This is a genomic window from Actinorectispora metalli (assembly GCF_056323685.1).
Window position 1 is genome coordinate 1,142,347 of the sequence record NZ_JBREYE010000001.1, and the last position, 115,343, is coordinate 1,257,689.

A 115,343-nucleotide genomic window follows, 5' to 3' on the forward strand; every position below is an offset into this window, starting at 1 on the left:
GAGGTGAAGTCCCGCTCCCGGCGCAGCACCGGCTCGGCGGCGAGCCGGTGCGCATCCTGGATGTGCCGGTAGAAGCCCTGGATCAGCTGTTCCTTGGAGTCGAAGTAGTAGTAGGCATTGCCCACCGACACCCCGGCCTCCCTGGCCACCGCGCGCATGGTGGTCTTGTCGTAGCCGTTCTCGACGAACAGGCGCAGCGCAGTGTCCACGATCAGCGACCGCGTCTGCTCGCTCTTGGAAGCGCCCTCAGTGGGCCTGCGCGCAGCTTCCTCCACCAAACGACTCCCCTCGTGCCACCTTGCGTAGTTTCGCCGCGGCAATCATCGCGGTGCGGGCAAGCGGACGCAGTTCCGGCCTGGACAGCTTCACCGCCTTGTCCCGATGATCGGCCAGCGCCCACAGGCACATCAACGCCGCGCTGTCGCCGGTGTAGACCTGCCCGCCGTCGCCGATGACGGTGATCTGGCGCAGCGTGGACTCGTGGTCGAACTCCGGGAACAGGCTGCGTGCCTTCACCGACCCCGCCGGGACCAGGTCCATCGGGACCAGCTTGGGCCTGCTCGACAGCCAGTCGCCCAGCCGGGCGCAGAGCGGGCAGTCGCGGTCGTAGAGCACGGTGAGCCTGCGCGGCGTCATGCCTGGCCACCGACCTTGGTCCAGCCCTCCTGCGGCACCGGCGCGGCAATGGCCGCCTCCAGCGAGCTACGGCGGCGCAGCCGGTTGAACACCCACACGTTGGCCAGGTGCAGCACGCCGAGCACCAGCAGCACCGTGCCGAGTTTCGCCGAGAGCAGTTCGATGGCGCCACGGGCGCCATCGACCACCTCGTCCGTGCGCAGGTAGAGCGCGATGAAACCGAAGTTGACCAGGTAGAACCCGACCACCAGCAGTTGGTTGACCGCGGCCGCCACCCGGGCGTCCTGGCCGAACACCTCGACCAGGAAGACCTTGCCGTTGCGGCTGAGCGCGCGGGCCACCCACACGGTCAGCCCCACCGCGATGACCACATAGCCCAAATAGGCGCCGATCTGCGGGTCCATGGACCCTCCCCAAGGTTTTGAACGTGTTCAACTTCCAACGGAACTGACGCTAGACCTGCTTTTGAACGCGTTCAAGAGGGTGTGTCCGGGGATACCCGAACGGCGGCGCTACCGTGAACACATGAGCGAACAGACCCGGCTGGCGCCCGGCGACCAGGCGCCCGACTTCAGCCTTCCCGACGCCGACGGCAACACCGTCTCGCTGGCCGACTACCGGGGCCGGTCGGTGATCGTCTACTTCTACCCCGCCGCGTCCACGCCGGGCTGCACCAAGCAGGCTTGCGACTTCCGCGACAACCTCGCCGAACTGGCCGAGGCGGGCGTCGACGTCATCGGCATCTCACCGGACAAGCCCGCGAAGCTGGCCAAGTTCCGCGACGCCGAGGGGCTCACGTTCCCGCTGCTGTCCGACGAGGACAAGAGCACGCTGGCCAAGTGGGGTGCCTTCGGTGAGAAGACGATGTACGGCAAGACCGTGACCGGGGTGATTCGCTCGACGTTCCTGGTCGACGCCGAGGGCAGGATCGCCAACGCCCTGTACAACGTCCGCGCCACCGGTCACGTCGCCAAGCTCCGCAAGGACCTCAAGCTCTAGCTCGATACCCGTGAGTGGGAGCCCCTGGTTGCCACTCACGGGGCTACCCACTGCGCGGGGTCAGTGGGACGCCGTGGTGCCCTTCGCCTCGTACATGGCCTTGTCGGCCGCCATCAGCACGGCCTCGCGGCTCCTGCCGTCCAGTTCGGCCCAGCCGACGGTGACGCCGACGGGCGTGCCGGGAGCGATGTCGGCCCACTTCTCGGCGGCCAGCGCGACCTGCACCCGCTTGCCCAGGGCGTGCGCGTCGGCCAGCGAGGTGCCGGTCAGCACCGCGACGAACTCGTCGCCGCCGTAGCGGGCGATGAAGTCGGTACGGCGGAACGTCCTGGTCAGCACCTCGGCGATCCGGCAGAGCACCCGGTCGCCGACCAGGTGGCCGTGCACCGTGTTGACCGCCTTGAACCGGTCGAGGTCCAGCACGCCGACCACAGCCTGCTCCCGGCGGGCCGCCAGGTCGGCCAGGCGCTCATCGAAGTGGCGGCGGTTGGGCAGGCCGGTCAGCGGGTCGGTGAGCGCGGCGTTGGCGTAGCTGGTCAGCGCCTCGGACATGGCCACCCGGTCGAGTTCGGCGGTCACGCCCTGGAACGCCATCCGCTGGCACTGCCGCATCAGGTCGGTGGCCAGGCGCAGCGCGTCGCGTTCCACGGCCAGCGCGGCGGCGTGCTCGCCGACCGAGACCAGCGCGAGCGAGCGCAGCCGCAGCACCTCGACAGGATTGCCCGGCCCGGTCCTGGTGAGGGTGTCGAGGAAGACGATGGCCTCCCGGCCGCGGCCACGCGCGATGGCCAGGCAGGCCTGGAGCATCAGCCGCATATCGGCGATATGGGCGTTCATCGGACCCGGCGGCCACAGCCGCTCCGGGTCGACGCCGGGATGTCCGCCCAGCGCCGCCAGCCGGGCCGCGGCGTAGGCCAGGCAGACCTGGTCGGCGTAGTACAGGGTGTCCCAGTCGGTGTCCGCGTGTTGCCTGGCCAGCAGGCTGAGCGCCTCAAGCTCGCGGATGCAGGACTCGGTGTCGCCGTGGTGGTCGTAGATCAGCGCCGAGAGGGTGCGGGAGACGGTGCCGAGCATGCCGAAGCCCCAGCGCTGGGCTTCCTCGCGGCAGCGCAGGTTGTACTCGCTCGCCTTATCGACCAGGCCGACGATGCTGGCCGCGTAGGCCAGGTCGGCCCAGGCCAGCGCGGTGGACACGCTGGGCATCGGGTCGGCGTCGGCGGCCCTGGCACCTTGCACGATGTGTTCGATGGCGCGGTCGGCGGCGCCGTAGAGGGCCGCGACGCTGCCGTTGATGGCGTGGAACTCGGCGAGCAGGGTCGGCTCCGGGCAGCGTTCCAGCACGGTCTGGGCGCGCTCGGAGGCGGACTGGAACTCGCGGGGGCGGGCGACCGCCTCGTAGAACAGGCCCGTCAGGTGGTAGAGGTGGGCCTGCGTGCGTTCGAACGGATCATTCGCCCGGTGTAACACGTCTATTGCACGGACGGCGACATCGCGGGTTTTGCCTTGCCGCATCAGAATCTCTAGATCCTGGCACTCGCCGGCGAAGCGAGTGCGATCCCGGGTTGTCACTCCGCCATTCCCTCCATCGAGGTCCATGCCGAGAGGGCAGTATCGTACATTTGGCGCACTCGTGGTGCTGTGATGGCCTAAATGGGCAACAGTTAAATTCTAGCTCCGTTGTCGGAGGTTTCTTTCGCGGCGAACATCGCCCGGTCGGCGGCCATGAGCACCGCCTCACAGGGACGGCCGTCCAGTTCGGCCCACCCGATCGTGATACCCACCGGGGTGCCCGGTGCGAGATCGGACCAGTTCGCCGTCGACAGTGCGGCTCGGGCGCGCTCGCCCAGTTTGTGTGCCTCCGAGAGCGATGTCCCGGTCACAATCGCCACGAATTCATCGCCGCCATAGCGGGCGATGAAGTCGTTGCGGCGGAATGCGCGGGCCAGGATCTCCGCGACCCGCCGCAGCACCCGGTCGCCCACGACATGCCCGTGCACGGTGTTCACGGCCTTGAACAGGTCGAGGTCCAACACACCGACAATGGCCCGCTCCTGCCTGCGGGACAGCTCGTCGAGGCGGTCCTCGAAGTGCCTGCGGTTGGGCAGTCCGGTGAGCGGGTCGGTGAGGGCGGCGTTGGCGTAGCTGGCCAGGGTGCTGCTGAGCTGGTCGCGTTCCAGCCCGGCCACCGCGCCCTCGGCGGCCAGTTGCCGGATGCGCAGCATGGACTGCGCCGCGGCCCGGAAGGCCTGCCGCTCCGCGGCCAGCGCCGCCGTGTACTCCCCGGCCGAGGCCAGCGCCAGCGACCGCAGCCGCAGCACCTCCACCGGGCGGATCGGGTCGACCATCCGCACCGACTTCAGCAGCGGCAGCGCATCGGCGCCGCGGCCTGCGGCGATGGCCATGCAGGCCCTGGTGAGCAGCCGGTAGTCGGCGGTGAGCGGGTTGTCCGGCGGGCTGGGGAACAGCAGCCACGGGTTGAAGCCGGGGTCGCCGCCCAGCGCGGCCAGCCGCGCCGCTGCGTAGGCGAAGGTCTCCCGGTCGGAGTTGGTCACCCGGCCCGCGTCGCGGGCCAGTATCCGGCGCGCGGTGTCGGCGAGTTGCTCAAGCGCCCTGGCGGCGCCCTCGGTGTCGCCGTGGTGGTCGTAGGCCAGCGCCATCTCCAGCTTGATCCAGCCGCCGTTGGGCGCCAGGTTCCAACGGGCGCCCAGTTCCTGGCTGCGCAGCAGCGAGTCCATCGCGCGCTCGCGCAGCCCGGCGGCGATCTCCGAGCAGGCCAGGTCGTACCAGGCTATGGCCGTGGTCAGGCACGGCTCGGGCTCGCTCGCCAGTGCCTGCTGGCCCTGCACGAGGTGCACGATCGCGCGGTCGGCGGCGCCGGTCAGCGAGTCGACCACCGCGGCCAGCGCGTGGAACTCGCCGAGCAGGGAAGGCATGGGGAATCGATCCAGCGCTTCTTCGGCCTCGGTCAGCGCTCCCGCGAATACCGGATGGGTCGTTCGGCCCAGATAATGTAGGGCACCCAGCCGAAACAGTTGCGCCTGAGTCGCTTCAAAGGGATTCAGGGAGTTGCGCGCGATATGGCGTGCACAAGCTTCCACCTCGGCAGCCCGGCCCTTGGCCAGCAGCTGCCACAGGTGTTCGCAGTCGCCCGCTAGACGACCGGGATCCTGGCTTGTCACACCCTTGTGCTCCTCCCAAAGCACCGCTACGGCACGGCCCCGTGGAGCTCCATTGCACCAGAGTACGGCGGGTAATGGGTCAGGGCCATTCTCTTACGTACGGTTAGAAAATGGCGATAACCGGCCGGTAACGATAACGGGTTTATTCTGTTTTGGTGAAGGTCGTATATCGACTACAAGGTTTACTGTTTTTATCCCAATGACCCCTATTCCACATGGGTCAGTGCTGAGAGAGAACCAATCGGTGGATCGGGTCCAGGAGTGCCCGCATCGCCCGGCCGCGGTGGGAGGCCGCGTCCTTCTCCTGGGGAGCCATCTCGGCGGAGGTTCGCCGCTCGCCCTCGGGCAGGAAGATCGGGTCGTAACCGAACCCGTTGGTGCCACGCATGTCTCTAATGAGCCACCCTCGCCATTCGCCGCGGACCACGGTCTCCCGCCCGTCGGGCAGGACCAGCGCCGCGGCGCACACGAAGGCGGCGCCGCGCCGCTCATCGGGCACATCGGTCAGTTGCGCGAGCACCAGGTCCAGGTTGGCCTGGTCATCGCCGTGCCCACCCGCCCAGCGGGCGGAGAGCACGCCGGGCATGCCGTTCAAGGCGTCCACGGCGAGCCCGGAGTCGTCGGCGACCGAGGGCAGCCCGGTGGCCGCCGCCGCGTCCCTGGCCTTGGCCAGCGCGTTCTCCTCGAAGGTCGCGCCGGTCTCCGGGGCTTCCGGGAACGGCGGCACGTCGTCGAGGCCGACGACGGTGAGGCCCTCGACGCCCGCGGCCGCCATGATGCGCCGCAGCTCGGCGAGCTTCTTGGCGTTGCGGCTGGCGAGCAGCAGAGTGCTCATGCCTTGGTCTCCGGCAGTGCGCCCGGATAGGGCAGCGCCAGCGCCTCCTGCTGAAGCTCGGTGAGCCGCGCGCAGCCCGACAGCGCCAGGTCCAGCATCTTGTCCAATGTGGACCGCGCGAAGGTGGCGCCCTCACCGGTGCCCTGGATCTCCACCAGCGTGCCGGTGTCGGTGGCCACCACATTCATGTCCACCTCGGCGCGGGCGTCCTCCTCGTACGGCAGGTCCAGCCGGACCCTGCCGTCCACCACCCCGACGCTGACCGCGGCGATCGAGCAGGCCAACGGCTTGGGGTCGGCCAGTTTGCCCGCCGCGCCCAGCCAGGTGATGGCGTCCGACAACGCGACGAAGGCGCCGGTGATCGCGGCGGTCCTGGTGCCGCCGTCGGCCTGCACCACATCGCAGTCGATCATGATCGTGTTCTCGCCCAGCGCGGCGAGGTCGATGCAGGACCGCAGCGAGCGGCCGATCAGCCTGCTGATCTCGTGGGTGCGCCCGCCGACCCTGCCCTTGACCGACTCGCGGTCGCTGCGGCTGTGGGTGGCCGAGGGCAGCATGGCGTACTCGGCGGTCACCCAGCCAAGGCCGGAGCCGGCTCGCCAGCGCGGAACGCCTTCCTGGACGCTGGCCGCGCACAGCACTTTCGTGCGGCCGAACTCGATCAGGACCGACCCGGCGGGCCATTCCTGAAAACCGCGGGTAATGCGGACTTCCCGCAACGATTCGTCACTTCTGCCATCGACACGTGCCACCCGCTTAGCCTAATGTTGCGCGACCACGCTCCGGTGGCGAGGGGACCTCTGGACGGTGTTTGATCACATGGACGCCAACCGGGAGATCCCATGACGATTGCCGGACCCCTGTTCACCGTCGACGGCCTGCCGCTGCATCCGCTGGTGGTGCACGCCGTCGTCGTGCTGCTGCCGCTGGCCGCGGTCGGCTCGATGCTGCTGGCGATCAACCCCGCTTGGCGGCGCCGCTACAGCAGGCCGGTGCTGGGTATCGCGGCACTGGCCATCGCCGCGGTGCCGGTCGCGCAGACCACCGGCGAGCAGTTGCAGTCACGGCTGGGCGCGGTCGACAACGAGGCCCTCACCCGGCACGTCGGGCTGGGCACGACCGTGTTGCCGATCGCGCTGGTCTTCGGCGTCACGCTGGTCATCGCCCTGGTGGCGGGTCGGCTCGCGGACCGGGAACGCGACGCGGAGTCCCGCGCCGTCCCGCACGAGGCGGGCGAACCGCAGCACGCCGCGGTGCCGAAGCTGTGGCGGCGCATCTCGGTGGTGGCCGCGGTGCTGCTGGTGCTGTCCTCCGCCGCCGTGATCACCCAGGTGGTGCTCACCGGCCACAGCGGCTCGCAGGCCGTGTGGACCGGCGTGGGCACCGAATGAGCTAGATCCGGTACTTCGCGCCCTGGTCCACCAGTTCCACTTCGCTGTGGAAGACGCTGGTGGCCTCCGAGAGCACGGTTCGCGGGTCGGTGACCGGCGCCAGGTGGGTCAGCAGCAAGCGCCCCACGTCGGCGCGCTTCGCGACGAGTCCCGCGTCGCGGCCGGACATGTGCAGGTCGGGCGGGTTGCCGTCGTCATGCGGCCAGGTGGCCTCGGCCAGCAGCGCGTCGGCGCCCGCGGCGAGGGCCAGGAGGGCGTCGCAGGTGCCGGTGTCACCGCTGTAGCAGAGCGTCCTGCCGCCCGCGGTGATGCGGAAGCCGTAGGAGTCGGAGGGGTGGGCGACCTCCGCGACGGTCACCTCGAACGGTCCGATGTGGATGGTGCCGGGCCGCAGCGGGTGGAAGTCGAAGACATCGCCGAGGTCCTCGGCCAGCCGCTCCGCCTCGTCGGGCGCGTAGGCGGCGGCCAGCCTGGTGGGCGCCTCGATCGGCGCGTGCACCGGCAGGCGGTGCTTGGCCGGGTCCAGCGCCGGGCTGGGGTGATGCCGCCGCCACACCGTCAGCGCGGTGAAATCGGCGCAGTGGTCCGGGTGCAGATGCGACAGCAGCACCGCGCCGAGGGAGAGGGGATCACAGTGCGTCTGCAGCGAAGCCATGGTCCCGTTGCCGAGATCCATCACGAGCCGGAAACCCTCGGCTTCCAGCAGATATCCGGACGCCGCGCGATTCGGACCGGGCACGCTCCCGGAACAACCGAGGATGGTCAGCAACACGATTCAAAATCGTGACACACCTTGCCCCGGCACCGCAGACATTTGTTGATCGATCCGGTCACGGATCTCCGGCGGCTACAGCTCGCGGATCGGGCCGAGGAAGCGGCGGGCGAGCTTGGCGAAGGGCTCGGCAGGGCCGGTGGCGATGAACTCGTGGCGGACCGGGGCGTCGGGGTCCGCATCGCGGAGCAGGTCGTCGCGGGTGAGCACACGGACGACGTCCTTGGCGGTCTCCTCGGCGCTGGAGACCAGCGTGACCTCCTCCCCCATCACGATCTGGAGCACGCCGGTCAGCAGCGGGTAGTGCGTGCAGCCGAGCACCAGAGTGTCCACATCGGCCTGTTGCAGCGGCTCGAGGTAGCCCTGGGCCAGGCCGAGCACCTGTCGTCCGCTGGTGATACCGCGTTCGATGAAGTCCACGAAGCGCGGACACGCCACGCTGGTGACCTGAACATCGCGCACCGCGTGGAAGGCGTCCTCGTAGGCGCCGGAGGTGATGGTGGCGCGGGTGCCGATCACGCCGACCCGACCGGTGTGGGTGGCGGCGACGGCCCGGCGGACCGCGGGCAGCACGACCTCCACCACCGGGATGTCGTAGCGCTCCCTGGCGTCCCGCAGACACGCCGACGAGGCGCTGTTGCACGCGATCACCAGCAGTTTCACCCCGTCGGCGACCAGCTTGTCGGCCACCGCCAGCGCGTGGGCGCGCACCTCGGGGATCGGCAGCGGGCCGTACGGCCCGTTGGCGGTGTCGCCGACGTAGCGCAGGTTCTCGCCGGGCAGTTGGTCCAGGATCGCGCGGGCCACGGTGAGCCCGCCGACGCCGGAGTCGAAGATGCCGATCGGCGCCTCGGTGTTCGCGTTCATCGTGGCTGCTCCCAGGTCACGGCGGGTTTACGCGTCCGCGGTGCGGGACGAGCGTAGACCCAGGCCGCGACGAGGCCGCCCATCACACCGAACAGGTGGCCCTGCCAGGAGATGTTGGGCTCGCCCGGCAGCACACCCCAGAGCAGGCCGCCCCAGTAGAAGAACAACACGACCGCCACCGCGATCTGCTTGAGGCTGCCGTTGAAGATGCCGCGCACCAACAGGAACGCCAGCCAGCCGAAGGCGAGTCCGGACGCTCCCACGTGGACGCTTTCGGGCGGCGCGGTGAACCAGGTGCCAACGCCCCCGATGATCCAGATCAACGCGGTGACACCGACCCACTGGCCGATGCCACCCGCCATTGCCAGGAACCCGAACAACAGCACCGGCGCGGTGTTTCCGCCGAGGTGGCTGTAGTCGGCATGCAGCAGCGGCGCCCACAACACGCCTGCCAACCCGTCCAGTACGCGTGGGCGGATGCCGTAATAGTCCAGACCGAGACCGGAGGCGACATCGACGATCTCCACCGCGTAGAGCAGGGCGGTGAACGCCAGGATCAGCAAGGCCGCCTGGAACGGCTCCGGGGGCAACACCCGGTTGGCCGTTGAACCCCGTTTGCGGGACGCGGGAACCGACTCCACAGCGTGGAGCCTAACCGTTGGTCTACCCCGGGTAATCGGCGCTTCACCCTGTCGTCGTCCCGTTCGGGAGTAATGATGTCTCTGGCAAGCACCTGGAGACGAGGAGGCGGGATGGTCGAGGTCGCGCTGCGCTGCGACGCCCAACTCGGCGAGGGCCCGACCTGGGACTCCCGCACCGCGTCGCTGCTGTGGGTGGACATCACCGGCTGCCGGGTGCACCGGTTCGACCCGTCGACAGGCGCCGACCAGCCCACCGAGGTGCCGCAGCAGGTGGGCGCCGCCAAGCCACGCACGGCAGGCGGGCTGGTGTTGAACCTGCGGGACGGCATCGCGCTGGCCGACGCGGGCGGTGACCTGCGGTGGCTGGTGTACTGGGCCCGCGAAGGCGTCCGCGGCAACGACGCGGCGGTGGACGCGGCGGGCAGGCTGTGGGCCGGCACCATGCGCGACGACCAGTCCGAGGGCGGCGGCTGGCTGGCCAGGGTGCTGCCGAACGGCGCCGCGAAGGTGGTGCTGCCCACCGTGTCGATCAGCAACGGCATCGGCTGGAGCCCCGACAACTCGCGCATGTACTACGTGGACTCGCCGACCCGGCGGATCGACGTGTTCGACTTCGACGTCTCGGCGGGCACGGCATCCGATCGCAGGCCGCTGTGCGAGGTGGCGGACACCGAGGGCGTTCCGGACGGGCTGTGCGTCGACGCCGACGGCTGCGTGTGGGTCGCCCTGCACGGCGGTTCCGCCGTGCGGCGCTACACCCCGGACGGCGAGTTGGACCGCGAGGTCGAGGTGCCGGTGACGCAGCCGACGGCGTGCTGCTTCGGCGGTCCGGATCTCACCGACCTCTACATCACCACCGCCCGCGAGGGACTCCAGCCGGAGCAGGAGCGGGAGCAGCACTTAGCGGGCTCGCTGCTGGTGCTGCCCGAGGCCGCTCAGGGGATGCCCAGCCCGGTGTTCGTGGGGTGAGAAACCCGTGAGTGGTAACCAACTCGGTCACCACTCACAGGTTTGAGCTGGGGTCACGCCCAGAGGTGGCCGTCGAGGCGGGCGGCGGCTTCTTCGAGGGTGCCGCTGTAGGCGCCGGTGGACAGGTACTTCCAGCCGCCGTCGGCGACGATGAAGACGATGTCCGCCTGCTCCCCCGCGCCCGCGGCCTTCTCGGCGGCGCCGAGCGCGGCGTGCAGGATGGCGCCGGTGGAGATGCCCGCGAAGATGCCCTCGCTCTCCAGTAGCTGCCGGGTCCGCTTGAGCGCGTCGTGCGAGCCGACGGAGTACCGCCCGGTCAGCACGGCCGGGTCGTACAACTCGGGCACGAAGCCCTCGTCGAGGTTGCGCAGCCCGTACACCAGGTCGCCGTAGCGGGGTTCGGCGGCGATGATCTGCACGTCGGGCTTCTGCTCGCGCAGGTAGCGCCCGACGCCGACCAGGGTGCCGGTGGTGCCGAGGCCGGCCACGAAGTGCGTGACGGTGGGCAGGTCGCGCAGGATCTCCGGGCCGGTGCCGCGGTAGTGCGCGCCCGCGTTGTCCGGGTTGCCGTACTGGTAGAGCATGACCCAGTCCGGGTGCTCGGCGGCGAGTTCCTTGGCCACCGCGACGGCCTGGTTGGAGCCGCCCGCGGCGGGCGAGAAGATGATGCGGGCGCCGTAGGCCTGCAACAGCTGACGCCGCTCGTCGGAGGTGTTCTCCGGCATCACGCAGACCAGGGCGTAGCCCTTGAGCTTGGCCGCCATGGCCAGCGAGATGCCGGTGTTGCCCGAGGTCGGTTCCAGGATCGTGCAGCCGGGCGTGAGCCGCCCGGCCCGCTCCGCCGCCTCGATCATGGCCAGCGCGGGGCGGTCCTTGATCGAGCCGGTCGGGTTGCGGTCCTCCAGCTTGGCCCAGAGCCGCACACCCTCGGACGGGGACAGCCGGGGCAGTCCCACCAGCGGTGTGTCGCCGAGGGCGTGGAGCAGGGAGTCGTACCTGGCCACCGGGGGCCTCCTCCTAGCGCGAACCGCCTGCGACGGCGGGCAGGATCGTCACGTTGTCGCCGTCCTTGACGGCCGCGTCCAGACCACCGGCGAAGCGCACGTCCTCGTCGTTGACGTAGACGTTCACGAAGCGGTGCAGGGAACCGTCCTTGACCAGGCGCTGCTTGAGACCGCCGTGGCGCGACTCGAGGTCGTCGATGACCTCGAGGACGGTGGCGCCGCTCGCGGGTACGGACTTCTCGCCGCCGGTGTGCGTGCGCAGGATGGTGGGGATGGAAACGTTGACGGCCACGATTGACCTCTCCTCATCGATGTACTTCGGCCCTTGACCCAGCTGACGCGCCGATCGCGCGCGTGCGGCTCAGCAGTCCGGAACGTCGTCCGCGCCGGTGTGCGCGAACAGGTAGGACTCGACGACCTCGACCGGCTCCTCGGTGACCACACCGTCGACGATGCGGTAGGAACGCAACTCGTGTTCCTGCGGGTCACGGGTGGAGACCAGGACGTAGTGGGCATCCGGCTCGGAAGCGTAGGAGATGTCGGTGCGCGACGGGTAGGCCTCGGTCGCGGTGTGCGAGTGGTAGATGACCACGGGCACCTCGTCGCGGGCGTCCATATCGCGCCACACCCGAAGCTGTTCCATGGAGTCGAAGCGGTAGAAGGTCGGCGAGCGCTCCGCGTTGACCATCTCGATGAACCGCTCGGGACGATCCGAGCCCGCGGAACCGGCGATCACCCCGCACGCCTCATCGGGGTGATCCCGACGGGCATGGGCGACCATCGCATCCACGAGGTCACGTCGAATCACCAGCACGGGTCCATCCTACGGGGTGAAAGCCGCGCTGAAAGTGGGACGTTCACCCCACTTCGACCGGGAATACTTCCGCCGTCGCCAGTCAGCCGATCCCGCGCAGCAGGCTTCGGTAGGACGGGAGGTTCGGGGTCGGGTCGGCGGCGAGGATGGCGTGCACGATGGCGCGGGACACCACGTCGGCGGCGGCGAAGAACAGTTGGTCCAGGAACGCGGCGCGGGTCGCGTCGGCGAAGGGGCCGGGGTCGGGTCGGGGGGTGTCGCGGGTGCCGGTGGACAGGGCGAAGAGGGTGTCACCGTCGAACATCGAATGCGACGGGCGGACGGCGCGGGCTATGCCGTCGTGGCCTAGGCCTGCCATCCGGCGGCACTCGGCCTTGCTCAGGGACGCGTCGGTGGCGATCACGCCGAGGACGGTGTTGAGCGGGTTCGCGGGGCGGGCCGCGGTTTCCTGGAAGCGCTTCAGCGCGGTCTGGTCGACCTCCAGCGGACCGAACTCGCCGTCGCGTTCCAGGTCGGCCACCCATGGCAGGCCCGAGGGGGCGATGACCTGGCCGACGGCGTTGACGGCCAGCAGTGCGGCGACGGTGGTGCCGTCGTCCAGGCGGACGCTCGCGGTGCCGATGCCGCCTTTGAGGCCGCCGGCTTGGGCGCCCGCTCCCGCACCGACGCTGCCCTGGGCGATGGTGCCGGTGGAGGCGTTGGCGCAGGCCTGGTAGCCGAAGCTCGCGTCGGGGCGGTTGCCCCAGGTGTTGGCGGGCAGGTCGTAGAGCACGGCGGCGGGCACGATCGGCACCACCTCGTGCTCTCCTGCGCCGACGCGGAAGCCGCGGCCGCGTTCGGCCAGCCAGGTCAGGACGCCGTCCGCGGCGGCCAGGCCGAAGGCGCTGCCGCCGGAGAGGCAGATCGCGTCGACGCGCTGCACCAGGTGGGAGGGGTCGAGCAGGTCGGTCTCGCGGGTGCCGGGGCCGCCGCCGCGCACGTCGACGCCGCACACCGCGCCGCCATCGGCGAGCACCACGGTGGTGCCGGTGGCCCAGCCGTCCTCGATGCGGTGGTGGTGGCCGACGGACAGGCCGGGCACGTCGGTGAGCATCAGTCCATCACGGCCTGCACCAGGCTGTCCTGCACCCAGGTCAGCCACTGGTACACACCGAGGTGCGCGGCCCTCGGGTCGTCCTCGAGCGTGTCGTCGGGGGTGTCCTCGCTGATGTCCAGCGCGGTGCCCAGGGCCAGCCGCACGTCGTTGAGCGCCGCCAGCCAGGCCTCGGCCTGCTCGGAGGTGAGCTCGATGCGGCCGCCGTCCTCCGGGCAGGTGTCCAGCACCACCGCGGCCACGCCGGTCTTGGCGTCGACCAGGTCGGGCTCATGCAGGGAGCGCAGCGCCCCCGCCAGATTGGCCTGCGGCTCGTCCGGCGGGTCTTCCTCGGGGCGGTGGAAGTCGGGCAGCAGCCGGGCCAGGATGCGGTCCTCCGGCGTGGTGGACGGACCGGTGCGGATGCCGGTCAGCGCGGACAGTTCGTCCTGCGGGGTCTCCGCGGCGCGTTCACGCAGCATCTCGTCGATCTGGCCGACCAGGCTGCGCAGCATCAGCGCCTCCTGCAGGTCGACCTCGGCGATGATGTGCTCGCCCTGACGGTCCCAGGCCTTCACGATGTGCTCCTACGAATCCCGCTGCATGGTCGCCCACAGCCCGGCGGCGTGCAGCCTGGCCACATCGCCCTCGACCTTCTCCTTGCCGCCGGAGGAGACGATGGCCTTGCCCTTGTAGTGCACGTCCAGCATCAGCTTGGTTGCCTGTTCCTTGCTGTAACCGAAGAGCTTCTGGAAGACATAGGTGACGTAGGACATCAGGTTCACCGGGTCGTTCCACACGACGGTCACCCACGGCCGGTCGGTGGCCGCGGACTCATCGCTCGCCGGATCGACCTGAGTCTTTTCCAGCTCGGCGGGCGTGGTCATGCCTCAATGTTGTCACGCCGACGGCGAGGGCTGAACCACACCCATGTGATCTAGATTCGCGGGTATGAGCTCATCCGAGGCAACCGCCACGACGGCGCTGCTGACCGACCACTACGAGCTGACCATGCTGGCCAGTGCGCTGCGGGACGGCAGCGCGGCGCGGCAGTGCGTGTTCGAGGTTTTCGCCCGCCGCCTGCCCGCGGGCAGGCGGTACGGGGTGGTGGCGGGCACCGGTCGGGTGGTGGACGCGGTCGGCCGGTTCCGGTTCACCGAACAGCAGCTTGCCGGGCTGGCGGAGCGCGCGGTGGTGGACGCGGCGACCCTGGAGTGGCTGGCGGCCTATGAGTTCCGCGGCGATATCGACGGCTATCCCGAAGGCGAGCTGTACTTCCCCGGCTCGCCGATCCTCACGGTGCGCGGCAGCTTCGCCGAGGCGGTGCTGCTGGAGACGCTGGTGCTGTCCATCCTCAACCACGACAGCGCGGTCGCCTCGGCGGCGGCGCGGATGGTGTCCGCGGCGGACGGACGGCGGCTGATCGAGATGGGGTCGCGGCGCACCCACGAGGGCGCGGCAGTCGCCTCCGCCCGCGCGGCCTACCTGGCGGGCTTCGACTCCACCTCCAACCTCCAAGCGGGGCAGCGGCACGGTGTGCCCACGGCGGGCACCAGCGCGCACGCGTTCACGCTGCTGCACGACGACGAGCGGGCTGCCTTCCGCGCGCAGGTGGACACCCTGGGTGCGGGCACCACGCTGCTGGTGGACACCTACGACATCACCGAGGGCATCCGCAACGCGATCGAGGTCGCCGGGCCGGGCTTGGGCGCGATCCGCATCGATTCCGGCGACCTCGGCGTGCTGGCCCGCCAGGCCCGCGAGCAGTTGGACTCGCTGGGTGCGCGGGACACCAGGATCGTGGTGTCCGGGGATCTGGACGAGTACTCGATCGCGGCGCTGCGGGCCGAGCCGATCGACGCCTACGGGGTCGGCACCTCCGTGGTCACCGGATCGGGGGCGCCCGCGGCGGGCATGGTCTACAAACTGGTCGAGGTCGAGGGCAGGCCGGTGGTGAAGCGCAGCCTGCACAAGGAGTCCCGCGGCGGGCGGAAGGCCGCGCTGCGCAGGCACAAGCCATCGGGCACCGCGACCGAGGAGGTCGTGTTCCCCGCCGACCGGCAGCCGGAACTGGGGCCGCACGACCGGTTGTTGCAGATTCCGCTGGTCCGCGGTGGACAGACCGCGCCCGGCGTGCCCACCCTGGAGCAGGGCCGGGAACGTCTGCGCGCCGGGTTGGTGAGCGTGCCCTGGGAGGGCCTGGCACTGTCCCAGGGGGATCCCGTCCTGTCGACCGTCTTCGCCTGACACCGGAGGTCACCGATGACACGCGCTCTGATCGTGGTGGATGTGCAGAACGACTTCTGCGAGGGCGGCTCGCTGCCCGTGGCAGGCGGCGCCGATGTGGCCGCCGCGATCTCCCGGCACATCACCACCGCAGGCTACGACCACGTGGTCGCCACCCGCGACTACCACGTCGACCCTGGCGAGCACTTCAGCGCGACGCCGAACTTCACCGATACCTGGCCGGTGCACTGCGTGGCCGGTACCCCCGGCTCCTCGTTCCACCCCGAGTTGGACGTCGCGGGCGTGCAGGCGGTGTTCTCCAAGGGCGCGCACACCGCCGCCTACTCCGGCTTCGAGGGCAGCGATCCCGACGGCCGCACCCTCGCCGACTGGCTGCGGGAACGGGACGTGGACACCGTCGAGTTGGTCGGCATCGCCACCGACCACTGCGTGCGCGCCACCGCCATCGACGCCGTCCGCGAAGGCTTCGCCGCGACGGTCCTGCTCGACCTCACCGCGGGCGTGGCGGAGCCCACCGTGGCCGACGCCCTCATCGACCTCCGCGAGGCAGGCGTGACCCTGGTCGGCGAGCCGATCGTTCGAGCCGCCCAGGACTCGTGAGCGCTCGACAGCACTCACGAGCCTGGGGGGCGGTCAGAACGTTGGGGCGCAGGTGATCTGGCCGAGGTAGATGTCGCCGTCGGCGTTGGCGCCGTGGGCCTGGTAGAGCTTGATGTGAACCATGTTGAGGGTGAGCTTGCCGCCGCTCGCGGACTTCTGCTCGTTGAGGATCACCTCGGCCTTGGGGCCGCCGTTGCCCTCGATGGTGATCTTGTGGTTGGGCTTGATCTGGTCCGGAAGCTCGATGCCGGACACTCCGGAGAGGGTGCCGCTCGCCTGCGCGGTCGACCTGGTGGACTTGCAGGTCACCTCGTAGGAGGCGATGCGGACCAGGTCGCCATCGCCCTGCGGGTCCAGCAGCGAGGTGAGCTCGAAGCGCTCGCCCTTGGTGGTGACCGTGACGTTGCGGTCGGCGTCGCGGGTGCAGCTTGCGCTACCCGCTCCGTAGCTGACCACATCGGCGATCTCGGTGGCCCCCGAGGTCGCCGAGGGGGCGGTGTCCACCACACAGCGCGACAACGCGCCGGTCTTGAACTGCTGCCCTTCCTTGGTGACGGTGGCCTGTCCGACCGACGCCGTCCCGTCCTGCACTCCCGCTCCGGCGACGCCCGCGGCGAGCAGACCCGCCCCCGTCATCGCCAACACCACGCCTGCCCTGCCCAAGCTGCGCATTGCCGCCTTCCCTGCACCTGTCGGGGCGCCCGTGATCGTCCATCCGGACGAGGCGCCATACCTCCACATCGATACAGAGATCAGTTCGTAACCACACCGTGATGGGTGTCACCGCAACACGATGCCCTTGCCTGGTGCGCGGGGATGTCGCCCTCGCGGAGTAGCGTTTTCGCCGTGCCCGACACCGCCACCACACTCCCTGCTCCGTCCGTTGCACTCCCGGAGGTGCGCGAGTTGCTCGCGGTCGCCGTGGACGCGGTCGGCGGCGCCGAGCGATCAGGTCAGGTCGCCATGGCGGAGGCGGTAGCCGCCGCGGTGCGCACCGGGGAACACGTCGCCGTGCAGGCGGGCACCGGCACTGGGAAGTCGTTGGCCTACCTCGTTCCCGCGCTGCGCCACGCCATCGAGGCGGAGACCTGCGTGGTGGTCTCCACCGCCACGATCGCCCTGCAGCGCCAGCTGGTGGACCGCGACCTGCCGCGCCTGGCCAAGGCGCTGAAGAAGGAGCTGGGTCGGGAGCCGCGGTTCGCGATCCTCAAGGGCCGCCGCAACTACCTGTGCATGCACCGGGTGCACGGCGGTGCGCCCGAGGAGCCGGACGACCAGCAGCTGTTCGACCCGTTCGCGGTGTCCCGACTCGGCCGCGAGGTGAAGCGGCTCAACGAGTGGTCCTCCGAGACCGAGACCGGCGACCGCGACGAGTTGGTGCCCGGTGTGAGCGAGCAGGCATGGCGCCAGGTGTCGGTCACCGCCAAGGAATGCCTCGGCGTGGCCAAGTGCCCGGTCGGCACGGACTGCTTCGCGGAGAAGGCCCGCGGCGAGGCGGGCCGGGCCGACATCGTGGTCACCAACCACGCGCTGCTGGCCATCGACGCGCTGGAAGGCGTTCCGGTGCTGCCCGAGCACGATGTGGTGATCGTGGACGAGGCACACGACCTGGTGGACCGGGTCACCTCGGTCGCCACGGCGGAACTGACGTCGCCGCTGGTCAGCGCTGCCCTGCGCCGGGTGGGGCGGCTGGTGGACCAGGACATCGCCGACCGCCTCTCGGAGGCGGGCGACGGGCTGGCACTGACCTTGGGCGAGCTGCCGGTCGGCAGGATGGACGCGTTGCCGCGGGCGCTGGCGGGCACCCTGGCGGCGCTGCGGGACGCGGCGCACGCGTGCATCTCAGCGCTGGGGCCGGAGCGCCGCGAGGATGTGGAGGGCGGCACCGCGCGCAAGCTGGCCAAGGCGCTGCTGGACGACATCCACGACACCTCCGCCCGGCTGCTCACCGCCTTCGAGGCCGAGGAGGGCAGCCGCTACGACGTGGTGTGGGTGTCCGGGGAGCCCGGCGAGTACTCCCGGCCGATGGCACTGCGGGTCGCCCCGCTGAGCGTGGCGGGACTGCTGCGAGAGCGGCTGTTCGGCCGCAGCACCGTGGTGCTCACCTCGGCGACGCTGGCACTGGGCGGCTCCTTCGACACCTTGGCCAGGCAGTGGGGCCTGCCCGCCCAGTCCACCGGCGAGAAGGCCGAGGGCACCGCTACCGACAAGCGCCCGCCGTCCGATGAGGACACCGTGCGGTGGACAGGCCTTGACGTCGGCTCGCCGTTCGAGCACGGCCGCAGCGGAATCCTGTACGTGGCCAAGCACCTCCCACCGCCCGGCAGGGACGGGCTCGCGCCCGCGTACCTGGACGAGATCGCGGAGCTTGTGGAGGCAGCCGGCGGGCGGACGCTGGCGTTGTTCTCCTCGATGCGCGCGGCCAAGCAGGCCACCGAGTTGCTGCGGGACCGCATCGAGCACCCGGTGCTGTGCCAGGGCGATGATGCCACCGGCCTGCTGGTGAAGAAGTTCGCCGAGGACACCAGGACCTGCCTGTTCGGCACGCTCTCGCTGTGGCAGGGCGTTGACGTGCCCGGCCCGTCGCTCCAGCTTGTGGTGATGGACCGCATCCCCTTCCCCCGCCCCGACGACCCGCTGGCCTCCGCTCGTCAGCGGGCGGTGAGCGCCCGCGGCGGCAACGGCTTCATCACCGTGGCGGGCACCCACGCCGCCCTGCTGCTCGCCCAGGGCGCGGGCCGCCTGCTGCGCACCATGGACGACAAGGGCGTCATCGCGGTACTCGACCCCCGGCTGGCCACCGCCCGCTACGGCAGCTTCCTGCGCGCCTCGCTCCCCCCGTTCTGGACCACCTACGACCCCAAGGTTGTCCGCGAGGCCCTGCGCCGAATCGACACCTGAGCAACCCCGCCGCCCCTCACACGTCTTCGTCACAGGCCCGACTTAGTGTCCTAAGTCCGTTGTATGACGGCGTTTCGCACGAGTCGGGGATCGTACGATCTTGGGGGTTCCGTGGAGCGAAGATTCTTGGCGCGCGTCGGCGTGCTGGTGACAGGCGTTGTGCTGGCCGGGTTGGCGGGTACGGCCGCGTCGGCGGATGTCTCGCCGCCGCCGAAGGGTGATCTGGAGGTGTCGGCGCGGTTCGACAAGGACGCCTACGAGTCCGGCGATCAGGTCAAGGTGATCCTGACGCTGCGAAACAAGGGCTCCTACACCGCGACGCACCTCCACGGGACCGGGGGCAGCGGGTCCAGCCTCGACTACAGCTGGGGTGAGCTGGGAGGCCTGGGTTCCGGGGTGCATGTGGAACCCGGTACCACCAGGACCGTCGAATTGACCGGGCGGGCGACGGACCCCGACAGCGGCGCGGTCCGGCTGGTGGGGCGGGTCATGCCGACCTACAACCTCAACGGCGCCTGGTACGACCACGACGCGAACCCGGCCGACAACGGCTTCGACATCAGCGCGCCGGTGACCAAGGTCAGCGCGAACGTGACAGGCACGATCTACCGCGACCGCAACGGCAATGACACGCCCGATGCGGGCGAGGGCATGGCCGGGGTCAAGGTGACGCTCTACAGCCCGCCCCCGGACCCCGACCGGACTGGCACCACCGACGCGGCGGGCAAGGTCACCTTCGCCGAGGTGCCCGCGGGTCCCTACTACGCCTCGTACGAAGCGCCGGACGGCTGGCTGGTGCAGACGCCGTTGAGTGACATGGACGAATTGACCATCGGCAAGGGTGAGTTCTCGCTGGTGCGCAAGGTGGTTCGGCCGCTGAGCGAGCAGCTTGGCGCCTCGATCACCTTCACCAAGCCGAGCTTCGCGCTCGGCGAGCGTGCGACCGCGAAGGTCGTGCTGACCAACCGCGGCCGCACCGACCTGACCGGCCTGACCGCCGACTGCAACCGCAACGGCGACTCCTACGGCCTCTACGCCGACGACCCCGGCTGGGGTGAGCTGCGCTGGCGCGGCACCGGGGTCACTGTTCCCGCGGGCCGGACCAGGGTCTTCGAGATCTCCGAGCAGGTACCCGCGGGCAGCGAGTACAGCGGGTACATCAAGGCAAGCTGCAACATCGGCAACGTCCGGCTGCACCCGCTTCAGGGCCAGCCGCTGGTCACCGACACCGCCCCCGCCACCACAGCCTTGGAGGACGGCGAGGGCAGGCTGCTGGACGCCGACGGCAACGTCGTCGCGGGCGTGCAGGTCCTGCTGCGGGATTACAGCACCGGCAAACTCCTCGGCAAGGCCACCAGCGACGCCGCGGGAATTTTTACTTTCAATCAAATTCCGCCTGGCGAATATCGCCTGGATCTCGTGGGTCCGTGGAAATTCACCAGATGGGACCGGTTGGACGTCAAACTGGGTGACCCCTATCCGCTGGATTTCCGGATCGAACCCGGCCCGGAGCGGCCTGATACCGCCGATTGAGTAGGGCTATAGCACTTGGTGTTCGCACACCGCACGGGTGGCGGCGGGTTTTATCCCGCCGCCACCTGCTGTTTTTCCCGTACCTGTACAGCCGAATGAAGCAGGTCACGCTGATCCGTTACGGTTTAACCGTTGCTCCCACCCGGTGGTAAACCGATCAAGTCGGACAATTCGCATCATTGCCGCGGATATCGGCGCTCCCACTACGGGCCAGAGCACCAAGAGGAGGGAGCCCACCATGGACAGCGGACCTGATCCAGGCGATCACGGCTCACAGGTCGACCAACTCGCGCTCCTCCGCGAAGCGGGCTGGAGATTCCTCCCCCTGCACGACGACCACGGCGAACTCGTCGCCATCGACGGTTTCCTGGAACGGGGCGCCTACTTCGACGCGATCCGGGTGCGTAGCGAAACCGAGACCACGGCGGCGCGCATCGTGGACGGCGTCGACGACGACCGCGGCGGCATCGTCTGGGAGTACAGCGGTTCGCTGATGGACGCGGTCAACGAGATTCTGGCGCTGCCGGTGCCGGGGCACCCCTCCGCACCGCGTCTGATCATCTCCCGCGGCGGCCTCAACGGCCTCTGACCGGGAACTCGGTCAGCACGGTCACCGTTCCCGGCGCCACCTCGGTATGCCCGGCGTCGCGAACCGCGAGCACCCGCCGCTCCCGCCACGCCTCATCCGGCCGCCTGCCTGGGTCGAGGTCGGACCACACCCGCGGTGAGGCGGAACGCACCGAGCAGGCGAAATCCCGTTCCGCCCAGTACCGAAGCTCCGCGGTCGCACCGTCGGCGTGCAGCAGCGCGGCGGCGATCATGGTGGCGTGCCCGACCTGCGCGGCGGCTTTCCCCACCGTGAGCGGCACATCCGGGTTCAGCCACAGCACCGGCAGATCGGGTGCGGGTGGGCTCGGCTCCTCCGCCGGAAGTTCGGTGCCCGAGATCTGGAGCTTGGCGACCTCACGGGGTGTCTCCGCGATGAGCCCCGGCAGCAGCGCCCTGGCCTCCGCGCCTGCCCGGCCGACGGTGATCCCCGGCAGTTCCGACACAGCCTGCCAGTGCGCGCCTCTGGCCCGGCGGCTGATCTTGCGGATGCGCCCGGCGGTCCACGTCGCGACGGGCTCGTGCCACTCGCCGCCCGGCGCGCTGCGCTCGTCCAGGCAGACGGCCACCGCGGCGGCGGCCGCGGCTTCCAGCAGCGCCTCCCGGCTCGGCGGTGCGGACTTCTCGACGCGCAGCACCACCGGCATGGCCCGCACCAGCGCCGGGTCCTCGTCCTCGTTCTCCGCCGCGATGGCAGTGGCGGACCGACCCAGCCAGGCCGCATAGCGGTCGGCCAAGGGCAGGAGGACGTCGGCGGAGGCGGCAAGATCGACCATGGCGAGGCCAATCCTGCCAAACGCGGGCAACCGGGTTTCGTTGTGACCGGTCACAGCGATCCGGCGCGCAATTCTCCGAAATGTTCCAGGCCGGGTGGCGCCGGATCTGAACCATCATGGCAACCACTCCCCTATCGCCCGGCTGGGCAGGCCTGCGGGAGTCACGAACGAGGAGACGCCCATGCGGAGGTTCACCAGGTGGCGGTTGCTGGTCGCGGTGCTGCTCGTCGCGGTCGCACCTGTGAGCGGCGCGACGATCGGCTCGCCGCTCGACGCGCGGGCCGAGGCCGGCGCGCTCGATCCGGGAGCCGACCCGTGGCAGCAGGTGCCGGTCGACCGGGTGGCGGCCGAGTGCGGCCTGGACCCGAAGCTGCTGGCGCAGGCCAATGAGCGGTTGTCGACGATTCCCTTCACGGTCATCCGGCACGGCAAACTGTGCTGGACCAACCGCCCCGCGGACACCACCTCGCCCTACCACGTCGCCTCGGTCACCAAGACCCTCGGCGCGGTCCTGTTCGGCATGATCGCCGCCCGCAGCGAGTTGGACGACACCGATCCGATCACCGAGTGGATCCCGAGTGGCCAGCGGGGAACCATCAACCAGCGCGCCACCCTGGCCCATGTACTGGCGATGACCTCCACCAAGTGGAATCTGGACACCGACAAGAAGGGCAGCTGGAGCTACGACGCGCTGGGCTGGCGGGAAATCAACCGGCTGGTCGGTGTGATGAACCGGGCCATCGAACGCGAGCCCCAGAACTTCCCCGGCGTGACCAACGTCGAGCAGTTCGCCAAGAAGGAACTCTTCGACGTGCTCGGCATGCGCCAGTCGTCCTGGAGCGGCGACAACATCGCCTACAGCCTCAACAGCACCACCCAGGACCTGTCCCGACTGGGCCTTCTCCTGCTGCGCAAGGGCAACTGGAACGGACAGCAGCTGCTCGAAGAACGCTACGTCTACCGGATAACGCACCCCGCGTTCGAGGACACCAACACCGGATACGGCTACCTCACTCAGATGAACGCCTACGCCGGGCAGACCTACTCCACGGGAAGCCCCGACCGCGCCTGCTCCCCGTACGCCACCTGGCCGCGCTACCCGCACGCGCCTTTCAACGCCACCACCCACGACTACAACGGCTCCCCCTACAGCGACGAGCGCTACGACATCGGCCTCGCCTGGGCCGCGGGCGCGGGCGGACAGCGGGTCTCGGTGCACCGCGGCTTGGACCTCGTGATCGGCGTCCGCGACGACGCGACCAACGAGGGGCACAAGCGCGCCTGGGAGGCGATCCGCCCCGCCCTGGTCGCACTGGACCCGGAGTACGCGGGCAACGAGTCGGGCTTCTGCGCGGCCTACCAACGCAGCCAGTACGCCCCCACACTGGTCAGCCCATGGTCACCGGAAGCAAGCCGGTAACGAACGACGCGCTGCGGTCGTAACGGCCGCGCAGCAGGCGGTGGCGGGCACGCGAGGGGAGATCGTCCGGTCAAGCTGGACCTACATTGATGCCCGTCAGCCTGCGAAGTCCTTCGCGGACCAGGCAGGCTGCGCGCAGGTCCACCTGGACTCCGGAACGCACCGGCACGACGCGCACCGCCGCTACCTCACCGCGGGCTTTCACATCCCCGCCCTGCACTTCAGCAAGGCCGTCGCGCAGGGCTAGGGCAACTCCGGGCGCGGGGTGAGCATGCCGTCGGCGCGGTCGGCGGCCTCCACCTCGGTCCTGGTCACGCCGAGGACGAACAACACGGCGTCCAGGAACGGGTGCGAAAGGGCCGTGTCGGCGACCTCGCGCAGGGCGGGCTTGGCGTTGAACGCGACGCCGAGGCCCGCCGCGGTGAGCATGTCGATGTCGTTGGCGCCGTCGCCGACCGCCACGCACTGCGCGAGCGGGATGTGGAAGCGCCCGGCGAACTCGCGCAGCGCGACCGCCTTGCCCGCGCGGTCCAGCACCTCGCCGAGGACCTTGCCGGTGAGCCTGCCGTCGGCGATCTCCAGCTCGTTGGCGGCGACGAAGTCCAGCTCGAGCTCCTTGGCCAGCGGCTCGATGACCCTGGTGAAGCCGCCGGAGACCACGCCGCAGCGGAAGCCGAGGCGGCGCAGGGTGCGGATGGTGGTGCGGGCGCCGGGGGTGAGTTCCAGCGTGCCCGCGACCTCGTCCAGCACGCTCGCGGGCAGCCCGGCCAGCAGTTCCACCCGGCGGGTGAGCGATTCGGCGAAGTCCAACTCGCCGCGCATGGCGGCCTCGGTGATCTCGCGGACCTTGTCCTCGGCACCGACCCTGGCGGCCAGCATCTCGATGACCTCGCCCTGGATGAGCGTGGAGTCCACGTCGAACACGATCAGGCGCTTGGACCTCCGGGCCAGCCCGGACCGCTCAACGGCCACGTCGACGTTCTCCCGCAGCGACACCTCGGCCATCGCGGCACGCAGTTCGGTGTCGTGCTGCGGAGTGTCCTCGGCGGTGGAAACCCGCAGCTCAAGGCCGGTCACCGGGTAGTCGGCGACGCCCTGGATGTGGTCGATGTTGGCGCCGAGCGCGGCCAGCCTTCTGGCCACCCCGGTGAAGGCGCGGGCCGTGACGGGGCGGCCGAGCACCACCAGCACGTGGCTGGAGCCGTGCCGGGAGACGGGCCTGCTGCGGGCGCCGATCTCCACGTCCACCTGCATGCCGACGGTGGCCATCGCCTGCTCGACGACATCCTGAAGGCCCTCGGGGTCGTGGTCGGTCTCCACCAGCACCCCGAGCACAAGGCGGCCGCGGATGACGACCTGCTCCACGTCGAGGACGGCGACGCCGTGCCTGGTCAGCGCGGCGAACAGCACCGAGGTGACGCCCGGCTTGTCGGGTCCGGTCACGGTGATCAACACGGTCGTGTCGTTCGGCGTTGTCACGTTCCCTCTCCTGGGGCGGAAAACGAAACGAGCCCCGTACCAGTCAGGTTGACCGGTTCGGGGCTCGCCGTCGAGCCGAGTGGGGTGAGCATCACCCCGGTGTTCATTTCTTCTTCGGGTCGCCGCCTGTGACCTCGTCCGGCTGGGCCGCCTCGGCGAGCAGCTCGGACGGGGCCGCCGGGCCGTCGCCGTGGGCGTGGTTGCCGCCGACGTGCGCCTCGATCCGCATCCGCTCCGCCATATGCGGGTAGTGCAGTTCGAACGCGGGCCGCTCGGAGCGGATGCGCGGCAGTTCGGTGAAGTTGTGCCGCGGCGGCGGGCAGGAGGTCGCCCACTCCAGCGAGTTGCCGTAGCCCCACGGGTCATCGACGGTGACGACCTCGCCGTAGCGGTAGGACTTGAAGATGTTCCACAGGAACGGCAGCGTCGAGATGCCCAGCACGTAGGCGGCGATCGTGGAGATGGTGTTCAGCGTGGTGAAGCCGTCGATCGGCTGGTAGTCGGCGTAGCGGCGCATGAAGCCCTGGTTGCCCAGCCAGTGCTGGATCAGGAACGTGCCGTGGAAGCCGAAGAAGGTCAGCCAGAAGTGCAGCTTGGCCAGCGGCTCGTCCATCATCCGGCCTGTGATCTTGGGGAACCAGAAGTAGATGCCTGCGAATGTGGCGAACACGATCGTGCCGTAGAGCACGTAGTGGAAGTGCGCGACCACGAAGTAGGTGTCGCTGACGTGGAAGTCGATGGCGGGCGCGGCCAGCAGCACACCGGTCAGACCGCCGAAGAGGAACGTCACCAGGAAGCCGATGGAGAACAGCATCGGTGACTCGAAGGTCAACTGGCCGCGCCACATGGTGCCGATCCAGTTGAAGAACTTCACGCCGGTCGGCACCGCGATGAGGAAGGTCATGAACGCGAAGAAGGGCAGCAGCACGGCGCCGGTGGCGTACATGTGGTGCGCCCACACCGTCACCGACAGCGCCGCGATCAGCAGCGTCGCGTAGACCAGGCCCTTGTAGCCGAACAGCGGCTTGCGGGAGAAGACCGGGAAGATCTCCGACACGATGCCGAAGAACGGCAGCGCGACGATGTAGACCTCGGGGTGGCCGAAGAACCAGAACAGGTGCTGCCACAGGATCACGCCGCCGTTGGCGGGGTCGAACACGTGCGCACCGATGTGCCGGTCGGCCAGCAGGCCCAGCAGCGCCGCGGTCAGGATCGGGAACGCCAGCAGGATCAGGAAGCTGGTGACCAGGATGTTCCAGGTGAAGATCGGCATCCGGAACATCGTCATGCCGGGGGCGCGCAGGCAGATGACCGTCGTGGTCATGTTCACCGCACCGAGGATGGTGCCGAGACCCGAGACCACCAGACCGGAGATCCACAGGTCGGCGCCGATGCCCGGGGAGTGGATGGCGTCCGAGAGCGGGGTGTAGGCGAACCAGCCGAAGTCGGCGGCGCCGCCGGGGGTGATGAAGCCCGCGACGACGATCAGGCCGCCGAACAGGTACAGCCAGTAGGAGAAGGCGTTGAGCCGGGGGAACGCCACGTCGGGCGAGCCGATCTGCAACGGCAGCACGAAGTTCGCGAACCCGAACAGGATCGGCGTCGCGTACAGCAGCAGCATGATCGTGCCGTGCATGGTGAACAGCTGGTTGTACTGCTCGGTGGAGAGGAACTGCAACCCCGGCCGCGCGAGTTCGGTCCTGATCAGCATGGCCATCGCGCCACCGACCATGAAGAAGCCGAAGGACGTGACCAGGTACAGGATGCCGATCTGCTTGTGGTCCGTCGTGCGGAGCATCCGCAGCAGGAACGAACCCTTCACCGTGGTGCGCGCCGGGTATGGACGCGCGGCGATCGGCTGGGGCGCGACGGCCGTCACTACTGCCTCCTACGCTGACCAGTTTGGTCATGTTCGTGGTGGGAAACCGCGCCACCCTGATGAGTTCACCCGGGCGAAACACGGCTTGGTCGGATCGTAGACGTCCGCGCGCCCAACTACCGCGCCGGGCTTAGCCCCAGGTGGCGTACGACACTTCTCAGACGATCAGTGCCCAGTGTCGTGAGTGCTTTGTTGGGTTCCGGCACTCACGAGGCCCATACGTCGGCCAGGGCCTTGGCCACCTCGGCCTGCCGGGTGCCGCGTGCTTCGACGCCGAGTTCGAGGTGGACGAAGACCCCGCCTTTCTCGGCGGCGGCACGGCCCTGCACGTTGCCGGTGCCCGCCAGCGGCCCGCAGTCCTGCTCCCATGCCCGGCACACCGGCACGTTCACGCTGCTCAGGCCGTTGGCGACGGCCTCGGCGGCGGGTCCCGGGCTGCCCGCGCCCGGTGAGACCACCGCTTGGAAGTCGGGCAGGGTCTGCTCGGCGTAACCGTGCACCTGGAGTTGGGGCAGGCCGCCTTCGGCCAGTTCGACGGCGACCTGGTGGAACACCGAGTCCTCGCGGTGCGCCACGTCGGCGGCCTCGTCGGCCGCCCTGCGGTGCGCCCCGGCCATGATCAGGACGGTGCCGGGCAGTCTGCGGAAGACCTCGATGCCGACCTCCTCGGTGCGCAGGTCTGCGTTGGGATGCGGCACCTCGACGAGGAGCTTCGGCGGCGCCCCGTGGTCGAGCAGGAACAGGCCCCAGCCCGGCTCGGCGCCCGCCTCGTGGGCCACCATCGTGAAGCGCCTGCCGGTACCGCTGTCGGTGCCGGTCGTGGTGCGCAGCCCGAGTCGCGCCAGCTTCTCAGTGGCTTGCCCGGTGTCCCGGTTCTCCCGCAGCGCGAGCACCCCGGCGGCGACATCGCGGCGTTCCCGGGCGCTCGGTTCGTCGTAGGGGCCGTCGGCGGACAGCTTCACCGCGAAATCGATCAGATAACGCTTGAGATCGACATCCGCGGCGATGGGTTCCGGCGAGGGCCGGGAGTCCGGGATGGCCAGGACCAGGGCAGCAGCGACCACCACGCCTGCGCCCAGCACGAGAACGGCGACCCGGGTCGTACGGGAAAGCCGGTGGCTTGTGGTCATCCGGTTAAGTCCTCCCGAACGGGTGAGCTCTGCCTTACGTATTACTTCTAAAGTGTCACGCGGTCTCACTCTGCGTCGGTCAAATCTTGCCGCGCGGGCCGAGATCGCAGGGCAATCGGGGCAGTCGAGGGCAGAGAACGGGCCGGCAGGTGGAGAGTTCACGCGGCGAGGGGCGAGCCTCTCGTCTGGAGGCACAGCTGCCCGAGGCAGGGTTTCCCGCCGGGATCGCCACCCCGTCCGCCGTGGTGTTGGCGCTGATGCTGGTGCTCGCGGTGTTCTGCGCCGTCCGGTTCGCGGTGTTTCCCGGCGCCGACGCGACCTCGGTGGTGCAGTCGTCCCAGCAGCGGCTGGTGGACAACCTCGCCGACAGCCTCGCCACCTCGGCCCTGCAGGGCGCGGTGGACCTGGAGACGGCGCTCGCGGGCAGCGGTATCGGCGCGGCGAGCAGCCCCGCCGAGATCGTCGACAGCGCGGGCCGCTCCTACGGCAAGTTCCGCGGGCTGGCCGCGGTGGACACCCGTTCCCGGCAGGTGCTGGCGGCCCGCGGTGAGAACCCGCCGATCCCGGCGGGCGCGCTGACGGGGCAGACCCGGCCGACCGTGGCGCCCGCCGTGGTAGGCGGGCGGTTCACCGGGTTCGTCGTGATGGTGCCGTTGTCGGTGGTGCGTCGCCCCGAGTTGGTGCTCATCGCCTCGCTGGAGGCCCGGCTGCCGAACTGGCCGCTGCACGAGCAGCTCAGGCAATCGGTCCTGATCACCACCGCGGCAGGCGAGGTGATCGACTCACGCGGCCCGGTGCCCAAGCAGGACGACCAGCTCCGCTGGGACCTCATCCGCAAGGTCTCCGCCGCGGGCGGTGCGCGGCAGGCCCAGGGGCCCGCGATCACCGACACCGTGCCGCTGGCCGCCTCCGCCGAGGCACGAACCGACGAGTCCGACGAATCGGCAGGCGGGCTCGGGCTGTTCGTGGTGGCGATGGCCGAGGCACAGCCGGGCGGCACGGTGCGCAGTTGGCGCGGCGCGGCCTGGGCGGGCGGTTTCGCGCTGGTGGCGTTGCTCGGGTTCCTGCTGCTGCGCCGCACCCTGATCCGTCCGGTGCACCGCATGCGGGCCGCGGCGCTGGGCATGGCCGAGGGCCGCCGGGACACCGCGCCCCGCAGCCGGTGCCGCGAGCTTGGCGCCGTCGCCCGCGCCCTGGAGTTCTGCACCACCGGCACGGCACCCAAACAGCCCGTCGGCCTGCCGGCGGTGGTTCCGCTGCTGCTGGTCACGGCCGCGGTGGTGGCTTGCGCCGCGGCGTTGTTCACCGCAGGCCTGAACACCAGGGCCGCGGTGCCCGCGGTGGTGGAGACCGACGCCGAGCTTCAGGCGATCGGCACCGCGGAGTTGGTCGGGCGCAGCCTCAACGACGGGCTGAGCGACCTGCGCGGCATCCTGCGCGCCAACCCCAATCCGGTGCCCGCCCGGCTGGAACCGGCGCTGCGGCAGCTGATCGACCAGCAGCAGCGGTACCGCGCCGTATACATCGCCGACACCGCGGGGAACACGGTGGTGGCGGCGGGCAAGCAGCCGCAGCGCTCGCCGGGGCCGCCGCCGACCACTCCGGGCATCAGCCAGCACAACACCAGCGGGCGGGTGCCGGTGCTGCTGGCGCACACACCCCTGCCCGACGGCAGGCACGTATTGGTCGGCGAGTACGACGTGGAGCGGCTGTCCGGGCTGCTGCGCAGGGGCGACGGGCGGCTGCGGATCATGGACGCCGGGCTGCGCACGATCGCCGACACCCAGGGCTACCTGGCCTTCGCGCCGCTCCCGCCGGGCACGGCCCGGAACACAGCGACCACCGTCTCCCAAGGCAAAGCCTCCGGGCCGCGCACCGCATCACAGGGCGGTACCGGCTCGTTGCGCGCCTCGGACGGCACCTCGGTGGTGGGTGCGGCCAGGATCGGCCGCGGGCAGGCCGCCACCGCGCTGGGCTGGATGGTGGTGTCCGAACAGGCCGTCACCGAACTCGCGCTGCCCGCCAACGGCGTCCGCCGCACCGCGGTGTTCGCGGCGGTGGCCTCGCTGGCGCTGGCCCTGCTCGGGCTCGCCTGGCACTACCTGATGGTGATCCGCCCGCTGCGCAGGCTGGCCAGGATGGCCCGCGCGCTGACCGGCGGCGAGAAGAACACCGTGATCTATCCGCAGCGGCCCGATGCCATCGGGACCATCGCCTCCTGCCTTGAGCTCACCAGACAGCGACTGCTGACCGGCCGACGAGGCAGGCCGGGCCGCCGCCCGCTCGGTGCGGCAAGCGATCCGACGGAGCTGATCCCGAAGGTCACCGAGGGAGCTTTCTGATGCTGTTCCTGTTCTGGGTCTTCGCGATCGGCTGCCTGACGCTGCTCGCACTGGGCATCGCCGAGCAGGCCCGTCACTACCGCCAGCTTCGGCTGATCCCACAGCGGGTGCTGGTCAACGGCATTCGTGGCAAGAGCTCCATCACCCGGCTGTGCGCGGGCGCGCTGCGCGGCGGCGGACTGGTCACGGTCGCCAAGACCACCGGCACCGCCGCCCGGTTCATCCACCCCGACGGCAGCGAGGAACCGGTGTACCGCAAGTTCGGCATCGCCAACATCGTCGAGCAGATCGGCATCGTGCGCCGCGCCGCCGCCTACCGGCCGGACGCGCTGGTCATCGAGTGCATGGCCGTCATGCCCGACCTCCAGGAGATCAACCAGACCAAGCTGATCCGCTCCACGATCGGCGTGCTGTGCAACGTCCGCGAGGACCACCTCGCGGAGATGGGGCCGACGCTGGACGATGTAGCGCGGTCGCTGAGCCGGTCGATGCCGGTCGGCGGGATCTGCGTGACCGCGGAGCGGGACCGGCTGGACGTGCTCAAGCAGGAAGCCCGCAAGCGCCGGTGCGAGCTGATCGCGGTGGACCCGGAGCAGATCAGCGATGCGGAGATGCGGCGCTTCCGATGGATCACGTTCAAGGAGAACGTGGCCATCGCGCTGAAGGTCGCCGAGTTGCTCGGCGTGTCCCGTGACCTCGCGCTGCAAGGCATGTGGGAGGCCGCGCCCGACCCCGGCGTGCTGCGGGTGCACAACTACCCGGCCCCTGGCGGCACGCTGCGGTTCGCCAACGTCTTCGCCGCCAACGACCCGGAGTCCACGGTGCTCAACATCGCCCAGTTGCAGAACCAGGGCGCCATCGGCGGCCCGCTGCGCGTGATCATCAACTGCCGGGCGGATCGGGTGGAGCGCAACCGGCAGATGGGCGCGTTGATCCCGGCGCTGCGGCCCGAGCGGGTGGTGCTGATCGGTGAGCTCACCAAGAGCGCTCGGTCCGCGATCCCCGCCGAGTGGCAGGACCGGGTCGCCGACCTCGGCGGCAAGCTCACCGGGCGGCAGCTGTTGGCCGGCGTGTTCGACGGTGCCGCCGGGGACTTCTCCGCGGTGGCGGTCGGCAACATCCACGGTCAGGGCGAGGTGCTGCTGGCGGCACTGGAGACGCTGTCCGCCCCGAAGCGGCAGGTGGTGGTGATATGAGTTCCCTGGCACCCGAGATCGCCACGCTTGGCCTCGCGATCGGTTTGCTGTTCTCGCTGGTCTGCTACCTGACCAGCAACCTCTCCCCCGGCGGGATGATCACGCCGGGCTGGCTGGCGCTGACCCTGGTCGAGGACTACCGGCGCGCGTTGATCGTGGTGATCATGACCGTGCTGACCTACGTGGCCACCAGCGTGCTCCAGCGGGTGGTGATCCTCTACGGCAAGCGCCTGTTCGCCGCCGTGGTGCTGCTCGGGGTGCTGTTGCAGACCGGGCTGTTCGTGTTGATCCAGCACGACTTCCCGCTGCTGTTCGCCCATCAGACGCTGGGTTTCGTGGTGCCGGGGCTCATCGCCTACCAGTTGGTCCGCCAGCCGCCGGGGGCGACCGTGCTGGCCACCGCGGGCGTCACCAGCGCGGCGTACGGGGTGCTGATCAGCGGGGTGCTCATCGGGCTGGTGCCCAGTGTCTAGGCGGGCCGTCACCTGGCTGGTCACGGTGCTGGTCGTGTTGGCCGCTGCGGGCATGATCGCGCACGTCGCGGGCCGGGGCACCGAGGACTCGGTGGGCTTCCACCCGCTGCGGGCCCGACCCCAGGCGAGCGATGCCGGGTTGCGGTTCGAGCGGCTGGCGGACCCGGCGCGCACGACGGTGCGGGACGCGTCGGGCCTGGTGGTGGCGACCTTCACCGACGGGTCGCGGACCGCGGTGCTCAACGGCCCGGAGCGGACCTTCAGCGAACCGGCGTTCACCACCGCCGTGATCCGCACCAACGCCTTTGTCCGGCTGGCACCGGAGCCCTGGCGGGAGGGTGCGGAGAAGGCGGAGTGGTTCGCGCCGTGGTTGGCCAAGATGCGGAGCACCGACGAGCCGGATGTGCTCGCGGTGGCCACCCAGTACCTCGACGGCGCCGAGGACAAGACCGACAAGAAGTCGGTGCGGTTCCGCGGTGACGCGTCCTTCGGGCCGGTGGCGCCCAGCGGCGCGGGGCGGCTGGAGCGCTCGGACTTCTACCACTACCTCGGCATCCCGTTCACCTTCGCCGACGGCGTCGCCGTGACCCCCACCAAGGACCGCTACGGGGCGGTGGACTGCTCCGGCTATGTGCGGCTCGTGTTCGGCTACCGCATGCGGTACCCGCTGCTGGCGAGCAACACCAAGGGCGCGGGCCTGCCGCGGCGGGCATTCGCCATCGCCGCCTTCGGCCCCGGCACCGCGGTGATCCCCAACCGCGGGGTGCGGGCGCTGAACTACGACCGGCTGCAACCGGGCGACCTGGTGTTCTTCGAGGTGGAGGGCGGAGCGGACGAACTCGACCACGTCGGCATCTACCTTGGCCGCGACGAGGCGGGCAAGCACCGGTTCGTCTCCAGCCGGGAGAAGGCCAACGGCCCCACCTTCGGCGATCTCGGGGGCACCTCGCTGCTGGACGACGGCGGCTTCTACTCGAAGGGACTGCGCGCGGCCCGCCGGTTGTGAGTCGGTTACGGTGAATGTCGTGAAGCTCCTCCGTCGCGGACTGCTGCTCGGCCTGCTGGCCGTGCTGCTTTCCGGCGGGCTGCTCGCGATGCACCAGCTTGCGCCCCCACACGACCCGGGCATGTCGGTTTCGGCGTCGCATCACGGGGACCACAACGAGGACGAGCCGCTGGGCGAGCACCTGCTTCACCTGTGCGCCAGCCTGGTCATCACCGGCGCCGGGCTGCTGGCGCTGCGCATGCTGGCGAAGGTGGCCTACCAGGACCTCGGGTGGCCGCTGCCCCGCCGGGTGCCCTTGCGCGCGGACAGCCCGGAGCGGGCGCCGCCGATCGCCGAGGTCGATCTCACCAGGTTGTGCGTGATTCGGAGCTGACAGGCAAGGCCGGCTTTCCGCCGGATTCCGCTGTCCGCTTTTCCGCAATTCACGTGAGGACCAACCATGCGCACAATCAGCGTCATTCTTGCGTTCGCGGCGGTATTCGCCGCGGGCTGCACCAACTCCGAACACCCGGCAGACCACGCACCGGCTTCCTCCGCCGCGAAGGCAACCGAGGCCGATGTCCGGTTCGCGACGGAGATGATCCCGCACCACGCGCAGGCCGTGGACATGGCCGCGCTGGTGCCCGACCGCACCCAGAATCCCACCCTGCGCGCGCTGGCGCAGCGCGTTCAGCAGGCCCAGCAGCCGGAGATCGACACCATGTCCGGCTGGCTGCGCCAGTGGGGCCAGCCGGTGCTCTCGGGCTCCAACCACCGCTCCCACGGCACCATGAGCGGCATGATGAGCGAGGACCAGCTGGCGGCGCTGAAGGCCGCGTCCGGCCCGGACTTCGACCGCCGCTGGCTTGAGCTGATGATCGAGCACCACCGCGGCGCCATCGAGATGTCCCGCAAGGAACTGGCCGACGGCACCGACCCGGAGGCGAAGAAGCTGGCGCAGGTGATCATCGACGCCCAGCAGTCGGAGATCACCGAGATGACCGCACTGCTGCACAACACCTGATGAGAACTCGTGGGTGGCAGCCGAGGTCGCGGCTGCCACCCACGGGTCGGTCAGAAGTTGTAGAGGGCGCCGCCTGCGCGGACCATGTCGCAGCTGTTGCCGTAGGTGTGCGTGAAGTTGACCTTGCGGCCCTGGTAGGTGCCCTTGATGGTCACCGTGATCGGGTCGTAGATGGCCATGCACTGGCCGGGGTTGGTGTTCAGCGTGGTGAAGTCGCCGAGCACGCGGTTGGCTTCCTGACAGGCCCGCGGGCCGTCCGGGTGGGCGGACTCGCGCGGGGTGGCGCAGTCAAGGTAGCCCGCGTACTTCGGGTACTCCGCGACGTGTTCGCCGTCGTTCTTGGTGATGTGCAGGAGGGTCTCCGGCTTCGCCTTGTGGGCGTCCTCGGTGCCGCCTGCCTGTCCCCCGATCAGAACACCGGAAATCACGGCGGTGGTGACCAGTGTGAGCGCCTGTGCGAGTTTCGCTTTCACAGCGTTGTTCTCCTTGTGTGTCCGATCCTCAATCGGGATACGGATCGGTGCGCCGCGGGTCGCCGGTGAGGATTCTCACCGCCGCAAAGCCGCCGGCATCGGGGTGATTCCGGTGAGCTTTCGCGGGCTGCGCCAATCGTGGCAGGGTTGATTCATGGCCTCCGCACAGCTCGATGCGTTCATCTCCGCCCTGCCCAAAGTCGAATTGCACACCCACCTGCTCGGCGCCGCATCCGCGGAGACCGTATTGGGTCTGGCCCAACGCCACCCTCGGCTTGGTGTGCCCACCGACTTGGACGAGCTGCGGGCGTTCTTCGAGTTCCGCGACTTCGCGCACTTCATCGAGGTGTACATCAAGGTCAACGCGTTGGTGCACACCGGAGAGGACATCGCGGACCTCGTCGTCGGCCTGGCCCGCGACGCCGCGGAGAGCAACGTCCGCTACGCCGAGGTGACCGTCACGCCGAGCACCCGAAAGAAGGACCTGTCCGCCGAGGAGTACGCCGAGGGTCTGGTCGAGGGCCGCCGCCGGGCACTCGCCGAGCACGGCGTGGAACTGGCGTGGATCTTCGACATTCCCGGCGAGCTTGGCCTCAAGGTCGCCCCCGACACCCTGGACTTCGCCACCAGGCTGCGGCCGGAGGGCACAGTCGGGTTCGGTCTGGCGGGACCGGAGATCGGGGTGCCCCGCGAGCCGTTCGCCGAGTTCTTCAGCGCTGCCCGCGAGGCCGGGCTGCATATGGTGCCGCACGCCGGCGAGACGACCGGCCCCACCACCGTCTGGGCTGCGGTGCTGTCGTTGCAGGCCGAGCGGATCGGCCACGGCATCAGCTCGGTGGAGGACCCGGAGCTGCTGCTCTGGCTGGCGGAGAAGCAGATCACGCTGGAGGTCTGCCCGACGTCCAACGTCTGCACCAAGGCGGTGCCCTCGCTTGAAGAGCACCCGCTGCCCGCACTGGTGGCCGCGGGTGTGCCGGTCACACTCAACACCGACGACGCGGGCATGTTCAACACCACCCTGGACAACGAGTACCGCCTGGCCCACGAGGTGCTGGGCCTGAGCCTGGAGACCCTCACCGAGATGGCCCGCACCGCCGTGCGCGCCTCGTTCGCCCGCGACGAGCTGAAGACGAAGCTGCTCGCCGAGATCGACGCGGTCAGCGCGCCAGCCTAGAGATCGGGCGCTCCACGCAGGTGTGCAGCAGCCAGGACAGCAGGATCGTCACGGCGAGGAAGGCGAGCGCCAACACGCCGACTTCGGCCGGGCGGAAGTGGGCGTTGTCCAGCAGGAGCTTGTGGCTGTAGATGATCACCGGCTGGTGGATCAGGTAGAAGGCGAAGGAGATGTCGCCCAGCCACTGCGCGGGTCCGGTGGCCAGCACGGTGCGACCGCCCTGCACGTCGGCGACGGCGACCGCGGGGACCAGCAGCGCGACCGTCAGCACCGGCACCACGACCGCGCCGAACAGGGTCGGCACCACCGGCACCAGCACGCAGCCCGCCAGTGCCAGCATGCCTGCGGGCAGCACGCCGAGGTGGATCCAGCGACCGGTCAGCACGATCCTGGCCAGGATGATGCCGAGCAGGAAGTCCAGCATCCGCACCGGCGGGAAGATGTAGACGAACCAGAACTGCTCGAGCGGCGTCAGCCCGATCGGGTCCAGCGCGCTGGACAGGAACATCGGCGCGACCAGCGGCGGAACGCAGATCGCCGCGGCGACCACACCCGCCAGCGGCCACAGCAGACGCGACGGGATGGCTTTCACGATGCGCAGCAGCAGCGGGAACGACAGGTAGAACAGCAGCTCGCAGGACAGCGACCAGCTTGGCGCGTTCAGGCTGAGGAACACCTCGAACTCGGGTGACCAGGACTGCACCAGCAGCAGGTTCGCCAGCACCGGCCCCGGCACCAGGGCCTGGCCGATCACCACGAAAAAGCCGATCACCACCGCGGCCGTGACCAGGTGGTTCGGGTAGATCTTGGCCAGCCGCCTGCGGTAGAACGCGCCGAGGCTGTCGGTCGGGCGTTCCGACCAGGTCAGCACGAACCCGCTGAGGACGAAGAAGTAGCCGACGCCCATCCACCCGACCTTGCCGAGGTTCACCAGCACCTCGCGGTTGAGCGCCGGGTCGTCGAACAGCTGCTGGGTGGCGATGTGGCCGATGAACACCAGGAACGCGGCAAGGAACCGCAGGCCGGTCAGCGACGGCAGGCGCAGAGCCCGCCGGTTGGCCGGGGGCGCGGCCGGATACGCCGTCGCGATGAGCTGCTGCGGCCGCACGCACTCCCCCTTCGGCTCCCGACCGGTCGATCGCAGCGTAAGCGAAACGATCACCTGGTTGGGGGTCGAATAGGTGAAAAACCCATACGAACCGGCGCATCAAACCAGCTCGACGCCACGCCCTATCCTGGTCAGCAACGACTTGCTTGCGCGCAAGCAAATCTCTTGCCGTCAAGATCAGAGGAATTTGTTGTGGCAGACGCAGGCTCTAGCTGGATGGATCGGCTCGCCGGAGAAGTGGAGCAGCAGAAGCTCCCGCTGGCCGCCGGGAAACCGCTGGTCTGCGCCTCCGGCATCTCCCCGTCGGGCCCGATCCACCTGGGCAACTTCCGCGAGGTGTTCACCACGCACTTGGTCGCCGAGGCCCTGAAGGACCGCGGCCTGGACTCCGTGCACCTGCACTCCTGGGACGACTACGACCGCTTCCGCAAGGTCCCCGCGGGCGTTGACAAGAGCTTTGAGCGCTACATCGGCATGCCGCTGGCCTCGGTGCCGGACCCGTGGGGCGAGCGGGAGTCCTACGCCGACCACTTCCGCTACGAGTTCACCGACGTGCTGGGCACCCTGGGCATCACGATCCACGAGGTCCGCCAGTCCGAGCAGTACCCGTCGGGTGCGTACAACGCGCAGATCAGGCATGCCCTGGACAACCGCGAGCTGATCTTCGACACGCTGTCGGAGCAGCAGACCGCGGGACGGCACGACAAGCCGCTGGAGCAGCGCCGCGCCGAGTACTACCCGTTCAAGCCGTACTGCACCGAATGCGGCAAGGACACCACCACCGTCGACTTCTACGCCGAGCAGACCGTGCACTACCACTGCCGCTGCTCGCACTCCGGTGAGATGAGCCTGGCCGACGGCGTCCGGATCAGCGGCAAGCTGGTGTGGAAGGTCGACTGGCCGATGCGCTGGGCCTACGAGAACGTGGCCTTCGAGCCCGCGGGCGAGGACCACCACGCGCCCACCGCCAGCTTCACCGTCGGGCGGCAGTTCGTGAAGACCCTCTACGGCGGCGAGGCCCCGCACACCGCGGTGTACTCCTTCGTCACGCTGGCGGGCCAGAGCGGCAAGATGTCCGGCTCGGCGGGCGGCGCCGCGATCCCGGCCACCGCGCTGGACGTGCTGGAACCGGCCGTGCTGCGCTGGCTCTACACCCGCCGCCTGCCCAATCAGTCCTTCGCCATCGACCTGTCCCCGCAGGCCGTGCAGCGCCTGTACGACGAGTGGGACCGCTTCACCAAGAACACCACGGGCGCCGAGGCCGACCCCACCGACCGCAGGGTCGCCGCGCTCAGCTTGCGGACCTCCGCTGGCGAGGTGCGCACCAGCGACCGCCCGGTGTCCTTCCGGCTGCTGGGTTCGGCCGCCGACATCACCCAGGCCAACCGCGAGCAGATCGCCCGCATTGTCGGCGAGCACCTCGCCGAGCCGGTGGACCCCGACACCCTGCTCGCCGAGCTGGAACCGCGGCTGACCTGCGCGATCAACTGGGCCACGATGCTGCTGCCGCCCGAGGAGCGCACCGTGGTGGCGGCCGAGTTCAACGCGCAGGCGTGGTCGGAGCTGTCCGAGGACACCCAGCGCGGCGTGCGCCTGCTGGTCGAGAAGCTCGCCGAGGACTGGACGCTGGACGGCCTGACGGCCCTGGTCTACTCGGTGCCCAAGCTGCTGCTGGGCCTGGACGCCGAAGCCGACCCCACGCCCGAGGTGAAGAAGTACCAGCGCGAGTTCTTCAAGACGCTGTACCGCTTGCTGATCGGCAAGGACACCGGCCCTCGGCTGCCCACCCTGCTGCTGTCCATCGGCCCCGACCGGGCCAAGGCACTGCTGACGCCGTGATCAGGCGGTCTCGGAGGGCTCCGGGATGCCGTTGCGGAGTTCGGCCAGTTCCAGCGAGCGCTCCAAGGCGCTGAGCAGCTTCGCAAGCTGGCGCTGCTCCACCGGGTTGAGGCCCGCCAGCATGCGGCGCTCGTTCTCGAAGTGGTCGGTGGCCACGTCGTTGACGACCTTGAGGCCCTTGTCGGTCAGCGAGACGTAGATGATCCGCCGGTCGCGCGGATCACGTTCGCGGACCGCGAGACCCGAGGCCTCCAGGCGGTCCACCCGCTGCGTGATGCCGCCGGTGGTGACCAGCGCGGTCTGCGCGAGCTCACCGGCGGTCCTGCGGTAGGGCGATCCGCTGCGGCGCAGCGCGGTGAGCACGTCGAAGGCGGCCATGTTGATGCCGTGCTCCTCGAACACCCGGTTCAGCAGCGACTGGTACCGGAAGAAGCAGCGGTGCAGCCTGCCGAACACGGCGAGCGAGGAACTGTCCAGATCCGGCCGCTCGCGCCGCCACTGTTCGAGAATGAGATCGACGGCATCCGGCGCGGCGGCGCCTGTCCTTCGAGCCATGCCCGGTGATCCCTTCCCGGATGCTGTCCCATCGCCAGACGATGAGAAATTATCGCGTTTCAGTGACTGTAGACGAGAAAGTCTCCGCGGTGAGATTTTCCTACGGCCGAGGTCAGGAGTTCCGCGACACCGGGATACTAGGGCGCGACCGCCCACGCTGGGACGATCGGCGCGAATCCGCTCGTCAACCGGGCGTCACGCTGTCACTTTCCCGCCGGCTCGCGGCCATCAGAGCGAGCACGCCGAGCGCGATCAGCAGCCAGCTTCCGGATGCGGGCATGATCACCGCCATCGGCACCCCGAGCCCCAGCAGGTACCAGCCGACCTGCGCGGGCATCTGCCCGGTCGCCGTGATCAGCTGGCGGGCGAAGGTGCCGATGGCCAGGAAGCCGATGCCGCTGGCGAAGAACCAGAACGTCGCCTCCCGCTGGAAGTAGTCGGCGGCGGCGGTGTCGCCGATGGCGCCGACGAAGCCGTCGGCGGCGATGTCGGCCCAACTGTTGGGCAGCAGGAACGCGGCGACACTGTGGATGATCGCGGTGAGCACGATCATCCTGGGCAGCCAGCGGTTCAGCCCGGTCATGCCGCCACCCCCCGCGCGCCCGCGTCGGCCATGCGGCGGATCAGCAGGTGGTGGAACGGGCGGACCACGGTGAAGTACACGGGCCCCGTCCAGTGCCGGTAGTGCACGATCGTCGCGACCCGGTACCGGCCGGGCTCGGCCACGATGCCCAGGTAGCCGATGAGGTGCCGGTCGCCCGCCTCCAGCACGAGGTAGCGGTCTTCGACGCCCTCGGTGACGGTGAAGATGCCGACTCTGTCGCCGGGTGTGAACGAGACGTCCTCGGCCCGCAGTCTCGGACCGGCAGGCACGTCAGGGTCCTTGAGGCGCAACAGCCTGGCGAACACCGCTCGGGCGGCGAACAGCAGCCGCATCCAGCCTGGCGAGTAGCCCAGCGCCGCCGCGGTGAACTCCCGCAGCGACACCGTGGCGTCCACGCTCTTGACGTCGGTGTGGTCGGCTCCCGCGCCAAGCGATCTCAGCTCATCGGGCACAGTCATGACCGGTCTCCCCTCAGTGTTCGGCCATCCTCAGAATCCGCTGGTAGAGGCGGCTCAGTTCGGCGAGCGGCAGGGCCGGGATCACGTGGCCTGCGCCGATCAGCACCAGGTAGAGCAGGTGGGCGATCTGCTCGGACTCCTCGCGGTCGCCGCTGTACTCGAACCAGACCGAGCGCAGGTAGTCCAAGCGCGTGGCGTCGATGCGCTCTTGGAGCGCGGCGACCTCGGCGTCCTGCTGGGCCCACGCCCGCAGCGCGACCTCCAACTCCTGCCCGGCCTGCTCCTCCTCGAGCACCAGGTCCATCAGGCGCCGCAGCCGCTCCACCGGCGAGGCGATGGCTTCCGCATCCACCTGCTCGATGAAGCGGGTGGTGCTCACAGCCTCGATATGCGCCAGCAGCGCGGTCCGGAAACCGCCCATGCCCTTGAAGTGGTGGTAGAACGAGCCCTTGGTCAGCGCCAGCCTGGTCGTCAGCGCCTCGATCGTCAGCGCCCACGCGCCCTGCGCGGCGAGAATCTCCAGCCCCGCGTCCAGCCAGTCTCGCCTGCCCGCCATCACCCCTCCATACCGTTTGGTATGGCTACCGTACCAACCGGTATGGCATGGACCTACGCGCTCGGGTTCAGCGGAGCAGCACGATCGCGAGGGAGAGGACGACGAGCGCCAGCGAGAGGACGTTGACGATGATCAGCATGCCGGGACGGGCGGCGGTTCCGCGAGTGTCCGCGACCGGTGTGCTCGGGCGTTCCAAAGTGGACGTTGCCATGGTGTTTCCCCTGTTCAGGATGCTCCGGTGATCAGTGCGATGGCGGCCCCCGCGAGGGCGAGGCCGGTCCACTGGAGGGCGGTGGTGCGCTCGCGAAGCACCCAGCGCGCCATCAGGACCGTGACCGCGGGGTAGAGCGCGGCGAGGATGCTGACCATGGACAGCGGACCCGAGCGCAGCGCGGTGATCAACGCGACATTGGCGATCACGTCCATGGCGCCAGCGCCCAGCGCGAGCCTGCCGGGCACGCCGGACAGCAGCTTCGCGCCGCCGTAGCCCGCGACGAGCGCGGCGCCGACGATCACCACGCTCGCGCCGACGCGCGACGCCGCCAACGGCCACAGGCCGTGGCCGCCGCTGACCTGGTTGAGCAGCACCACGTGCAGACCCAGCATCAGCCCGGCACCGGCCGCCAACCAGCAGCCGGTGCGGTTGCCCTCCGGACGCTCGGACGCGCCGGGCGCGGTGCTGATCAGGACCACGGCGAGGATGCCGACGCCCGCACCGGCCAGCGCGGGCCAGGCGGGCTGCTCCCCCGACGCGAGCGCGGCGACCAGCGGTACCGCGGCGGAGAGCACCGCGGTGACCGGCGAGACGATGTTCATCTGCCCGCGGGCCAAGGCGGCGTAGAAGAGCACGACGCCCGCCGCGTTCGCGATGCCCGCGACCTCGGCGATCAAGGCCATCTCCGCGGTCAGGCCGCCGCCGTGCAGCCAGGCCCACAGCCCGATGCCCAGCAGCGAGACCGGGTAGGACATCAGCACCACGACCAGCACCGGCGCCCGGCGCGATGCCAGCCCGCCCGCGAAGTCGGACAGCCCGTACGCGCCCGCCGCCACGATCGACAGCACGATCGCTAACACCTGGCGACACCTCGCCCGGTCATTCCCACCGTCTCCCTGATCCACTGGCTTTGGCGGGAATCGGGCAGCACAAATCAACCGCACCCGGTCAGCTCATTGACCGTTACGGACTGTGCAGTACAACGATCCCCTCGACGCCAGGCCCCCACGGCTGACAGTTCCTTTTTACACCAACCGAGTGAGTCCGTGATCTTGGGTGGCCACGTTCCGCGATCAACCCGGCGAAATGTTATCAAACACGTGTTCGAGAGTCACGGTGAATGTGAGCTCAACTCATCCAGGATGAACATGGTCTGGGTGCCCAGCACCTCGGGCATGTGTTGCAGGCGTTCCAGCACCACATCCCGCAGCGCGGCGGTGTCGGTGGTGCGCACCAGCAGCAGGCCGTCGTAGTCGCCGGACACCATCGCGGCGTGTTCCACCTGGGGAAGCTCGTGCAGCCGCTCGGCGAACTGCTTCCAGGACCGCTGCTGGAGTTTGACCGCGACATAGGCCGACACGGTGTAGCCGTACTTCTCCGGATCGACCACCGCGCGGTAGCCCCGGATGACGCCGGAGCGCTCCAGCCTGTCGATGCGCGTGTAGGCGTTGGCGCGGGAGATGTGGGCCCGTTCTGCCAGCGTGCGCACCGAGAGCCTGCCGTCGGCACGCAGCAACGCCACGATGCGCCGGTCGACCTCGTCCAAAGGCGCGACCAACCGTCCATCGATCATGGCGTGACCGGGGTCACTGGTGGACATTCGGCTCTCCTGAATCGCTCACATAGGCCAATAGTCTCAGATCAAAGTCCGTTCGTAGACCACAGTCTTATCGCGACGGACCATTCGAACATGACACTCGCCGAGTCGCGCACCAATGACCTGCTGCCGACCTCCGAGCCGATCCGCCTGGTCGAGGAGACCGGCGAGCCGGTCCCGGGCGCCGACCTGCCCTCCAACGACGTGCTGCTGAGGCTGTACCGCTCGATGGTGGTCGGCCGCCGCTTCGACCGGCAGGCCACCGCCCTGACCAAGCAGGGCAGGCTCGCGGTCTACCCGTCCTCAGCGGGCCAGGAGGCCTGCCAGGTCGGGGCCGTGCAGGCGCTGGGTCCGCGCGACTGGCTGTTCCCGACCTACCGCGAGAGCGTCGCGCTGGTCACCCACGGCGTGCCGCCGACCGAGGTGCTGGAACTCCTCCGCGGCGGCTGGCACTGCGGGTATGACCCGTACCGCTACCGCGCCTCGACCCAGTGCACCCCGCTGGCCACCAACAGCCTGCACGCCGTCGGCTTGGCCCATGCCGCGCGGCTGCGCGGGGACGATGTCGCGGTGCTGGTGTTCCTCGGCGACGGCGCCAGCAGCGAGGGCGACGCGCACGAGGCGTTCAACTTCGCGGCCGTCTGGCACGCGCCGGTGGTGTTCCTGATCCAGAACAACCAGTGGGCGATCAGCGTGCCGCTGGCCAAGCAGAGCAAGGCGCCGACCCTGGCGCACAAGGCGATCGGCTACGGCATCCCCGGTCACTACGTGGACGGAAACGACGCGGCGGCGGTCTACACGACCGTCTCCCAGGCGCTGGCCCATGCCCGCGAGGGCGGCGGTCCGTCCATTGTGGAGGGTTTGACGTACCGGATGGACGCGCACACCAACGCCGACGACGCCACCCGCTACCGCACCGCCGACGACCTGGACACCTGGCGCCGCCGCGACCCGGTGGACCGCATGGCCACCCTGCTGCGGAACCGGCGCATTCTCGACGACGCCACGTTCCAGGCGATCGACGCCGAGGCCGAGCGGGTCGCCGCCGACCTCCGCGAACAGTTGGGCATCGACGGCGAGCTTCCGCCCGAGGCCCTGTTCGCGCACGTCTACTCGCAGCCGACGCCCCGCCTGCGCGAGCAGTCCGCGGCCCTGGCAGAGGAGCTTGCGGCGGAACGGGAAGGAGCCTGACCGTGGCGACCATGGCTCAAGCCCTCAACCGCGCCCTGCGTGACTCACTGCGCGAGGACTCCAACGTGCTCGTGTTCGGCGAGGACGTCGGAGCACTCGGTGGCGTCTTCCGCATCACCGACGGCCTCACCGCCGAGTTCGGCGAGAACCGCTGCTTCGACACCCCACTGGCCGAGGCCGGCATCGTGGGCACCGCGATCGGCATGGCCATGTACGGCTACCGCCCGGTGGTGGAGATGCAGTTCGACGCGTTCTCCTACCCCGCGTTCGAGCAGATCACCTCGCACCTGTGCCGCATGCGCAACCGCACCCGCGGCGTGGTCGGACTGCCGGTGGTGATCCGGGTGCCTTACGGCGGCGGCATCGGCGGCGTGGAGCACCACAGCGATTCCTCCGAGGCCTACTTCACGCACACCCCCGGCCTGAAGGTCGTCACCCCCGGCACCCCCGAGGACGCCTACTCACTGCTGCGCGAGGCCATCGCCAGCCCGGACCCGGTGCTGTTCTTCGAGCCCAAGCGCCGGTACTGGGCGAAGTCCGATGTGGACCTCCCGGTGCGCACCGCCCCGATGGAGCGGGCGGTGGTGCGCCGCACCGGCACCGATGTGACGCTGCTGGCCTACGGCCCCACCGTGTCCACCGCGCTGGAGTCCGCCGAGGTCGCCGCCGCCGAGGAGGGTTGGAGCGTGGAGGTCATCGACCTGCGCTCGCTGTCGCCCGTGGACACCGAGACAATCGCCGAGTCGGTGCGCAAAACCGGCCGCGCCGTCGTGGTGCACGAGGCCCCGGTGTTCGGCGGCTACGGCGCGGAGCTGGCGGCCTCGATCACCGAGCGCTGCTTCCACTACCTGCACGCCCCGGTGGCGCGAGTGGGCGGTTTCGACATCCCGTACCCGCCGCCGAAGCTGGAGGAGCACTACCTCCCGCACCCCGACCGCATCCTGGACACCATCGCGGGCCTCCAGTGGGAGGACGCCGCATGAGCGGGCGCGATTTCACCCTGCCCGATCTCGGCGAGGGCCTCACCGAGGCGGAGATCGTGCGGTGGCTGGTCGCCGAGGGCGACACGGTCACCGTGGACCAGCCGGTGGTCGAGGTGGAGACCGCGAAGGCGATGGTCGAGGTTCCGGTGCCCTATGCCGGGGTGGTCCAGACGCTGCACGGCGCCGCGGGCGAGACCGTCAACGTCGGCGCCCCCCTGATCACCGTCGCCTCCGAAGGACGCTTTGCCGAGCCGGGCGTGGAGAGCGGCTCCGGCAACGTGCTGGTCGGCTACGGCACCTCCACCCGCGCACGCCGGGGCCGCGGCAAGCCCAAGGCTCGGGTGGCCGAACTGCCGCAGCAGCGCAGCGACGAGCTGCCCGCCAACCCGCCGGTGATCTCGCCGGTGGTGCGCAAGCTAGCCCGCGACAACAGCATCGACCTCAAGGACATCCGCGGCACCGGTTTCGGCGGGATCATCACCCGCGCCGACGTCCAGTCCGCCATCGACGCCCGCGCACCCCAGCCGACCGAGGGTGAGCGCATCCCGCTGACCGGGGTGCGGAAGGCGGTCGCGGACCGGCTGGCGCGGTCCCGGCGGGAGATCCCCGAGGCCACGGTCTGGGTGGACGTGGACGCCACCGGCCTGCTCCAGGCACGCCGAGAGATCAACGCGGCCGACCCGGACCGCCCGGTGAGCCTGATCGGCCTGCTCGGCCGCTTCTGCGTGCTGGGCCTGCGCCGCTTCCCGGCACTCAACTCCACAGTGGACACCGAGCGCGCGGAGATCGTGGTTCACCCCAAGGTGAACCTGGGCTTCGCCGCCCAAACCCCGCGCGGCCTGATGGTCCCCGTCGTGCCCGAGGCCGACGCGAAGTCGACCCGTGAGCTGTCGGCCGAGCTCAGCGCCCTGACCGCTTTGGCCAGGGCGGGCAAGCTCTCCCCCGCTCAGCTCACCGGCGGTACCTTCACCGTCAACAACTACGGCGTGTTCGGCGTGGACGGTTCCGCCGCGATCATCAACCACCCGGAGGCGGCCATCCTCGGCATGGGCCGCATCATCGACCGCCCCTGGGCACACGAAGGGCAGCTGGCGCTGCGCAAGGTCACCCAGCTGACGCTGGCCTTCGACCACCGAGTCTGCGACGGCGAAACCGCAGGCGGCTTCCTCCGCTACGTCGCCGACTGCGTCGAACACCCCACCGCCTTGCTGGGCGACCTCTGACCGGTGTCCTGCATCCGGCGGTCACACCGGATGCAGGACACCGAATCGGAGCTGATCAGCCGATCTGGGCCTTCACGAGGTCGTACTCGGGGCCGCCGAGGCGGGCGTAGACGCCGTAGTTGTTGGGCTTGGCGCAGCCCCAACCCCAGGAGACGATGCCGATCAGCTTGCCGCCCGCGACGAGCGGGCCACCGGAGTCACCCTGGCAGGAGTCCTTGCCGCCCTCCTTCAGGCCCGCGCAGACCATGTTGTCCATCTCGTAGTACTGGCTGTAGGAGGAGGTGCAGGCACTGTCGCTGACGACGGGAACGGTCACCTTGAGCAGGTAGCGCGAAGAGCTTCCGCCCTCGGTGGTGTTGCCCCAACCCAAGGTGGTGGCGGCGGTGCCTGCCGCGTACAGGTTGCGGTCCTCGGGGGTGGCGATCGGCAGCGTGGCGTAGTTCAAGCTGGTGGACAGCGTCAGCACGGCGAAGTCGTTGATCTCGTTCTTCTCCTGCGACCGGTAGTCCGGGTGTATCCAGATCTTGCTGACCTTGGCGGTCGAGCCCGCGGTGCTCTGCTTGTCCTCCCGGCCCGCGACGATGACCAGGCCGGACGGGCTCTCGCCGGAGACGCAGTGGGCGGCGGTGACGACCTTGTTCTTGGCGACCAGGGTGCCGCCGCACCAGTAGTTGCGGCCGTCGTTGGTGAGCGCGACGGTCCACGGATGGTCGGCGATCTTGGCGCGCTCGCCGCCGACGATGTACGGGTCGGGTGCGGCGCCCGCGGCGCTCACTCCGGAAATGGCCGCCAGCGCGGCGACCGCGAATGCGGCCGCGATCACGCGGACGCTGCTACGCAGAGAAAACATGATGCTCCCTCAAGAAACGAGTTTCACAGCAGGGGAAGGGAACGTCACTGGTCAGCCGCCAAGCAGGGACCGGGCGGCAGCCGGTGCCGATCGAATCATGTCTTCGCGAACAAAGCGGGTCACATCTCGGCTGGGGATAACAACGCGTTGTCCCCAGCCGAGATTTCCACACTTATTCCACAGTCAGGCGCGCATGACCACCGCGATGGGAATGCGGGCGGCCCGGATCGCGGGAATCAGGCCGCCGAGCACGCCCGCTACCAGACCGGCGATCACGCCCGCCATCCCCGCCTGCCAGGGGAACGTCAGGTCTTGCAGGAACGGCTCGCGCCCGCCGAGCACGATGCCCGCAGCCTTCAGGCCCGCGACACCCACGCCGATGGCGATGCCCGCGGTGAGCAGCCCGATCAACAGCGTCTCGGACAACACGATGCCCGCCAACAGGAACCGCGGCGTGCCAACAGCGCGGCGCAGCGCGAACTCCTCCACCCGTTCGCCGACGGTGGCCAAGCCGACGTTGAGGATGCCCGCGACACCGATCAGCAGCACCAGCGCCGCCATGCTGAGGAAGATCCAACGGATCAGCGCAAGCTCGTCCTCGACCCGCTCCCGCGAGTTGACCGTGTTGGTGTGCAGCTGGTCCCGGATGCCGCTCGCCTGCAACCGGGCGCGCAACACCTGCTCGAGGTCGGTGGCGGACGGCGAGAGCAGCACACTCAGGCCGGGTCCGTTGTTGCCGCCGGTCATCGACGACGGCGGCAGCCAGCTGTTCAGCTCGTCGTAGCGCACATAGGCGGCGGGCTGCGAACTGCCGTCGTGGACGACGCCGACGATCTGCGGCGTCGCGTTCTTCGTCCCGCCGGTGATCCGCATCTCCGCGGGCACCCGGTGCTTGGTGAAGCCCTTCGCCGCCTCGCGGTTCACCACGATTCGCGGCGACAGCGACGGCGGGCCATCGAAGTCCAGCCACCTGCCCGAATCGAGCTGGAACGGCCGGAACGGCCTGATGTCGCCGGACAACGCGGTCAGGCTCAGCTCGATCGCCTGGCCGGACGGCTGCTCCGGGCCCTCGTCCATGGGACGGCAGCCGCGGTCGTCGCAGATCATGCGCTGCCCGCCGTAGCCGCCCTGGATGTCGAACGGCGCGCCGCCGGGGTTCACCGGCTTCACGCCGGGTTCGCCGATGATGGCGTTCGTGCCGGTGGTGGCGACCGCGTTGCCCTGCCCCGCCAGCGCGTCGAAGGTGACGGCGGTGGCCGCGGCGCTGGACGGCACGTACATCATCAGCGTGCCGTCCTTGCCCGCCTGCAACTCGATGTCGGAGAGCATGGCGCGGTTGGCGATCTCGGAACCCGCCTGCACGGTGATCACCGCGAGCACGCCGAGGAACAGGCTGATCATGGACAGCAGGGTGCGCAGCTTGTGCGCGCGGATGCCTTGGCCGCTGATGATCAGCGCCGAGCGGAACCGTCCGGTGCTCACGCGAGCACCCCCTGACGTTCCGGCGCGAGTTCCCCGGCGGCCAGCCGCAGCACGCGGTCCATCCGCGCGGCGTGGCCCTCGTCGTGGGTCACCAGGATCAGCCCGCACCCCCGGTCGGTGGCGCCCTTGAGCACGTCCACCACGAGGTTGCCCGTCTCGGTGTCCAGCGCGCCGGTCGGCTCGTCGGCCAGCAGGATGCGCGGCTCGCGCACCAGCGCCCGCGCGATGGCCACCCGCTGCTGCTCGCCGCCGGAAAGCCGAGGCGGCTTGTGCTTGGCCAGGTGCGCGATGCCCACCTGGTCCAGCGCCGCCATGATCACGTCGCGGCGTTTGCGCCGGGACAGCCAGCCCTGGCCATTGACCAGTGCCATCGCAACGTTCTGCGCGGCGGTGAGGTGCTTGAGCAGGAAGAAGCGCTGGAACACGAAGCCGAACTCCTGGCTGCGCAGCCGCGCGGCGCGGTATTCGGAGACGGCGGTGATGTCGTTGCCGTGCAGCAGGTACCGGCCTGCGTCGGCGCGGTCGAACAGCCCGATCAGGCTGAGCAGCGTGCTCTTGCCGGAACCGGAGCGGCCGAGGATCGCCACGCTCTCCCCCGCCGCCACCGTCAGGTCCACGTTCGACAGGACATCGCGGGGCTCGCCCTGGCCGCGCAGCGTCTTGCGCAGGCTGCTGATCTCGATGAGCGGCGTCATCACGGTCCCGAACTCGGCGCGGGCGATCCTCCGGAGTTCTCCCCCGGCGGGGCCGGCGGCAGGTTGGGTCCCGGCACGGCCAGCGTCTCGTTGCCGTCGAGGCCCGAGGTGATCGCGATGACTTTGCCGTCGGTGAGACCGAGGGTCACCTCTCGGGTCTGCCGGTTCCCATCGCCGCCGAGCACGTCCACCTTGCCCTTGCCCTGACCGCCCGCGACCGCCTCCACGGGCGCGACGAGCACCTGCGATGCCCGCTCGGTGACCACCTCGACGGTGGCTGCGGCGCCGTTGATCAGCTTCACGTCGGCGGGCGGCGTGCACACCAGCCGCATCCCGGTCGCCTCAGACGGCGTGGCCGGGTTCTTCTGCGGCCCAGCGGCGGACGGCGGCATCGGCGGGCCGGAGGGAGGCGCGGCCCCCGCAGGCGGCGCGGCGGGCGGCGGCGGTTCGGGGATGGTGCCCGCGGGCAGGGCGGCGATGGTGCCCAGCACGGTGCACTCGAAGGGCCCCGGCCCGTTCTTGATCTGGACCTGCACCGAGGACAACGCGTCGGCGAGCTTGTAGGCCTGCTCGGCGTTGATATCGGCGACGATGCCGTACCCGGCGTGCTTGGCGGAGACGATCGGCATACCCGCCTTCACCGCGGCGCCCTCGTCCACCAGCCTGCCCGCGAAGCTCGCCCCAGCCGGGATCGACACGGGCGTGCTCCGCCCGCGGGAGGTGATGTTCGCCGCGCGCACCGCCTTGGTGCTCGCCGTGGACTTCACATCCAGGTAGCGGATCTGCCCGTCGACGGGTGTCACCAGCCCGAACACCGGCTGCATGGTGACCTTCCCGGTGAGCGAAACCTTGTTGACCAGGTCCTGCCTGGTCAGCTTGGCCGTGGTCAGCGTCGCGCCGCGTGGTGCGAGCTCCGGGCCCGCCGCCTCCGATCCGCCCCCTGAACAGCCGGCCAACACCGCCGATAACAGGACAAGACAGACCCCCGCCAAGCGCCGTCGCACAGTTCCCCCAGATTGAGTTGTGGTCCTGACGCAGCTATAGACGCCTACGACTGGACAACGGTTGCATCACGTATTCGACCCACCGCGTAAAGGAATACATCGCCCTTCGGCAGCTCGCCTGAGGGCAAAGGGTCGCAGGCGGCCTGCCGACCGCCACGCCAGGCTCGCCGGACACTGGGCGGCTACGCTCAGACGATCCCAGTCAGCGCCTGTGCTCGATGGTGCCCGTTCTCGCGCTTCCAGTGCGGTTGCGGTGCGTCGGCTCGAAATAGAGCGCCCGAACCGACGCCATCCGCTTCAACCGCGTCTTCCGCTCATGGGGGGACGAACCACCTCGGGGACAGCAGTTAGCAAGGCTGGCGGGCCTTCAATCAAGCCTTGCCTGGAGGCTTGCCAAGAGCCGCCTCTTTGCGTCTTTCCTTCGCAGATACGACATGCACGCGTTGAATGCTTCCCGCTCCACCACCGTGACCTCCGGGTGCCACAGGTCGAAGAGCAGAACAATTCGGGTGTCATCCCCGTCGTTGACCGCCTCATGCTCAAAGGTGTCGTCGAAGATCAGCAACTCGTTCTGTCCCCACAGTCGCCACTCCTCACCGACCCGGAACCTGGCGCCATCAACAGCTTTGAGCACAAGGTGTGCACGAAGATGTGCGTTCGTGTAGCCGCAGTGCGGCTTTATCGCACTCTGTGGGTTCAGCACAGAAAAGAATGTCATTCCGCACGACACACCCCCAGGAACTCGCGATAGCGCGTTCATCGTCACCGGGAATTCCTGCACGTGCGCCTGCGACCTGCCACGGTAAACCAGCTGGATCCTGCTCCAGACCCCATATTCACGAAGAGGATGAGGATTCACCTCGCCGGCGTCGCTCGACCGGCGACTCTGTGAATAATTTTCGTACTCTTCGAAGATTCTTCCGGCTTCCGCAACCAGTCCCGACGCCCAGGAGAACCGGCTTGGATCCCACCATGCCCTCGCCGAAAGACCGGAGAAAATGACCGTCGGGTCTTGGCCCTGCTGGATCCCGCTTTTATCCCTGGACGCACTCGCCTTGAGGCCGTCAAGAACCCGGCTGATCTCATCACGCCCAGTTCCATTGTCCGCCGCCCACGTCTCGACGTGCCGGAGAGCGCCCTCAAAATACTCCGTCACATCGTCTTCACGCACGCTGGTTTCCGCAACCACGATGGCCACTCCTCTCCGTCACGACAGCGCGAGTCTTCCGCGAACCTGTGGATCTCCAACAACCGTCGCACCGGCCATCAGTTGCCAAGCGCGCGAACGAACTCGCGAATCTTCTCTTTCTCCTCCGGGGTGCGAACCGAAAAGAATCCTGTCAGCGACAGGCGCGGACTTGGGCCCCACATGGGCTCGACCCGCTTGATGCAGTGTGCCGTGCCCGCCTGCACGAAGACCACACGGTTCGGCTTCGGATGAATGATCTCGCCGCAGCCCGAACCCTCCTTGACGAAGTCGGTTATCTTCTGCGAACCGTCCTGGCCCTTCAAGGTGACGTGTTCCGCAGGCTCGTCCAGGATCACCAACTCGCCGCCCCAGTCAGCCTCCCAGGATGGGTGCAGATAACACGCGAACTCACCGATACGGCCACTCCCCGCATCATTGTGCCAGCTCAGCGAGGTGCCCGCGGGGTATCGCCACACCGCGGAGCTCAGCCGCTCCCAGTGCTTTGTCGTCCACTCCAGCCCACTATCGGACATGGCTTTCACGATGGATTTGAAGTGCGCAGGCGAATTGAGCAATTCAGCACCGAGCAGGACGGTCTCCGACTTCCATGAGTTCCCATCATGAGGAGTGATGAGCGACTCGGCCATCTTCATGGGCTGCTCTTCGGCCCATGCGCGTACGGCGTCCAGCTCCTCTGCCGTGAAGAAATCGTCGAAGACCACGAAACGCCGACCCTTATGCGTAATCCTTGCGCTCACTTTGTTGCACCCCTTCCAGTGGAAAACACAGCGTGTAAATCACGGAAACAGATCCTGGAGCCAGCTTTCGGGCCTGTCGATCCGCGGCGAAGTGATGAGCTCGTCGGATACCTCTTTACCGAACCTGCCGTTCACCTGAACGACCAGTGAAACAAGATCGAGCGAGTCCACGCCACATGCGGACAACGAGCAGCACCGGAATTCCGCGAGCCCCAGAGCCGAGACGGACTCGTAGTCCTTCGACAAAGCGGAATGCATGAACGTCAGAAGCTCGTCTTGAGTTCGAGACGAATGATCATCATCGGATACCACCGCCATCGCCTCCCTTCACGGACACGGTGCGCAGGAGATCCTCATAGCGGACCTTCCCCATCTCATTCCTCGGAAATCTGTTCACGGTCACCACGACAGCCGTCTCCCCCAGGCCTTCCCGAGCGCAGGCGGAGATCCCGCTCAAGGCATCCGGAGCGATTGCGGGCCCTTCCAGGACCACGAAGACCTTCGAACCGGAATCACCGGCATCCAGCTCCACCATGCGCCAATCCCGGTCAAGATCACCGATCGCACGGGCTAGCTTCTCGACAGGACGGTTCACCTCGTTCAGCCGAGCGACACGAGAAATCCTGGAGACATGTTCGAGCTGCCCATCGGGTCGGTGCCGGACGAGATCCTGAAATTCCCACCGCCGGTCGTCGTTGGGATCGTCCAGGTAGCCGAGCACGGTGTGCGGCATGACCACCTTCAGCGGAAACACTTCCTCGGCTGCCGGACCCACCACCTCGACGCCGGTGCACGGCAGGCCTATCCCGGCGCTACCGCTGGACACTCCTCCGGTCTCGGTGCTTCCGAACCCGACCGCCAACTCGCAACCAGGCCATTTCGCACCGACCTGGTCCCGAACGGCGGCGGGAACCCGACCCGCACCGCAGAACACCGCAGCCGGCGCCGCCGCGCCCGGTGGGACCGTCCGGAGCAGAAGCTGCAGCAGCGCGGGTGTGGTCGCCAGCACCGACCACGCTTGCCAGTTGTCGTACAACCTGTTCAGACGGTCCGGGGACGCGCACCACACATCACCGCCGCTGAGCAACGTACTTATCGTGACACCCCAACCCAGCGAATGCGTGAACGGAATGGAATGCGCCAATGGGGCTTCTCCGAATGGAGAAAAGCATTTCCGATAAGCAGTGGCCTCCCATAGGACACTGTCTTTGCCGCGCATCACGATCCGCGGCGCACCGGTCGATCCCGAGGTCGTATGCAACACCGCACACTGCTCGGGGACCTCCCATGTCCGCACGGCATCCGGAACGACGAACGTCCCGCGGTCCTCTGTCGGCCACCAGGCACGGTCCGGGAACTCGGCTCCTGACACCAACGGCACGGCTTCTCTCGACCACGAGAGCAGTACCATCCGCAACGCATCGACCGGATCGCTCTCACGAACAACGACGACGTCCCCCGTGTCGACAGAATCGACCAGAGGACTGCGATCACCGCCCGTCGGTTGCAACTGCTCGACCGGGATCGAGTTCAGGGAACTTCCAGCCGAGACAAGAGCTCGGGCAATATTACTGAGCATCACCGACTCCCACCGGTAGGCTGGCGTCTCTCGTCCTCAAGATCCTTCGAACCTGAATCATCGGCAGCGTGGTCACAATCGCTCCGATGAAGGCCACGAAAAAGACCATCCGGAGTCCCATCGCATCGGCGGCGAGGCCGGCCGTCAGTGCGGCCACCGGCATGGGACCCCACACGCAGAACCTCGCGAAGGCCGACATGCGAGACATCATCTCCGTCGGCGTCGTCTCCTGGCGGATCGTCGTCTGAGTGATGTTGAAGTGCACGATCGAGAAAACAATCCCGAACTCGGCGATATAGCACAGGATGATCAGCGGACGTGTTGGCATTGTCGACGAGAGGAGCGCCGCGGCCGTGATCCCGCCGGTGAAGCTCGCTGCACTGATCAGGCCGACCATCATGATTGTTCCGCGTTGGTATCTCTTGGAGATTCGGCGGAAGTTCACGGCGCCGAGAATCCCGCCGATCGATCCGGTCATCATACAAACCGCAAGGTCAAGGGAGGTCCCCGCCAAAGTGTCCAAGATCAGCAGGGGTTGCAGGGTGAAAATCACCGTCGCGAAGAAGTTCGACACGGTGATCGTGAGGAGTATCTGGCGAAGCAAGGCATTCGTCCAGCAGTAGCGAACTCCGTCGACCAGCAGCCTCCAGAACTTCGTCTCAGGCATGTGCCTGCTGCCACTCTCCGCAGACCTCGACTGCATGGCGAAGACACTCGCGAGCGCGAAGAGGAGGCCGTCGACGGCGATCACCGTGGCGGCTCCGGAGATGGTGACCATCAACCCCGCGATGGCCGGCCCGAGAAAAGTCGTGACGTTCTGAGTCAACTCGAAGCCGGCATTCGCATCACCAAGACGATCTCGGCTTACCCGCTCAGGTAGTCCCGCTCCGAGAGCCACGTCAAAGAACACCGAACACGCACCGATGCCGAAAGCAAACAGCCCCAGCAAAGAAGTGCTGAGGCCGTCCGTCAACGCGCAGAGCAACAGCCCAAAACAGACAATCAGGCGGGCGAACCCGCTCAGGCCGACGACTCGCCTCTTCGACAGCCTTTCGATATGCGCACCGGCGGTGAGCGCCAGTAGCACGTACGGGGCACTGGAGGCGGCTGTGATGACACCCAGCATGGCTGGTGATGCGTTCATTTCCTTGACCGCCAGGACAGGAAATGCCACGGCGCCGAACTTGATCCCGAGCTGGCTACTGGCATGGGCACCCAGCCACATGTTGTACGGTCGCCCGAGCCTGAACGACATCTTCATAGGTAGACCGAGCCCCCGGCCTGGGCGCCTACCGTAGACAGGATGTTCCGCACATGCTCCAGCCGCACTACAAAACGTTCCTTCCCGTAGATCAAGTACCGGTTGGACATTTCACCTGTGAAGTTCACGGTCATCACGTTGGCACCCGCCGATATTCCGCCGACCTGGCCTCCACTGGAGTTCTTCTCCAGCGCACTGACCGAAGGTATCAGGGCATGCGGGTGCTCTATGCGAGTCAACGCCAAGAAATTCAGCGCATCATCCACGTCACCGGCCGGATGTCCCGCCATCGGAGTATTGGGTGCAGGAACGAACGGACTCACGCTGATCATGTCAGGGGACATCGTCCGGAGAAAGACGATCTCGTCGGCCAGTTCTTCGTAGTCCTGATCAGGCAGTCCGGAGATGATACCGGTACCCATCTTGAAACCCGCCTCACGAGCAAGGTACCACTCGCGAATCCGGTCCGAAAGCTCCTCGTACCGAAGTTCCGAGTGTCTTACCTGCGAACTAGTCTCGTGTTTCAGGATATACGTGCCGGCACCTGCTCGCTTGAGCTCATTGTAGTACTTCAGCCCGAGTGATCCTAGGTTGAGAATTATCTCGACCAATCCATCATAGAGATCGACGATCTTGGGAATCGCTTCGAGTGCGATAGCCGCTGCTTTGGGTGTTTCACCGCCTTGCAGCAGTATTACATCGATGCCTGCTTCCTTGATCAGGATCGCGCGGCTCAGGATATCCGAGACGGCCATGAAGAACTGGTCGTTTTCTTTATTGTTGTCCCGGCGCATCGGGCAGTAGTCGCAGTTCACCCGACACACGTTGGTGATCTCGATTACGCCTCTGAGTACCACTCGATCACCGAAAGCCTCCTGCTTGACGCGGAGTGCTGTTTCATGGAGATCCTTTTGCTCCGATCCTCGGGAGCGCAGAGCGTCGATCAGCTCTTTTCTTGCCAAGCGGGCAGGAAGCACGTTCATACGGATTCTCGCCTCTCAATCTCGCCTACCCACGTTGCGAGCCGTCGAACCACCGGGGTGTCGCACGTCAAACCAAGTTCCTTGAAACTGTGCCCAGCATCGTCAACCGTCCAGTAGTCGACATCCATACCTTCCCCTTCAAGTCTTTTTGCGCATTCCCGAGAAAGCCCGGGCGGGATCGTCCCGTCCTTGCCCCCGTGGATGAACAGGACACGTTGGCCAGCTACGGCCGACTCAGGCGGAACGTATCTCTCGCCAAACATCTGCATCATGCTGTAACAGCCGGCGACACACACCAGCCCGGCGATCTTCTCCGGCGCATGGTGGAACAAGCGCATGGCCGCAATCGCGCCCATGGAATACCCGACCAATACAGTTCGGGACTTCTCCCTGCTGGGAAGTCGTTCAGCCAGCTCCGCCAGGTCCCAGCACTTGTGTGAGAACCGAGCCGCTGCGATCCCGGCGTAATGGAGCTTGTCCGTGGCCGTCGGCTGGTCGGTGGCCGGAACGACGCTCCACGGCGCTGCCGCGGTGCGGCTTCTCAAGTGCGCGATTGCCGTGGAGAAACCCGTAACCGAGTCTCCGGCTCCGTGGAAGGCCTCGATGCGTGTACTCGTCATGCTGTGCTCTTCGTGGGTATGTAGCCGTGGTAGACGGGGCGGCGACTTGTGCGTACCGCGCCACGTGCGGCCAGGGTCAACGCCTGTCCTATATCTGCCGCGTCAAACGCCATCTCCACGTGGCTGAAAGGAAGATCGAAGGAGTCGACGTTGTCGATGAACCACCTGCTCGAAAACGACTGCGGCAGGTCGGCATCGGCCGGGTAGTTGTACATCACGCAGACCTCGCGATCACGAACCCACACCGGACGAACCCCTGGCGCGCGGGTTTCCAACTGCCCGGAGTTCCGAGTTGTCTTTTTCGACGCTTCGATGGGAATGCGGTACCGATGAAGCAACGTCGAGGACAGCTGTGCGCCCAGCAGTACCGAGATCTGCTTCTCACGCCCGTACTGCTCCACCCAGACATGCGACTTGCGTATCCCGCGGTCCGCGGCTTGCCGCAGGAGGTACTTCGCCAGGAGGTAGGCGGCCGGGAAGCGGGTCTCCATGAAGGCGAACACGCCGCGGAGGAAGATGCAGTCGAACGCCAGGATCGCCCGGTGGGCGGCAACCACCTTGTCGGCCTCGGTGATGACCGCCCATGAGTACACCTCGGGGTCTGCCAGCTCCAGGTCGAGGTCGTACTCCGGTAGCTCGCGCTGTAGCCGGCCTGCCAACGGGTCTCCCGGTGTGAGCAGTCGCGGCTTCATCGCGTTCCAGCGATAGGCAGGGCGTACTTCTTTCGCGCAACCGAGAACTTGGGAGCGACCAACCGCCGAGTTTTGAGGCTGTTCTTCGAGGCGGCGAGGTTGAGAATCAGGTTGGCGGTCAAGAAGTCGGATCGGAGATACTTGTATATCCAGCTGAAGACATCCGCATCCAACTGGAGGAACGTGGGCTCCAACAGCTCCTTGGCGCTGGTGTGAGTCTGCTGGCTCATCGCTGTTTGGGGCAGCACGCGGTATCCCACATGGAGGACGAGCTCACCTGGCCGGAGATGTTCGTTCGCGAACTCCAACGTATTTCTCGTCGTCGTCTCCGACTCGTGCGGGCCGCCTACCACGACGTTCATCCGCGGGGTCAGGGAGTAAGTGCGGCACAGCTCCAGAAACCTCAGAATGTGCCTGGTGTCGAACGACTTCCCCAGCTCGTTCATCATGGATGGGTCCAGGCTGTCCGGGGAAACGACTACGTATTCGACGTCGCTCTCGGCCAGGAGGACCGCGAATTCTTCGTCAAAGGGCTTGGGAGTGAAGTACGCGGACCAACGCAGCCCCGGAAGTTTCGCGTCATTCACGGCCTGGACGACTTCTTTCGCATACCGGAGTTCGGCGTTGAAGATCGCGTCGGTGAAGAAGATGTGGCGAATGCCGGCCTCGTGGATCCCACGTATCTCGGCTATCAGGCATTCAATCGACCGCTTGTCGCCGTCATCGTTACCGGTGATGTAGGCATACGGACAGTAGGTGCACTGCTGGTAGCAGCTCTTACGCCGGGTTTCGACACCGATCATCGCGTCTGCGTTGGCGTAGACCTTCATGAGGTCCGGGTCATAGCTCATCACACGGTGGGTGAACTGAGGGTCCGGCTGACCGGACAGGACAGACTCCCCCGCCTGCTTGTATTTTTCGGCGTTCGAGCAGACCTCCAGCATCGTGCTTTCCCCTGGTCCCACCACCCCGACGTGGAGGCCGAGTTCGCGAGTCAGTTCCTCTGCGAACAGGCTGAACCCAGGACCGCCTCCGACCCAAAGGATGTCCCGCCCCGCGGCCTGTTGCTTCAGCCTGCTGACGAAATTCTTGTAGTGCGGGACGTGACTCTCGCAGGAGAGTTCGATGGGATCGATATTGCGGATCGTTACCCCGACGACATCCCAGTCGCCGTCGATCCACGTCACATCGGCTTGCTTTTCGGGTGAGCGCTGGAAGTCGATTACCTCAGGCTCATGCCCCTCGTCATGGAGCACCTGACGAATTCGTTCCAATCCGAGCGGGAAAATCGGGTCATTTCCCGGCATTCGCAGACTGGAAAGGTTGACAAGAGCTATCTTCGCCACAGGCTCACCCTGTTTCTCGGTCGACAAAGTAAACGATTAGAGGGGTGCATGACAGCTCACCCCTCTAATCGCCACCTATATGTGGACGGTTAGACGACCGCGCACGAAGGCGGTCCGAGCGAGGTCAGAAAGTCCGAGTCCACGCGGGCGAAAAGTGCTTCCGACGCCTTGTCGAAACGCTCCGGGTTGTTCCGAAGGTAAGCCTCAAGCTGCTCCTTCGGAAGGGTAATCCCGGCCTCGTCCAGCGCCTTCTGCGGGTTGTCGCCCAGGGCCGCCGCAAACTCGTTGTCGTAAGTCAGACGACCGATGAGAGCGTCGAAGTTCCTCGCGACTTCAACGATTCCATCGAGCGACAGCTCCGGAGGGGCAACTGCAGTCACATGGGCCTCCTGCGAATTGGTTTGCATTTGACATGAACGATTCTGACAGTGCCGCTCCCGCAGCGTCGACACCTGGGAGTTTCCAAGAGTTTCCCACCAAAGGAAGTCGCATAACGGTGATGCGCATTAGTCATCCACTTGACGCGTCACAGTGCGACTTGTACGATTCGCAATCGATCATTATGCCGCACAGGAAACACAAGATTTACACTGTGGAGACGGCGCAGTTATTCGCGCAGAAATCTCCGAACGCCTGACGATTTATGGATAACTGCTCGGCGGGCACAGAACCCGCGGCAGAGCCAGGGGCTGTGCGCACAGAGGAGGTCGACTTCCTCCCACATGAAGCAGCAGGGTCGGCGCAACGCCGTCGTGCACCGGAGGGAGAGCGGCTCGTCCTCGGTGCTGGACGGGCCGTTCGCTACTGGGACAAGATGCAGGCGCCGCTGCCGCAGGCAGACCCTGGTCTCCACGCCGGCGGCTCGTCCTCGCCCAAACCCAGCTCTCGCGCGTAGGTCTTCAGCAGGTTGTGCATGCGGATGCATTCCGAATCGAGCACCTCGACCAGGTGAGCGGTGATGAGCTGGTTCACCGCCGCCCTTGCTGTCGCCTGCGAGAAACCGGCCATGGTTGCCAGCTCGGATACTGAAAAGTTGGTGCCCATACTAGAGCCCATCAGGCGGAACAGGGTCGCCGACTCCGCGGGCAGCAGACGGTAGCTCCACGAGAACACCGCCCGCAAAGACGGCAGGTCCGTGCCCGAGAGCACGTCCAGCCTGGTGACCTCCGCGTCAAGCTGGCCGGCCATGCCTGCCAGATCCTGTTCCGGGTGGGCGGCAACGTACTCGGCGGCGATGCGCACCGCCAGCGGCACCCGGCCGCAGCAATGACTGATCATCGTCGCCATCCGCCGACGCGATGACACTCGCTCGTGGCCTGCGATTCGTCCGAGCAACTCGACGCACTCGTCCTCGTCGAATGGTGCCAACGTGACATGCTGCGCGCCGGTGCGGATGGCCAGGCCAGGGAGCCGCACCCGTGATGTCACCACAACCGCGCAGCCGGAACCGGATGGCACCAGGGACAGCACCTGGTCGGAGTTCGCCGCGTTATCGAGTACCAGCAGCAGCCGCTTGTCGGCGAGCAGTGAACGAAACAACCGCGACCTCGACTCGACGTCGGCGGGGATAGCCACACCCGGCACGCCCAAATCGCGAAGGAACATGCCCAAGGCGTCCGCTTCGCTCACCTGGTTCTCGTCGTCGAAGCTGTGCAGGTCGATCCACATCTGGCCGTCGGGGAAGTTTTCGGCGTTCTCGTGAGCCCATCTCAGTGCCAGCGTCGACTTGCCCATCCCGGGACCGCCGGTGACGACCGCCACGGGAACCGATTTTCCGGTGCGGCTGCTCAATATCTTGTCAACCGCTGCCAGGCCGGATTGGCGACCTACGAATATCGGCGTGTCCGGTGGTAGTTGGGCGGGAAGAACCGGCTGGAATCCGGCCTTGGATTGCCGTTCGTCCAGTGCCAGATCCCGCAGTCGACCGTGGGCGACAAGCAGGCTGTCGGCAAGTTCGGCGAATTGCATACTTGGCGATCTCAGGCCCCGCTCGACATTGCTCACATAACCCGGGCTGTAATGTGCATTGCGCGCGAACTGCTTCAGTTTCACACCTCGGAGCTCACGCAACGCACGCAGCTCTGGTCCGAACCGCCGCATCGACCCTCCCCCAGGTCTCCAGGCCGCAGCCGTCTTGGCAGCTCGTCGGCCAGCCAAGTCCTCGTTACGCTACCGTGTCCTTACTGCCATGTCGACGGTCTGTTCATTCTCCTGTAAGCAGCCGTCCGCTTCCCCGTGTAATCGCCTTCGCCGACGACGGAAAGTCCCTCGTTTGGTTGAACAATGGCGCCGTCGGGGTCCTTACTTTCCGTCCAGGAACGTTTGATCAAGTCTCTGACTGTTGGATCGACATTGGCGATTACGCGCTGGTAGTCGGGCTGTGCGGGAGTGATCCTCGTGCCCACGGTGGCAACGTGAGGTGCTCGCTCGACGGATCTTCCGGGCTCGCACCGTCTACCCCTCAGACCATGCCGATTTGACCATGAGTATTCACTGCGATCTTGCACGGGGACGTGGTGCGGCAGAAAGAAGGTCCCATCCTGAAAGATGAGGAGATTTCAGAGATAGTCTTGTGGGTCAAGACTTCTCACTACAAACTCGACTACAGGCTTCCTGCCGGAGTCGGTGATCTCCAGGCGTCGGCGCGCATCACGAGTGCGCTGTCGACGTTGCCATCGGCCGAACTGTGGATCAGCAGACTTCGCTGCGACGGGAACTTGATCAGCTACTCGTCTTTTTTGCAGGCGGGCGCTGTTCGCACATCGGCGGCTTCTACTCTAATGATTCCGACAACTGGCTTTGATGGCCTGGCCAGTCCGGCAATACGAGGGCGGAAGTGTACGGCCAGAACCATGGCGCGCTTGATCCACAAGCGGCGGATTCCACAGAAGACCAGTAGAAATCCGGTTCGCGGCTGACGATTTTGCCGGTTACCGCAGACACGGGTTGTTTCGTGGCGCATCACGTGTCATGCGCCACGCGTGGCGGTACGAACTGCCCTGATAGCGCGTCTTGTCGACAGTCGGCGAGGTCGGCCCGAGCGGCCGTTCGGCGGTGGCCCGCACGGGTTGAGGGTCTCTGTCACAGCAGCCGCTTTCCGCGCGGCTACGGGGTTTCGACAGATCACGCCTTGGACCGGCACGGGCCGTGTCGACCGCTTATACCTTGATGCCCAGCCAGGCGGTGAAGCTGGCGAGGCTGTTGCTCTGCCGCCGTTCGGCGGCGGCGATGGCGCGCACCGTCTCGTGCACTTGAGGGTGGTAGCGGGTCTGCTGCGGAGCGGCCTTGCGGGCGCGGTTCAGCGCGGCAAGGGATTTGGGCAGGTCACCGACCATGAGCCAGGCGCGTGCCACGTCCTGCCAGTGGTGTCCCGCCCTGGTCGGCTCCACGGCGTCGGAGATGCGCAGGCGCATGCCCTCGTCGGCCGCGCGGTGCGGATCGCCCAACTCCAGTGCGACGGCGACGTCGTGGATGGCGACGTTGGACGGGCCGAACGCGGTGTCATAGGCGGTGCTTTCCACTGCGATCAGGTCACCGAGCCTGCGGGCCTCGGTCAACTGGTCGGCTGCCAGGTCGGCGTTGCCCTGTCTGGCCGCGAGCACCGCCGAGCGCAGGTGGACCGAGCCGCGCAGCGCGAGCGTCGCCTCATCTTGATCGGCGTCGCCCAGTGCCGCGAGGGAGTGGTCCATCAGTGCCATACCGCTTTCGTAGCTGCCGAAGCACAGCAGCGTGAGCGAGCGGTGCAGGTGCGCCCTGACCAGCAGACCGGGGTCGGCGGATCGTTGGGCGGACCATTCCATCCGGTCCGTGGTGAGGATGGACATCGGCAGGAAGCCGACGCGGTAGAGGGCCGAGGCGGCCGTGCTGTAGGCCACCGCCAGCAGTTCGTAAGCGGTTTCCGGTTCGCGGTCGTCGTGCACCGCGCCGTGCAACTGCCGCAGTAACACGGGTAAGCGGCGCAGCACCTGTCTCAGCTTGGCCGCGCGGCGCAGCCTGCGAAGCTGCTCCACCTCATAGGAGAGGTCCTCGATGGGTCCGGGTGCCAGCGCGCGCACGTGGCTGCCCTCCGCCAGCAGCGCACGCAGATCACCGACTCCCGGCAGGCCGCCGTCCTGCTCGAACAGTTCGCGGTAGGGCTGCCCGTACAGTTCCTCCACCTCGATGCCCAGCGCCTTGGCCACCGCGGTCGCCAGTGCGGGCGATGCGGGCTCGCGGCCCTGCTCCACGGCGCGGATCATGCTGACGGAGTAATTGGTTTGCTGCGCAAGCTGCCGCTGATTGCGTCCCGCGATCTTGCGGGCGATGGCTATTCGTTCCCCGATGCCACGAGCTGGTACTGGTTCCGCCATGTGCGTGCCTCCTCCGCTCGTCAACTCGATAAGGGTACGGCTGATCACTAAGGGGGACACGATCAATACTCACTGTCACAAGACTGTCACTTCGCCGTCCGATTCGTCCCTAGCGTGTGAGATGGCGGGTCTACGGTCGACGTCCAACCCCGACCGGCCGAAGACCCGCCTCCCATAGAGGCAATCAGCAAGGCAGTGAATGACTGAGTACGAATGGCGGCGCTGCAACGGGGATTTCCGGGCGCACGCCTATCCGAAACACCATTTCCTTGATCTCGGTTTCACTCGCATCGGAGCAGCCTGCGGCGAAAGCGCGCTCACCGAATCATTGAGCCCCAAGGGCGGCGCCACCGAATGCGACAACTGCAGAAAGGTGGTCGGGAACTAAGTTCACATCCGTCGGCTGAACCGATGTACCGCCAGCGGCGCGAAAATCGCGGTCAGCCCGACGATCCAGGCCAGCGAGCCGAGCACCGATGCTCCCGGTGAACCGCCCACCATCAGGGTTCGGCTCGCGTCGCAGACCAGCGTGATCGGGTTGACCTCGGCGAACGTCCGCAGCCAGCCGGGCATGGTCTCCGGGGCGACAAACATCGAGCTACCGAACTGCAGTGGGATCATCCACACGAAGCCGACGGTCTGCACGGTCTGCGGGCTACGCAGGCTGAGGCCGATGAACGCCGCGACCCAGGACAGCGCGGCGCCGAAGCCCAGCATGAGCGCCACCGCTGCCATGGTGGACAGCAGTCCGGTCTCCACCCGGAAACCGATCAGGAAAGCGAATCCCAGCATCACGCACTGACCCAGCAGCATTCGGCACAGGTCGGCCAGAATTCGCCCGGACAGCACCGCAGAACGCGCGATGGGCAGCGCCCGGAATCGATCCATCATGCCGTTGCTGAAGTCCATATTCAGCCCGATCCCGGTGGCGCGGGAGGCAAACGAGACCGTTTCGACCATGATTCCCGGCATGAGGTACTGCCGGTAATCTCCTTGGTTTCCGCCAATCGCGCCGCCGAAAACATAGATGAAGATGAGTGCCAGCAGCATCGGCATGAACGTGGCGTCCAGAAGCTGCAACGGCTCGCTCTTGAGCTGAACAAGATTGCGACGGCAGATCGCGAGTGTGTGCCGAATCACCCGTGCGGGGTTCATCCGCTTGGGCTTGCGCGCCACTGGGGTTGCCGAAAGAACGCTCATGCCGCCGCCGATCCGGTAAGCGCGAGGAACACTTCGTCGAGGCCGGGCAGGTAGGTGTCGACGTGTGAGATGGCGAGCCCGGACGTGCCGAGCACCTGCACGGCCATGGTGAGCCGCCCGTCATCGGTGATGGGCAGCGACACCGAGTCGGTGTCCACGCTCGCCTGCCCCAGCCCCGCCGAACTCAGCACCGCCGCCACCGTCTCCGGCGCGGTCCCGGGCGCCGGACTGATCCGCAGCACCTTCTGCCCGATCTTGGCCCGCAGCGACAAGCTGGTCCCGGAGGCGATCACGCTCCCCCGCGCCATCACCACGATGGCGTCGGCCAGCGCCTCCGCCTCCTCCATGTACTGGGTGGTCAGCAGCACCGTGGTGCCCTGCGCGACCAGTTCACGGACCATGTCCCACAGTTCGTTGCGGCTGCGCGGGTCCAGCCCGGTGGTCGGCTCGTCCAGGTACAGCACCTTCGGCTGCCCCACCAGGCTCGCCGCGAGATCGAGCCGCCTGCGCATGCCCCCGGAGTAGGTGCGCGCCAACTTGTCGGCGACCTCCCCCAGCCGGAACCGCTCGATGAGCTCATCCACCCGCCGCCGCGCCGCCCGGCCCTTGTGGTCGAGCAGACGCGCGATCAGGTACAGGTTCTCGCGTCCGGAGATCCCCGCGTCCACGGCGGCGTACTGCCCGGTCAGCCCGATCGACTCCCGCACCAGCGAGGCCTGGGTGAGCAGGTCGTACCCCGCAACCCACGCGCGGCCCGCATCGGGCCTGATCAGCGTGGACAGCATCCGAACCATGGTGGTCTTGCCCGCGCCGTTGGGTCCGAGCAGCCCGAGCACGCTGCCCTCGGGCACGGCGAGGTCCACGCCGTCGACGGCCGCGGTGCCGTCGAAGCGCTTGACCAGACCTTCCACCCGGATCGCACTCATGGGCAGCAACGGTAGGAAGCACGCCTATCGAGGGCTTATCACGTGGGGAAAGAGAACTGATATGGACTCAAAAATGCCCCTACCTAGCGTGACTGGCGCGTGTTCACGAACCCTGGAGGAGGATTCGAGATGTCGGTGGCTACCGAGATCTCGGCGCCGGTCTTGACGCTGACAGACCGCGAGGCGACCGAGTTCGCGGAGGTCGCGCACGACCTCCTGTCCGTAAACGACGGCAAGCTGGACACCGCGGAGTGGGTGGCCGCGGCCCGCGAGGCCTGGCACCACCTGCCCACCGAGGTCCGCAAGGAGCTGTCCCGCTTCCGCAGGCACTCCGGCCCCTACGGCGCACTGCTGCTGCGCAACATCCCGATCGGCGAGGCCCCCGACACCCCCGGCGTCGAGGGTTCGGTCCAGCGCCAGGCCACCCCCGCCGCCGCGGCCCTGCTGATGACCGCCTGCGGCCTCGGCGACCCCGCGTCCTTCCTGGCCGAGAAGTCAGGTGCGCTGGTGCAGGACGTGGTCCCGGTCCGCGGCCGCGAGGAAGTCCAGGGCAACGTCGGCTCGGTCAAGCTGTCGCTGCACAACGAGAACGCCTTCCACCAGCACCGACCCGACTACGTGATGCTGCTGTGCCTGCGTTCGGACCACGACGGCATCGCGGGCCTGCGCCTGTCCTGCATCCGCCAGGTCCTGAACCTGCTGAGCGAACCTTCCCGTCAGGCCTTGTTCGCCCCCGAGTTCGACACCCAGGCCCCGCCGTCGTTTGGTGTCGGCGGCGGCAAAGTGCCCGCTCACCCCGTGCTGTTCGGCGCCTCGGAAGACCCCGACATGCGCGTGGACTTCGCCGCCACGACCCCGCTGACGGCGCGAGCCCAGCAGGCGTTGGAGGAGCTGGACAAGCTCCTGTCCGACCACGCCGCCACATTCTTTTTGCAGCCCGGTGACCTGGCGATCGCGGACAACCACGTCACGGTCCACGGCCGCACCGAGTTCAGCCCCCGCTACGACGGCCGCGACCGCTGGCTCCAGCGTTCGTTCGTGCTGACCTCGCTGCGCCGCTCCCGCGAACTCCGCCCCGCCGACGGCTACGTACTGGCTCACTGAGAGGACTCGACATGACGAACCCGTTCGAGGACAACGACGGCACCTACCGCGTGCTGGTCAACGACGAAGGCCAGCACTCCCTGTGGCCCGCCCGCCTGGACGTGCCCGCAGGCTGGACGGTCGCGAAGAACAACGACACCCGCCAGGCCTGCCTGGACTACATCGAGACCAACTGGACCGACATGCGCCCACTGAGCCTGGTCCGCCAGATGGAAGGCACCGCAAGCTAATTCGCCCTCTGCCTGGCGATCGACGGGGGTGGCATGTTTCGACGTGCCACCCCCGAAGCGGTATCAGATGGGCAGGCCGGCTCCGCACTGCACCTTGGTCGCGGAGGCCGGGTTCAGCCCGTTGTTGATCATCTGGGAGATGGTGCTGTCCATGGCGATGCCAACGTGGCCGACCGGGTCGAGTAGACAGACGTCCTGCACGTAGATGTTTTTCACGCCTGGTTCCCGCACGAAGGATGTTTCGGTGGGGGTGACGGTCGCGTCCAGCCGGGTGGCGATGATCGTGTACTCCACGCCGGGCTGTGCGATCGGACCGTTGGTGAGTGCTTTGACCGCGGGTCCGTCGGTCACCATGTCCGTGCAGGCGAAGCACCCGAGGCCGCTGGTGAACGCGGCCACCGCGGCCTGGCCACCGAGTAGCTTGCCTGCTGTGACGAGGCCGCTGAAGCTGGTGCCGTGGGTGGGCGGGGCGAGTGCGACGACCCTGCGCACCTTGCTCGCGTAGTTCAGCATCTTCGGCACGTACAGCGACTGGAAGCCGCCCTCGGAGTGGCCGACGAGGCTCACCTTGGACGCTCCGGTGCTGGACAGCACGCGGTCGATGAACGCGGCGATCTGCGGGGCGGACAAGGCGATGGGGATTGTGCCGCCGACGCCGGGGATCATCTGGCCATAGGTGAGCGAGTAGGCGCAGTAACCTGCCTTGGCCAGGTAGGGGCCGTGGGTTTGCCAGTTCAGTTCGCCATTGGCACCGAGGCCGTGGAGCAGGACGACCGGCTCGGGATGGCTGGACGAGGGGCGACACGACCAGTCGTTGTAGCCCGAACTGGGCGCGGCGGAGGCGCTGCCCAGGGGCAGCGCGATGATCGTCGCCAAGGCGACACCGACGGCGAGGATTCCCGCTGTCAGTTTCCTGCGAAGCGTTCCTGGATTCACGAGAACCCTTTCATCGGGTGTCAGCAGAAACCCGCGCGGACAACCGATATGGCCAGGTCACGGCATCCCCACGCTTGAAGTACGGTATGGTACTTATTGAAGGGCAGGCAAGCCGGGAATCAGATCCAGGAAACTGTGCACCGAAAGTGACAGGTATTTGAGTGCCATCCTGTGCACGGGGGACAAGGCAGGCAGTCCCCCGCCTCGGTGAAGGCCAGCATGGGACCGCTGCCCCTGTGGTTACGCCTGCTGGGCGGCATGGCCCATTGCTTTTGCTGCGGCTCGCTCATACTCGCTCGCCAACTCAGTGATCATCGCCTTGGACTCTCGCTCATTCAGCGCTGCTGACGTCAGTCTCTCGCTGGCCTCGGTGAAGCACTTGATCGAGGAGCGGTCTTCCAGGTAGAGGCACTTGGCGTCGTTGGCGATATGAACAGCCGGGCGGTGCGGACCCGAGAAGTTCATGAAATGGAAAGCTGCCTCCATGCCTCGCACCGCTCCTGCTTGCCGTGGGACTACGTGCACCCTGCATTGCGGGCGGGAACTCATGAACAGCAACTTGAGCAACTGCTCGTGCATCACGCCTGGACCGCCAACCTCAACTCGCAGAGCAGACTCGTGGATGATGAACGTGCAGTACGTCGGGTTGTGCTGGGAGAGTTTGCTCTGACGCGCCTTTCGGCATGCCACCCAACGCTGGACGGCTTCCGCCGATACTCCAGGGTTCCACTCGTGGAAGAGTCTCGTCGCGTATTCCTCGGTCTGGAGTAGCCCCGGCATCAAGACGAGCTGGAAGTTGATGATTTCTGCGGCCATCGCTTCGTGGAAGGCGAGGCCATGCATTGCTTCGCGGCCGTCTTCTGGCCGAAGCACCACCTCATCGTTGACCCGGCGGAAGAGGGCCAGGATGCGGTCGATCTCTGGGCGCTGCACTCCGCAGTGGGCTAGGTATTGGGTAACGCAGATCTCCGAGCCTGCGCGGCGGCCGCTTTCCAGGAACTGGGTCTTGGTGGGGCTCCAGCCGAGGCGGCGGGATATCTGGTCCTGCTTGAGCTTCGCCGCTTTGCGGTGTGCTTTCAGCTGTGCCCCCACCTCGCGGCGGAGAACCGTGCTGTAGCTCTCGCCTTTCTCATACGCCATGGCGCAAAGGTATCGGCCGAACGGCCCAGCATCCGACCATGACGCGCAAAGACTCCCGCAAGGGAGCATAGGCGCCCGAAATTTGGGGGTGCTTAAATCCTTCCGGACATCGCCTTCATGAGGGGGCCGGTCACCGCCGTAGTGATCAGAGCTATCAGTACCAGCACAGTGAAACCGAATGGGCTGATGAGGTTGTAGTGCAGTCCGATGCTGGCGATCACCAATTCCGTCACGCCTCGGCAATTCATCAGCACGCCGAGGCGGAGTGATTCCGAAGTGCCGATGCCCGCCATTCTCGCGGCGACTCCCGCACCTGCCATTTTGGTGATCATGGCCAGGACCAGCGCCAGTACGAAGATCCACCAGCCGCCGGATACCGAGCCGAGCAGGCCGAGGGAAGTGCTCAGGCCGATGCCTGCGAAGAACAGCGGGAGCAGGATCGTCACGGCGAAGCCTTGAAGTTGCTGGCTGATGCGTTCCACCGCCGCCGAATCACGCGGCACCACCACACCGAACAGGAACGCGCCGATCACCGGGTGCAAGCCAATCAGGTGTGACAGTGCCGCGAAACCGATCGCCCCCGCCACCAGCAGCGGCAACACCAACTGGCTGCCTTCCGCCCTGGGGATCAGGGCTGCCAGCGCCGGCCGGACGCACAGGATCGTGACCAGGATGAACGCGACCGCCAAACCCGCCGCCGAGGCGCCGCCGCCTGCGAAGCCGGACAGGGCGATCAGCACCGTGAGTACCGCCCAGGCGATTCCATCACCTACTGCGGCGCAGGTCAGGGACAGCGCACCCAGCGGTGTGTCGTGCAGCTTGAGGTCGACCAGCATCCGCGCGAGCACCGGCAAAGCGGTGATGGCCATGGCGAGGCCGAAGAACAACACGTAGGTCAGTGGCTTTCCAGCGCTGCCCGCGAGCAGGTCGGCGGCGAACAACGCCACCGCGATACCCGCCGCGAACGGCAGGCCCATGGCGCCCGCTACCACCGCACCCACTGCTTTGCGGCGGGTGCGGATTTGGTCCAGGCGCAGTTCACAGCCGAGCAGGAACATGAACATGACCAAGCCCAGCTGCGCGGCTAGCTGCACCGTGGAGATCACGCTGGGTGGGAACAGCCAGTCCCGGCCTGTAGGCCAGAGCAGGCCGAGCACCGAGGGGCCGAGCAGGAGGCCGCCGAGGATTTCGCCGACCACGGGTGGCTGGTGGAAGCGGCGCAGTAGGACCGCGAAGACGTGGCTGACCGAGACGATCACGGCGACCGCCAGTAGAAACCTGGTCACCGGGTCGGGGCTGTGGGAACCCGGTCCCCACAGCACCAGTGAGCCGACGCCGATGGCCAGGCCTGCGCCGATGGTCAGGCGGGTGCGCCAGCGGGGAGGCTGGAGGACCTCGGCGCTCATGAGGCGTCCCAGGCTGCGAAGCGGCGCATTCCGTACAGCAGCGGGGCGTCCTCGTCCTGCACGATGTTGACGACCTCGCCGAAGACCACGGCGTGGTCGCCGACGAAGTGGGTGCCGCTGAGCTTGCACTCGGCGAGCGCGAAGGCATCGGCGGACAGCCAGGGGGCTCCGACCGTTGGGGATGGGTGCCAGTCCAACCTGGCGAAGCGGTCGGTGCCGGGGGTGGACAGGGCCTCGGCGGCGCGTTGGCCTGCGGCGTGCAGCAGGTTCACGGCGAAGGTGCCGCGCGTCAACACCGCGTCGAGGGTGCCGCTGGCGGTGTTGAGACAGACCAGCAGTGTGGGTGGGCGCAGGGTGACGCTGGACAACGAGGTGCAGGTCAGGCCGCGTGGGCGGCCCTCGGAGTCCAGGACGGTGATGACGGCGACGCCGCTGACCCAGGCGCTCATCAGGTTTCGGTACTCGGCCGCCGTGGCGGTGCTCGCCACGGCGGCTTCGGGCAGTGCCCCCATGTCATCCGCCGATCAGTTGATCGTGGCCAGGTACTCGTAGCAGCTTGGGAGCTCCGCGACGAGTTGGTCGGCCTCCGCCTTGAGCTGGGCCAGTTCGGCGCGGGCGTTCGCCGGGTCGAGGTGGGCCAGGGCGGGGCGCGGGTGGTCGGGCTCCCAGCCCAGGCCCAGCAGCATCGTGATCCACGAGTAGGACTCGAAGCCGTGGTAGTACGGGTAGATGCTGTTCTCGTCGGGGATCAGCGACTTGGCGCGCTCCAACCGAGGGGCTAGGCCCTCGGGGATGGGGCGGACCTTGGCTTCCTTCCAGTACGGGGTGTCCTCGCGGCCGCTGGCGCGGTAGTGAAGGACCAGGAACTCCTTCACGCCGTCCACGACGTGGGCGACCTTGGTGTTGTACTCGTCGCGCAGGCGCGGGTCCCAGCGCTCGTCGGGGAAGTGCTTCACCAGCTGCTCGATGCCGTGCTGGATGAAAAAGATGCCGGTGGACTCCAGCGGCTCGACGAACGCGCTGGACAGGCCGATCGCCACGCAGTTGTTCACCCAGGAGCGCTCGTTGCGGCCGATGCGCATGCGGATGTGGTTGGCCTCCAAGTGGTCCTGGCCCGGGGCGACCTTGGCGCGGAGGGTGCGCTCGGCTTCCTCGGGGGTGCAGAACTCGTCGGAGTAGACGTAGCCGTGGCCGTTGCGGCCGTAGAGGGGGATGGTCCAGATCCAGCCCGCGTCCATCGCGGTGGCGGTGGTGTAGGGCTGCATGCCGTCGCGTTCGATGTCGCGCGGGACTCGCAGGGCTACGGCGCGGTTGTTGGGGAGGACGCTTTGGAAGGAGTCGAACTGCTCGCCGAGGGTCTGGTTGATCAGCAGGCCGCGGAAGCCGGTGCAGTCGATGAACAGGTCGCCCTCGAGGTTGCCGTTCTCCTTGGTGGTGACGTGGGTGATCCAGCCGCGCTCGTCTTGGGCGACCTCGACCACGTCGTCTTGGACGTGGCGGACGCCGCGTTTGACGGTGTGCTCGCAGAGGAACTTGGCGAGCAGGTCGGCGTCGAAGTGGTAGGCGTAGGGGAACTGGTCGCGCTGCTCGGCCAGGGTCGAGCGGCCGAGGGAGCCGTCCAGGTTGCGGGCGAACAGGGAGCCGTCGATGTTGCGCGGGGCGCGGTTCGCTTCACACAGGGCGTGGGTGAGGTAGCAGGCCTTGTCGAACTGCTCGCCCTCGTTGAGCTGGAGGTGCCAGTCGGCGAGGTTGAACCCGTCGGCGACCCGCAGCCTTTCGAACGGGTGGTAGAAGTGGTGGCCGACCTCGCGCCAGTCCTGGAAGCGAATGGCCAGCTTGTAGGAGCCCGCGGTCTTCGGCATCCACTCGCGCTCGTCGAGGCCCAGGTAGTCGAAGAAATGCCGGACCGTGCTGAACGTGGCCTCGCCGACGCCGATCGTGGAAACCCGCTTCGATTCGACCAGGGTGATTTTCACCTGGTCCTGGAACGCCGTGCGCAGGTACGCGGCCGTCATCCAGCCCGCCGTGCCACCGCCCACCACCACAACAGATTTGACCACGTCAGAGCTCCTGTCCCTCGCCCGAGCGACGCTGGGTAAAACGCCCTCGGCTCGCCGGTTAGGGCCCGACGGTAAAAATCGATCATTTTGTCTGGTTATCGTTGTTATTTTTCCGAAACCGAACTCCGAGCGATTCCTCCCACGATAAACGGACGATATGCGGCAAATAAGCGGCTCAGTAGTGTTTTTGGCATGCCGACCGCGAGCGGAATCACCGACGAGGTCGCTGAGCTGGCAATTGCCCTGCCGGACGGATTGGCCGGTCTCGGGGTGGACACCGATGTGCTGCTGCTTGCCGCGCACGCGAAGGTGCTGGCCGTACTCAGCGGACAGTCCAGAGTAGTGGCCACAGTGGACAGTGGACACCGGTACACGGTGGACGTTCCCGCCGGGACCTGGCGCGACCTGGTCGCCGCGGTGCAACGCGCACCGCACGAGCCGTGCTCCGACGAGCCCGGCCTGGTGCTCGCACCACCGCAGGTCCGCTCGAACGCGCGCTACGCCGGGTACCACGAGGCGGCGCTGCGGCTCATGGTCCACGACCTGGACGCCGACCATGACGCGGAGACACTGCTGTCGGCCGAAGAGGTCGCCTACCAGCTCACCGGCATGGCGGGCCCCGACAAGCCGCTGCCGGACCGGCGGTTCCACGAGCTGTTCGAGGACCGGGTTCGACTCCACCCCAACCGAGTCGCCGCCACGCAGGGCACCACCGCCTGGACGTATGCCGGCCTGAACGCCCGCGCCAACCGCATCGCGCATGCGCTGCTGGCCCGCGGTCTACGCCGCGAGGACGTGGTCGCGGTGCTGACGGAGCGAAACCTGGACTGGATGGCGGCCGTACTGGCCGTCTTCAAGGCAGGCGGCGCCTACCTGCCGATCGAGCCGCACTTCCCCGCCGAGCGGATCACCAAAACCCTGGAGCGCAGCGGCTGCCGACTGGTGCTCACCGAGCCCGCGAGCACCGCGAATCTGGTCGCCGACGGCCGTGAAGTGCTGCTCGTCGACGCCCAGTACGCGGCAGGCGACGACACCGATCCCGGCGTGCCGGTGAGCGCGGACCAGTTGGCCTACATCTACTTCACCTCCGGCTCCACCGGCGAACCCAAGGGCGCCATGTGCGAGCAGGCGGGCATGCTCAACCACCTCTACGCCAAGCTCGAAGACCTGGGCGTCGGGGCGGACGATGTGCTGGCGCAGACGGCGCCGCAGTGCTTCGACATCTCGCTGTGGCAGCTGGTCGCCGCGCTGCTCGTCGGCGGGCGCACGCACATCGTGGATCAGGCGGCGATCCTGGACGTGGACCGCTTCACCCGAACCTTGTCCGAGGCGGGAGTCACCGTCGCCCAGCTTGTGCCGTCCTATCTGGAGGTCGTGCTGGCCTCGGGGACCGCGCTGAGCGGGCTGCGCTGCGTGTCCGTGACCGGCGAGGCGGTGAAGAAGGAGCTGGTCCAGCGCTGGTTCGCGGCGAACCCCGGCATCAAGCTGGCCAACGCCTACGGGCTCACCGAGACCTCCGACGACACCAACCACGAGGTGATGGACCGCGCCCCGGACACCGAGCGGGTACCGCTGGGCAGGCCGGTGCGCAACGTGACGATCTACGTCGTCGACGAGCGGCTCCGCCCTGTTCCCCTTGGGGCGCCGGGCGAAATCGTGTTTTCCGGTGTCTGCGTCGGGCGCGGCTACATCAACGACCCGGAGCGCACGCGGGCGGCGTTCCAACCCGATCCGCACCGGCCCGGCGAACGCATCTACCGCTCCGGTGACTTCGGGCGGTGGCTGCCGGATGGCAGGCTGGAGTTCCTGGGGCGCCGCGACGCGCAGGTGAAGATCCGCGGTTTCCGGGTGGAGATCGGCGAGATCGAGAACCGCCTGCTAGCCGCGCCCGGCGTCCGCGACGCCGCCGTCGTGGTGTTGGAGCGTTCCGGGGCGAAGTACCTGGTGGCCTTCCACACCGGCGAGGCCGCCGGGTTGCGGGAGTTCCTGGCGGAGACGCTGCCCGAGTACATGGTGCCCAGCCACATCCACACGCTGGACGCGCTCCCGCTCACCGGCAACGGCAAGACCGACAAGAAGGCCCTGGCGGCGCTGGCCACTGAACTGGAGCAGTCCGAAGACCACCTCCCGCCGACGACCCCCACCGAACAGCGCCTGGCATCGGCCTGGGCCGAGGTCCTGCACCTGTCGGTGGAACAGGTGGGCCGCGACCACCATTTCTTCGAACGCGGCGGCACCTCCCTGACCGCCCTGCGCCTGGTCCTCAAGCTCAACCGCGCGGTCTCCCTTCCCGACGTGACCACCCACCCGGTACTCGCCGAACTCGCCGCCCTCATCGACGCGGCCGGCAAACCCGGACTTAGTGTCCTAAGTCCGGGTGAGGGTGGGGGTTCCGCCGAACTTGGGACACCAAGTCCGGGTCTGGACGCTGCTGTGGTGAACGCGGACGGTGGGCCGGACTGGCTGGGGCGGCACCGAGATGCGCTGTGGGAAGCGGTGACCGAGCGCGGGTTCGTGCGCGTTCGGGGGCTCGGACTGGCGACGCCCGCCGACTTCGCGCAGGCGGTGCGGCGGCTCAGCCCGGAGCTACTGGATGAGCGTGAGGGCTTCGCGCGGCGGCGGGTGCACTTCCCCGGGGTGTACTCCTCCTCGGAATGGGACCAGCACTCGCCGATGTGCTGCCACCATGAACTCAGCTACGCCGCGACCGTGCCCGGCGCGATGTTCTTCGGCTGCCTGCGGGCGCCCACCGAGGGCGGTATCACCGGGGTCGCCGATGGCGCTGCCGTGCTGGAGGCGTTGCCTGCCGATCTGGTGGCGCGGGTCGAGCGCGAGGGCTGGTTGGTCACCCGCAACTACCGCGCCGACACCGGCTTGGACTGGCCGGAGGCCTTTGGCACGAGCGACAAGGCACTGGTGGAGAAGTACTGCCGGGACAACGCGATAGCGGTCGAGTGGCTGCCCGATGGGGCGCTGCGGACCCGGCAGCGGCGGGCCGGTGTAGTGCGGCATCCGGTGACCGAGCAGCGGATCTGGTTCAACCAGCTCGCTTTCCTCAACGAGTGGACGCTGGAGCCGGTGATTCGCGAGTACCTGGTCGACTTCTACGGCGCCAATGGTCTGCCGTTCAACACCGCCTACGGCAACGGGGAGCCGCTGGAACCGGAGACGGTCGCGGCGATCAACTCCGCCTACGAGGTCCACACGCTGCGGGAACCCTGGCAGACCGGGGACCTGCTCATCGTCGACAACATCCGTGCGGCGCACAGCCGCGAGCCGTATGAGGGCAGTCGGGAGGTGGTGGTCGCGATGGCGCAGCCGATGCGCCTGGACGGCCACATCCTGCCGCTGGCCGGCAGATCCGAGGGGGATTAGATGCCACAGCCCACCTTCGCCGTCGTCTCCGGTGAACAGGTGCACAAGGCGGTCACCGGCAACGAGCGGGCTGTCGTCGACCTGGTGGAGGCCGCGTACCGCATCCACGGAGACGGCGACACGGTGAACCCGCCGTCGTACTTCCTGCGGTTCCCGGACCGGCCCTCGTCGCGGATCATCGCGCTGCCCGCCTCGCTCGGCGGCGACGTGCGGGTGGACGGGCTGAAGTGGATCTCCAGCTTCCCGGAGAACGTGGCCGCCGGTATCCCGCGGGCTTCGGCGGTGCTGATCCTCAACGACCACGACACCGGCTACCCGTTCGCCTGCCTGGAAAGCTCCATCATCAGCGCGGCCCGCACCGCCGCCTCCGCGGCGCTGGCGACGGACTGGCTGACCCGGAACCGGCAGCGGCCCGCGAAGGTGGGGTTCATCGGGGTCGGGCTGATCGCCCGCTACATCCACACCTACCTGGCGGGCACCGGCTGGTCGTTCGATGAGGTCGGCGTGCACGACCTGTCCGCCGAGCATGCCGCCGGTTTCTCGGGCTACCTGGAGGGCGCGGGCGAGAAGCCGCGGGTGTACGAGACCGCCGAGGAGCTGATCACCGCCAGCGACCTGGTGGTGTTCGCGACCGTGGCGGGCGAGCCACACGTGCACGACCCGGCGCTGTTCGCGCACAACCCGCTGGTGCTCAACGTGTCGCTGCGCGACCTGTCGCCGGAGGTCATCCTGGCGGCCACCAACATCGTGGACGACGTCGAGCACTGCCTGAAGGCCAACACCTCGCCGCACCTGGCCGAGCAGCAGACCGGCAACCGCGACTTCCTCGACGGCACCTTGTACGACGTGATGTCCGGCCGGGTCACCCCGGCGGCCGACCGCCCGCTGGTGTTCTCGCCGTTCGGCCTCGGCGTGCTGGACCTCGCGGTCGGCAAGTACGTCTACGACAAGGCTACCGCCGAGGGCGCGGCGACCGAGGTGGACAACTTCTTCTTCGAGATGCGCCGGTACGGCTGAGAAGTTCGGTTGGGGGAAGCTGTGCCGGTCATCGCTGCTCCGGAGGAGTTCAACGCCGAGGACGTCTACGTCGACCTCGGCGGGCTCTTCCACCGCGGGCTGTACCTGAAGTGCGAAGGCTTCAACTTCGGCGGCTCCATCAAGGTCAAGGCCGCCACCGCCATGGTCAACGCCGCCGAGCGGGAAGGGCGGCTGCGCGAGGGCTCGGTGCTGATCGAGTCCTCGTCCGGCAACCTCGGCGTCGCCCTGAGCATGATCGCCGCCAGCCGCGGCTACGAGTTCCTGTGCGTCACCGACGCGCGCTGCAACCTGGCCACCCGCCGCCTGATGGAGTCCTTCGGCAGCCGCGTGCACATGATCACCGAGCCGGACGGCGACGGCGGTTTCCTCGCCGCCCGACTGGCGTTCGTGCGGTCGCTGTGCGCGCGGGACAGCCGGTACGTGTGGCTCAACCAGTACGCCAACCCCAACAACTGGCTGGCGCATTACGGCAGCACCGCACCCGCCATCGCGGCGCAATTCCCCGCCCTGGACGTGTTGTTCATCGGGGCGGGCACCACAGGCACGCTGATGGGCTGCGCCCGCTACTTCCGCGAACACCGCCCCAACCTGCGGATCGTCGCGGTCGACAGCGTCGGCTCGGTCACCTTCGGCGGCCCCGCCGGGCCGCGCATGATCCCCGGCCTCGGCACCAGCGTGCGCCCCGCATTGCTGGACGAGTCCCTTGTAGACGATGTGGTGTACGTGCCGGAGGCCGACACGGTCCGCGCCTGCCACCGCTTGGCGAGCCGCGGCTTCCTGTTCGGCGGCTCCACCGGCACCGTGGTCAGCGGCGCGGTGCGCTGGCTGTCCGAGCGGTCCATGGACGACGTGACCGCGGTGGCCATCGCCCCGGACCTCGGCGAGCGGTACCTGGACTCCATCTACCAGAGCAACTGGGTGGAGGACATCTACGGCGCGGAAACACTCCAACGCGCCTGATCGAGCAGGCTGGGCGCGGTCATCGCGATGGTGCGCAGCGCATCGACGACATTGGCCGCGCTGTACTCGGCGACGAGTTCGTTCGTGATGAGGTGGAACTCGGTGCAGCCCACGATGACACCCGTGCACCCGTAAGCGGCGCGCAGTTCGTCCACGGCGGCAAGCACATCGGCACCCGCGCCGTGGCGTTTGATGCGGTACACCAGGTCATGGATGCGGCGCTGGTCGGCCGCGCTCGGCAGTGCGACACGGTGCGCGATATCGGGCCAGCGCGGTGCGTTCTGGAAGATGCCCGCCGCTCGGGTGCCCTCGGTGGACAGCATGAGGAAGCGCCCCGGCTTCGCGGCAAGCTCGTCCACAGCGGTGTCCACAAGGGACAGCAGCCGCGCGGTGATAGCCGGGTCCAGCTGGTCCAGGAAGTGGTGCGCGGTGAAGCAGGCGATCACCACGGTGGTGGCCCCGCGGTCGAACAGCTCCCGCAGCCGCAAATCCAGCCGCCGCGCCAACTCAGCGCGGCGCGGGCCGCCGATCGCTTCGGTCCGGTCCGGGAACGCCGGGTCGGAATCCAGGATCACCCGCGGCAGCCGCTGCTCCAGCACGCCCGCGTTGAAGTCATAGAGGTTCTTCACGAACGCGGCCGAGGCCAGCGGCCCCATCCCGCCCAACACCCCCAGTACACCGTCCACGGTTGGAGGCTGCCAACCGCGCGTATCGCCTGGATATCGGCGCGGGGATAACGCCTCGAAACGCCCGCTGCCTACCGTGCGGGGTGGCCCACCACGACCACCGGGGGATCGTTGTCATGACGCAGACGTTGATGTCCGTGCCGAACGCGGATGGCACCAGCAGGCTGTTCGACTGGCTGAAGGTGATGCGCGACGAGCACCCGGTATGGCAGGAAGGCGAGGGCGCCTACCACGTGTTCCGCCACGCGGACGTACAACGCGTGATCAGCGACCCTGCGGTGTTCTCCAACGACTCGAGCCGCATCATCCCCGTACTGGCGCCCCTGACCACGGGCAACATCAACTCGATGGACCCGCCGCTGCACGGCAAGCTCCGCAGGCTCGCCAACCAGGCCTTCACCCCCAAGGTGGTCGCCGCCCTGGAGCCCCGCATCGCCGAGATCACGGCCTCGCTGCTGGACGGCCTCGAGGGCGACCGCTTCGACTTGCTTGAGGGCCTGACCCACCCGCTTCCGGTGGTGGTGATCGCGGAGCTGCTAGGCGTGCCCGCCTCCGACCGAGGCCTGTTCACGCGCTGGGTGGACCAGCTTCTGTCGTTGCAGGGCACCATCAGCCCCGCCGACCCCGACTTCCTGGACGTCTTCCGCGCGGCGACCGGCGAGATGGACGCCTACCTCCTGGACCACTGCCGCGCCCGGCGCTCGGCACCCACCGACGACCTGATCAGCAGGCTGGCCTCCGCCGAGGTGGACGGCGAGCGGCTTTCCGACGACGAGGTCGTCAAGTTCTCCTCGCTGCTGTTCCACACCGGGCACGTGACGACCACGCTGCTGCTGGGCAACGCCGTGCAGTGCTTGGACGATAGCCCCGCCTCCTTTGCCGCGCTGCGCGCCGACCGCTCGCTGGTACCCGGCGCGCTGGAAGAGGTGCTGCGGTACCGGTCGCCCTTCACGACGGTCAGCCGCGTGACGGTGACGGACGTGGAGGTCGCGGGCACGGTGATCCCCGCCGACCGCCCGGTCACGCCGTGGGTGATTTCGGCCAACCACGACGACCGGGTATTCACCTCGCCGGAGGTCTTCGACATCCACCGCGGCAGCGGCAACATCGCCTTCGGCCACGGCATCCACTTCTGCCTCGGCGCTCCCCTGGCCCGGCTGGAGGCCCGCATCGCGTTGAACGCGCTGCTCGACCGGTACGCCGCACTGCACGTGGACCACTCGGTTCCGATCGCTTATCACCCTCGCGGGATGTACGGCGCCAAGAACCTGCCCGTGATCGCGCAGAGCGCCTAAGCATCAGAATGCGCGGCGGTGCTGGTATCCGGAGACCGCCGCCATGACCACATCGAGCGGAACGACGGCATCTTTGCCTGCGAGTGCTGCTTCGACCCATTCGCGCATCAAGCGGTTGGCTTCATGCGCCAACCTGATCTCCGGCCGTTGGCGCCGTTGGCCGAGCTGTTCGACCACCCCACCGATTCCCTGCGCAAGCGATCGCCTCCATGCCAAGTTAAAATAGACGTATTCCGATCTTCGAAGCTGGAGTCGACTGACGTCAGGCACCAAATCATCGAAGGTGTTGGAGATCTCTTTTCTCCGACGGAGAGATCCCGGTGATCTATCCCGCAGTCGACTCTGCAATCCCCGCGTTAATACGTACACGGCTCTACGTTCAGTGTTCTCGGGGCGACACTCCGCGCTAATGCGTTCATTTCTTCGGACGCATGGCTCCGAACGGAGGCTGGCGAATCCTTGGGAGTGCAGTTACCGTCTGGACGGTTCGAAATCAGCCACGGCTGCGAATCGTTCCTCAAGCGACCGAATTAATTACGGGGGATAATAGTGCGCCGAAGATGGTTGCGTGCGGCATTAGCAGCGTTGTTGGCCACCAGCTCGCTGCTTGCGGCGTCGGCGGCAGAAGGCAGACCTGCTCTCCAAGAGAAGAACCCACCTCACCCGGCAGAGCTGCCCTACAAGGAGAACCCGCAGTCTCTCTCCAAGGACGAGCTCAACACCGTAATGCCCAAGGGCTGGCAAGAATCCACGGATTTCTCGTGGACGACGTCCGGCGACCTGGACGGCTTCCACGTGTTGATGGCGAGGATGAGCGAGGGATACCGCTGGAAGACGGTCACCTCTCTGTCCGAGCCGATTGTGAGCAATGACCGCTGGGTTGGAAATGCCTGTCTCACCGACTCCGGGAAATTCCTCGGCGTCGTGTATGCGCCAAGGTCATTCACGAACAAGCCCGAACTGTTCGACCGCGGCGCCTTCGCGGCGATTGTGAACATGCAGACCGGCGAGGTGCGGAAGCAGGACTTTTCCGCGAGCCTGGCCTACTTCAACCCCTCATGCGGAGCCGACGACAAGATCGTGTTCACACAGTCCGGCGGCGAGGATGGCACTGCCACCCGGCTTCTGACCGTCGACCCCGCTCGCGGCGAAACCGCTGCTCCGATCGAGGTGACAAGCCAGGTCAGCTCCGCGGTGAACACCAAGCACGGCCTACTGGCGGCGGGCGGGAAAGCGGTCGTCAAGGTGGAGACCGACGGCTCGATACGCCGAATGATCAAGACCTCCGGAACCCCTTACGATCTGCGCACCGATGCCTCCGGTGCGTTGTTCTTCGTGGACAGCGGCAAGACCGACAGCGCCGCCTACCGAACCGATCTGACGGGCGTCGAGAAGATCGCGGAAGCGCCCGGAGCCAGAATCAAACTCCTCGACGGCGCAGGCCAGCAGGTTTACCTGGTCGCCCGGCCGGAGGATGTCAGGAGTACTCCGGCCAACACGAGGGTGCTCCACGACCACAACGTGGAGCAGATATCCACATCAGGTCTGGCAGGCGTGTCTGGCGTGATGGCGCCGCTGGATACGCCATCGGATCGATCCACCGACCACAACGCGACCAATATCGAGCTCACCCTCACGGAAACCAACCGCAAGATCGCACTTGCCGTCGAACCGGGAGAGGAGGTGCTGGATGGCCGAGACACCGGACGCCAACAATCCCCTAGCTACTCACGTGAGTCCCCCGAGGGGCGTTCACGTGCCGCCAGCGGTGCGGACACCGACCCGGTAGACCACGAGGCTTGGTGCGCTGTACCCCGCAACGACATCAAGGGGCAGGCGTACCAGCCGACACCCCGCCAGGTGGAGTGGGCCGTCGACATGCTCGTGCAGGGCCGACTCGACCTCAGCAGACCTGCCAACTGGAAGAACATGGGCATGCCCGCCTATCGTCCGATCGACCTTTATCCTCGGGTGGAGCTCAAGGGCGGCGGCAGAATCCCGGCCCAGATCCTCCTGGCGATCTTCGCTCAGGAGTCGAACCTCTGGCAGGCCGCCCGAAACGTGCCGGAGGGGATGACCGGCAACCCGCTTATCGGCAGCTTCTACGGCATTGCTTCCGGACTTCGAGCCGATGACCGGAAATGGGTCATCAGGTGGGAGGGCTCCGACTGCGGTTATGGCATCGGTCAAGTGACCGACGGGATGCGGAAGCCGGGCCGAGAGAAGGACGAGAAGGACAAGGCACGGCCCGCGCTCAACCAACGCGCCATCGCTTTGGACTATGTCACCAACATCGCGGCCGCCGCACAGCTGCTCAGCGACAAGTGGAACCAGATGCAAGACCTTGGGATGAAGGTGAACAACAACGATCCCAAGCACATCGAGAATTGGTTCTACGCGACCTGGGCCTACAATAGCGGTTGGAACGAACCGAAGGACAACGCCTATGGTCTCGGCTGGCTGAACAACCCGGCCAACCCGAAGTACGACCAGCGGCGTGAACTCTTCGGCAAGAGCCCGCGAGACGCGGCGCAGCCGCAGAAGTGGCCCTACCCGGAGAAGATCCTCGGTTGGGCGGCCAACCCCATCGGCAAGGAGTTCACGGGATCAACCGATCCCACAAAGAAGGATGGATACCGCTTCGCTTGGTGGAACAACTCGGCTTACCGGGATGAGGCACCACCGAACAGGCACCAGTTCTGCGACGCTTCCAATGACTGCGACCCCTCACAGTCCGTCAAGCCCGACGACCCCTCCGTGCTGCCGGACCACGGCAAGGGTGAGGAGGAGGAACCGGCTGGGCCGTGTGTCCACAAGAACCCGGCTAATGGCAAGTACGACCTGAAATGCTGGTATCACCAGTCGACGAAGTGGAAGACCTGCCCGGAGCAGTGCGGCAATGAAGCCATCCGGTACCCCGCGGACGATCCCGCTTTCCGCGCCGAACCGGCTGACATGAGTCCCGAGCCGGTCAACTGCACCCGTGACGGTCTGCCCGCCAACGCACTCGTCATCGACGACTCGCCAGACTTCCCGAGCACCAGAAGCGAGTGCAACCGCGACCGGTCGAGCGCCGGAAAGTTCCAGCTGAATTTCGCCAGTGACAACGGTGTCTACTACTCCAAGGTCGATCTCAGTCAGATCGGTGGCGGCTACAACGGACACTTCTGGTCGAGCAATGTCCGATCGACAGACGCGGACCGCGCTCGCGTCGGTGTAACCGGGAAATGGACGTTAAACCGGTCTCTCAACCAGTGGGCTCGGGTTCTCGTTCACGCACCCAGCATCGAGGCCCAAGCTCAGAACGCCAACTACAAGATCAACCTTGGTGGTGATGTGACCAAGGAACGATCTGTGCAGCAGCGGGCGCGGGCGAACAAGTGGATCTCACTGGGGGCCTTCCAGTTCAACGGGACCCCATCGGTCTCGCTGAGCAATCTGAATGAGGTTCCGGACGGCCAGAAGGACAAGGAGTATCAAGGAATCGAGGCCATCGCCTGGGATGCGGTGGCATTCGAACTCCTGCCGGGCAAGCCCGCCCACCAAGTCGTGGCGTTGGGTGACTCCTACGCATCCGGCGAAGGTGCCTCCGACGTCAAGGGCACCGACTACTACCCGGAGAGCGACAACAACGGGGACTCCTGGCGGCAGAACGCCTGTCATAGATCCCGATACGCGTGGTCACGGTCGGCACGGCTACCCGACAACGGCAATTCGACGATCGGCGACCGGGCCGACCGCTGGGACCAGTCGATGGACTACCACCTCCTGGCATGTTCGGCGGCGAGGACTCATAACCTGTTGCCGAAGGGCAAGTCGAACGCCTCGGGGAGACAGGGGGAGGGCCAGTTCCGCGAGCGGTCCCAGATCGACCGGGGCTTCCTGGATGCCAATACCACCATTGTCACACTGTCGATCGGCGGCAATGACATGGAGTTCGGTGCGATCATGACCACCTGCATGCTGCTCAAGGACGCAAACTGCCGGGATGCCCCGGACAAGGACGGCGGAACCTTCGAAGAAGGTTTCCAGCGCAGGTTGAAGAAGCTGGAACCGTCGCTTCGCACAGTCCTGTCGACCATCCGCGAAAAGGCACCGAACGCGAAGATCGTCTTGATGGGGTACCCGAAACTCTTCACCCTGACGGACAACAAGTGCCCCGACCGCAGCGGCGGATTTTCCGCCACCGATGAGAGCCTTCAATGGCTGAACATCAAAGCCAACGAGGTACAAGGACTGATCGACAAGGTCGCTTCCGAGGCGAAAACCGCAGACCAGATAAACGTCGTCAGTGCCAATCCGATCCCGGCGTTTCATCAGCGCGGTTTGTGCGTTCCACAAGCCGCCATACACGGAATGGTGGATCACCGAACTCCAGGAGAAAAATCGGACGCACAACACGCGTTGTTGCCGAGCCAGCAGTCCTTCCACCCGAACATCGCGGGCGCGAAAATCTATGCTGACGTCCTCACGAGTGTTCTGGCACCACGCTGAAAACTGACGTAAGGTGGTGCCACGCGGTGGCGTGGCACCACCTACTCTTATCGGAGGCGGAACGTGGTCGTCGGACGGTTGCCGACACTGGGAGTAATTCTGGTAATACTCTTCTGTGGTGGCTGCGCTACCAGCACCGAGCAGCTTGCCGAACAGAAAGCCCGCGAAGCGTTGCTTTCGAGGGCGGAAAACATGAAATCGGAACTCGAAAGAAGATTGTCCGGAACAACTGGTGAATCGGTCGAGACCGTGAAGGCTCAGTTGGAACAGATTGCTCGCCAAGAAGAGCCCCTGACACACTTCCTCGAAATCCGGGCAGCGAACGACAAAGACGCCTTCCTCGATTTTGTGATCTATGGCAGGGGTCAGGACGGCGGCGGACTGTTCGCCTCAGACATCTACCTCAGGGGCTGTGTCCGGTATGAGGTCGATATTCGCTCGAAGGCGGTAACCGGCAACAGCACCGACTGCCCAGCCCACCTTCCCGGGCAGTCCCCGGATGGCCAGCCCATCAACGACACGGTCGATGTGTACGAGTGACGCCGAGGGCAACGACAAGCCCCGTATCCGTGCAACCTTCCAAGGTTCGCGGTTCCGTCCGGCCAAGTTCTGACCCGTTCCAGTCGGGCGCGATCAGGCTACCTCGGGTCACGGATTCGGCGGTCGAGTTGGACCGGGAGGCTCAGGTAGCCCTGGACTACGTTGGCGCGCATCCACTTCGGGGGTTCGGTGATGTGGACTTCCGATACCTCGGTGGCGAGGACGTTGAGGAGGCCTGCCAGTTCGGCTCGGGCTAGGGCGCCGCCTAGGCAGTGGTGGGTGCCGTGGCCGAAGCCGAGGTGTTTGTTGGGGGAGCGGGTGGGGCGGAAGTCGTCGGGTGACTCGAATAGGCGGGGGTCGCGGTTGGCGGCGGGGAGCCAGGCAACCACGGGGGTGTCCTTGGGGAAGGTGTGGTCGCCTAGGGTCACGTCTTCGGTTGCCACGCGGAGGACGTGCATGGCGGGGGACGTCCAGCGGATGAGTTCCTCCACGGCGGGGCGCACCGAGTCGGGGTTTTCGCGCAGCCCGGCCAGGGCGCCGGGGACGGTGGACAGCGCGTGGAAGGTGCCGGTTACGGCGTGGCGGGTGGTTTCGTTGCCGCCGATCAGGACGTTGTCGCAGTTGACCAGGATGTCGCGGGTGGACAGGGCGCCGTCGGCGATGAGGGCGCTGACCAGGTCGTCGCCGGGGGTTTTGCGGCGGGACTCGATGAGTTCGTAGAAGTAGAAGAGGATTTCGGAGTGGGCCTCCGATGCGGACATCTTGTTGAAGGTGCTGTCGTTGGCGCCGAAGGCGTGGTTGGTGAGGTCCACCAGGTGGTCGCGGTCGCCTACGGGGACGCCGAGGATTTCGCAGACTACGGCGGCGGGGAGGCGGGGGCCGATGTTGAGGGCTACGTCGGTGCCGCCGGATTCGAGGGCCTGGGTCAGCATCGCGCGGACCTCGTCGGCGATGAAGGCCTCGAGGGTGGTGGCCATGGCGCGGGAGAGGAACGGGGCGATGATTTTGCGGAGGTGGGTGTGGTGGGAGCCGTCGGTGACCACCAGCATTTTGCCGCCGGATTTGTCGCGGTTGGCGGCGTCGAAGCCGACCATCATGCCGTACTCGGAGGTGAACGGGGCGGTGGGCGCGAGGACCTTGCGGACGTGCTCGTGGGAGAACACCGACCAGAAGCCCGCGGGTGAGGAGCCGGGTGGGCTCCACACGATCGCGTCCGATTCGGCGTGGTGGCGCCACAGGGCGAAGCGGTCCTCCGAGGTGTAGAGGTCGGGGTCGCCGAGGTCGATGACTGCGGTGCTCACGATGAGGCTCTTTCCGGTTGGCGGATGCGGTGGGCCAGCAGGCGGCAGATCTCGGCGGCGGGCTTCGGGTTGAGCAGTTCCTCGTGGCGGCAGTCCAGTTCGCGGACCTCGACGGCACCGTCCACGTAGGGCTTCCAGCCCTCGGGGGTGGCCCAGTCCTGGACGCTCGCGGTGGCCACCACCAGCAGCACGTCACCCGCGTACGCCGGGGGGTCGTAGGGCATCGACAGCTTGGCGGCGTTGACCATCACGTTCAGCACGATGGCGCGCTGCGCGGGGTCGAAGTGGCGGAGTTCGCTGTTGCCTCGGCCCAGGTAGTCCACGATGCTGGCACGCAGGTCCACATCGGACTCCGGCAGTGCCGCGCCCGGGTCATAGACCTTCGCGTACTCGGTGAACATGCTCTCCAGCAGTGGGCGTTCCTCGCTCAGGCCGCGCTTGGATTCCTCCGCGGGGTAGGCGTCGAGGATGGCGAGCAGTTCGACTCGTTCGCCCTGCTGTTGGAGCAGGCCGGCGAGGGCGTGTGCGAGGTTGCCGCCCAGGGACCAGCCGAGCAGGTGGTACGGGCCGGTGGGCTGCACCTTCCTGATCTGCTCGGCATAGCCCGCCAGCAGTTCCGCCATCGTGGACGGCAGCGGGCCGCCGTCGAGGCCTTGCGCCTGTAGGGCGTAGACGGGCTGGTCGGTCAGGCCGTGGAGCAGGCTGGTGTAACGCCAGCCGGTGCCGGCCACCGGGTGCACGCAGAACAGGGGTGGGCGTTCGCCCGCGACGCGCAGGGGCAGCATGGTGCCGAACGCGTCGACTGAGCCTGCGTTGCCGTCGAGCAGCGCGGCCAACGCGGCGGGGGTGGGGGCCTCGAAGAGGCTGCGGATGGTCACCTCGACGCCGAGGGTCGCCCTGATCCGGCTTGCCAGGCGGGCACCCAGCAGCGAGTGGCCGCCGAGTTCGAAGAAGTTGTCCTGCACGCCGTACTCGGGCAGGCCGAGCGCTTCGGCGAACAGTCCACTGAGGACTTCCTCGCGGGGGGTGCGGGGTGCGCGGCCCGTGCCCGCGTCGTAGGACGGGGCGGGCAGGGCCTTGCGGTCGAGCTTGCCGTTGGGGGTAAGCGGGAGCGCGTCCAGGGCGACGAAAGCCGAGGGCACCATGTACTCGGGCAACGCCTCCGCGGCGTGGGTGCGCAGGTCCGCGGGTGGCACGGGGTCGTTCTCGGGCACCACGTAGGCCACCAGGCGGCGGTCGCCGGGGCGGTCCTCGCGGACGATCACCACGGCGGCGCGCAGGTCCTCGTGCCTGCGCAGGACCGACTCGACCTCGCCAAGCTCGATGCGGAAGCCGCGGACCTTGACCTGGGTGTCGGCGCGGCCCGCGAACTCCAGCACGGAGCCGTCGCGGCGCCAGCGGGCCAGGTCGCCGGTGCGGTACATGCGGGCGCCGGGGTGGAACGGGCTGGCCACGAAGCGTTCCGCGGTGACACCGGGGCGGTTCAGGTATCCCCTGGCCACGCCCGGTCCGGCGATGTAGAGCTCGCCGATCACGCCGGGCGGCACCGGGCGCATCGCGGCGTCCAGCACGTACACCCAGGCGCCGTCGACCGGCCTGCCGATGGACAGCGCGCGGCCGGGTTCGCATTCGGTGAACGTGACGTCCACGGTGGCCTCGGTGGGGCCGTAGGCGTTGATCATGAGGCGGTCGGCGGCCCAGAAGTCGACCAGTTCGGCCGGGCAGGCCTCGGCGCCGGTGATCCAGGCGCGCAGGTCGGGCAGGGCCACCTTCGGCACCCCGGCCATCACCGAGGGCGGGATGTGCACGTGGGTGATGCGCAGTGAGCGCAGCGCCTCGGCAAGCTCCTCCCCCGCCAAGCCTGTTCGAGGCACGACGAGGCAGGCGCCGGACAGCAGCGCCAGGCTCAGTTCGGCGACCGACACGTCGAAGCTTGGCGAGACGAACTGGAGCACGCGGCTGTGCTCGTACACGCGGTAGTGGGCGCGCTGGTTGGCCGACAGGTTCGCCAGCCCGCCGTGGGTGACGACCACGCCCTTGGGCCTGCCGGTGGAGCCCGAGGTGTAGATCACGTACGCCGGGTTGGCCGGGTGGACCGCGACGCCGGGGTCGGTGTCGGGCAGGCCCTCGACGGCGGACTGGTTGATCACCACCGCGCCCGGGATGCGGTCGCGCAGCGCAGCGGTGGTGATGGTGACCGCGGGGGCGGCGTCGGCGAGCAGGTAGGAGATGCGGTCGGTCGGGTACTCGGCGTCGACGGGCAGGTAGGCGGCGCCGACCTTGCTCACCGCGAGCACGGTGGCGACGAAGTCGATGGACCTGGGCAGGGCGAGGGCCACGACCTGTTCGGGTCGCACGCCGAGTTCGATCAGGTGGTGCGCCAGCCGGTTGGAGCGGGCGTCGAGTTCGGCGTAGGTGAGCGAGACGCCGTCCTGTTCCACCGCGGGGCGGTCCGGGGTGCGGCGGGCCTGGGCGCGGAAGAGGGCGGGCAGGGTGGCGGGCTGTTCGCCGGGGCGGGCGCCGTCCACCAGCACGGCGCGTTCGACGGGGGCCAGCAGGTCGGCCGCGCCGATGGGGAGGTCGGGGTTGGCGGCGACCGCGGTGAGCAGGCGGTTCAGGCGGTCGGCGATGGACTGGGCGGTGTCGCGGTCGAACAGGTCGGTGGCGTACTCCAGGATGCCGTCGATGCCGCCCGCCTCGGTGTCCTCGCGGAGGCTGAAGGACAGGTCGAACTTGGCGACGCCGGTGCCGAAGCCCGCGGGCTCGGCGGTGACGCCGGGGAGTTCGAAGCCGTCGCCCGCGGTGTTCTGCAGAACCAGCATCACCTGGAACAGCGGGTGGTGGGACAGGGAGCGGACCGGGTTTATGACCTCCACCAGCCGCTCGAAGGGCAGGTCCTGGTTGGCCAGCGCCGCCAGGTCGGTTTTGCGCACCTTGGCCAGCAGGTCGCGGAAGGCGGGGTCGCCGGAGGTGTCGGTGCGCAGCACCAGGGTGTTGACGAAGAACCCGACCAGTTCCTCCAGGGCCTCGTCGGGGCGGCCTGCGACCGCCGTGCCGATGGCCACGTCGGTGCCGCCGCCGAGCCTGGTGAGCAGCGCCGCGACGGCGGCGTGCAGGACCATGAACATGCTGGATTGGGTGGAGCGCGCCAACTCGGCGAGGGCGCGGTGCGACCGGGCGTCGAGGCGGAACTCCACGACGTCGCCTCGGTAGCTCGCGGTGGCCGGGCGCGGGCGGTCGGCGGGCAGTTCCAACTGCTCGGGCAGGCCCGCGAGGGTGTTGCGCCAGAACTCCAACTGCTTGCCGCCGATGCTGTCCGCGTCGTCCTCGGCGCCGAGGAGGTCGCGCTGCCACCGCGTGTAGTCGGCGTACTGCACCGGCAGCGGGGTCCACTGTGGACTGGCGCCGGTTCGACGGGCGGTGTAGGCGGCGACCAGGTCGCGGCCCAGCGGCGCTGCGGACCAGCCGTCGCCCGCGATGTGGTGGATGAGCAGCAGCAGGACGTGCTCGTCGGGGGCGACCGCGAACAGCCAACCGCGGATGGGCAGTTCGTGTTCCAGGTCGAAGGCGTGCCGGGCGGCCTCGCGCAGCGCGGTGTCGAGTTCGGCGCGATCCACCTCGACCACCCGCACGACGTCGGCGGCGGGCAGTATGTGCTGGTAGGGCTCGCCGTCGTGCTGGCGGAACACGGTGCGGAGGCTGTCGTGGCGTTCGACCACGTCCCGCACGGCCGCGGTGAGCGCGTCCCGGTCGAGTGCGCCGGTGAGGCGCACCGCGAAGGGGATGTTGTAGGTGTGGCTGGGCCCTTCGAACTGGTGCATGAACCACAGCCGCTGCTGTGCGAACGACAGCGGCACCCGCTCCATCGGCGGGGCGGGCCGCAGCGGTGGGCGGGCGGTGCCGCCGTGGGCGATGCGCTGCACCAGCAGGGCGACCGTGGGTGCTTCGAAGACGGTGCGGATGGGCAGTTCGGCGCCGAACACCGAGCGGATCTTGGACAGCAGGCGGATCGCGGTGAGCGAGTGGCCGCCGAGGTCGAAGAAGTTGTCGTCGATGCCGACGTTGTCGCACCGCAATACCTCGCCGACCAGGCCGCACAGGATCTCTTCGGCGGGGGTGCGCGGCGCCCGCCACTCGGCGGCCTGCCGCTCGGGCGAGGTCTCGGCGGCGAGGTGGCCGATCAGGTTCCGCCGCTGCACTTCGTCCAGCACCGCGACAGAACCAGCCGGTGTCTCCGGACTGTCCAGAATGGACCGCAGCACCTGCTGGAAGGCGTCCAGCAGGCCCTGCGCCTGGGCTGCAGTGAACAGGTCGTCGCGGTATTCGAGGACGGTCTCCAGCCGCTGCCCGGTGAGCGCGGCGACCAGCCGCAGCGGGTAGTGCGCGGCGTCGCGGCCGGTGACCTTGGCCAGTTCGACACCGGGGGCCAGTTCGCGGGCGGAGAAGTCGGCGGGGTAGTTCTCGAACACGCTGAACGTGTCGAACAGCTCCGGCAGCCCGGCCTGCCCGCCGATGTCGGTGAGCCGCAGGTAGTCGTGGCCGGTCAGCCGCGCCTGCTGGTCCTGGAGCCTGGCCAGCACGTCCGCGACGGGTTCGGCCGCGGTGTGGCGCACGCGGACGGGGATGGTGTTGATGAACATGCCGACCATGCGCCGCATGCCCGCGACCTCGGGTGGGCGGCCGGAGGTCAGGGTGCCGAACACGACGTCCTCGCGGCCGGTCAGCGCGGCGAGCAGCAGGCCCCAGGCGCCCTGGACCACGGTGTTGGCGGTGAGGCCGCGCTCGCGGGCCATCCGCTCCAGCGCGGCGCCCAATTCGAGTTGGGGGCCGCTGCCCAGCTGCTGAGGCAGCCCGGTGGCCGGTCCGGCGCCGGGAGCGATGAGCGTGGCGCTGTCCACACCGGACAGTGCTTCGGCCCACATTGCCAGGGAGGCGGTGCTGTCCTGTTGGGCCAGCCAGGTCACGTGGTCCCGGTAGGGCGCGACCGGGGGCAAGCCTGTCGTGACGCCGCCGCGGGCGTAGATGGCCCACAGGTCTTCCAGCAACACCGGGAAGGACCAACCGTCCAGCAGGATGTGATGGTTGGTCAGGACCAGGCGGAAGACGTCGGCGGCCTCACGGATGAGCGTGACGCGCAGCAGCGGCGGCTTGGTCAGGTCGAAGCGCCGGGCCACATCTTGTTCGAGGAACCGCTCGATCTCCGGTGCCGACAGCTCCAACTCGGTGAAGTCGGGGGCGACCTCGCGGTGCACGACCTGGATGGGCTCGCCGGTCTTGCGCTGCCGGAAGCTGGAGCGCAGCACCGGGTAGCGCCGCAGCAGGGCAGCCACCGAGGTGCGCAGCAGCGCAGCGTCGACCTGTCCGCGCAGTTGGAGCACCATCTGCGCGTGGTACACGTCGGCGCCGTCAGCGTCGTAGCCCGCGTGGAAGAACATGCCTTCCTGCAACGGGGAGAGGGGCAGTACGTCCTCTAGGGCAGATCGCGTCATTCCAGCACCCTCAGTTCTGCTTCCAGCTCGTCGATCTCGTCCTGGTCCAGTTCGATGGACAGGTCCGATGGCGTGTGGCCACCGGCGTCCGGGTCCTGGGCGTGGCTGACCAGCGCGCGCAGCGCCTCGAACCAGGCCAGGGCCATGGCGTCCACCTCGGTGTCGGTGAACGCGGCCGGGGACCACATCCACGTCACCGACAGCCGAGGGCCGTCCGCGGCGTCCCTGGTGACGGCGTTGATTTCCAGCGGGTGTCCCATCGGCATCGCCGTGTCGCAGTGCGCGGGCACCGGCACGTCCCCGGCGGGCTGCCAGTCGGCCTGCTCCCCTGTGCCCGCGGCCATTCGGCCCAGGTAGTTGAACGCGATCCGCGGTGCGGGCAGTTCGGCGAGCACCGGAGCGGTGTCGGGGTTGAGGTAACGCAGCAGGCCGAAGCCGATGCCGTTGTCGGGCACCGCCGTGAGCTGCTCCTTGATCGCCTTGAGCGCCCAGCCGATGGCGAGGCCCGCGTCTCGGCTGCGCGTGCCGGGGCGCAGCCGCACCGGGTAGAGGCTGGTGAACCAGCCCAGCGTGCGGGACAGGTCGGCGCCGCCGATCTCCTCGCGGCCGTGGGCCTCCAGGTTCAGCAGCACCTCCTCGGTGGCGAGCCGCTCGGCGAGTGCGACGGCGAGGCCGGTGAGCAGCACCTCGGTGATACCGGTGTGGAACACGGCGGGCACGGTGGTGAGCAGCGGCTGGGTGTACTCGGGTGGCAGCACCAGCGACAGCCTGCGCGCGGCACCCGCGGGCGAGGTGGCCAGCGGGGGCTGCGGCCGGAGCATGTCCTGCCACAGCTTCAGCTCCGTGGCGCGCTCGCCCGCCTCCGCGGCCAGTCGGGCCGTCCAGTCGCGCAGGCGGGTGGTCACCGGGGGCAGTTCGGGGGTGCGGCCCGCGGCGATGGCGCGGTAGGCGTCGGCGAGGTCGGGCAACAGGATGCGCCAGGACACGCCGTCTGTGGCCAGGTGGTGCACCACGAGCAGCAGGCGGCCGGGCTCATCGCCCGCGTCGAACCACACCGCCTGGAGCAGCACGCCCTGTTCCGGCGCGAGCCGCTTGCGGGCGGCCTCACCTTCGAGCTTGGCCACCTCCGCCCAGTCGCCGTCGACCCTGCGCAGCAGTTCGTGGTCCTGCGCTTCGGTGACGGTCAGCGCCCACTCGTCCTGTGTGGACAGTCGCTGGCGGAGCGCGTCGTGGTGGTCCACCAGCGCCCGCAGCGCGGCCTCCAGGTGTTCCTGCCGGGCGCCCGCGGGGGTGCGGATCGCCATCGACTGGTTGTAGCCGTCGATGGGGCCACCGAGGTCGCGCAGCCAGGCCACGATCGGCGTCAGGCCGATCTCGCCGGTGCCGTCGCTGTCGTCAGCGGTGGGTTCCTCGGCGTCGGCGACACTCGCGGCGAGGGCTTCGACGGTGCGGTGCTGGAAGATGTCCCGCACCGTGAGCACGATGCCTTCGCGGCGGGCGGCGGCGACCAGTTCGATGGACATGATGCTGTCCCCGCCGAGGGCGAAGAAGTCCTGGTCGACACCTACTTCGGGCACCCCGAGCACCTCGGCGAACAACCCGCACAGGGTGTCTTCCCGCGCGTTGCGCGCCTTGGCATCCGCCACCGCCGCGTCCAGGGTCGGGGCGGGCAGGGCCTTGCGGTCGATCTTGCCGTTCGGGGTGAGCGGCAGTGCGTCGAGGCCGACCACGGCGGCGGGCACCATGTAGCCGGGCAGCCTGCTCTCCACGTGCTCGCGCAGCGTCGCCGGGTCAAGGTTGGCGGGCACCACGTAGGCGACGAGGCGGTCGTCGCGGACGATCACGGTGGCCTGCGCGACCGAGGGGTGCTCGCCGAGCGCGGCCTCGATCTCGCCGAGTTCGATCCGGAAGCCGCGCAGCTTCACCTGGTGGTCGGCGCGGGCCAGGTATTCCAGCTGACCGGCGTGGTTCCAGCGAGCCACGTCGCCGGTGCGGTACATCCGCTCCCCCGGCGCGCCGAAGGGGTTGGCCACGAACCGCTCCGCGGTCAGCGCCGGACGGCCGCGGTATCCCCTGGCCAGGCCCGCGCCCGCCACGTACAGCTCGCCTGCCACGTTCGGCGGCACCGGCCGCAGGTCGGCGTCCAGCACGAACACCCGCGCGTTGGTGATCGGCCGCCCGATCGGCGGCGCGTCGGCACCCGCGAGCGGCTCGCTCATGGTGGCGCACACGGTGGTTTCGGTCGGGCCGTAGGCGTTGATCATGCGACGGTTGGGCGACCACTTGCCGACCAGTTCGGGCGGGCAGGCCTCGCCTGCAACGACGAGGGTGAGGCCCTCGGGCAGTCCGGAGGTCACGCCCAGCGCCGTGGGCGGCAGCGTGACGTGCGTGATCCGCTGCTCGGCGATGAGCTCGGCCAGCGGCTCGCCGGGCTGGATGCGCTCCGGCGGCGCCAACACGATGCACCCGCCAGTGAGCAGCGCCATGCAGATCTCCCACGCCGCCGCGTCGAAGCTCAGCGACGCGAACTGCAACACCCTCGATCCCGGCCCGGCACCCAGCTTGTCCACGTGCGTGGCCGCCAGGCTCGCCAGCCCGCCATGCGTCACGACCACGCCCTTGGGGCGGCCGGTGGAACCGGAGGTATAGATGACGTACGCGGCGTTTTGGCTGGTCAGAGATCGTGACAGTGGGGACGGGTCGGAACTCGCCTCGAGCGGCTCCGCCTTTTCCAGCAACACCAACCGGTCCGTCACGGCTGCGGGCAGGCGCGGTTGGCCCTCGGCGTTGGTGAGCACGAGGACAGGGTTGGCGTCGTCGAGCATGTAGGCGATGCGCTCGGCCGGGTAGCCCAGGTCGACCGGCACGTAGGCGCCGCCCGCCTTGTGCACGGCCAGCAACGCGACGATCAGCTCCGCGGACCGCGGCAAGGCCACGGCGACGAATCGGTCGGGGCCGACGCCGCGTTCCACCAGCCGCTCGGCCAGTGCGTTGGCGCGGGCGTCCAGTTCGGCGTAGGTGAGCTCCACGTCCTCAAAGGCCACCGCGGGTGCGTCGGGCGAGCGGCGGGCCTGCTCGGCGAACAGCTCGGGGATGGTCCTGGCGGGGATGTCCCGCGCGGTGTCGTTCAACTCGTTCAGCAACCGGTCGCGTTCGGCCGCGGTGAGCACGTCGACGCTGCCGATGCGCCGGGTGGGGTCTACGACAAGCGAGCGGAGCAGCCCGGTGAACCGGTCCGCCAGCCTGCGCACGGTGTCGCGGTCGAACAGATCGGTGGCGAACTGGATCTGCCCCGCCACACCAGCAGGCGTGCCGTCGGTGGCGTGGGTTTCTCGCACCCCGAACTGGAGGTCCAGCTTGGCCGCGCCGGGGCCTGCGTCCTCGGCGGTGACGTCCACACCGGACAGTGGCGGCGGGGAGTCGGTGTCGCTCTGGAAGGTGAGGCTGATCTGGTACAGCGGGTGGTGCGACAGTGAACGGTCGGGGTTGAGCACGTCGACCAGCCGCTCGAACGACACGTCCTGGTTGGCGTAGGCGGCCAGGTTGGTGCGCCGCACCCGCTCCAGCAGTTCGGCGAACGCGGGGTCGCCGGAGGTGTCGTTGCGCAGCACCAGGGTGTTGATGAAGAAGCCGACGACCTGGTCCAGCGCCTCGTCCGGCCGTCCCGCGACGGGGGTGCCGATGGGGATGTCGTGGCCCGCGCCGAGTGCGCTGAGCAGCGCTGCGAGGCCCGCCTGCACGCACATGAACACGGTGGCGCCCGAGTCGCGGGCCAAGGCGACCATCGCGCGGTGGGTGGCGGCGTCGATCTCGAACGGCACGCTGTCACCGGTGTGGCTGGACACCGCGGGACGCGGACGGTCCAGCGGCAGTTCGAGCAGTTGCGGGGCGCCGGTGAGTTCGCGGCGCCAGAACTCGACCTGCCTGCTGGTGACGCTGTCCGGGTCGTCCTCGTCGCCAAGCACCTCGTTCTGCCACAGCGCGAAGTCCGCGTACTGCACCGGCATCGGCGTCCACTGTGGAGTGCGTCCGGCGCTGCGGGCGGCGTAGGCGGTGGCAAGGTCGCGGCGCAGCGGGCGCATGGACATGCCGTCGGCGGCGATGTGGTGCAGCAGCACCAGCAGCACGTGCTCCCGCTCGCCCAGCCGGAACAGCGTGACCCGCACCGGCGCTTCTCCCGCGAGGTCGAAGATGTGCCGGGACGCGGCGCGGAGCGCCTCGGGCAGGTCGGCCTCCGACACCTCCACCAGCTCGGGTTCGATCACGACGGTGTCGAGAATGCGCTGGTAGGGCGTGCCGTCGGCGTCGGGGAACGTGGTGCGCAGGCTTTCGTGGCGGGCCACCACATCGGTGAGGGCTGCGGCCAGCGCGTCACGGTCCAGTTCGCCGCGCAGCCGCAGGGCGAGCGGGATGTTGAACGTGGAGTTGGGGCCTTCCAGGCGGTTGAGGAACCACAGCCTGCGCTGCGCGAAGGACAGCGGCACGCGTGCTGGGCGCGGGCGCGCGGTCAGCGCGGGGCCGCTCGCCGTGGTGTGGTCCAGCCTGCCGATCAGCTCCGCCACCGTTGGCGACTCGAACACCGCGCGCACCGGCAGTTCGACGCCGAACACCGTGCGGATGCGGCTGACCAGCCGCGTCGCCAACAGGGAGTGCCCGCCGAGGGCGAAGAAGCCGTCGTCAATGCCGACCGCGTCGGCGCCGAGCATCTCGGCGAACAGCCCGCACAGGATCTCCTCCCGCGGGTTGCGCGGGGCGCGGCCGTTGCCGCTGACCTCAGGCGCGGGCAGCGCCCGGCGGTCGATCTTGCCGTTCGGGGTGAGAGGCAGTTCGGCCAGCGGGACGATCGCGGCGGGCACCATGTACTCTGGCAGCCGCGCCGCCACGTGCTCCCGCAGGCCTGCCGCGTCGCCGATGACGTAGGCGACGAGGCGCTGGTCGCCGGGGCGGTCCTCGCGGACGATCGCGGTCACCTGCCGCACCGCCTCGTGCTCGGCCAGCACGGCTTCGATTTCGCCGAGTTCGATGCGGAAGCCGCGCAGCTTCACCTGGTGGTCGGCGCGGCCGACGAACTCCAGGTCGGTGCCGTTCCAGCGCACCAGGTCACCGGTGCGGTACATGCGCCCGCCGCCCGGCGCGGCCACGAAACGCTCGGCGGTCAACGCGGGCCGCCCCGCGTAACCGCGGGCCAGCCCCTCCCCTGAGACGTACAGCTCGCCCGCGACACCCGGCGCCACCGGCCGCAGGTTGGCGTCCAGCACGAACACCCGCGCGTTGAGGATCGGCCCGCCGATCGGCGGCACCTCCGCACCCGCCAGCGGCGCGCTCATAGTGGCGCACACGGTGGTCTCGGTCGGTCCGTAGGCGTTGATCATGCGGCGTTTCGGTGACCACTTGCCGACCAGTTCCGGCGGGCAGGCCTCGCCCGCCACCACCAGCGTGAGGCCTTCGGGCAGCTCGGGTGTCACCGCCAGCGCGGTGGGCGGCAGCGTGATGTGGGTGATCCGCTGCTCGGCGATGAGCTCGGCCAGCGGCGTGCCCGGACGGAGTCGCTCCGGTGAGGCGAGGACCAGGCAGCCGCCGGTCCACAGCGCCATGCAGATCTCCCAGGCCGCCGCGTCGAAGCTCAGCGACGCGAACTGCAACACCCGCGATCCCGGACCGGCACCCAACCGTTCGACGTGGGTCGCTGCCAGGCTCGCCAGCCCGCGGTGGGTGACAACAACGCCCTTGGGGCGGCCGGTGGAACCTGACGTGTAGATGACGTAGGCCGCCGAGTCCACCGACACCGCGGCGTCGACCGGGGAGCCTTCGCCTGCGGTGTCCACTGTGTACTGCGGCACCGTGTCGGGCAGGCCGGCGCCTACCTCGGGGGTGGTCAGCACCAAGACTGGGTCGGCGTCGGCCACCATGTAGGCGATGCGGTCGGCCGGGTAGTCGGGGTCGATCGGCAGGTACGCGCCGCCCGCCTTGTGCACGGCCAGCAATGCGACCACCAGATCCGCCGACCGCGGCAGGGCCACCGCGACGAACCGCTCGGGTCCGACGCCGCGTTCGATGAGGCTGCTCGCCAAGGAGTTGGCGCGGGCATCGAGTTCGGCGTAGGTGAGCTCCACGTCCTCGAACACCACCGCCGTCGCGTCCGGCGACTGCCGGACCCGCCGTGCGAACAGTTCGGGGATCGTCGCGGTGCCCACCTCGCGCGAGGTGGCGTTCAGCGCAGCGAGTTCGGACCGCTCGGCGAGGGTCAGCAGGTCGGCCGCGCCGATCGGCTCGTCGGGGTTCGCGATCACCCGCCGCAGCAGCGCCACCAGCCGCTCGGTCAGCGCGGCGGCGGTGTCGTGGTCGAACAGGTCGGTGGCGTACTGGAGTTGGCCCGCGATGCCGTCGGTCCGCTCGGTCAGGGTGAGCACCAGATCGACCTTGGCCACGTCGGTGGTCAGGTCCTCGGACTCGACGTTCACACCGGGCAGGTCGAACCGGCCCGCCGCGTTGTTCTGGAGCAGCAGCATGACCTGGAACAGCGGGTGGTGGCCCAGGCTCCGCACCGGGTTGAGCACCTCCACCAGGCGCTCGAACGGCAGGTCCTGGTTGGCGAAGGCATCGAGGTCGGTGCGGCGGATACGGGCCAGCAGTTCGCGGAAGCTGGGGTCGCCCGCGGTGTCGGCGCGCAGCACCAGGGTGTTGACGAAGAACCCGACCAGTTCGTGCAAGGCGTCGTCGCCGCGGCCCGCCGTTGCGGTGCCGATCGGGATGTCGGTGCCCGCGCCCATCCTGGTCAGCAGCGCGGCGGTGGCGGCGTGCAGCACCATGAACGGCGTCGTCCCGGTCTGCCGCGCCAGCGCCGCGATCCCCGCGTGCAGTTCGCCGTCCAGCTCGAACCGCACGGTCGCACCGCGGTAGGAGGCGGCGACCGGGCGGGGCCGGTCGGTGGGCAGCTCCAACAGCTCTGGTGCGCCCGCCAGCGCGTCTCGCCAGAACGCGAGCTGCCGGTGCGCGAGGCTGTCCACATCGGACTCATCGCCTAGCAGTTCGTGCTGCCACACGACGTAGTCGGCGTAGGTCACCGGCAGCTCATGCCACTGCGGCGGCTGTCCGCCCAGCCGTGCCGCGTAGGCGGCGGACAGGTCGCGGGCAAGCGCGCCGAAGGAGCCGCCGTCGGCAGCGATGTGGTGCATGAGCAGCAACAGGACATCCGCGGAACCCGCTGTGAAGAGGGTGGCCCGCAGCGGTGTCTCGACGGTGAGGTCGAACCCGTACCCCGCGGCCTCGGCCAACTGCTCCGGCAGGCTCACATCGTCGGTGTCCACCAGGTGCAACCGCGGCGCGTCGGGGAGAACCCGCTGGTACGGCTCGCCTTCGGTCTCGCCGAAGACGCTGCGCAGGGGCTCGTGGCGGGCCGCCACATCGACCAGGGCGGCCTCCAACGCCGCGGTGTTCACCGCGCCCGACAGGTGCAGGGCGAGCGGCACGTTGTAGGTGGGACTCGGGCCTTCGAGGCGGTGCTGGAACCACAGCCTGCGCTGCGCGAAGGACAGCGGCAGCCGCTCGCCGTGCTCGGCGCGACGCAGCGGGGGGCGAGCGGTGGTCTCCAGTCGCCGCGCCAGGCCCGCGACGGTGGGTGCCTCGAAGAGGTCGCGGATGGAGACCTCGGCGTTCAGGGCGGTGCGGATGCGGCTGACCAGGCGCGCGGCCAGCAGGGAGTGACCGCCCAGGTCGAAGAAGCTGTCGTCGATGCCCGCGCGGGCCACGCCGAGCACGTCGGCGAACAGCCCGCACAGCACCTCTTCGCGCGGGTAGCGCGGGCCGCGGCCTTCCGCCGAGCCCAGCTCAGGAGCGGGCAGCCTGCCGCGGTCGATCTTGCCGTTGGAGTTGAGCGGGAAGGCGTCCAGCACCACGAACGCCACCGGCACCATGTACTCGGGCAGCCGCGTCGCGGCGTGTTCCCGCAGGCCTGCGGCGTCGCCGATGACGTAGGCGACCAGGCGCCGGTCGCCGGGCTGGTCCTCGCGGACGAACACCGCGACCTGGCCGACGCCGGGGTGCTCCCGCAGCACCGCCTCGATCTCGCCGAGTTCGATGCGGAAGCCGCGGATCTTGACCTGCTGGTCGGCGCGGCCCAGGTACTCGAGGTGCCCGTCGTGGGTCCAGCGGACCACGTCGCCGGTGCGGTACCGGCGCTCGCCGTCTGGCGCGGCGACGAACCGCTCCGCGGTCAGCGCGGGGCGGCCGAGATAGCCGCGGGCCACGCCGTCACCGGACAGGTACAGCTCGCCGGGCACACCGGGCGGCACCGGGCGCAGGTACGCGTCCAGCACCTGGGCGCGCAGGTTGTCCATGGCGCGTCCAATGGGGACGGTGCCGTTCACCTGGTGCGGCGGGTCCATCGGGAAGCAGGTGGCGAAGGTGGTGGTCTCGGTCGGGCCGTAGACGTGCACCAGCCTGGTGTCGGGGTTGGCGTCCAGCACTCGCTGGATGGCCTCCGGGGAGACCAGTTCGCCACCGGTCCACACCTGGTCCACGCCGCGGAAGCAGTCCGGGTTCTGCTCGGCGAGCAGGTTGAACAGGGCGGTAGTGAGGAAGACGGAGCTGATGTCGTGCTCCACCAGCAGCGCCGCGAGATCGGGATCGGCATCTGCGGCGACCACCACCTGCCCGCCGCGCAGCAGCGGCACCCACAGCTCGTAGGTCGCCGCGTCGAAGGCGTGGGAGGAATGGAAGAGCACCTTGCGCTGCGCGCCGCCGTCCCAGCACCGATCCGCCGTCAGGGCAACCACATCGGCGTGGGTGACGGCCACACCCTTGGGCGTCCCGGTCGAACCGGAGGTGTGCATGACGTAGGCCAACTGCCCCGGCTGCACTGCCACACCGGGATCGGTGTCGGGCTCGGCATCCACAGGCTCGGCGCTCACCACGACCGTGCGCGCACCGGTCTCCGGCGCCGAGAAGCGGTCGGTGAGCAGCAGCGGGGCGCCGGTGTTCTCGACCACCCACGCCATGCGCGACGCGGGGTAGCTCGGGTGCAGCGGCACGTACGCGCCGCCAGCCTTGACCACCGCGAGCAGTGTCACCACGAGGTCGACCGACCGGTCCATCAGCACCGCGACCGACGTTTCGGCGCGCACGCCGAGTGCGATCAGCCGGTGCGCGAGGCGGTTCACGCGGGCGTTGAGCTCGCGGTAGGTCAGCGAGTCCACCGCGAGGGCGTTGGGGGTGCGGCGGACCTGGGCCTCGAACAATTCCGGCAGCGCGCCCATGGGCAGCGGGTGCGCGGTGTCGTTCCAGGCCAGGAGCCTGCCGGTCTCCTCGGCGGACAGCACATCCAGTTCGCCGATGGCACGCCCCGGTTCGGCGACCGCGGCGGCGGCAAGCCGGGCGAAGCGGGCGGCCAGGTCGCGGGCGGTGTCGCGGTCGAAGAGGTCGTCGGCGTACTCGATGGTGCCGACGATTCCCGCGGGCTCACCGTCGGCGTGCGTCTCGCGGACGCTGAAGGACAGGTCGAACTTAGCGACGCCCGACAGCGTCGTGGGCAGCACCTCTGCGGTCAGGTCGGCCAGCTCGAACGGGCCCCCGGAGGCGTTCTGCAAGGCCAGCATCACCTGGAACAGCGGGTGGTGCGCGAGCGTGCGGGCCGGGTTGAGCACCTCCACCAGCCGCTCGAACGGCACGTCCAGGTTCGCGTAGGCGCCAAGGTCGGTCTGCCGCACCCTGTCCAGCAGTTCCCGGAAGCTCGGGTCGCCGGAGGTGTCGGTGCGCAGCACCAGGGTGTTGACGAAGAACCCGACCAGGTCCTCCAACTGCTCGTCCGACCGGCCACCCACCGCGGTGCCGATCGGCAGGTCGGTGCCCGCGCCCAACCGCGTCAACAGCGCACCCAACACCGCCTGCAACGCCATGAACACCGTCGCGTCCGCGTCCTTGGCCAACGCCAGCAGCCCCCTGTGGACCTCGGCGTCCAGGTGCAACTCCACCTTGGCGCCCCGGTGGGAGGCGACCGGAGGCCGCGGGCGGTCGGTGGGCAGTTCCAGCAGCTCGGGGGCGCCGGCGAGTGCCTGGCGCCAGTAGCCGAGCTGCGCGCTGATCAGGCTGTCGGGGTCGTCCTCGCCGCCCAGCACCTCGCGCTGCCACAACGCGTAGTCGGCGTACTGCACCTCCAGCGGCGCCCACTCCGGGCACTCACCACGGCGCCACGCGGTGTAGGCGGCGGTGAGGTCGCGCAGCAGCGGCGCGGTGGACTCGCCGTCCGCGGCGATGTGGTGCATGACCAGCAGCAGCACATGCTCCCGCGGCGACAGCGCGAACAGGGTGATCCGCAGCGGCAGCTCACCGCGCAGGTCGAACGCGTGCCCGGTGGCGGAGGTGATGCGCTCCCCCAGCTCGGCATCGGTGGTGTCCACAACGGACAGCTCCGGCGTCGCGCTGTCCAGAACGCGCTGGTACGGCTCGCCGTCGACATCGGGGAACACCGTGCGCAGCGACTCGTGCCGCGCCACCACATCGCCGATCGCGGCCAGGAGCGCCTCGCGGTCCAAGTCGCCGGTCAGCCGGACCGCGAGCGGCACGTTGTAGGTGGCGCTCGGGCCGTCCAGGCTGTGCAGGAACCACAGGCGCCGCTGCGCGTAGGACAGGGGGATCACAGTGCCTCCTCTTCAGGGCCGCATGCGCCGCAGCGCGGGGCGGGCCTGCTGTGCGCCGCCGAGTTGCTCGGCGAGAGCCGCGACGGTGGGTGACTCGAACACGGCGCGCAGGGCGACCTCGGCGCCCAGCGTCGAGCGGATGCGGCTGATCAGCCGCACCGCGAGCAGCGAATGCCCGCCGAGGGTGAAGAAGTTGTCGTCGATGCCCACGCCGTCGACGCCGAGCACGTCCGCGAACAGTCCACAAAGGACTTCCTCGCGCTTGTTCCGGGGGGCGCGGCCGGTGGTGGCGGCGCCGTAGTCGGGGGCGGGCAGGGCCTTGCGGTCCAGCTTGGAGTTCGCCGTCAGCGGCAGCGCGTCCAGCACGACGACGGCGGCGGGCACCATGTAGTCGGGCAGCCGCTCGGCGGCGTAGTCCCGCACCACGTCGGGGTCGACACCCTCGCCCGCGACATAGGCCACCAGCCGCTTGTCGCCGGGCTGGTCCTCGCGCACGATCACCGCGGCGTGGCCGACGCTGTCGTGTCCGCCGATCACCGTCTCGATCTCGCCAAGCTCCACTCGGAAGCCGCGGATTTTCACCTGGTGGTCGACGCGGGCGACGAACTCCAGCCTGCCGTGCCGGTTCCACCGGCCCAGGTCGCCGCTGCGGTACATCCGGGCGCCCGGCTCGCCGTAGGGATCGGCCACGAACCGGGTGGAGGTCAGGTCGGGTCGCCGCCAGTAGCCGCGGGTCACCAGGTCACCGGCGATGTAGATCTCGCCCGTCACCCCCGCGGGCAGCGGCCGCAGGTCGGCGTCCAGGACGTACATCTGGGTGTTCCAGATCGGCCTGCCGATGGTGATCACGCCCGCGGGCACCTCGTCCGACGGCGCGATGCGGAACTCGGAGCAGCCCACCGTGGTCTCGGTCGGGCCGTACTCGTTGATCACGGTGGCGCCGGGGTGGGTGGTCCGCCACTCCTGGAGCACCTCGCCCATCAGCGACTCCCCGCCGAGCACCAGTTGCTCGCTGGGCGAGTACCGCGCGGGCAGCCCGATCAGCAGCGGCAGGTGGCTCGGGGTGGCCTTGACGAACGTGGGGCGTGTCAACTCGACGTCCCGCGAGCCCTCGTCCAGGTCGATCAGATGCGCGCAGCCGCCCGCGGTGAGCGGCGCGAACAGGCCGGTGGCGGTGAGGTCGAAGGACACCGGCGAGTGCACCAGCGCCCGCCCGGCCACACTGCCGTAGGCCTCCCGCGTCCAGGCCAGGTAGACGTTGAGCGAACGGTGTTCCACCACAACGCCCTTGGGCCTGCCGGTGGAGCCGGAAGTGAAGATCACGAACGCCGCGTTGGACGGGGCCACGGCGAGTGGCGGGTTGTCCGCCTCGCCGGGGTCGCCCACGGTCAGCCGCTCGACGCCGGGCAAATCGGTGTCGGAGATCGCCAGTACGGGCGCGACGTCGGCGAGCATGAACGCGATGCGGTCGGCGGGGTAGGACAGGTCGACCGGCAGGTAGGCGCCGCCCGCCTTCATCACCGCGAGCAGCGCCACCACCAGGTCGGTGGACTTCGGCAGCGCCACCGCCACGAACCGGTCCGGCCCGACGCCCTTCGCGACCAGGGTCTCGGCGAGCGCGTTCGCTCTGGCATTGAGCCGGGCGTAGGTCAGGCTGTCCGAGCCGTGCACGACCGCGATGGCGTCCGGGGTGCGCTCGACCTGCGCCTCGAACAGCTCCGGCAGGGTGGCCTCGGTGACCTCTCGGACCGGACCCTGCCAGGTCGCCAGCAGGTCACGGCGTTCCCGGTTGTGCAGGATGTCCAGCTCGCCGATCCGGCGGTCGGGTTCGACGACCGCGGCCCGCAGCAGGCGGACCAGCCGGTCCGCCAGCGCCTGCGCGCTCTCGGCGTCGAAGAGGTCAGCGGCGTAGTCCAAGGCACCGGTCATGCCCGCGGCGGCGCCGTCCTCGGTGTGGGTCTCGCCGACGAAGAAGGACAGGTCCAGCTTGGCCACCCCGATGCGCGCCTTCTCCACCCCGGAGCGCAGACCCGCGTGGCCGCCGCGTTCCTCGATGGTCAGCATGACCTGGAAGACCGGGTGGTGAGCCAGCGAGCGTGTCGGGTTCAGCGTCTCCACCAGCCGCTCGAACGGCACGTCCTGGTGCGACAACGCGGCCAGGTCGAAGCGCCGCACCCGCTCCAGCAGCTCGCGGAACGTCGGGTCGCCTGCGGTGTCTGTGCGCAGGGCGAGGGTGTTGATGAAGAACCCGACCAGGTCCTCAACGGCCTCGTCCGAACGGCCCGCCACGGCGGTGCCCAGCGGGATGTCGGTGCCCGCGCCCAACCGCGTCAGCAGCGCCGAGATCGCCGCTTGCAGCAGCATGAACACGCTGGTCCCGGTGTCCGCGGCGAGCTCGGTCACCTGCTGGTGCAGGCGCGCGTCGACGGAGAACTCAACAGTGCCGCCCCGGTAGCTGGCGGTCGCCGGGCGCGGCCGGTCGGTGGGCAGCTCCAGCAACGCAGGCGCCCCCTTGAGGGCCTCCCGCCAGAACGCCAGCTGTCTGCTGATCAGGCTGTCCGGATCGGTCTCGGTGCCCAGGAGTTCGGCCTGCCACAGCGTGAAGTCCGCGTACTGCACCGGCAGATCCGTCCACTGCGGAGCGTTCCCGGCGCGGCGCGCGTCGTAGGCCAGCGCCAGGTCGCGGGACAGCGGGCGGATGGAGAGGCCGTCGGCGGCGATGTGGTGGATGACCAGGAGCAACACCTCGGCGCCGGGGAACAGCGTGGCGCGCAGCGGGATCTCGGTGCCGAGGTCGAAGCTGTGCAACGCGGCCTCCCGCACCGCGTCGTCCAGCCCGGCCGCGGGCACCTCGACCACGTCCAGCGCAACGTCCACGTCGGCGAGAACCTGTTGGTAGGGCTCTCCGTCGGCGTCGGGGAACACCGTGCGCAGCACCTCGTGGCGGCGTACCAGGTCCGCCAGCGCGGCCCGCAGCGCCTCGGCGTCGGTGTCGGCGGGCATGGGCACCGTGAGCGGCACGTTGTAGGTGCTGTTGGCGCCCTCGAAGCGTTGCAGGAACCACAGCCTGCGCTGCGCGGCCGACAGCGGAATCCGCTCCGGGCGCGGCCTGCGGCACAGCGCGGGCCGGGCCTTCTCCGCGTCGTCCAGCCTGCCCGCCAACTCGGCGACGGTGGGGTGGTCGAAGATCGCGCCCAGCGGAAGCTCCACCCCGAACGCGGTGCGGACCCGGCTGATCAGCCGCACCGCCAGCAGCGAGTGGCCGCCGAGGCTGAAGAACGGGTCGCCGACGCCGACCTTCTCCGCGCCGAGCACCTCCGCGAACAGTCCACACAGGACTTCCTCGGTGGCAGTGCGGGCGGCCAGGCCGTCGGAGGCGTACACCGGCGCGGGCAGCGCGGCGCGGTCGAGCTTCCCGTTCGGTGACAGCGGCAGTTCGTCCAGCGCCACGAACACCGAGGGCACCATGTATTCGGGCAGGCTCGCCGCCGCGTGTTCCGCCAGGTCGGCGGCGTCGCCGACCACGTAGGCGACGATGCGCCGGTCCCCCGGCCGGTCCTCCCGCACGATCACCGCGGCCCGCCGGACGGCGGGGTGCCGGTTGAGCACGGCCTCGATCTCGCCGAGTTCGATGCGGAAGCCCCGCACCTTGACCTGGTGGTCGACGCGCCCCCCGAATTCCAGCACGCCGTCGGTACGCCACCGGCCGAGGTCGCCCGTGCGGTACATGCGGTCCCCCGCCTGCCCGAACGGGTTCGCCACGAACCGCTCCCCGGTCAGACCCGGCCTTCCCGCGTAGCCGCGCGCCAGGCCAGGACCGGCCACGTAGATCTCGCCAAGCTCACCGGGCGGCACCGGCCGCAGGTCGGCGTCCAGCACGTGGATGCGGGCGTTGGCCATCGGCCTGCCCAGCGGCAGCGTCCCGTCGGGGATCTCCTCGCCGGGCCGGATCACGTGCTCGACGGCGTTGACCGTGACCTCGGTGGGGCCGTAGACGTTCTGCACCGTGACGTCCGGGTGGCCCGCCCGCCACTCCCGCAGCAGTTCGCCGGGCAGCGCCTCGCCGCCCAGCATCAGCTCACGGGTCGGTGAGAAGCCCGCGGGCAGCGCGGTCAGCAGGGGCAGGTGGCTGGGGGTGGCCTTGAGGAACGTGCAGTGCACGTCCTGCGGGCCTTCCGCGAGCGGGGTGATCTGCACGCAGCCGCCGGTGACCAGCGGCGCCCACAGCGAGGTCACCGTCATGTCGAAGGACACCGAGGAGTGCCACAGCGAGCGGCCCCGCACGCTCGGGTAGGTATGCGCGCACCAGCCGAGGTAGTCCGACAGCGCGCGGTGCTCGATCACCACCGCCTTCGGCCTGCCGGTCGAGCCCGAGGTGTAGATCACGTAGGCCGGATTGCGCGGGTCCGGCACCTCCGCCAGACCGTGGTCCGGCAGGTCACGCCAGGCCGGGTCGTCGATCAGCAGCAGCCTGCCGGACAGGTCCGGCGCGGTCGCCGCGTCGGTCAGCACGCAGGCCGGGTCGGCGTCGGAGATCATGAAGCGGATGCGCTCGGCCGGGTAGTCCAGGTCGATCGGCAGGTACGCCGCGCCCGTCTTCAACGCCGCCAGCAACGCGACCACCAGGTTCTCGGTGCGCGGCAACGCGACCGCGATCACCCGCTCCGGGCCCGCACCCCGCGCGAGCAGCAGCCGGGCCAACTGATTGGCGCGGGCGTCCAGATCGGCATAGGTCAGCGTGACGGCGCCGCAGACCACCGCGGGGGCGTCCGGCGTGCGGTCGGCCTGGGCGGCCACGAGTTCGGGAAGCGTGGCGGTGGAGAAAACGAGATCCTCGCCCTGCCAGTCATGCACATCGGGCTCAGGCATCGCCACGCTCCCCACAGATCGGCTCCCCGCTTCTCGACGATGTGCCGGAGGACACGCGCACACCGCGGCACCAGGTCAAACTAGGCATACCGATTTTCGTCCCGTTATCGAGCCATTTTTGGGCTATACCGTTATTGCGAAACCCCTGGAAAACGGACCGATACCAGGCCAAAAGAGGGGTCTGTCACGATCTCTGGCAACACGCTTCCGACCGGCGGCGATGCCAGTGGATCGAATAACGTTGACCCGACGACGGGCACCAGTGAGGGAAGATAATGTCCGACCCAACACCCTTGATCGTCGTCGCGCTGGCGGTGACCGTCGGCGCCGTGTGGGTATTCGAGCGCTACTTCCAACTACAGCGGCAGCGCGCCGAGATCAGGGCGGGCTACCAGCACTTGGCCGAGCAGGCGACCGCGAACCAGCGCCTGCTGCGTGAACAGATCGATGAGCTGAGCCAGCGGGTGATCTGTATGCAGAAACTACTCGAAGACGCCGAGAATTAACGGTTTGTACCGGGGCCGGATAAGATCGGTTCACGGGAAACCGTATACAACCGCTACTATTAAACGACTCCCCAGCTGTTCTCTTCGCCACACCGTTCCGCCACCAGTGTGAATGGTTATAACTGATTTGACGGCGAATAGGGCGACGAGTCCGAATCCGTAGGCAGTGAATATCTTTCCGGTTACGGAACCGTAACCGGAACCTGGGACGGAGACTCTGCGTCTGAGCTAATGTGCACCGGGCGAATCACCTGACAACAAGACTGTGAGGTCATCCTCGGTGTGCGGTCGCGGCCTCCCCGCGATCGGCTTGTGCAAGTGTCATGAACGAACTCTGGGGGAGTTCGATGGGCGACAAGAGGTTGGACTTCCGCGTCCTGGGACCGCTCGAAGTTGCGGTCGACGGACAACCCATCGCGGTGGGCGGACCAAGACAGCGAACCGTGCTGGCCATGCTGCTGTTGTCACCGGACCGCGTGGTCTCGGTGAACAGCCTGGCGGAGGCGGTGTGGGGGGCCAGAGCGCCCGCCACGGTGCGCACCCAGGTCGCGATCTGCGTCGCGGCGCTGCGCAAGACGTTCAAGGAGGCGGGCTGCCGGGATGACGTGATCATCACGGCCTCACCCGGCTACCGGCTGCTCACCAGCGGCCACGACATCGACGCCGTCACCTTCGAACGCGACGTCTCAACTGCGGCCGAGGCCGCCCGCCAAGGCAGGAGCGCGGAAGCGGCCGACCTGCTCGAATCGGCGCTGAAGCTCTGGCGCGGCCCGGCGCTGGCCGGGGTCAGCGGGCATCCGGTGGAAACCGAGGCCGACCGGCTGGAGGAGCAGAAGCTGGTCGCCTACGAGCAGTGGACCGCGCTGCGCCTGGCGCTTGGCCAGCACCACAGCGTCATCGGCGAGCTCAGCACCCTGGTGCGGGAGAACCCCCTGCGCGAGCAGGCCAGGGCCAACCTCATGCTTGCCCAGTACCGCTCCGGCAGGCGGGCCGAGTCGCTGGAAACCTTCCGCGAGGGCCGCGCGCACTCCATCAACGAGTTCGGCCTCGAATTGGGCCCCGCGCTCCAGGAGTTGCAGGAAGCCATCCTGCGCGACGACCCCGCGCTGCTGGGCACCGTGGCCAAGCCGCCCACCCCGGTGGAAGCGACCACCCCGACGCCCGCCCAGCTCCCGGCGAGGGTGCCGACCTTCGTCGGCCGCGCCGTCGAACTGTCCGCTTTGGACGGTTTGCTGACCACAGTGGACGAAGGCAGCGAGCCCGCGGTGGGCTTCCTCACCGGCGGGGCGGGCACCGGCAAGACGGCGGTGGCCGTGCAGTGGGCGCACCATGCCGCCGCCCGCTTCCCCGACGGCCAACTGTTCGCCGACCTGCACGGCTACGACGCCGACCACGACCCGGAGCGCCCCGACGAGGTGCTGGCCAGCTTCCTGCGCGCCCTCGGCGTACCCGCCGAGGCCGTGCCCGCCGGGCTCGGCGACCGCAAGGCGCTGTACCGGAGCATGCTGCGGGGCAGGCAGGTCCTGGTGATCCTGGACAACGCGGCCTCGTTCGGCCAGATCCAGCCGCTGCTGCCCGCCGAAGGCCGCTGCTGCGTGATCGTCACCAGCCGAGGCCCGCTGGGCGGCATGCTGTGCTGCAACGGCGCCCGCCAACTGCACATCGACCCGCTGTCCGAACAGGACGCGACGTTCCTGCTGGACCGCATGGTCGGCGCCCACGTCGACCCGGCGGCCAAGGCTCAGGTCGTGCAACTCGCGGGCGGCCTGCCGCTGGCGTTGCAGACCATCGGCGCCATCCTGGCCGCGAAGCCGCACTGGTCGCTGACCCACCTGGCCAAGCGCCTCGCCGATCCGGTGCAGCGGCTGGACGTGCTCAGCCACGGCCGCCGGGGCCTGCGCGGCACGTTCGACCTGAGCTACCGCACCCTGGACCCCGACGCGGCCAGGATGTACCGCCACCTCGGCCTGCTCGAGGTCCCGCACTTCGCCGCCTGGGTCGGCGGCGCGCTGCTCGACACCACGGTCGCCGAAGCCGAACGCCTGATGGAGCAGTTGGTCGACGCCCGGCTGCTGGAGGTCAGCGGCGTCGACGCAACGGGCCTGATGCGCTACCGCATGCCGGACCTGCTGCGCCTGCACGCCAGGGAACGCCTGCACCGCGAGGAAAATCCCACCGACCAGCACGCCGCCAGCGACCGAGCCTTCGGCGCCTGGCTGACCCTGGCCCGCGAGGCCCTGATGATCGAATACGGCAAGACCACCTGGCCCACCGGCGATACCGGCTCCCGCTGGCACCTCGCCCAGCAGGAGGCCAAGGCGCTGGTCCACGACCCCAAGTCCTGGTTCGAGGTGGAGTGGCACACGATGGCCTCCGTCCTGGACAACGCGGGCCAACTCACCATCCCCGCCAACCGAACCGGCCCCGCCATCGGCCGCTGACACCTCCGATCGGTGCCCTGGGCCGGACGATCCTCCGACTCAGGGCACCGACACCGCTAAGTTGGACGCCGTGGCCGAACTCGTAGTGATCTACACCGATGGCGCGTGCAGCGGAAACCCCGGTCCCGGCGGGTGGGGCGCCGTGCTGCGCAGCGGCAGCCACTACCGGGAGATCCACGGCAGCGAGCCGACCACCACCACGAACAACCGCATGGAGCTGATGGCGCCGATCCAGGCGCTGGAAACGCTGAAGCGGCCGTCGGAGGTCAACCTCTACACCGACAGCACCTATGTCCGCGACGGCATCACCAAGTGGCTCCCCCGCTGGAAGCGCAACGGCTGGCAGACCACCACCAAGCAGCCCGTCAAGAACGTCGACCTCTGGCAGCGCCTGGCCGCCGCCTGCACCGTGCACACGGTGCACTGGCACTGGATCAAGGGCCACGCGGGCCACCGCGACAACGAACGCGCCGACCAACTCGCCGTCCAGGGCCTCAAGGACATCCTCGGCGCGACCGCAAGCCAACCGGGCGCCCGGCGCTAGCCCGTTACCGCATCGGACCAGGCCATAATGCCTTTAATAGGTCCATTTGGGTGATTCCCGGGCGGCGCGCGTCGCACAGACTCCACGGACAGGGGTCCGGTCGTGATGAAGTGATCATGGCCGGCGAATTCGTGACGTAGGGACCACAGGTGAAGAAGCTCATCGTTGCCGTTTCGGTGGCGGGGCTTGGCGCGGCTGGACTGCTGGCGCCACAGCTCGCGAACGCGGAGCCATCCGCGTTCGATGCCACCGCATCGACTGTCAAGTGGGAGCCGTGTGCCGAGGAGCCGCTGAAGGGGCGCGGCGCGGAGTGCGGCTTTGTCGAGGCGCCGCTCGACTACGACAGGCCTCAAGGCGAGAAGGTCCAGATCGCTGTCTCGCGCATCAAGCACAAGAGCGCCGAGGCTGACTACCAGGGTCCGATCCTGGTCAACCCGGGCGGACCCGGCGGCTCCGGGCTCACCATGCCGGTCATCGGCGAGCGGGTGCCGAACAAGGTCGGCGAGGCCTATGACTGGATCGGCTTCGACCCGCGCGGTGTCGGCGCCAGCAAACCCGCGCTGACCTGCGACCCGGACATCTTCACCTACAACCGCCCCGAGTACATCCCGCACAACAGGGAGATCGAGCGGGTCAACCTGGAGCGGGCCAAGGGCTACGCGGAGAAGTGCGGCAAGGCGGGCGGGAAGCTGCTCGAGCACATCAAGACGCTCGACAACGTCCGCGATATGGACACCATCCGCAAGGCGCTGGGCGTCAAGCAGATCAACTACTTCGGCTTCTCCTACGGCAGCTACCTCGGCCAGGTCTACGCCACGCTGTTCCCGCAGCACCTGCGTCGCGTCGTGCTCGACGGCGTGGTGGACCACCGGGACGTCTGGTACAAGGCCAACCTGAACCAGGATGTGGCGTTCGAGAAGGCCATCGGCATCTTCTTCGACTGGGTCGCCCAGTACGACAGCGTCTTCAAGCTCGGCAAGACCGGGCACGAGGTGCAGCGGCATTACTACGACGACAAGGCCGCGCTGGCCAAGAAGCCCGCCGAGGGCAAGATCGGCGCCAGCGAGTTCGCCGACCTGTTCCTGCCCGCCGGGTACTCCCAGCGCCGCTGGGACGGCATCGCCAAGGCCTGGTCCAACTGGGTGCACAAGAACGACGAGGCAGGTCTGAAGGCCGCCTACGACGCGGCCAACGGACCCGGCGACGACAACGGCTACGCCATCTACCTCGGCACGCAGTGCACCGACATCCAGTGGCCGCGACACTGGCAGACCTGGAAGCGGGACAACTGGCGCACGCACGAGAAGGCGCCGTTCTACACCTGGGCGAACGCCTGGTTCAACGCGCCGTGCCTGTACTGGCCTGCCAAGGCAAGCCGCCCGGTTCGGGTCAACCCGAAGGACGCGCCGCCGGTGCTGCTGCTCAGCGAGGAACTCGACGGCGCCACCCCGTACAACGGTGCGCTGGAGGCCCGCCGGATCTTCCCGAAGTCGGTGCTGATCAGCACCCCGGAGGGCACAACGCACTCCAACTCGCTGCGCGGCAACGCCTGCGTTGACAACCGCATCGCCGAGTACCTCAAGACCGGGGCGCTGCCCGAGCGCAAGCCTGGGCCCAACTCGGACCTCCAGTGCCAGGCCCTGCCGAAGCCGGTCCCGGCCGCGCCCAAGGCTGAGGCCCGCACGCTGAGTGCCGAGCACGACCCGACCGAGATCATCGGTCGTCGGTAACACCAACGTAGACAGGGGGGCGCCCGGGCGGGCGCCCCCCTGTCACGCGTCCAGGGTCAGTTCGAAGTGGACGGTGCGGCCGGTCCTGCCGCGCATCAGCCGGTGGGTCAGCGGCACCACGACCCCGTGCAGCACCGGGTACTTGCCCGCCAGCAGCCCGGCGGCGTGCCGGTACTCCTGCCCCGACAGCTGGCGCGCCCGTCCCCGCAGCGGCTCACCCGTCGCCCGGCCCCGGCCGGTGGACGGCGCAAGCTCCACCCGCTCGTCGTGCCGCAGCCGACGCGTTTTGAGGGACTTCTCGAAGCTGCGGAAGTAGGCGCGGTCACCGTCGACGGCGATGCTCACCGGTGTGCTGCCCGACCCGCCGTCGCGGCGGAACGTGGTGAGGCTGACCGTCTTTTGCCGCACGAACGGCGCCAGCGCGGGCTCGGCGGCGGTGCCGACCCGGCCGAGCACCCCGCCCAACACCCGGTACCGCAGCCACAGCGCGACCGCGACCAGCACCGACAGCAGCCCCAGCCAGACCGGCTGCCAGTGGTTGCCGCCAAGGTGCAGGTCCACGATGTGGTTCACCGTGTGCACCGTGTTGGCCACAAAGAAGCCCGCCAGCGCGGCGGCGAGCGCGTCGGACCAGATCAGGCCGAGCAGCAGCATCGTCCCGAGGCCCAGTTGGAACGCGCCCGCGTCGTGCAGGAAGTGCTGGTGGTATCCGAACTGCGCCCAGTCGGCGAAGGACCGGGAGTCGGCGAGCATCCACCCGCCGACCACCAGCATCATCAGCCCGGCCAGCACGGCCACTGTCACCACAAACCGCTGCATGGTTGTCCTCCCGAAAGTCGCTGCTGTGGGGAGGACGAGGCAGCCGGTGAGAACGTGACAGGCCCCCGCCACGGACGGGGGCCTGCCCGGTGTTCAGGCGCGTTGGGTGGGGATACCGTGCCAGCGGGTGCCCTGCTGGAGCGTTTCGCCCTTCATCAGCAGGGACAGCGGGCCGATCACGGCCCCGGCCTCGACCTCGGAGTCGTAGAGGATCACGCTCATGTTGCCCACCGAGGCGCTGTCGCCGATCTTCAGCGCCGATGACTTGAAGACGCGGTCCTCGAAGAGGTGGTTCTGCACCACGACGCCGTGGTTGAGCGCCGCGCCGTCACCGATCTCGACCAGGTCGAACTCGGAGAACAGCGTGGTGGCCAGGTAGGTCCGCCTTCCGATGCGGCAGCCCATGGCCCGCAGCAGCGGCGCGGCGAACGGGGTGCCGAGAAACTGCGCGACGACCGGCGCGGTGACCGATTCGTAGGCGCCGTTGACCATCTCGTTGAGCCACACGTACGGCGACCACAGCGGTTTGATCTCCGGCTTGTACGTGCCCATGACGGCCTTCTTCAGTACTGCGACGGCGAGGGCGGAGAGTACGCCGCAGACGAAGCCCGCCACAGGTGCGACGGCCAGCATGGCGACCAGGCCCTGGCTTTCGTGTACCAGGAACAGGATCAGCGCGAACAACGCCGCCGACGCCAGCCCCAGGTAGTAGGGGATGAGCACCCGCAGGCCGTCGATCACGCCTCGGTGCAGGTACAGCCTGCGGGTGGGCGTGAAGGTGAGCGTCGGATCGAAGTTGCCGACCTTCACCCGGTGGGTCAGGGCGAACGACGGTGAGCCCAGCCACTCGGTGCCGTCGGGGACGTCCCCCGGCGGCGGGATGGACTGCACACCGAGCAGGCAGTTCTCACCCAGTCCTGCGCCCACCGGCAGGATCGCGCTGTTGCCGACGAAGCTGCGCCTGCCGATGCGGTTCACCGCGACCCGGCACAGCCCGCGGTGGCAGCGCCTGCCGCCGATGATCGAGCCGTCGGCGAAGAAGCTCTCCGCCTCGATGTCGATCAGCTCCGGCGCGAAGCTCCACACGGTGGAGATCTCCGCGCGTGGCCCGATCCTGGCGCCCATCAGCCGCAGCAGCGGCGGCAGGTAGAGCGTGGTGTAAACCGGAAGCAGGGCGGCCCTGCTGCCCGCCATCAGCCCGTCGGACAGCCATTTCCGCAGGTAGGACAGGCTCAGCACGCTGTAGGTGCCGGGCTTGACGCGGCCGAGGATCAGCCGTTTGACCGCCGCGAGGTACAGGCAGTACAGGATCACGTGCACCGGTACCGCGGCGATGGTGGCCAGGGTGCCGAGCACCGGTCCACCGAAGTGGAACCCGAGCCACACCGTGCCGAGGAACGCCAGGCCCGGCACCACGCCCACCACGATCGCCATCACCTCGACCGCGACCAGATGGGCCAGGCCGAACACCACGCGCCGCGAACGGGAATGCGCGGCCCCGCCGGTGGGCAGGTCGACCTCGGAGGGCCGGGCGGGTGCGCCCGCGCGGCCCTCGCCCGCGGGCACGGTGTCCTCGTCGGGCAGCAGCGACTGGTCGTCCAGGGCGCTGTCGTCACCCATCCGCACGTTCAGGCCCAGCGCGGAGTGGATGCCGACGAAACAGCGGCTGCCGATGTCCACCCTGCCCAGCCGCAACAGACCGTTCTCGACGCGGCAGCCCAGCAGTTGGGTGCCCGCGCCGATGCTGGTGTCGTCGCCGATGCCGACCAGGTCCCAGGCGGAGACCTGCACGGTGTCCAGCGTGCAGCGGGCGCCGACCTTGGCGCCCATCGCGCGGTAGTACAGCGGCAACAGCGGCGTGCCGCTCAGCGCGGCGGCACCGGACAATGCACCGATCCGGTTCACCAGCCACCAGCGGAAGTAGTAGAACCCCCACAACCGGTGATCACCTGCCCGGTACCGGCCGATCAGCAGCCATTTCGCCGCGATCGAGAACACCAGCAGCACGGGCCAGGTCAGCAGGCCAAGCGCGAGGGACCAGCCGAGGAACGACACCGTCGTGACGGTCCCCCTGACCCAGCCGAGCCCGAGCACGAACACCAGCGCGAGCGGCGTGCCGACCATCGCGAAGATCAGATAGGTGGACAGCGCCTGGAGAGTCGGGGTGAGTACCCGCCTGCGAGCGGGCTCCCCCGCCCCCGAGGCCATGCCCGCCGCGGGCTGCCCGCCGGGGCCGTCCATCGGGTCGTCCATCGACTCCACCCGCGCCGCGAGGCTCCGCACCGTGGGGTACTGGTACGCGTCCCGCACGGTGACGGGCTGCGCGATCCGTTCCCGCAGCATGGTCGCCATCCGGGCCGCCACCAGCGAGTGGCCGCCGAGGTCGAGGAAGAAGTCGTCCTCCACCGAGACCGCGGGCAGGCCGAGGACATCGGCCCAGGCCGCGGCGATGATCTTCTCCAGCTCGGTGTCCGGTTCGACCACGACCCTGGACGTGCGCACGAGCGCGGCATTCGGCGCGGGCAGCGCTCGGCGGTCGATCTTCCCGCTGGTGGTGCGGGGCAGTTCGGGCAACACGTCGAGGTAGCCGGGAACCATGTAGGGCGGCACCCGGGATTCCAGCAGGCACAGGATCTCGTCGCGGTCCAGCTTTCCCGACGGGGAGGCGAGAACCACGTACGCGGCGAGTTCCTGGAGTCCGTCCTTGTCGACCAGTCCGACGCTCGCGGACCGAATCTGCGGGTGTTCCAACAGGATCGACTCGATCTCGGCGAGTTCGACCCGGTAGCCGCGGATCTTCACCTGGCCGTCCATGCGGCCGAAGAACTCCAATTCGCCGTCGGGATTCCACCGGACAAGGTCGCCGGTGCGGTATTGGCGTCCGTCCGGGCCGTCCAGGAAACGCTCGCGGGTCAACTCGGGCTGCGCGACATAACCGCGTGCCAGCGTGGCCCCGCCGACAAGCAGTTCGCCCTGCTGCCCGTGCGGCACCGGCCGCAGGTCCTCGTCCACAATGGAGATGCCGTATCCCCGCAGCGGCCTGCCGATGGTGACCGGTCTGCCCGGA

94 protein-coding genes (2 of these 94 only partly in view) are annotated in these 115,343 nt (G+C 68.5%); 33 read left to right on the plus strand and 61 right to left on the minus strand.

Annotation, left to right across the window (positions count from 1 at the left end):
- The 3 genes in view from ACU6XJ_RS05260 to ACU6XJ_RS05270 are tightly spaced (each overlapping or abutting the next) and all read right to left on the minus strand, a layout consistent with a single transcriptional unit that may run on beyond the window.
- Nucleotides 1–275: the start of a TetR/AcrR family transcriptional regulator gene (locus ACU6XJ_RS05260; protein ID WP_476307253.1), read on the minus strand. 442 nt of this gene lie to the left of the window's left edge; only the first 275 of its 717 coding nucleotides appear in the window; the start codon lies at nt 273–275; its stop codon lies off the left edge, out of view.
- On the minus strand, nt 247–636 hold the full coding sequence (locus tag ACU6XJ_RS05265; RefSeq protein WP_476307254.1) for a thiol-disulfide oxidoreductase DCC family protein: 390 nt from the start codon (nt 634–636) through the stop codon (nt 247–249). The genes ACU6XJ_RS05260 and ACU6XJ_RS05265 overlap by 29 nt, the downstream gene beginning before the upstream one ends.
- The gene (locus ACU6XJ_RS05270) at nt 633–1,040 is read right to left on the minus strand and encodes a hypothetical protein (protein WP_476307256.1); all 408 of its coding nucleotides are present in this window, start codon (nt 1,038–1,040) and stop codon (nt 633–635) included. The genes ACU6XJ_RS05265 and ACU6XJ_RS05270 overlap by 4 nt, the downstream gene beginning before the upstream one ends.
- Before the next feature lie 121 nt (nt 1,041–1,161).
- Between ACU6XJ_RS05270 and bcp the strand changes: the two genes are divergently transcribed.
- Nucleotides 1,162–1,635, plus strand: coding sequence for a thioredoxin-dependent thiol peroxidase (bcp, locus tag ACU6XJ_RS05275; RefSeq protein WP_476307258.1), 474 nt, complete (start codon nt 1,162–1,164; stop codon nt 1,633–1,635).
- A gap of 60 nt (nt 1,636–1,695) precedes the next feature.
- Here the strand turns inward: bcp and ACU6XJ_RS05280 are convergent, their stop codons facing one another.
- From ACU6XJ_RS05280 to rph, 4 genes are all read right to left on the minus strand, one after another.
- A complete protein-coding gene (locus tag ACU6XJ_RS05280) occupies nt 1,696–3,147 on the minus strand; it encodes a GGDEF domain-containing protein (RefSeq protein WP_476307260.1) in 1,452 nt (483 codons plus the stop codon).
- Nucleotides 3,148–3,296: 149 nt separating this feature from the next.
- Nucleotides 3,297–4,568, minus strand: coding sequence for a GGDEF domain-containing protein (locus ACU6XJ_RS05285; RefSeq protein ID WP_476307261.1), 1,272 nt, complete (start codon nt 4,566–4,568; stop codon nt 3,297–3,299).
- A 466-nt stretch (nt 4,569–5,034) separates the two neighbouring features.
- A complete protein-coding gene (gene rdgB / locus ACU6XJ_RS05290; RefSeq protein WP_476307262.1) occupies nt 5,035–5,649 on the minus strand; it encodes an RdgB/HAM1 family non-canonical purine NTP pyrophosphatase in 615 nt (204 codons plus the stop codon).
- Entirely contained in the window at nt 5,646–6,401 is a 756-nt protein-coding gene (gene rph, locus ACU6XJ_RS05295) for a ribonuclease PH (RefSeq protein ID WP_476307263.1), read from the minus strand. Before rph ends, rdgB begins: the two co-directional genes overlap by 4 nt.
- Nucleotides 6,402–6,491: 90 nt before the next feature.
- Between rph and ACU6XJ_RS05300 the strand changes: the two genes are divergently transcribed.
- Nucleotides 6,492–7,040 (plus strand): DUF2231 domain-containing protein, encoded by a 549-nt coding sequence (locus ACU6XJ_RS05300; RefSeq protein WP_476307264.1) that lies wholly within the window; start codon nt 6,492–6,494, stop codon nt 7,038–7,040.
- A 1-nt stretch (nt 7,041) separates the two neighbouring features.
- Here the strand turns inward: ACU6XJ_RS05300 and ACU6XJ_RS05305 are convergent, their stop codons facing one another.
- The 3 genes from ACU6XJ_RS05305 to ACU6XJ_RS05315 form a co-directional block, all read right to left on the minus strand.
- Nucleotides 7,042–7,812 carry an MBL fold metallo-hydrolase gene (locus tag ACU6XJ_RS05305; protein ID WP_476307265.1) on the minus strand — a complete coding sequence of 257 codons (771 nt, stop codon included), beginning with the start codon at nt 7,810–7,812 and terminating at the stop codon, nt 7,042–7,044.
- A 75-nt stretch (nt 7,813–7,887) separates the two neighbouring features.
- Nucleotides 7,888–8,679 carry a glutamate racemase gene (gene murI / locus ACU6XJ_RS05310; RefSeq protein ID WP_476307266.1) on the minus strand — a complete coding sequence of 264 codons (792 nt, stop codon included), beginning with the start codon at nt 8,677–8,679 and terminating at the stop codon, nt 7,888–7,890.
- The gene (locus tag ACU6XJ_RS05315) at nt 8,676–9,272 is read right to left on the minus strand and encodes a rhomboid family intramembrane serine protease (protein WP_476313811.1); all 597 of its coding nucleotides are present in this window, start codon (nt 9,270–9,272) and stop codon (nt 8,676–8,678) included. Before ACU6XJ_RS05315 ends, murI begins: the two co-directional genes overlap by 4 nt.
- Before the next feature lie 159 nt (nt 9,273–9,431).
- Here ACU6XJ_RS05315 and ACU6XJ_RS05320 point away from each other — a divergent pair, with 159 nt between their 5' ends.
- Nucleotides 9,432–10,289, plus strand: a complete 858-nt coding sequence (locus ACU6XJ_RS05320; protein ID WP_476307268.1) for an SMP-30/gluconolactonase/LRE family protein — start codon at nt 9,432–9,434, stop codon at nt 10,287–10,289.
- Between the two features lie 53 nt (nt 10,290–10,342).
- Here the strand turns inward: ACU6XJ_RS05320 and ACU6XJ_RS05325 are convergent, their stop codons facing one another.
- From ACU6XJ_RS05325 to clpS, 6 genes are all read right to left on the minus strand, one after another.
- Nucleotides 10,343–11,293, minus strand: a complete 951-nt coding sequence (locus ACU6XJ_RS05325; RefSeq protein ID WP_476307270.1) for a PLP-dependent cysteine synthase family protein — start codon at nt 11,291–11,293, stop codon at nt 10,343–10,345.
- A 13-nt stretch (nt 11,294–11,306) separates the two neighbouring features.
- On the minus strand, nt 11,307–11,585 hold the full coding sequence (locus tag ACU6XJ_RS05330) for a MoaD/ThiS family protein (protein ID WP_476307272.1): 279 nt from the start codon (nt 11,583–11,585) through the stop codon (nt 11,307–11,309).
- Nucleotides 11,586–11,654: 69 nt separating this feature from the next.
- Nucleotides 11,655–12,107, minus strand: a complete 453-nt coding sequence (locus ACU6XJ_RS05335; protein ID WP_476307273.1) for a M67 family metallopeptidase — start codon at nt 12,105–12,107, stop codon at nt 11,655–11,657.
- A gap of 82 nt (nt 12,108–12,189) precedes the next feature.
- Nucleotides 12,190–13,200: a P1 family peptidase gene (locus ACU6XJ_RS05340; protein WP_476307275.1), complete on the minus strand. Its 1,011-nt coding sequence runs from the start codon at nt 13,198–13,200 to the stop codon at nt 12,190–12,192.
- The gene (locus ACU6XJ_RS05345) at nt 13,200–13,757 is read right to left on the minus strand and encodes a DUF2017 domain-containing protein (protein ID WP_476307277.1); all 558 of its coding nucleotides are present in this window, start codon (nt 13,755–13,757) and stop codon (nt 13,200–13,202) included. The genes ACU6XJ_RS05340 and ACU6XJ_RS05345 overlap by 1 nt, the downstream gene beginning before the upstream one ends.
- Nucleotides 13,758–13,766: 9 nt before the next feature.
- Nucleotides 13,767–14,066, minus strand: a complete 300-nt coding sequence (clpS, locus tag ACU6XJ_RS05350; protein WP_476307278.1) for an ATP-dependent Clp protease adapter ClpS — start codon at nt 14,064–14,066, stop codon at nt 13,767–13,769.
- Between the two features lie 64 nt (nt 14,067–14,130).
- Between clpS and ACU6XJ_RS05355 the strand changes: the two genes are divergently transcribed.
- Complete coding sequence (locus ACU6XJ_RS05355) at nt 14,131–15,426, plus strand: nicotinate phosphoribosyltransferase (RefSeq protein WP_476307279.1); 1,296 nt, start codon at nt 14,131–14,133, stop codon at nt 15,424–15,426.
- Between the two features lie 15 nt (nt 15,427–15,441).
- Entirely contained in the window at nt 15,442–16,026 is a 585-nt protein-coding gene (locus tag ACU6XJ_RS05360; protein ID WP_476307281.1) for an isochorismatase family protein, read from the plus strand.
- Nucleotides 16,027–16,059: 33 nt separating this feature from the next.
- Here ACU6XJ_RS05360 and ACU6XJ_RS05365 read toward each other — a convergent pair whose 3' ends face one another.
- Nucleotides 16,060–16,698, minus strand: a complete 639-nt coding sequence (locus ACU6XJ_RS05365; protein ID WP_476307282.1) for a choice-of-anchor P family protein — start codon at nt 16,696–16,698, stop codon at nt 16,060–16,062.
- 144 nt (nt 16,699–16,842) lie between these two features.
- Here ACU6XJ_RS05365 and ACU6XJ_RS05370 point away from each other — a divergent pair, with 144 nt between their 5' ends.
- The 3 genes from ACU6XJ_RS05370 (at nt 16,843) to ACU6XJ_RS05380 (ending at nt 21,049) form a co-directional block, all read left to right on the plus strand.
- Nucleotides 16,843–18,927, plus strand: a complete 2,085-nt coding sequence (locus tag ACU6XJ_RS05370) for an ATP-dependent DNA helicase (RefSeq protein WP_476307284.1) — start codon at nt 16,843–16,845, stop codon at nt 18,925–18,927.
- 111 nt (nt 18,928–19,038) lie between these two features.
- A complete protein-coding gene (locus ACU6XJ_RS05375; RefSeq protein ID WP_476307285.1) occupies nt 19,039–20,460 on the plus strand; it encodes a carboxypeptidase regulatory-like domain-containing protein in 1,422 nt (473 codons plus the stop codon).
- A gap of 238 nt (nt 20,461–20,698) precedes the next feature.
- Nucleotides 20,699–21,049 carry a hypothetical protein gene (locus ACU6XJ_RS05380; RefSeq protein ID WP_476307286.1) on the plus strand — a complete coding sequence of 117 codons (351 nt, stop codon included), beginning with the start codon at nt 20,699–20,701 and terminating at the stop codon, nt 21,047–21,049.
- Here ACU6XJ_RS05380 and ACU6XJ_RS05385 read toward each other — a convergent pair.
- Entirely contained in the window at nt 21,036–21,842 is an 807-nt protein-coding gene (locus tag ACU6XJ_RS05385; RefSeq protein ID WP_476307287.1) for a peptidyl-tRNA hydrolase, read from the minus strand. The two genes, ACU6XJ_RS05380 and ACU6XJ_RS05385, sit on opposite strands and share 14 nt — an antisense overlap.
- Before the next feature lie 181 nt (nt 21,843–22,023).
- Between ACU6XJ_RS05385 and ACU6XJ_RS05390 the strand changes: the two genes are divergently transcribed.
- A complete protein-coding gene (locus ACU6XJ_RS05390) occupies nt 22,024–23,262 on the plus strand; it encodes a serine hydrolase (protein ID WP_476307288.1) in 1,239 nt (412 codons plus the stop codon).
- A 40-nt stretch (nt 23,263–23,302) separates the two neighbouring features.
- Nucleotides 23,303–23,509, plus strand: a complete 207-nt coding sequence (locus ACU6XJ_RS05395; protein ID WP_476307290.1) for a hypothetical protein — start codon at nt 23,303–23,305, stop codon at nt 23,507–23,509.
- On the opposite strand, the gene serB is transcribed toward ACU6XJ_RS05395, so the two are convergent.
- The 3 genes from serB to ACU6XJ_RS05410 all read right to left on the minus strand — a co-directional run bounded on the left by serB (nt 23,506) and on the right by ACU6XJ_RS05410 (nt 27,750).
- Nucleotides 23,506–24,741 (minus strand): phosphoserine phosphatase SerB, encoded by a 1,236-nt coding sequence (gene serB / locus ACU6XJ_RS05400; RefSeq protein ID WP_476307292.1) that lies wholly within the window; start codon nt 24,739–24,741, stop codon nt 23,506–23,508. The two genes, ACU6XJ_RS05395 and serB, sit on opposite strands and share 4 nt — an antisense overlap.
- 103 nt (nt 24,742–24,844) lie before the next feature.
- Nucleotides 24,845–26,620: an aa3-type cytochrome oxidase subunit I gene (ctaD, locus tag ACU6XJ_RS05405; RefSeq protein ID WP_476307293.1), complete on the minus strand. Its 1,776-nt coding sequence runs from the start codon at nt 26,618–26,620 to the stop codon at nt 24,845–24,847.
- Nucleotides 26,621–26,826: 206 nt separating this feature from the next.
- Entirely contained in the window at nt 26,827–27,750 is a 924-nt protein-coding gene (locus tag ACU6XJ_RS05410) for a hypothetical protein (protein WP_476307294.1), read from the minus strand.
- 149 nt (nt 27,751–27,899) lie between these two features.
- Here ACU6XJ_RS05410 and ACU6XJ_RS05415 point away from each other — a divergent pair, with 149 nt between their 5' ends.
- The 6 genes from ACU6XJ_RS05415 to ACU6XJ_RS05440 all read left to right on the plus strand — a co-directional run bounded on the left by ACU6XJ_RS05415 (nt 27,900) and on the right by ACU6XJ_RS05440 (nt 33,770).
- On the plus strand, nt 27,900–30,092 hold the full coding sequence (locus ACU6XJ_RS05415) for a HAMP domain-containing protein (protein WP_476307295.1): 2,193 nt from the start codon (nt 27,900–27,902) through the stop codon (nt 30,090–30,092).
- Complete coding sequence (gene pgsB / locus ACU6XJ_RS05420; protein WP_476307296.1) at nt 30,092–31,288, plus strand: poly-gamma-glutamate synthase PgsB; 1,197 nt, start codon at nt 30,092–30,094, stop codon at nt 31,286–31,288. Before ACU6XJ_RS05415 ends, pgsB begins: the two co-directional genes overlap by 1 nt.
- The gene (locus ACU6XJ_RS05425; protein ID WP_476307298.1) at nt 31,285–31,761 is read left to right on the plus strand and encodes a poly-gamma-glutamate biosynthesis protein PgsC/CapC; all 477 of its coding nucleotides are present in this window, start codon (nt 31,285–31,287) and stop codon (nt 31,759–31,761) included. Before pgsB ends, ACU6XJ_RS05425 begins: the two co-directional genes overlap by 4 nt.
- Complete coding sequence (locus ACU6XJ_RS05430; protein ID WP_476307299.1) at nt 31,754–32,767, plus strand: NlpC/P60 family protein; 1,014 nt, start codon at nt 31,754–31,756, stop codon at nt 32,765–32,767. Before ACU6XJ_RS05425 ends, ACU6XJ_RS05430 begins: the two co-directional genes overlap by 8 nt.
- A 19-nt stretch (nt 32,768–32,786) precedes the next feature.
- Complete coding sequence (locus tag ACU6XJ_RS05435; RefSeq protein ID WP_476307300.1) at nt 32,787–33,140, plus strand: hypothetical protein; 354 nt, start codon at nt 32,787–32,789, stop codon at nt 33,138–33,140.
- A 66-nt stretch (nt 33,141–33,206) separates the two neighbouring features.
- Entirely contained in the window at nt 33,207–33,770 is a 564-nt protein-coding gene (locus ACU6XJ_RS05440) for a DUF305 domain-containing protein (RefSeq protein ID WP_476307301.1), read from the plus strand.
- Between the two features lie 50 nt (nt 33,771–33,820).
- On the opposite strand, the gene ACU6XJ_RS05445 is transcribed toward ACU6XJ_RS05440, so the two are convergent.
- Entirely contained in the window at nt 33,821–34,243 is a 423-nt protein-coding gene (locus ACU6XJ_RS05445; RefSeq protein WP_476307302.1) for an SSI family serine proteinase inhibitor, read from the minus strand.
- 154 nt (nt 34,244–34,397) lie between these two features.
- Here ACU6XJ_RS05445 and add point away from each other — a divergent pair, with 154 nt between their 5' ends.
- Complete coding sequence (gene add, locus ACU6XJ_RS05450) at nt 34,398–35,417, plus strand: adenosine deaminase (protein WP_476307303.1); 1,020 nt, start codon at nt 34,398–34,400, stop codon at nt 35,415–35,417.
- On the opposite strand, the gene ACU6XJ_RS05455 is transcribed toward add, so the two are convergent.
- A complete protein-coding gene (locus ACU6XJ_RS05455) occupies nt 35,401–36,525 on the minus strand; it encodes an acyltransferase family protein (RefSeq protein WP_476307304.1) in 1,125 nt (374 codons plus the stop codon). The two genes, add and ACU6XJ_RS05455, sit on opposite strands and share 17 nt — an antisense overlap.
- A gap of 216 nt (nt 36,526–36,741) precedes the next feature.
- Between ACU6XJ_RS05455 and lysS the strand changes: the two genes are divergently transcribed.
- Nucleotides 36,742–38,364 carry a lysine--tRNA ligase gene (gene lysS, locus ACU6XJ_RS05460; RefSeq protein WP_476307305.1) on the plus strand — a complete coding sequence of 541 codons (1,623 nt, stop codon included), beginning with the start codon at nt 36,742–36,744 and terminating at the stop codon, nt 38,362–38,364.
- Here the strand turns inward: lysS and ACU6XJ_RS05465 are convergent, their stop codons facing one another.
- The 7 genes from ACU6XJ_RS05465 to ACU6XJ_RS05495 form a co-directional block, all read right to left on the minus strand.
- Nucleotides 38,365–38,919, minus strand: a complete 555-nt coding sequence (locus ACU6XJ_RS05465; RefSeq protein WP_476307306.1) for a MarR family winged helix-turn-helix transcriptional regulator — start codon at nt 38,917–38,919, stop codon at nt 38,365–38,367.
- A 184-nt stretch (nt 38,920–39,103) separates the two neighbouring features.
- A complete protein-coding gene (locus ACU6XJ_RS05470; protein ID WP_476307307.1) occupies nt 39,104–39,502 on the minus strand; it encodes a DUF6463 family protein in 399 nt (132 codons plus the stop codon).
- Nucleotides 39,499–39,981: a DUF2867 domain-containing protein gene (locus ACU6XJ_RS05475; protein WP_476307308.1), complete on the minus strand. Its 483-nt coding sequence runs from the start codon at nt 39,979–39,981 to the stop codon at nt 39,499–39,501. The genes ACU6XJ_RS05470 and ACU6XJ_RS05475 overlap by 4 nt, the downstream gene beginning before the upstream one ends.
- 13 nt (nt 39,982–39,994) lie before the next feature.
- Nucleotides 39,995–40,537 (minus strand): TetR/AcrR family transcriptional regulator, encoded by a 543-nt coding sequence (locus tag ACU6XJ_RS05480; RefSeq protein WP_476307309.1) that lies wholly within the window; start codon nt 40,535–40,537, stop codon nt 39,995–39,997.
- Between the two features lie 67 nt (nt 40,538–40,604).
- On the minus strand, nt 40,605–40,748 hold the full coding sequence (locus ACU6XJ_RS05485; protein ID WP_476307310.1) for a hypothetical protein: 144 nt from the start codon (nt 40,746–40,748) through the stop codon (nt 40,605–40,607).
- A 14-nt stretch (nt 40,749–40,762) separates the two neighbouring features.
- Entirely contained in the window at nt 40,763–41,611 is an 849-nt protein-coding gene (locus tag ACU6XJ_RS05490; protein WP_476307311.1) for an EamA family transporter, read from the minus strand.
- A 251-nt stretch (nt 41,612–41,862) separates the two neighbouring features.
- Nucleotides 41,863–42,351: an Lrp/AsnC family transcriptional regulator gene (locus ACU6XJ_RS05495; protein ID WP_476307312.1), complete on the minus strand. Its 489-nt coding sequence runs from the start codon at nt 42,349–42,351 to the stop codon at nt 41,863–41,865.
- Nucleotides 42,352–42,441: 90 nt separating this feature from the next.
- Here ACU6XJ_RS05495 and ACU6XJ_RS05500 point away from each other — a divergent pair, with 90 nt between their 5' ends.
- The 3 genes from ACU6XJ_RS05500 to ACU6XJ_RS05510 are packed head-to-tail and all read left to right on the plus strand — an operon-like array spanning nt 42,442 to nt 45,745.
- Nucleotides 42,442–43,539, plus strand: coding sequence for a thiamine pyrophosphate-dependent dehydrogenase E1 component subunit alpha (locus ACU6XJ_RS05500; RefSeq protein ID WP_476307313.1), 1,098 nt, complete (start codon nt 42,442–42,444; stop codon nt 43,537–43,539).
- An 11-nt stretch (nt 43,540–43,550) separates the two neighbouring features.
- On the plus strand, nt 43,551–44,522 hold the full coding sequence (locus ACU6XJ_RS05505; RefSeq protein WP_476313813.1) for an alpha-ketoacid dehydrogenase subunit beta: 972 nt from the start codon (nt 43,551–43,553) through the stop codon (nt 44,520–44,522).
- Nucleotides 44,519–45,745 (plus strand): dihydrolipoamide acetyltransferase family protein, encoded by a 1,227-nt coding sequence (locus ACU6XJ_RS05510; protein ID WP_476307314.1) that lies wholly within the window; start codon nt 44,519–44,521, stop codon nt 45,743–45,745. Before ACU6XJ_RS05505 ends, ACU6XJ_RS05510 begins: the two co-directional genes overlap by 4 nt.
- A 55-nt stretch (nt 45,746–45,800) precedes the next feature.
- Here ACU6XJ_RS05510 and ACU6XJ_RS05515 read toward each other — a convergent pair whose 3' ends face one another.
- The 18 genes from ACU6XJ_RS05515 to ACU6XJ_RS05600 form a co-directional block, all read right to left on the minus strand.
- Nucleotides 45,801–46,595, minus strand: coding sequence for a S1 family peptidase (locus tag ACU6XJ_RS05515; protein WP_476307315.1), 795 nt, complete (start codon nt 46,593–46,595; stop codon nt 45,801–45,803).
- Nucleotides 46,596–46,778: 183 nt separating this feature from the next.
- Complete coding sequence (locus tag ACU6XJ_RS05520) at nt 46,779–48,077, minus strand: ABC transporter permease (RefSeq protein ID WP_476307316.1); 1,299 nt, start codon at nt 48,075–48,077, stop codon at nt 46,779–46,781.
- Nucleotides 48,074–48,772: an ABC transporter ATP-binding protein gene (locus ACU6XJ_RS05525; RefSeq protein WP_476307317.1), complete on the minus strand. Its 699-nt coding sequence runs from the start codon at nt 48,770–48,772 to the stop codon at nt 48,074–48,076. Before ACU6XJ_RS05525 ends, ACU6XJ_RS05520 begins: the two co-directional genes overlap by 4 nt.
- Nucleotides 48,772–49,731 (minus strand): efflux RND transporter periplasmic adaptor subunit, encoded by a 960-nt coding sequence (locus ACU6XJ_RS05530; RefSeq protein ID WP_476307318.1) that lies wholly within the window; start codon nt 49,729–49,731, stop codon nt 48,772–48,774. The genes ACU6XJ_RS05525 and ACU6XJ_RS05530 overlap by 1 nt, the downstream gene beginning before the upstream one ends.
- 412 nt (nt 49,732–50,143) lie before the next feature.
- Nucleotides 50,144–50,974: an aspartyl/asparaginyl beta-hydroxylase domain-containing protein gene (locus ACU6XJ_RS05535; protein WP_476307320.1), complete on the minus strand. Its 831-nt coding sequence runs from the start codon at nt 50,972–50,974 to the stop codon at nt 50,144–50,146.
- Between the two features lie 68 nt (nt 50,975–51,042).
- Nucleotides 51,043–51,687 carry a 2OG-Fe(II) oxygenase gene (locus tag ACU6XJ_RS05540; protein ID WP_476307321.1) on the minus strand — a complete coding sequence of 215 codons (645 nt, stop codon included), beginning with the start codon at nt 51,685–51,687 and terminating at the stop codon, nt 51,043–51,045.
- A gap of 75 nt (nt 51,688–51,762) precedes the next feature.
- Nucleotides 51,763–52,041: an acyl carrier protein gene (locus ACU6XJ_RS05545; RefSeq protein ID WP_476307322.1), complete on the minus strand. Its 279-nt coding sequence runs from the start codon at nt 52,039–52,041 to the stop codon at nt 51,763–51,765.
- Nucleotides 52,022–53,302 (minus strand): AMP-binding protein, encoded by a 1,281-nt coding sequence (locus ACU6XJ_RS05550; RefSeq protein ID WP_476307323.1) that lies wholly within the window; start codon nt 53,300–53,302, stop codon nt 52,022–52,024. The genes ACU6XJ_RS05545 and ACU6XJ_RS05550 overlap by 20 nt, the downstream gene beginning before the upstream one ends.
- A complete protein-coding gene (locus ACU6XJ_RS05555; protein WP_476307324.1) occupies nt 53,292–54,563 on the minus strand; it encodes an MFS transporter in 1,272 nt (423 codons plus the stop codon). The genes ACU6XJ_RS05550 and ACU6XJ_RS05555 overlap by 11 nt, the downstream gene beginning before the upstream one ends.
- Complete coding sequence (locus tag ACU6XJ_RS05560; protein WP_476307326.1) at nt 54,560–55,546, minus strand: biotin synthase BioB; 987 nt, start codon at nt 55,544–55,546, stop codon at nt 54,560–54,562. The genes ACU6XJ_RS05555 and ACU6XJ_RS05560 overlap by 4 nt, the downstream gene beginning before the upstream one ends.
- Nucleotides 55,543–56,166: an alpha/beta hydrolase gene (locus ACU6XJ_RS05565; protein WP_476307327.1), complete on the minus strand. Its 624-nt coding sequence runs from the start codon at nt 56,164–56,166 to the stop codon at nt 55,543–55,545. Before ACU6XJ_RS05565 ends, ACU6XJ_RS05560 begins: the two co-directional genes overlap by 4 nt.
- Nucleotides 56,163–56,858: a hypothetical protein gene (locus ACU6XJ_RS05570; protein WP_476307328.1), complete on the minus strand. Its 696-nt coding sequence runs from the start codon at nt 56,856–56,858 to the stop codon at nt 56,163–56,165. The genes ACU6XJ_RS05565 and ACU6XJ_RS05570 overlap by 4 nt, the downstream gene beginning before the upstream one ends.
- The gene (locus ACU6XJ_RS05575; protein WP_476307329.1) at nt 56,855–58,204 is read right to left on the minus strand and encodes a B12-binding domain-containing radical SAM protein; all 1,350 of its coding nucleotides are present in this window, start codon (nt 58,202–58,204) and stop codon (nt 56,855–56,857) included. The genes ACU6XJ_RS05570 and ACU6XJ_RS05575 overlap by 4 nt, the downstream gene beginning before the upstream one ends.
- A gap of 89 nt (nt 58,205–58,293) precedes the next feature.
- Nucleotides 58,294–58,584 (minus strand): Os1348 family NHLP clan protein, encoded by a 291-nt coding sequence (locus ACU6XJ_RS05580; RefSeq protein WP_476307330.1) that lies wholly within the window; start codon nt 58,582–58,584, stop codon nt 58,294–58,296.
- 421 nt (nt 58,585–59,005) lie between these two features.
- Nucleotides 59,006–60,304 (minus strand): ATP-binding protein, encoded by a 1,299-nt coding sequence (locus ACU6XJ_RS05585; RefSeq protein ID WP_476307331.1) that lies wholly within the window; start codon nt 60,302–60,304, stop codon nt 59,006–59,008.
- A gap of 1,058 nt (nt 60,305–61,362) precedes the next feature.
- Nucleotides 61,363–62,553, minus strand: a complete 1,191-nt coding sequence (locus tag ACU6XJ_RS05590; protein WP_476307332.1) for a helix-turn-helix domain-containing protein — start codon at nt 62,551–62,553, stop codon at nt 61,363–61,365.
- A gap of 390 nt (nt 62,554–62,943) precedes the next feature.
- Nucleotides 62,944–63,753, minus strand: a complete 810-nt coding sequence (locus tag ACU6XJ_RS05595) for an ABC transporter permease (RefSeq protein WP_476307333.1) — start codon at nt 63,751–63,753, stop codon at nt 62,944–62,946.
- On the minus strand, nt 63,750–64,679 hold the full coding sequence (locus ACU6XJ_RS05600; RefSeq protein WP_476307334.1) for an ATP-binding cassette domain-containing protein: 930 nt from the start codon (nt 64,677–64,679) through the stop codon (nt 63,750–63,752). Before ACU6XJ_RS05600 ends, ACU6XJ_RS05595 begins: the two co-directional genes overlap by 4 nt.
- Before the next feature lie 129 nt (nt 64,680–64,808).
- Between ACU6XJ_RS05600 and ACU6XJ_RS05605 the strand changes: the two genes are divergently transcribed.
- On the plus strand, nt 64,809–65,783 hold the full coding sequence (locus ACU6XJ_RS05605) for a TauD/TfdA family dioxygenase (RefSeq protein ID WP_476307335.1): 975 nt from the start codon (nt 64,809–64,811) through the stop codon (nt 65,781–65,783).
- Between the two features lie 11 nt (nt 65,784–65,794).
- Nucleotides 65,795–66,013, plus strand: a complete 219-nt coding sequence (locus ACU6XJ_RS05610) for an MbtH family protein (protein ID WP_476307336.1) — start codon at nt 65,795–65,797, stop codon at nt 66,011–66,013.
- 63 nt (nt 66,014–66,076) lie between these two features.
- Here ACU6XJ_RS05610 and ACU6XJ_RS05615 read toward each other — a convergent pair whose 3' ends face one another.
- The 5 genes from ACU6XJ_RS05615 to ACU6XJ_RS05635 form a co-directional block, all read right to left on the minus strand.
- Nucleotides 66,077–66,889, minus strand: a complete 813-nt coding sequence (locus ACU6XJ_RS05615) for an esterase/lipase family protein (RefSeq protein ID WP_476307337.1) — start codon at nt 66,887–66,889, stop codon at nt 66,077–66,079.
- Nucleotides 66,890–67,189: 300 nt separating this feature from the next.
- Nucleotides 67,190–68,089, minus strand: a complete 900-nt coding sequence (locus ACU6XJ_RS05620; protein ID WP_476307338.1) for a helix-turn-helix domain-containing protein — start codon at nt 68,087–68,089, stop codon at nt 67,190–67,192.
- A 92-nt stretch (nt 68,090–68,181) separates the two neighbouring features.
- A complete protein-coding gene (locus tag ACU6XJ_RS05625) occupies nt 68,182–69,495 on the minus strand; it encodes a cation:proton antiporter domain-containing protein (protein ID WP_476307339.1) in 1,314 nt (437 codons plus the stop codon).
- Nucleotides 69,492–70,007, minus strand: a complete 516-nt coding sequence (locus ACU6XJ_RS05630; protein WP_476307340.1) for a flavin reductase family protein — start codon at nt 70,005–70,007, stop codon at nt 69,492–69,494. The genes ACU6XJ_RS05625 and ACU6XJ_RS05630 overlap by 4 nt, the downstream gene beginning before the upstream one ends.
- A gap of 12 nt (nt 70,008–70,019) precedes the next feature.
- Complete coding sequence (locus tag ACU6XJ_RS05635) at nt 70,020–71,555, minus strand: tryptophan halogenase family protein (RefSeq protein WP_476307342.1); 1,536 nt, start codon at nt 71,553–71,555, stop codon at nt 70,020–70,022.
- 192 nt (nt 71,556–71,747) lie between these two features.
- Between ACU6XJ_RS05635 and ACU6XJ_RS05640 the strand changes: the two genes are divergently transcribed.
- The 3 genes from ACU6XJ_RS05640 to sbnA are packed head-to-tail and all read left to right on the plus strand — an operon-like array spanning nt 71,748 to nt 76,928.
- Nucleotides 71,748–74,930, plus strand: coding sequence for a non-ribosomal peptide synthetase (locus ACU6XJ_RS05640; protein WP_476307343.1), 3,183 nt, complete (start codon nt 71,748–71,750; stop codon nt 74,928–74,930).
- On the plus strand, nt 74,931–75,947 hold the full coding sequence (gene sbnB / locus ACU6XJ_RS05645) for a 2,3-diaminopropionate biosynthesis protein SbnB (protein ID WP_476307344.1): 1,017 nt from the start codon (nt 74,931–74,933) through the stop codon (nt 75,945–75,947).
- Nucleotides 75,948–75,968: 21 nt separating this feature from the next.
- The gene (gene sbnA, locus ACU6XJ_RS05650) at nt 75,969–76,928 is read left to right on the plus strand and encodes a 2,3-diaminopropionate biosynthesis protein SbnA (RefSeq protein ID WP_476307345.1); all 960 of its coding nucleotides are present in this window, start codon (nt 75,969–75,971) and stop codon (nt 76,926–76,928) included.
- Here the strand turns inward: sbnA and ACU6XJ_RS05655 are convergent.
- A complete protein-coding gene (locus ACU6XJ_RS05655) occupies nt 76,898–77,614 on the minus strand; it encodes an aspartate/glutamate racemase family protein (RefSeq protein WP_476307346.1) in 717 nt (238 codons plus the stop codon). The two genes, sbnA and ACU6XJ_RS05655, sit on opposite strands and share 31 nt — an antisense overlap.
- 116 nt (nt 77,615–77,730) lie before the next feature.
- Here ACU6XJ_RS05655 and ACU6XJ_RS05660 point away from each other — a divergent pair, with 116 nt between their 5' ends.
- Complete coding sequence (locus ACU6XJ_RS05660; RefSeq protein WP_476307347.1) at nt 77,731–78,909, plus strand: cytochrome P450; 1,179 nt, start codon at nt 77,731–77,733, stop codon at nt 78,907–78,909.
- A 3-nt stretch (nt 78,910–78,912) separates the two neighbouring features.
- Here the strand turns inward: ACU6XJ_RS05660 and ACU6XJ_RS05665 are convergent, their stop codons facing one another.
- Nucleotides 78,913–79,086: a hypothetical protein gene (locus tag ACU6XJ_RS05665; RefSeq protein ID WP_476307348.1), complete on the minus strand. Its 174-nt coding sequence runs from the start codon at nt 79,084–79,086 to the stop codon at nt 78,913–78,915.
- 411 nt (nt 79,087–79,497) lie between these two features.
- Here ACU6XJ_RS05665 and ACU6XJ_RS05670 point away from each other — a divergent pair, with 411 nt between their 5' ends.
- Together ACU6XJ_RS05670 and ACU6XJ_RS05675 are read left to right on the plus strand one after the other, a co-directional pair.
- Complete coding sequence (locus ACU6XJ_RS05670; protein ID WP_476307349.1) at nt 79,498–83,403, plus strand: SGNH/GDSL hydrolase family protein; 3,906 nt, start codon at nt 79,498–79,500, stop codon at nt 83,401–83,403.
- A gap of 63 nt (nt 83,404–83,466) precedes the next feature.
- The gene (locus tag ACU6XJ_RS05675; protein ID WP_476307350.1) at nt 83,467–83,943 is read left to right on the plus strand and encodes a hypothetical protein; all 477 of its coding nucleotides are present in this window, start codon (nt 83,467–83,469) and stop codon (nt 83,941–83,943) included.
- Nucleotides 83,944–84,041: 98 nt separating this feature from the next.
- Here the strand turns inward: ACU6XJ_RS05675 and ACU6XJ_RS05680 are convergent, their stop codons facing one another.
- The 4 genes from ACU6XJ_RS05680 to ACU6XJ_RS05695 are packed head-to-tail and all read right to left on the minus strand — an operon-like array spanning nt 84,042 to nt 106,236.
- Nucleotides 84,042–85,244 carry a cytochrome P450 gene (locus tag ACU6XJ_RS05680; protein ID WP_476307351.1) on the minus strand — a complete coding sequence of 401 codons (1,203 nt, stop codon included), beginning with the start codon at nt 85,242–85,244 and terminating at the stop codon, nt 84,042–84,044.
- Nucleotides 85,241–90,733: an amino acid adenylation domain-containing protein gene (locus ACU6XJ_RS05685; RefSeq protein ID WP_476307353.1), complete on the minus strand. Its 5,493-nt coding sequence runs from the start codon at nt 90,731–90,733 to the stop codon at nt 85,241–85,243. Before ACU6XJ_RS05685 ends, ACU6XJ_RS05680 begins: the two co-directional genes overlap by 4 nt.
- Nucleotides 90,730–101,367 (minus strand): non-ribosomal peptide synthetase, encoded by a 10,638-nt coding sequence (locus ACU6XJ_RS05690; RefSeq protein ID WP_476307355.1) that lies wholly within the window; start codon nt 101,365–101,367, stop codon nt 90,730–90,732. The genes ACU6XJ_RS05685 and ACU6XJ_RS05690 overlap by 4 nt, the downstream gene beginning before the upstream one ends.
- A 12-nt stretch (nt 101,368–101,379) precedes the next feature.
- Nucleotides 101,380–106,236 (minus strand): amino acid adenylation domain-containing protein, encoded by a 4,857-nt coding sequence (locus tag ACU6XJ_RS05695; RefSeq protein ID WP_476307356.1) that lies wholly within the window; start codon nt 106,234–106,236, stop codon nt 101,380–101,382.
- A gap of 275 nt (nt 106,237–106,511) precedes the next feature.
- Between ACU6XJ_RS05695 and ACU6XJ_RS05700 the strand changes: the two genes are divergently transcribed.
- The 4 genes from ACU6XJ_RS05700 to ACU6XJ_RS05715 all read left to right on the plus strand — a co-directional run bounded on the left by ACU6XJ_RS05700 (nt 106,512) and on the right by ACU6XJ_RS05715 (nt 111,457).
- On the plus strand, nt 106,512–106,742 hold the full coding sequence (locus ACU6XJ_RS05700) for a hypothetical protein (protein WP_476307358.1): 231 nt from the start codon (nt 106,512–106,514) through the stop codon (nt 106,740–106,742).
- A 347-nt stretch (nt 106,743–107,089) separates the two neighbouring features.
- Entirely contained in the window at nt 107,090–109,183 is a 2,094-nt protein-coding gene (locus ACU6XJ_RS05705) for an AfsR/SARP family transcriptional regulator (protein ID WP_476307359.1), read from the plus strand.
- Nucleotides 109,184–109,253: 70 nt separating this feature from the next.
- Entirely contained in the window at nt 109,254–109,727 is a 474-nt protein-coding gene (rnhA, locus tag ACU6XJ_RS05710) for a ribonuclease HI (protein ID WP_476307360.1), read from the plus strand.
- A gap of 149 nt (nt 109,728–109,876) precedes the next feature.
- Nucleotides 109,877–111,457, plus strand: coding sequence for an alpha/beta hydrolase (locus tag ACU6XJ_RS05715; RefSeq protein WP_476307361.1), 1,581 nt, complete (start codon nt 109,877–109,879; stop codon nt 111,455–111,457).
- A 42-nt stretch (nt 111,458–111,499) separates the two neighbouring features.
- On the opposite strand, the gene ACU6XJ_RS05720 is transcribed toward ACU6XJ_RS05715, so the two are convergent.
- Both ACU6XJ_RS05720 and ACU6XJ_RS05725 read right to left on the minus strand, forming a co-directional pair.
- Nucleotides 111,500–112,276: a PPOX class F420-dependent oxidoreductase gene (locus ACU6XJ_RS05720; RefSeq protein ID WP_476307362.1), complete on the minus strand. Its 777-nt coding sequence runs from the start codon at nt 112,274–112,276 to the stop codon at nt 111,500–111,502.
- Nucleotides 112,277–112,369: 93 nt separating this feature from the next.
- Nucleotides 112,370–115,343: the 3' portion of a Pls/PosA family non-ribosomal peptide synthetase gene (locus tag ACU6XJ_RS05725; protein ID WP_476307363.1), read on the minus strand. The gene runs 1,196 nt beyond the window's last position; 2,974 of the gene's 4,170 nt are visible here — the last part of the coding sequence; its start codon lies off the right edge, out of view — the gene reads right to left on this strand; the stop codon is at nt 112,370–112,372.

Excerpts from the sequence above, each read along its gene's own strand:
- ACU6XJ_RS05465 (WP_476307306.1), bottom strand. The coding sequence starts at position 38,919 with ATGGCTCGAAGGACAGGCGCCGCCGCGCCGGATGCCGTCGATCTCATT.
- ACU6XJ_RS05550 (WP_476307323.1), bottom strand. The coding sequence starts at position 53,302 with ATGCTCAGTAATATTGCCCGAGCTCTTGTCTCGGCTGGAAGTTCCCTG.
- ACU6XJ_RS05270 (WP_476307256.1), bottom strand. The coding sequence starts at position 1,040 with ATGGACCCGCAGATCGGCGCCTATTTGGGCTATGTGGTCATCGCGGTG.
- murI (WP_476307266.1), bottom strand. The coding sequence starts at position 8,679 with ATGAACGCGAACACCGAGGCGCCGATCGGCATCTTCGACTCCGGCGTC.
- ACU6XJ_RS05685 (WP_476307353.1), bottom strand. The coding sequence starts at position 90,733 with ATGACGCGATCTGCCCTAGAGGACGTACTGCCCCTCTCCCCGTTGCAG.
- ACU6XJ_RS05355 (WP_476307279.1), top strand. The coding sequence starts at position 14,131 with ATGAGCTCATCCGAGGCAACCGCCACGACGGCGCTGCTGACCGACCAC.
- lysS (WP_476307305.1), top strand. The coding sequence starts at position 36,742 with ATGGATCGGCTCGCCGGAGAAGTGGAGCAGCAGAAGCTCCCGCTGGCC.
- ACU6XJ_RS05610 (WP_476307336.1), top strand. The coding sequence starts at position 65,795 with ATGACGAACCCGTTCGAGGACAACGACGGCACCTACCGCGTGCTGGTC.
- ACU6XJ_RS05590 (WP_476307332.1), bottom strand. The coding sequence starts at position 62,553 with ATGGCGGAACCAGTACCAGCTCGTGGCATCGGGGAACGAATAGCCATC.
- ACU6XJ_RS05485 (WP_476307310.1), bottom strand. The coding sequence starts at position 40,748 with ATGGCAACGTCCACTTTGGAACGCCCGAGCACACCGGTCGCGGACACT.
- ACU6XJ_RS05265 (WP_476307254.1), bottom strand. The coding sequence starts at position 636 with ATGACGCCGCGCAGGCTCACCGTGCTCTACGACCGCGACTGCCCGCTC.
- ACU6XJ_RS05555 (WP_476307324.1), bottom strand. The coding sequence starts at position 54,563 with ATGAAGATGTCGTTCAGGCTCGGGCGACCGTACAACATGTGGCTGGGT.
- ACU6XJ_RS05480 (WP_476307309.1), bottom strand. The coding sequence starts at position 40,537 with ATGGCGGGCAGGCGAGACTGGCTGGACGCGGGGCTGGAGATTCTCGCC.
- ACU6XJ_RS05700 (WP_476307358.1), top strand. The coding sequence starts at position 106,512 with ATGTCCGACCCAACACCCTTGATCGTCGTCGCGCTGGCGGTGACCGTC.
- ACU6XJ_RS05380 (WP_476307286.1), top strand. The coding sequence starts at position 20,699 with ATGGACAGCGGACCTGATCCAGGCGATCACGGCTCACAGGTCGACCAA.
- add (WP_476307303.1), top strand. The coding sequence starts at position 34,398 with ATGGCCTCCGCACAGCTCGATGCGTTCATCTCCGCCCTGCCCAAAGTC.
- ACU6XJ_RS05515 (WP_476307315.1), bottom strand. The coding sequence starts at position 46,595 with ATGTTTTCTCTGCGTAGCAGCGTCCGCGTGATCGCGGCCGCATTCGCG.
- ACU6XJ_RS05695 (WP_476307356.1), bottom strand. The coding sequence starts at position 106,236 with ATGCCTGAGCCCGATGTGCATGACTGGCAGGGCGAGGATCTCGTTTTC.
- ACU6XJ_RS05365 (WP_476307282.1), bottom strand. The coding sequence starts at position 16,698 with ATGCGCAGCTTGGGCAGGGCAGGCGTGGTGTTGGCGATGACGGGGGCG.
- ACU6XJ_RS05300 (WP_476307264.1), top strand. The coding sequence starts at position 6,492 with ATGACGATTGCCGGACCCCTGTTCACCGTCGACGGCCTGCCGCTGCAT.
- ACU6XJ_RS05410 (WP_476307294.1), bottom strand. The coding sequence starts at position 27,750 with ATGACCACAAGCCACCGGCTTTCCCGTACGACCCGGGTCGCCGTTCTC.
- ACU6XJ_RS05505 (WP_476313813.1), top strand. The coding sequence starts at position 43,551 with ATGGCTCAAGCCCTCAACCGCGCCCTGCGTGACTCACTGCGCGAGGAC.
- ACU6XJ_RS05560 (WP_476307326.1), bottom strand. The coding sequence starts at position 55,546 with ATGAACGTGCTTCCTGCCCGCTTGGCAAGAAAAGAGCTGATCGACGCT.
- ACU6XJ_RS05565 (WP_476307327.1), bottom strand. The coding sequence starts at position 56,166 with ATGACGAGTACACGCATCGAGGCCTTCCACGGAGCCGGAGACTCGGTT.
- sbnB (WP_476307344.1), top strand. The coding sequence starts at position 74,931 with ATGCCACAGCCCACCTTCGCCGTCGTCTCCGGTGAACAGGTGCACAAG.
- ACU6XJ_RS05570 (WP_476307328.1), bottom strand. The coding sequence starts at position 56,858 with ATGAAGCCGCGACTGCTCACACCGGGAGACCCGTTGGCAGGCCGGCTA.
- ACU6XJ_RS05280 (WP_476307260.1), bottom strand. The coding sequence starts at position 3,147 with ATGCGGCAAGGCAAAACCCGCGATGTCGCCGTCCGTGCAATAGACGTG.
- ACU6XJ_RS05495 (WP_476307312.1), bottom strand. The coding sequence starts at position 42,351 with ATGTCCACCAGTGACCCCGGTCACGCCATGATCGATGGACGGTTGGTC.
- ACU6XJ_RS05340 (WP_476307275.1), bottom strand. The coding sequence starts at position 13,200 with ATGCTCACCGACGTGCCCGGCCTGTCCGTCGGCCACCACCACCGCATC.
- ACU6XJ_RS05630 (WP_476307340.1), bottom strand. The coding sequence starts at position 70,007 with ATGGGGGCACTGCCCGAAGCCGCCGTGGCGAGCACCGCCACGGCGGCC.
- ACU6XJ_RS05605 (WP_476307335.1), top strand. The coding sequence starts at position 64,809 with ATGTCGGTGGCTACCGAGATCTCGGCGCCGGTCTTGACGCTGACAGAC.
- ACU6XJ_RS05360 (WP_476307281.1), top strand. The coding sequence starts at position 15,442 with ATGACACGCGCTCTGATCGTGGTGGATGTGCAGAACGACTTCTGCGAG.
- ACU6XJ_RS05510 (WP_476307314.1), top strand. The coding sequence starts at position 44,519 with ATGAGCGGGCGCGATTTCACCCTGCCCGATCTCGGCGAGGGCCTCACC.
- ACU6XJ_RS05545 (WP_476307322.1), bottom strand. The coding sequence starts at position 52,041 with ATGGCGGTGGTATCCGATGATGATCATTCGTCTCGAACTCAAGACGAG.
- ACU6XJ_RS05585 (WP_476307331.1), bottom strand. The coding sequence starts at position 60,304 with ATGCGGCGGTTCGGACCAGAGCTGCGTGCGTTGCGTGAGCTCCGAGGT.
- ACU6XJ_RS05600 (WP_476307334.1), bottom strand. The coding sequence starts at position 64,679 with ATGAGTGCGATCCGGGTGGAAGGTCTGGTCAAGCGCTTCGACGGCACC.
- ACU6XJ_RS05620 (WP_476307338.1), bottom strand. The coding sequence starts at position 68,089 with ATGGCGTATGAGAAAGGCGAGAGCTACAGCACGGTTCTCCGCCGCGAG.
- ACU6XJ_RS05595 (WP_476307333.1), bottom strand. The coding sequence starts at position 63,753 with ATGAGCGTTCTTTCGGCAACCCCAGTGGCGCGCAAGCCCAAGCGGATG.
- bcp (WP_476307258.1), top strand. The coding sequence starts at position 1,162 with ATGAGCGAACAGACCCGGCTGGCGCCCGGCGACCAGGCGCCCGACTTC.
- pgsB (WP_476307296.1), top strand. The coding sequence starts at position 30,092 with ATGCTGTTCCTGTTCTGGGTCTTCGCGATCGGCTGCCTGACGCTGCTC.
- clpS (WP_476307278.1), bottom strand. The coding sequence starts at position 14,066 with ATGACCACGCCCGCCGAGCTGGAAAAGACTCAGGTCGATCCGGCGAGC.
- ACU6XJ_RS05640 (WP_476307343.1), top strand. The coding sequence starts at position 71,748 with ATGCCGACCGCGAGCGGAATCACCGACGAGGTCGCTGAGCTGGCAATT.
- ACU6XJ_RS05285 (WP_476307261.1), bottom strand. The coding sequence starts at position 4,568 with ATGCCTTCCCTGCTCGGCGAGTTCCACGCGCTGGCCGCGGTGGTCGAC.
- ACU6XJ_RS05440 (WP_476307301.1), top strand. The coding sequence starts at position 33,207 with ATGCGCACAATCAGCGTCATTCTTGCGTTCGCGGCGGTATTCGCCGCG.
- ACU6XJ_RS05385 (WP_476307287.1), bottom strand. The coding sequence starts at position 21,842 with ATGGTCGATCTTGCCGCCTCCGCCGACGTCCTCCTGCCCTTGGCCGAC.
- ACU6XJ_RS05320 (WP_476307268.1), top strand. The coding sequence starts at position 9,432 with ATGGTCGAGGTCGCGCTGCGCTGCGACGCCCAACTCGGCGAGGGCCCG.
- ACU6XJ_RS05720 (WP_476307362.1), bottom strand. The coding sequence starts at position 112,276 with ATGCAGCGGTTTGTGGTGACAGTGGCCGTGCTGGCCGGGCTGATGATG.
- rdgB (WP_476307262.1), bottom strand. The coding sequence starts at position 5,649 with ATGAGCACTCTGCTGCTCGCCAGCCGCAACGCCAAGAAGCTCGCCGAG.
- ACU6XJ_RS05470 (WP_476307307.1), bottom strand. The coding sequence starts at position 39,502 with ATGACCGGGCTGAACCGCTGGCTGCCCAGGATGATCGTGCTCACCGCG.
- ACU6XJ_RS05370 (WP_476307284.1), top strand. The coding sequence starts at position 16,843 with ATGTCGCCCTCGCGGAGTAGCGTTTTCGCCGTGCCCGACACCGCCACC.
- ACU6XJ_RS05475 (WP_476307308.1), bottom strand. The coding sequence starts at position 39,981 with ATGACTGTGCCCGATGAGCTGAGATCGCTTGGCGCGGGAGCCGACCAC.
- ACU6XJ_RS05390 (WP_476307288.1), top strand. The coding sequence starts at position 22,024 with ATGCGGAGGTTCACCAGGTGGCGGTTGCTGGTCGCGGTGCTGCTCGTC.
- ACU6XJ_RS05660 (WP_476307347.1), top strand. The coding sequence starts at position 77,731 with ATGACGCAGACGTTGATGTCCGTGCCGAACGCGGATGGCACCAGCAGG.
- ACU6XJ_RS05625 (WP_476307339.1), bottom strand. The coding sequence starts at position 69,495 with ATGAGCGCCGAGGTCCTCCAGCCTCCCCGCTGGCGCACCCGCCTGACC.
- ACU6XJ_RS05525 (WP_476307317.1), bottom strand. The coding sequence starts at position 48,772 with ATGACGCCGCTCATCGAGATCAGCAGCCTGCGCAAGACGCTGCGCGGC.
- ACU6XJ_RS05500 (WP_476307313.1), top strand. The coding sequence starts at position 42,442 with ATGACACTCGCCGAGTCGCGCACCAATGACCTGCTGCCGACCTCCGAG.
- ACU6XJ_RS05705 (WP_476307359.1), top strand. The coding sequence starts at position 107,090 with ATGGGCGACAAGAGGTTGGACTTCCGCGTCCTGGGACCGCTCGAAGTT.
- ACU6XJ_RS05425 (WP_476307298.1), top strand. The coding sequence starts at position 31,285 with ATGAGTTCCCTGGCACCCGAGATCGCCACGCTTGGCCTCGCGATCGGT.